Origin of the sequence: Sphingomonas sp. (assembly GCF_003248515.1) — a bacterium.
Taxonomy (GTDB): domain Bacteria; phylum Pseudomonadota; class Alphaproteobacteria; order Sphingomonadales; family Sphingomonadaceae; genus Sphingomonas_I.
Genome location: NZ_QFOB01000009.1, coordinates 57,672 through 165,558 on the forward strand (window position 1 = coordinate 57,672; position 107,887 = coordinate 165,558).

Below are 107,887 nucleotides of genomic sequence, written 5' to 3' on the forward strand. Positions count from 1 at the left end.
GTGGGGGCGCCCGTCGCGGCGGCGCTCGCCTTCCTCACCGAGTGGCTGCGCGGCATGCAGGGGTCGAGCGCGATCCTGCTCGGGCTGATCCTGGGCGCGATGTCGGCTTTCGACATGGGTGGTCCGGTCAACAAGGCCGGCTATGCCTTCTCGGTCGGCCTGATCGCTAGCCAGGTTTATACGCCGATGGCGGCGACCATGGCCGCAGGTATGACACCGCCTTTGGCAGTCGCGCTGGCGACGCGGCTGTTCCGCGACCGCTTCACCTTCGACGAGCGCGAGGCCGGGAGCGCGGCCGCCGTACTGGGCCTCGCCTTCATCACCGAAGGCGCCATCCCGTTCGCTGCGCGTGACCCGTTCCGGGTGATCCCGTCACTGATGGCCGGGTCGGCGGTTGCTGGCGCTATCTCGATGATGGCGGGGGTCGAGCTGCGCGTGCCGCATGGCGGGCTGTTCGTGCTGCCGATCCCGGGAGCGGTCTCGCATCTCCTCGCCTATGTCGCGGCGATCGCGGCAGGAACGATCGTGAGCGCGTTTCTGGTGGGCCTGCTCAAGCGCCCGGTCGAGGGCAACTGACCCTTCGGGGCAAGACAGAACATAACGAAGGACTGGGGAACATGGCTGGAAGGATCGGCCTCGCGGCGCTTGCCGCGCTGGGCATGGGAATGCTCGCGCCCGCTTCATGGGCGCAGGAGCGAGATCAAAGTGCATCGGGGACGCAGGCATCACCTTCGCCGCCGCAGCCGGCCAGCGAGGCAAGCCGGACCGTGCCGATCATGCTCGGCGTCCAGCGCAAGCAGCCGCAACCCTGGCAGCCCTTTGCCGATGAGGGTGTGTCGATCGCGCTCAACTATACCGGCGAAGCGGCGGGGAATGTGACGGGAGGCCTGCGCCGGAAAGCGGCTCATGCCGGGCAACTCTATATCGGCGCCGATCTCGACCTTGACAGGATCGCCGGCATCGGCGGCGGCGCCCTGCATTTTGCGGTGACCAACCGCCACGGCGACAATCTCTCGCAGATCGCGATCGGCAACAACACATCGGTCCAGGAGATCTGGGGCACCCAGAACACTCATCTCGCGATCCTGACCTATGAGCAGAAGCTGCTGGGCGGCGCGCTCGCCATCGAAGCCGGCAAGAGCCAGGCGAACATCCACTTCCTCAATTCGCCGATCTACTGCAATTTCCAGAGCAACTCGGCTTGCGGCAACCCGACCTTCGTTTTCAAGAACAGCAATTTCACCTATTTTCCCGCCTCGAGCTGGATGGCGCATGCCAGGCTCAGCGTCACCCCGAGGGTGTGGGCGCATGTCGGCGTCTATGAAGTCAATCCCGACCGGCGCGATCCGAACGACGACGGGTTCAGCTTCAGCGCCCGCAACGCAACTGGCGTGATCGTGCCGTGGGAGATTGGCTACAGCACCAAAGCCGCGGACGAGCGGCTCCCGCGCAACTATATCATCGGCGGCTGGTTCGACCGCGCCGACTATGCCGATCCGCTGCGCGATGCGGATGGCGGGATCGCGATCCTCACCGACCGGCCCGCTGCCACGCGCCATGGCCGTTCCGGTATCTATATCCGCTTCGACCAGATGCTGACTCGGCCCGATCCTCATTCGGACCGTGGCCTCACACTGTTCGGGGTGGCGATGACCAATCTGTCCGGCCGGGTCGAGGAGCGGCGTTTCCTCGAACTGGGCCTGGTCCAAAAGGGCACCTTCCGGGGCCGTGACCAGGATACGATCGGGTTCGTCGTCAACCAGCAGAGCTTTTCCGATCTCGCGATGGAGCGGATGCGCGCTGCCCGGATCGCGGCGGGCGGCGACGGCAATGTCCGGCGCAACCAGTATATGATGGAGCTTGCCTATGGCGCCCAGATCGGTCCCGCGATCCGGGTGTCGCCGAACGTCCAGTATATCCTGCATCCCGATCAGACCGGAGCGCCGTTTCGTTCGAGCAACATCGGCAACGCTCTCATCTTCGGATTCAAGTTCACGGTCGATGCGCCGACGCTACTGGCAATGACGCGATAGGCGCCACGCGGTGCGGCATGTAAGATGCTTCCACTAGTTTGTCATTTCATGGTTTTGCAGGTTTTTGCAGAATTTTGCTTAGTCAGGATCTGAGGTTGCGCGCTATGGTTCCGAACGCCTTTCTTTTCGATCTGGATGGAACGCTGGTCGACAGTGTCTATCAGCATGTGCTTGCCTGGCATGAAGCGCTGCGCGCGGAGGCAATCGAACTGTCGGTCTGGCGCATTCATCGCAAGATCGGCATGAGTGGCGGCCTCTTTGCCGATCAGTTGCTTCGCGAAATCGGACGGGAAGTCGATGCCGGAACGATCGAACGCCTGCGGGCAAGCCATGCCGAGGCGTATCGCCGACTCGCCGCTTCCGTTGTGCCGCTTCCGGGGGCAAGGGAGCTTCTCGCCGGGTTGACGCAGATGGGTATTCGCTGGGCGATAGCGACGAGCGGACGCCTGGAAACGGCCGCGCCAAACCTGGCCGCACTGGGCGTGGATCCCGCAAGCGCAATCGTCGTGACACGCGATCAGGTGCGCTTCGCCAAGCCCGACCCGGACCTGTTTCTTGAAGCGGCACGGCGGCTCGAAGTGCCGATCGAAAGCGCGATCGTTGTCGGTGATAGCATCTGGGATATGCTCGCCGCCGCGCGGTGCCGCGCGCTTGGCGTCGGCTTGCTTTCGGGCGGCTATGGCGCGGACGAACTTGAGCGCAGCGGTGCATTGCGCGTCTATGACGACCCGGCCGATCTGTACCGTCATCTCGACGAGATCGCCTCGCGAACCCGCTAACTGCAGATTGGTGTGCAAGAAATCGTTTTCCGCAGGGCGACTGGGCGCTATGACGCTAGTCTGGATTTACGTTGTCTGCTGCGTAGAGGAGCTTGCAGAATGCACTATGAAGATCGTTTGCTGAAGTTGCGCGAGGTTGTGGTTGCTAACGTGAACGATGAATTTCGGTACAAAGTGGGCGAGAAGGTTCGCGAACTGGGCTATCTGGACGTAACTGATTTCCTTGAAGCAAAACCCAGAGAAGCCCATTTGGCCGAAGTGGAAAGGCTGGTCGCAGATAGTTCCAGATAGTCCTATCACCGATGTTTCGATGACTTGGGTCTTCAGCGCGATACCGACAAGGCTGTGTTGGGCTGAACCGCGAGACAAGGAGACCTTTGCCCTCGGCAGGACATGCGAGCCGGAAATGCCGGCGGTCGTGTGCACCTCCGTCGGCGCAGCGGGAAGAACTGCTATGAAGGATTTGGCGGCGATGCGGCGGCGCGCCATTGATCTCATGCGTGAGGCCATCGCCCTGCTTGATGAGGCGGGTGAGAAGTTTTCCGCATTGCATTTGCAGGCTGCGATCGATGCCGCTGAGCGCATTCTTCCGATGAGGCCGGGTGATCAGCTTCCCGACGATAGGCCGGACGCGCCGGCGGCGGAAAGCCTTACTGTCGATCCGGCATTTGTCCGCGCGATCGGGGGCGCGCTGGCGCTGGTGGCGACGTTGCTGGCACGCCAAGGGAGCGTCTCGGTCAGGGAATTTTCGAATCTGCTTGGTATCTATGCCTTGGCGGTCAAGGAAAAGTCGGCCGATGAAGGGCTGATCAACGCCTGCTGGGTCGCGATCATTCGTGACATCGCCGAAGCCCAGGGCGACGACGAAACATAATCTTTCCTGGATCAATTGTCATGGGCGCTAATCATGGGCGAATTCACCTTCGGCTATTCAACTGGCCTCACATTCACAGGTCGCTTCGGCGCGCATCCTCAAATTGAAGCGCGTCCTCAATTCGCAGCCGCGATCCGCCCTGTTGCTGACCAGTGACCGCATGGCGAGTGCATCTCACGCCACTGGAGCCTCCTGGGTCAATCAGATCGGGCACTTCGTCGCCAATCTTATTAGCTGGAAGATCCGCCGTCGCGTTCATCGCTTGACCGCGGAGATCGAGGCGGCGATCGAAAGTTATATCGCCGCCATCTACGCAGACACCAGACCTTTAGATGAGCTAAGTCTGCCAATGACATTAGCGCTTCTGTCCACGGACACTCGAGACCGTGCTTCAGCAAAGCAATATCACTTCAGAATCCGGATACTAGCGATAAACGATTCCCCCGTCGGTCAGAATGGACTGGCCCGTAATATAGTCGGAATCGTTGCTGGCCAGGAAGGCAACCAATGCGGCGACGTCCTCGGGCGTTTGGGCGCGTCCCAGAGCGATGCCATCGACATACTTCTTGTACGTCTCACCCTTTGCCGCGCCGGTCAGTTCCGAAAAACGTTCATCGATCTCCACCCACATGTCGGTGCCGACAATGCCGGGGCAATAAGCATTCACGGTGATGCCGGCTGAGGCGTACTCCTTGGCCGCCGCCTGGGTGAGGGCTCGAACAGCGAACTTGGTGGCCGAGTAAACGCCGAGCATGGCAAAACCGTCATGGCCGGCGATCGAGGAGGCATTGATGATCTTGCCCTTGTGGCCCCGCGCCTTGAATTTGGCGGCTGCCGCCTGGATGCCCCAGATGACGCTGTAGACGTCGACTGGGAAAATCCGGTCCAGGTCCTTCTGCTCGACCTCAGACAGTGGCTTCACTTGAGCAATGCCGGCATTGTTGATGATGACATCAAAGCCGCCCAGCGCCTGTTCGGCGTGGTCGACAGCCTCGTAGACCTGATCACGCTGGCTGACATCGGCGATGAAGGTGGTGGCCCGGATACCCAGGGCCTCAACCTCGTGGCGCACACTTTCCAGCTTGTCTGCCTTGATGTCGACCAGAGCCAGATTAGCTCCGTCCTTGGCGAGGCGAAGTGCGATGCCACGACCGATGCCCTGGCTGGCGCCGGTGATCAATATGGATTTGTTCTTCACGGACATGACTATTCCCTTTTGGCCTGCGGGTTCGCTTGTCGGACACCGATGGCGACGATCAGCAGATGAGCGGAGCAGGTCCCTCCCGCCCGCACTGACACCTTGAGGTTCAGGCGTTCTCGAAGTCGAGCACGATGCGGCCCTCGATCTTGCCCTTGTGCATCCTGTCGAACACGTCGTTGATATTCTCGAGGCTATCGGTAGTCACGGTGGCCTTGACCTTGCCGGCGGCGGCAAAGTCGAGCGATTCCTGTAGATCGAGCCTCGTCCCGACAATTGATCCGCGCACCGTCACCCCGTTCAGCACGGTATCGAAGATAGACAGGGGGAAGTCACCGGGAGGCAGGCCGTTGAGCGACACCGTGCCACCGCGACGGACCATACCCATCGCTTGCTGAAAAGCCTTGGGGGAAACGGCCGTAACGAGCACGCCTTGCGCGCCGCCGAGTTCCTTCCTGATGAAGGCGGCGGGATCGGTGTTCAGAGCATTCACCGTCATGGTGGCGCCAAGTTCCGTTGCCAGCGCCAGTTTGGCGTCATCGATATCGACAGCGACGACGTTCAGACCCATGGCCTTGGCATATTGCACCGCCATGTGCCCCAGGCCGCCGATGCCGGAGATCGCGACCCAGTCGCCCGGCTTTGTATCCGTCACCTTCAACCCCTTGTAGACGGTGACGCCTGCGCACAGGATCGGCGATATGTCGACGAAGCCGACATTCTTGGGCAGATGGCCGACATAGTTGGGGTCGGCCAGGACATATTCGGCGAAGCTTCCGTTGACCGAATAGCCGGTATTCTGCTGATCCTCGCACAGCGTTTCCCAACCGCCCAGGCAGTGCACGCAGTGGCCGCAGGCAGTGTAAAGCCATGGTACGCCGACACGGTCTCCTTCCTTCACATGGCCGACGCCGCTGCCGACGGCGACCACATGGCCTACCCCCTCGTGACCGGGTATGAAAGGCGGCTTCGGCTTGACCGGCCAGTCGCCTTCGGCGGCGTGGAGATCGGTGTGACACACGCCGGTGGCGGCCATCTTGACGAGAATCTGCCCGGGGCCGGGCAGGGGAACCGCGACTTCTTCGATGACGAGAGGCTCGCCGAATGCTCGGACGACGGCCGCCTTCATGGTCTTTTGCATTTCAATCTCCTTTGGGAAGAGAACTCAGAAGGGGGCGTCGATATCGACGACGTCGATGAGCTTGTGATTGACAAACTCCTTGAGGCCGAGGCCCAGCAGTTCCCGCCCGTAGCCTGACCGGCGGATACCGCCGAACGGCAAGTCCGCTTCAACCTTCGTAGGATGGTTCACGAACACCATGCCTGTGGAAATCTGCTTGGCCACCTCGGCGCCGCGGACCGGGTCGGAGGTGAAGACCGAGCCGCCCAGACCGAATGGGGAATCGTTGGCGATGCGGATCGCATCGGCTTCGTCCTGAGCACGGAACAGCATCGACACCGGCCCGAAAAATTCCCAGTAGCGCGCGGGATTGTCCTCACCCACGGCTGTCAGGATCGTGGGCTGCACGAACGCGCCCTGGTTGGGAACGGGTGGCCCCACTTCCTCGACAGTAGCACCCAATCTCGCCGCCTCGCGAATCTTGTCCTTCAACTCATCCGCCGCACCTTGCGATGACAGCGGGGCCAGGGTCGTGGCCGGATCGAACGGATCGCCCGCCACAAGTTCGGCTACCCCCTTGCGATAGCGCGCCAGGAAGTCGTCATAGACCTCGTCGACGATGATCATGCGCTTGGAGGAAACGCAGACCTGCCCACCGTTCCAGTGTCTCCCGAAAACGGCCCATTTGGTCGTTTTCTCCAGGTCCGCGTCAGCGAGGACCACGAAGGCGTCGGCGCCACCGAGTTCCATGGTCGACTTTTTCAGCGCCTTGCCAGCTTGGGCGGCCACGACCGAGCCCGCACCTTCGGAGCCGGTCAACGCCACGCCATGCACGGGGTCATCGTTGAGGATCAGTTCGATCTGCGAGCGGGTGGCGTAGAGGTTGGTGAAGGCGCCGACGGGCAGACCGGCCTCGGCCATCAGCTTCTCGAAGGCTTCGGCGCTTTGTGGAACACTCGAGGCGTGCTTCAGAAGCACGGTGTTGCCTGCGGACAGCTGCGGCGCGAGAATCCGGGCGATCTGATAGTAGGGGAAGTTCCACGGCTCGATCGCAAGCAGCACGCCAAGGGGCTCGTGGACGAGGATGGCTTCGCCCTCGGCTGGATCAAGAACCGGTAATTTCTCGGGCTTCAGCAGGTCCTCGGCGTTGCGGACATAATATTCGAAGATCTTGGCCGAGAGTTCGACTTCAGCTTTGGCCTCACCGAACAGCTTGCCCATCTCAAGGGTGAGAAGGGTTGCATAACCATCGGCATTGCGTCGCAAAATATCCGCGGCGTTCTGCAGGATGCGTGCGCGTTCGGCAAAGGGCGTATCCTTCCAGGCCAGGAAGGCGTCTTGGGCCTTGCCAATGGCGTCGGTCACCTCGGCATCGGTCGCTTCGGGGAAGGTCTTCAGAGTCTCGCCCGTATAGGGGTTGATGGTTGCATAGGCCATTTCACTATCCTTCAGTCATCTGGGGAGGAAAACATCGCGGAAGTCTTCAGGCGCCGAGATCCTTCACGGCCTGCACCATGGCAGTCAGCACTAGCTGAGCGTCGCCATAAACCATGCTGCAGTTGTCGCCGTAGAAGAGCAGGTTCTCCACGCCGGCATAGCCCTTCCCCTGGCCCCGCTTGACCACATAGACTTGCCGGGCCTGGTCGGCGTTGAGGATGGGCATGCCGTAGATCGGCGAGGTCTTGTCGGTTCGCGCCGCCGGATTGACGACATCGTTGGCGCCAATCACCAGCGCGACATCCGTGTTGGCGAAATCGCCGTTGATGTCGTCCATGTCGTAGATGATGTCGTAGGGCACACCGGCCTCGGCCAGCAGGACGTTCATATGCCCCGGCATCCGGCCAGCGACCGGATGGATCGCGAACTTCACATCAATATCGGCGGCCTGCAGCAGTTTGACAAACTCGTAAAGCTTTTGCTGCGCCTGGGCGACGGCGAGGCCGTAGCCGGGAATGATTATGACGCTGGAGGCGTAGCGCATGGCGATGCCGGCATCACTTGCCTCGGCCGCTTTCATCTCACCGTGGACGTCGCCCGCTCCCGAGGCGGCCACGTCGCCGAAGTTCGAGAACAGCACATTGACGATCGAACGGTTCATCGCCTTGGCCATCAGAACCGTTAGCAGCGTGCCCGCCGAGCCCACCACCATGCCCGCGATCATCAAGGTCGGGTTCTGAAGCGCATAGCCCTCCAGGCCCACGGCCAGGCCGGTGAAGGCATTGTAGAGCGAAATCACGACCGGCATGTCGGCGCCACCGATCGGCAGGGTCATCAGGATGCCGAACGCGAGCGCGCCGGTGAAGAAGAGAAGGGCGAGCAGATCGCCCGAAGGAGCAGCGTGCAGGACGATGGCGGCGATACCGAGGAGCACGGTGGCGATAAAGATCAGCGCGTTGAACCCGCGCTGGCCGCCGAACCGCCAGGGCTTGTTGATCTTGCCGTCCAGCTTGGCCCAGGCGATCACCGAGCCGGTCAGGGAGATCGAGCCGATCAGCGCACCTGCAACCGTCACAGCGAGGACGGCTGCGCTATGCGCGCCGCGCGTGGACATTTCCACGGCCGCGACCGCCGCCGCCGCACCGCCGCCCATACCGTTATAGAGCGCAACCATCTGCGGCATCGCGGTCATCTCGACCTTTCGGCCTCTCGACCAGGCTCGCGGCGACGGCGATCATCATGCCCGCGCCAGCGAAGACGATGCCCGAAAGCGCGGTCGCCGGAGACGACATCCGCTTCAGTCCCAGGATGAAAAGCGCTGCGGCGACCAGTCCGCTCAGCCCGATAAGGTGTTGCGCGACCACGTCAGCCCTTCTTTCCGCCGCTGGACTTGAACATGGCGAGCATCCGGTCTGTCACGACGTAGCCGCCCGCTGCGTTTGCGGCGCCCAGAGCGACGCCCAGGAACCCGACGACCTGACCGAACAGGGTGGTGGCGTTCAGAAGGGCGTAGAGGGCACCGACCACGACGATGCCGTGGATGAAGTTGGAGCCCGACATCAGCGGCGTGTGCAGGATCGAGGGAACCCGGCTGATCACCTCGTAACCCGTGAAGCCGGCGAGCATGAAGATGTAGAGGGCAATGAGCCATGTCATGGAGGTGTCCATCGCCATCGGTGCGGCTCCTATTCGACAGGGGTCTGGGCTGGATTGGCGCCTTGGAGGCACTCGCGAACGGCTGGATTCATAATCTTGCCCGCATGGGTCAGGACGGTTCCGGCCAACACCTCGTCATCGAAGTCGAGATGGATCGCTCCATCCTTCACGATGAGCTGGAGCAGGTTGAGGATATTCTTGGCGTAGAGTTCACTGGAATGCTGGGCGAGGGCTGAGGGGACATTCAGCGGGGCGACGAGCGTCGTCGGCCCCAGAACGACGGTCTCGCCCGGCTTTGCGCCTTCGCAGTTCCCTCCTCCTTCCGCGCTAAGGTCAACAATCACGGCGCCCGGCTTCATGGCGGCGATCTGGGTGGCCGAGATGAGCCTGGGCGCGGGGCGACCAGAGACGGACGCCGTGGTGATGATCATGTCAGCCTCGGCGATGTGTTTGCTCAAGGCGGACTGGACCTGATCCTGCTCTTGCGCGATAAGTTCACGGGCATAACCACCTTCGCCACGTGCATCGACGCCGGTCTCGACGAACTTGGCACCGAGCGAGAGGGCTTGTTCTTTGGTCTCGGGGCGTACGTCGTAGCCTTCGGTGATCGCGCCCAGCCGCCGCGCGGTTGCCAGAGCGGACAATCCCGCCACGCCGAGCCCCATCACCAGCACCTTGGCCGCCCGCAGCGAGCCAACCGCCGTAGTCATCATCGGCAGAATACGCGGCATGTTCACGGCGCCGAGTAAAGGAGCATAGTAGCCGGCCAGAGCCGCCTGGCTCGAAAGGGCGTCCATCGCCTGGGCGCGGCTGATCCGAGGAATGGCCTCCATCGCCAGCGCTGTCACCTCGCGCGCCTGAAGGGCCGCTACCAGTTGCGGATTGCTGGGTCCGTAGAGGAAAGCGATCAGAACAGCGCCAGGCTTCATCGCCTCGACGACCTCGACGGCGGGCGGCTGGACTGCCAGCACGATGTCGGCGTCAGCGACAACAGACGGACCGTCAGATTGGAACCTGGCGCCGGCATAGGCACTGTCGAGGAAGGTGGCCGCCAGTCCTGCTTTGGTTTCGATCGCTAGAGTAGCGCCCAGCTGGGAAATCTTGACTGCGACGGCCGGAACGATCGACACGCGCCGTTCACCCTTTCTGGTTTCCTTGAGAACAGCGACAGTAACGGACATCGAAGATCGGCGCCTTTCTGACATTCATGCGTGGCCGCACTTCGCCACATTGCCCTCACGCAGGATCTTCGGCATTGATCGAGCGCAAATGTGCGTCGCTTGGGCGAGGACGGAACAGGGCCTGATCGGGTTTGCAACGCCCGCCTTCCTGGCAGGCCAAAAGTGTCCGCCTGACCGTCTACCCTGCCCTCAAAGACATCCTTTGCGTGGGAAGTTACGCCTCATATTGCTATGAAGGAAACGAACAGATCGACTAGAAGCTATTCCAGTTAGGAATGACATGGAGTTCAGACCCCTACGCGCTTTTGTCGAAGTCGCCCGTCTCGGCGGCTTTTCCGCTGCGGCCAAGGCAGTGTTCTCTACGCAATCCACGATGAGCAAGGCGGTGAAGCAGCTTGAAGAAGAGCTCGGAATACCACTCCTGAATCGGACCGGCCATCGTCCCGTGCTCACCGCGGCGGGCGAAGTCGTCTATCGCCGAGGGATCAAACTGCTTGCAGATCGAGAGGACCTTATCGCGGAACTCGATGATATTCGTGGCATGAAGCGGGGCGTGCTGCGGCTCGGGCTGGCGTCCGTCGGCAGCGGAACAGTGTTTGCACAGCTCTTCGCCCTCTATCGGCAGCGTTACCCAGGCATCGAAATCCAACTCGTGGAGCAAGGCAGCGCCCAACTCGAGACCAGTTTGCGAGCGGGCGCGATCGACCTGGCCGGCGCTCTTTTGCCTTCTTCGAGCGATTTCGACGCCGAAGTCGTCCGGCGGGAAGCCGTGGTCGCCATACTCCCGGAGAGGCATCCGCTATCGACCAGAAGCTCGCTGTCCTTCGCCGACCTGAAGGATACACCCTTCATCTTGTTCGACAGCGATTTCGCCATGCACAAAATGGTGATCGAAGCCTGCCGTCGTTCCGCGTTCGAGCCGACCATAGCTGCTTGCAGCAGTCAGGCCGATTTCATGGTTGATCTTGTCGGCGCAGGTTTGGGTGCAGCGTTCCTGCCGCTGATGGTGGCGCAACGAACCGAGCATTCTGCAGTCCGCTCCATCCCGCTGAATGAACCGAACTGTGAATGGGTGATGGCTATGATTTGGCGGCGGGACGCCCATTTGATGCCTGCTGCACGAGCATGGCTTGATCTTGTTCGGGATTGCCGCGCCGGCGCGTCTGATCCGGATGCATCTTCCGGGGCGCAAGGTTGAATATAGCTTTGCCGGAATGCTGTTCCGTTAGAGAACTGTGTCCGCCCTGAGAGCCCCTCGTTTGGAGCGCCATTATTCGATGAGGGGAACCAACTTCTTGCTTGATGAGGCGGGCAAGCCGCTTTCCGCGCTTTGTTTGCAGTCGGCCATCGATGCCGCCGAGTGCGTTCTTCCGACGAGGCCGAATGCTCAGCTTCCCGACGATAAGCCGGGCCTGCGCTCAGTTGACATGGGCGCTGACCGGATGGGAGTTGATTTTGCGGCTGCTCACCGGGCCTGGCATTCTCAAGTCGGTTTCCCGTGCATCCTGAAACTGAAGCGCATCCTCAATTCGCTGCCGCGATCGTCGCCTGTCGTGCAATCAGCAGCCAGGTTCCACCACGCCTCGCCCAGACGTCCGTGAAAGGCCGCATCACCTGCTTCCCGGCACCCGGCCCCTTGGTCGGAATCATGGTGTCATAGCCCATGATCACCGTCACCTCCGGTTTCTCGCTGACGAAGATGATATGCTTGTGGAAGTCTTTATAGTCGAGAAAGTCACTCTCCATCACCGCGATGACCTGATCTCGGGACAGAACCTCGTTATTGGGTGAGTTGACGACGAAATCCTCCGCCCATACCCCTTTCACGCCAGCAGCGTCATGCGCCATCATCGCCTTGCCCAATCGGCCATAGGCTGCGCCGATCTCGGGAGGCACCCGGATGCCGAGTGATGCCTGGCCAAAGGCTGGCGCAGCCGAAAGGGCAAGTGCAATTCCGAACGTCCTGAACATCCTTTGCCCGACCTCTCGCTGTTGCCTCCTGTCATCCTGCCTTTCACGTCGCGCACTTGCAACCTTCCTCCCGCGTCCATGAGCCCTGTTACCACGCCTCGTTTTGCGGACGACAATTGCGGTCCAGGACAGTAGCGCATCAGTCCCTGGGACGATTGCGGCTCGCACTACAGACCCGGCGCGGGACTGAGCAAATTCGGGAATCGTTGTCAGCAGGACTTCCGCCGCACCAGTGCGGGGTCGATCGTGCAGCTAATCTCGGAAGAGGCGTGGACCTCCAGAAGGCCGACCGCGATTTCCGCCATAGCATCGGTCTGTTGATCGAAGCTCGTTAGATCGTAGTGATCCCACGAAGCGAGCGGCATATTGTCATAGCCGATGATCCGAAAATCCTGCGGCGCCTGGAGGCCCGCTTTCGCCCAACAATCTATCAGACCAGCCGCAATCAGGTCGTTGCCGCAGAAGATTCCGTCAGGTCGATCGGACATGTCGACCATCTTGGTGGCCACCTGGCGGCCCCAGTCATAGTCAAGCTCGCCGTGGAACGAGTGAAGCGCCTCCACGCCAAGCAATCGCAGCGCGTCGGCGAAGCCGACGGCTCGTCGCGAATGGCTCAGAGCCGAGCGCGGTCCCATGATGGAGGTGAGGCGCCGGCTACCCGATCCATGAAGAAGCTGCGCCGCCAGGCGTCCGGCCCCTTCATTGTCCGAATTGATGCAGCGCACCCAGTCAGTCTCCACCGCCGAGTTGAGCATGACGATCGGCAGTTGGTGACGGTCGAGCTCGCTTGCCGCCTCGGCAGATGCGATCGAAAGCGCGCTCAACACGCCGTCGACTCGCAAGGACACGAGATCGCCGACCGCGTCGTCGAGTTCCCGATCATTGTCGATGCGGACGAGTAGCGTCTGCTTGCCGGCTGCCGTGAGCGCTCGGGTGAAGGACTCCAGCGTTATCGTGTGAAACGGGTTATAGAGGCCGCCGACCACGACCGCGACAATGCCGCTCTTGCCGCGCCGCATCATGCCGGGCAGCCGGCTCGGGCGATAGCCGAGCCGTTCGGCGGCAGCCTCGATGACCTCGCGCATCTGGGGTGAGACGCTCGCGCCGGGCGTGAAGGCGCGCGACACGGCCGATTGAGATACACCGGCTTCACGCGCCACATCATGGGATGTTGGTCCGCGTCCGTTCATGGCGCCGTGATCGGCATCCTGGCGATGAGGTAGGGTGGCTTGCGCATGTCCTGACCATTATGGAAGCGCGGTAGCCGCGTCCATTGGCCAAGCACGACGTAGACGTGTGTATCGTCGGCGAAGATGCCGTCGGGCCAGACGAAGCGCGGATCGCGCGCGATAAGGTCGAAGCTGCCGTCCGCGTTGCGGCGGAACACGGCGTCATGATCGGCTGCGGTGGTGTAGATGCGTCCCCAACGGTCGGTGGCGAGCCCGTCCGCTGCGCCCTTCTCACCCTCGTCCTTGACCGCGGCCGCAAGCGTAGCGTCGTCCTGCGCGAAATCGGACAGGGCCGCGGTGGCGATGCTGTAGAGCCGACGGCTGCTCAATGGAGCGAAGTAAAGCGTCGTGCTGTCGGGCGACAAGGTCACGCCGTCCACTCCGCCGCCAGGGAAGGTCGGGCTGGCACTGTCCTGGCGCAGCACGCGACCGTCGAGTACTGTCTGATAGCCGGGATCGGCCTTGATCCGCGGATCGTCGGCCAGCACGCGCCGCTGGCGGCCGGTCGCGATGTCGGCGACGATCAGGGCCGGGCGACCGTCGAAGGAACTGTCGGAGACGTAGGCGGTGCCTTCTGCGCCATGCGTCAGGTCGATCCGCAAGTCGTTCATGTGGCTGCCCGCCAGCAGCGCGTCCTTCAGGATCACCTTGCCGATCAGCCGACCCGTGGCAGGATCGAAGCCGACGATCTTGGCGCCGCCGGGCGGGATCGGTTGCCCCTTCACCTTGCCGTCGTCGATGGCCCAGAGGCGTCCCTTCGTGTCAGTGGTGAGGCCGTGGACGGAGACGAGGCGGCCGGCCGGGTCGCCGGTTGTGGCGCTCGCCGTACGCGCGTTGGGGAAGGGGATTACGCGACCGTCCTTCCACTCGCCCAGTACAGGGCCGGCATGATCGCCATCGTGCTTGGGAAAGCTCAGGAAAATGCGGCCGCCGATGACCGCAATCCCTGAAGGACCCGGTTCGGAAATGCTGGCGACAATTTCTATCCGCCCCTGGTCCGTAGTGCCGAAACCCGGATCGCGATTGTCGGCTATCGGGGGCGGCGTCGTCTGCGCGGTCGCGGCATTACCCGTCATCAGGAGGAAGGCGGCAGCGAGACTTCGCATGGCAATGGTTCCTTGAAATTCAGCTATGGTCGTTGGCGGCCGGAGCGACGCCGATGTGGAGGCGATAGATCCAGACCGGATAGCGCACCCCCTGCCGGCCGCCGGCAAATCCGGGCGTCAGGTTCTGCTGGGTTGCCGGGATCCACAGCCATCCCTCTTGATCGATCCACATCGCGTCCGCCGTTCGCATCGATGGCGGTGCCGCCGGTGGTCGGACTGTCGTAGAAGGGCTCGACCGCAGCCGCGAGACGTTCCGGGCTCGTCGTCGGATCGTCCAGTAGCATGGTCGGTACCCTCGCGAGCGGCCCGGACGAGGGCTGGACGTAGAGCCAGCGGCCGTCGGGCGAAACCTCGAGTTGGTCGGCATGGACACGCAGGGGCTTGCCATCCTCATCGAGCAGGTCACGGCCATCCGCGCGCATCGTCCGCTGATCGGTCAGCGCCGGATGGCTATCGAGCACGCGCCGGATGCTGCCGTCCGAGAGCCGCAGCACGAGCAATCCAGGTTCGCCCGCGTCGGTGATATAGACATGGCCCCCGTTGAAGCGGATGTCATCGATATAGCTTCTCGGTCCCACGCCCACCGCGAGGTTATATGTCGTGGCAAGCCGGTCGGAACCGAGATCATAGACCAGCAGGCGCGCCCCTCCAGGCACAGCAGGCTTGCCAATGCCCGGCGCCCCGGCATCGATGATCCACAGCCGTCCGTCCGGCCCGATCCGCAGAGCGTTGACGCGGACAAACGCCCCGTCGGGGTCGGGCCTTGCCCGCATGGCGTTCCAGGCAGCATCGGGATAGGGAATCAGCGTCCCGTCACGGCTGATCTCGGCGGCTTGAAGCCCCGGACCATCGGCCGACGGAAAGCTGACGAAAGCCCGGCCGTCGCGCGTGGTGGCGACGCCGTTCCACACGCGGTCGGCTTGCCAGACGGCCTGAAGGCGCGGGTCTTCGCGGGTGGGCAGCATGGAGGATGCTCCTTGAACGATTGGCGGCGTCGGCGCTGCGGCGGCGGGATCCTTGCCGACGGGAGGGAAGGGCGCGTATGCTCATCCCTCGAGATAGGGGGCGAGCAGGGCAAGGTCGGCCGCCGAAAGCCGGTCGGCTGCGGTGGATCGCTGGTGCCAGTAGGGATAAACAAGCGGGCGGCGGCTCGCCCGTTCCAGTGTTGCGATCTCGTCGGCGGACAATGTCAGTTCGGCGGCGGCAAGATTGTCGGCAAGCTGTTCATCTGTGCGCGCGCCCACCACCAGGCTGGCAACACCGGGCCGCGTCAGCAGCCAGGCCAGCGCCACCTGTGCGGCGCTGACGCCGCGCGTCTCGGCAATGGCGACGAGCGCCTCGATGATGTCGTACAGCCCCTCGACATCGTGAACGGGCGGTTCGCCCCAGTCGGTGGCCTTGCGGGTTCCTTCTGGCTCGGGTTCGCCGCGTCGATATTTGCCGGACAGAAGTCCGCCGGCAAGCGGTGACCAGATCACCGCCGCCACGCCCTGATCGACCGCGATCGGCAACAGTTCCTGTTCAGCCTCGCGTGCCTGGAGCGTGTAGTGGATCTGCTGCGCCACCGGGCGAACGAGGCGGTCGCGCTCGGCTGCGGCCAGCATCTTCATGATGTGCCAGCCCGAGAAGTTCGAAACGCCAACTGCACCGATTTTGCCGGCACGCCGCAGATCGTCGAGCGCGCCCAGCGTCTCCTCGACCCGCGTCTGCCCATCCCATTCGTGGCACCAGTAGAGGTCGATCCGGTCGGTGCGCAGACGTTTGAGGCTTGCCTCGCAAGCGGCGACGATATGGTGGCGTGACAGGCCGCGCTCGTTCGGCCCCTTGGCGCCGGTCGGAAAGCGGACCTTGCTGGCGATGAGCAGCCGTTCGCGCCGGTCGCTACCCGCCAGCGCTTCGCCGATGATCTCTTCCGATCGTCCGTCCGAATAGACATCGGCAGTGTCGAGCATGTTGACCCCGGCATCGAGCGCCATGTCGATCTGGCGCCGTGCGCCGGCGACATCGGTGTTGCCCGTCTTGGCGAACGCGCCCTTGCCACCGAACGTCATCGTGCCGAGGATCAGCGTCGAGACCTTGAGCCCGGAATGTCCGAGCAGGCGATATTCCATCACTATTCTCCCTTTGTGAGGGGCCCCGCCACGGCGGTGCCGTTCTCCCATGTCTCGACCAGGTCATCGGCTGCGGCGATGTCACGTGAGGGATCGCCACGTACGACCAGCAGGTCGGCGCGTTGGCCCGGTGCTATCGTGCCGCGATCCGTCAGCTTGAGCATTGCGGCCGCGTCGCGGGTCGCCAGCACGATAGCCTGCATCGGCGTCAGGCCCGCCTGGACGGTGAGCGCCAGTTCCCGATGTTCGGCAACGCCCGGCACACGCACCGGCGTGGCGCCGCTATCGGTGCCGAAGCCGATCCGGACGCCCGCCTCGTATAGCGTCTTCAGGTTAGCGAGGTTGATAGCGAGCGAGGCGCGGGCGTCGTTCGCCTGCTTGCCGGCCCGATTCTTCGCCTGCCATACGGGATCGTCGATCTGGCGTGCCAGTTCGGGTGACAGTGCCGCGCGGGCGAACGGCGTTCGCGTCCACGGCGCCTGCTCGGCCCAGGCGACCGTAGCCTCGTCGAGCTGAAGGGTCGCGATGTACCAGATGCCGCGGGCCTTCAACGTCGCGGCGAAATCGGTCGGGACAAGCTGGTCGCGTATGCCATGGGCGAGAATATCGACCCCTGCGTCCACCACCATCCGTGCGTCGGCAAGGTCGTGGATGTGCGCGGCGACCCTCAAACCGCGCGCGTGGCTTTGGGCCACCACGGCGCGCACGATCGCTGGGTCCATCTTGACGGGCAGCGAGCCGTAAAAGTCATCGACCCAGATCTTGACGAGGTCGGTATGTTCGGCCGCCATCCGGTCGACAGCAGCCCGCGCTTCGGCCGGCGTTGCCGGGCGGAAGAGCTGGTCAACGGCGACCTTCACGGGCGGCGCGCCCTGCGGCACGCCGATCCCCTGGTCGACACCGAACAGATCGGCTTGTAGCCGTCCAGCATGAGCATCGGCGCGCAGGGGATCGAACAGCGGGCCGTTGTTGCCGAGCGCGGTGACCGTGGTCACGCCATAACGCCGATACTGGGCCAATTCCGCTGCTATGATCGGACGGGTGTAATTCTCGGCTCCGGCTGTGGTGCCCTGGACCTGACCGACATGGCTGTGATTGGAGATCAGGCCGGGCAGGATGCTATCGCCGCGCCGGTCTAGGACGCGCGCGCCTGCCGGTGCGGCGACATCGGCGCCGGCTGCAACGATCCGTCCGTCCCGAAACACTACCGTCGCGTCCTCGACCGGCGTCGCGCCGGTGCCGTCGATAAGCCGGACATGGGTAAGCGCGACCGGGCGATCTTGCGCCGATGCAACAGCTGGTAGCGCGGCGAGCAGTAGCAGAAGCTGTTTCACGCGCCATCTCCCGGTACGAACAGGTCGAGCGAAGTTTCAGGATCCTTGCGCTTGACCAGCGGATGCGGGGTCGCGGTGACGAACACTTCCAGCGTCGGCCAAGCGACTGCCTCGATGAGATGGCCGCCTTGGACGCTGCCGTCGGGTAGGCCCACCGATCCGTGGACATGGAGCGCAGGTTTGCCCTCGACTGTCCCGACGTCACCCGTCAGGCCAATGCATTCGCTCTGTCGGTCGACGCGGATATCGCGATAGGCTTTGTGGTCCTTGTCGAACCAGCCAAAGTGCGCCGACGAGAGCGCGCCGATCGCAGTCAGATAGCCGCCGCCAACACCCGCCTTTTCGGCCCATTCGGTCAATCCGGACATGATATGGTCGCCCTTGCCGAAGATCACGACATAGGTTCGCGTTCCATCCGTCGCGCGCGACACCTCGCGCACCTGCATGTGCGGGGCCTTGCCACGGTCGGCCAGTGGGGCGGGTTTGGTATAACCGGGCGGCGGCGGTGCTTCTGCATGGGCTGCCATTCCGATTGCTGCTCCGCAGCATGCCGCGAGGCCAATAGACGCATTGCGCGTCATGACGGATCTCCTTCGATATCTTTGCCGTGATCTCTAGGGGCTGCGGAAAGAACGGTGCAGTGCGGCAATGGTTGCATCGCGATGCAACCATTTCGCCGGAGGTCAGTTTTCCGTTCGATTCCGTTTCCTCGTGGGGCGCTGCATCGACGCTACCCGCGTCAATGCCCCGCGATAAACCCGCCGCCGGCCGATCGGCGGCTTACCGATACAGGAGCTCGATCATGCCATATATTGTGATGGCCGAAGCCATAGGCTTGCCGAATGCCGACCTGCGACTTCGCGAGGAAATCGAGGCCCTTGCCAGGGCTGTCCGCATGGAAGCCGGTAACGAGGCGTTCGAGGTCTTCGCCAAACCAGACGTCGCGGGCGGCTGGCTGATGATCGAGCGCTATCGGGACGAGGCTGCGTTCCATTCCCATCTCTCGATGCCGCACACCATGGCGTTCAATGAAGCGCTGAACTCAATGGCGCAGGGCGGCAAGTCCAGCGTCAGCCGCCTCACGCTCGTCGATGAAGAGAGGGCCGCCCGACCGGAAATCCGCGGTATCGATCATGTCGGTGTAACCGTGCCTGATATCGCGGCGGCAACCACCTTCCTGCAGGACGCGTTCGGTGCGCGCGCCCTATACGATGTCCAGTCCACCGATGCTCCCCCGATGGCCGGCGAGGAGACCGAACGGCAGCTTGGCTTGCCGAAAGGTGCGCGCATCGTGCACATGCGCCTTGTTCGGATCGGAGCCTCCGCCAACATCGAATTGTTCGAGGTCGAGGGCGTCGATCAGGCGTCGCCTGCCGGCATCGCGGATCAGGGCCTGCAGCATCTCGCGATCTATACCGACGACATGGCTGCTGCCTGCCTGCGCTTCACCGAGGCAGGTGGCGTTCTGCTTTCCGATGCGCATCCCCTGGCGAAAGCGGAGGACCGCCCGAACAATCGCGGTGTTTATGGTCGCGCGCCCTGGGGAATGCTGATCGAACTGATCCACACGCCTGACGGCGTGAAATACCCCGCAGACTGCGTTCTTCCGCGATGGAAACCCGCGCTGACCAACTGAACTGGAGAGCCAGGCAATGATCAAGATGACCATGTTCCTCAAGCGCAAGCCCGGCCTCGATCATGAGACTTTCGTCCGCCATCATCTCGAGAAGCACGGGCCTTTGTTTCGTGCCATCCCTGAGGCAACACTCCATTGTCTGCGCTATATCCAGACGCATCCGATCCAACTTGAAACCGACAAGGTGAAGAACGCCGACTATGACGGTACCGCCGAACTCTGGTTCGACGATGAGGCTGGAATGGCTGCGGTGCTCGGTTCTGAGTTCTACAAGACCAAGGTGTTCCCGGATGAGCAGACTTTCCTCGACCACGAACACACGCTGGTGCTCGTCGGTAAACAGGAGGAGGTCATCGGACACTATCGGGATGCTGGACTGCAGGGGGACGAGCGACCCTGAAAGGGAAATCTTCTTTCGCGATGCAAGATGGCCCGAAGCGTGCCGCGAGGTTCGTCCCAGATACCGAGCGACCGGTTCTTGGTTTCAATGAGACAGGTTGGCAGCGACGCCTCCTGATCCAGGTGTCATTGTCGCCTTCAGCATGTGACCATCCGGTTGTCGGATTTCGCGACAGCCGGATGGTCATCGGACTGCTTCACATCACGGTGAGGACGATCCTGCCCTGGATGCTACCTCGAGCGGCTCGCTCATGAGCCTGGGAGGCTTCCGCAAGAGGGAATGTGCTGTCGACTACGACGCGGACCGTGCCATCTTCGAGCAGGCGGGCTGCCTCGGCCAGTTGCGAGCCGTTTGAACGCACCTGTGTCGTCGAAACCTTGATGCCAAGCAGTGCGGCTTCCTCCTGTCCTGTGAAGCCCAGAGGATAGACCGGGAACAGGGCGCCGCCTCGCTTCAGGGTGCGCAAGAAGCGACCGGTGTCAGGGCCGCCCACGGTATCGAGGACGATATCGACATCGCGCACCACCTCGTCGGCTGCTATTGCGGTATAGTCGATAAATTGATCGACGCCGAGATCATGCATCAGTTCCTCGTTTCTGCGTGATGCAACAGCGATTACGCGCGCGCCCTTCCACTTTGCCAATTGCACCGCCAGATGTCCGACACCGCCGCCGGCGCCGTTGATGAGGACAGTTCTGCCATCAAGCGGTACTGGCGCATGCTTGAACGACTGAAACGGATTGGGCTCCTCGTGGCCCAACTCGATCAGGAACTGCCAGGCGGTGAGCAGCGACATTGGCGCGCCAGCAGCGGGGATATGATCGACACCAGCCGGTTTGCGCGCGACCTGCGATGCCGGTGCGCTGACATATTCGGCATAGGCCTTGCCGCCCTCCATGACGTTGTCAGGAAAGCGCACCATCGCATAGACCTCGTCGCCGACCACGAAATTTTCTACATCCTCGCCGATCGCTGCGATGACGCCGGACACGTCCGAGCCGAGGGTTAGCGGAAACGAGGGATGCGGTTGCCACTCGGGCGGAAGCGATCGATAGCCATCTCGCAGGTACCAATCCGGCGGATTGAGACCGACAGCATGAACCTGGATGAGTACCTCCCCAGCCAATATTATAGGGCGAGCGACTGCCTCGTAGCATAGCACTTCCGGGCCGCCGAAGCGGTGCAGGCGAACCGCCTTCATTGTCTCGACCATCGTTTGCTCCTTTCGAATCTGTTTCGGAGGCAAGATGGTGGTCGCGCCGATATTGATAATGGGGGTTAGAATCGCTTTAGTAGTTCCATGAAGGAACAAATTGCTCTTGAACGGCTCACGGGCCTGATCGCGTTTGCCCGCGTCGGTTCGATAGGCAGCTTCACCGGCGCAGCCCGGTCGCTTGCCATCTCGCCATCAGCAGTCAGCAAGAGCATTCAGCGCCTCGAACAAAATCTCGGTCTCGCCCTGATCACGCGCACGACCCGATCCGTCACGCTGACGCCGGAGGGTCGCGAACTGCACGAGCGCGCGCTCCGACTATTGCGCGAGGCGGAAGAGATCGAACAGTTGGTCAAGACGGTCCGCTCCGAGCCGTCAGGTACGTTGCGAATTGCAGCGTCGCTGCCGATCGGCATCCATCTGATCGCCCCCGTTCTGCCCGCATTCCGTGCGCTTTACCCCCAGGTGACGGTTGATTTGCGACTCAATGACCAGTTCATCGATATCATCGACGAGGGGGTCGACGTTGCGGTACGGATCGGAGAACTTCCCGACACGCGACTGCTCGCGCGCCGCCTCGCGCCTCATAGATTCGGCTGCTTTGCGTCACCGGCTTACCTGGCAGCTCGGGGCACTCCGTCACATCCTCACGAATTGTCCGGACACGACACGGCAAATCTCCGCTATCAGAGCACTGGTCAAATGCTGCGCTGGCCATTCCGCGTTGCGGACCGGGAAATCGAGATATTGCCGTCCGCCGGCATCGTCGTGGATGCCAGCGAAGCACTGATTGGGACGCTTGTCGCTGGGGGCGGCATTGGCATCACCGCTGATTTCATCGCGGCGCCTCATGTGGCACGCGGAGACTTGGTGCCGATCCTATCGGACTATGCCGTCGTACGACACAATATCACGGCAGTCTGGCCGGAAAGTCGGCGTTCCAACCCGGCCGTGCGGGCTTTTCTGACGCACCTGCAGAACATAGCTCGGGTGCGGGTACAGGGCGAGGCTTCGGGGCGGGGCTGACGGCGCAACACCGTCGCTCAACGCCACCTCCAGGAGCATGGCCTTCTTGCGGTCCAGGCGACGGAGGCGGAAGGCGCGATCATTTTCGTCACTAACATGCGCTCACTGAGACGCGGACCGTTATTGGGTTATCGTGTACCGATGATCAATCTGTTCACCTCCGGACGAGCATGAGCGCGGCCCAGATCGCGAGCCTTTTGTTGCTGATTTCGGCGGCACCGGCGGATCCTGGTGTCATCTCAGATGGCAGCGGGGGGGTCTGGCGCAATCCGAAGGACAGTGTTCACGTAGAAGTCCAGCACTGCGGCAACAGTATGTGCGGAACTGTGATCTGGGCGAGCGAGAAAGCGATCGCAGATGCCAGACGAGGTGGCACTGCCAGCCTGATAGGAATGCAGCTTTTCAGGGATTTCAAGAGAGATCGGAAAGGGGTCTGGCACGGGCGTGTCTATGTGCCGGACATCGGCAAGACCTTCTCCGGCACAATTGAGGCAGTCGATGAAAATACACGCCGCGGCACGGGATGCCTGCTGGGGCGGATCGCTTGCAGGTCGCAGGACTGGGTCAGGGTCAAATAGCCCTCGCTCGGCACCAGTCTGTGAGCATTCTTCGCTGTCTAACGAGGCGGTTTGAAGTGGGCAGGACAGGGAGGTGCCTCGGCGATGGGCGAACTTGATCTTTGTCGAACCTGCCCGGTGCGGGACCGCGCGCTGTGCTGCAGCCTGGCGGACGACGAACTGTGCGGGCTCAAGTCTATCGTTCGGCATAGGCATGTCTCACGCAACCAGATCGTCTTCTGGGCTGGGGAGGAAGGCGTAATTTGCGCTAATGTCGTGCGCGGGATATTCAAAATCAGTGCATGCGCCGCCGATGGCCGTGAACAGATTGTGGGCCTTCTCTATGCGGGCGACTTCATTGGCAGCCCGACCCCGTCCACAAACCGTTTTACAGTCACGTCGCTGACCGATTCCACCATCTGCGTAATCCCGCGACCACTCCTGGAAACCTTCATGAGGGGGCATGCCGAGATGGAGCGGCTGCTCCTCGATCGAACGCGCGCCTCGCTCGACGACGCACGCTACCGGATTCTGCTACTTGCGCGCCGGTCCGCTAATGCACGCATTGCGGACTTTCTGCTGGATATGGCTGCTCGATCGAGTCGCGCCTGTTGCAGGACGTCCGGCGGGCAAGACCTGACTTTCGAGCTGGAATTGTCGCGGGGACAGGTCGCTGAAATCCTTGGGCTCACCAATGAGACCGTCAGCAGGGGTCTGTCCCGGTTCAGGCAGGAGGGCTTGATCGATCTTCCCGGGGGACGGGCGATTGCGATTCTGAACCGGAACGCCTTGGCGGCCATCGCGGAAGCGAGCTGACAGCTTATCTACGCGATCGTGAACCGTTGAAGGCGGCCCCTCCGATCATGGCCATGTCTTGGCTGCGCATGATCTCGGACCGGCCGGATGCGATGATTTTCCGGCGTTCTGATTGAGATCTGATTGCTTCCTCGCACCGTGGTCATCTGCGCGCGATCATCCCTGACCGTGATCGAGATCATGGATTCGTCTGCGTGCCGGCAATGCGCAGCGCGCGTCCGGCCTGCACGATGCCCAACCTGTGCTCCTCGCCATACCGTCGCGTTCGAGATGGCACGAGGCGCGTCCCGCTACGCCAACAGAGGGAAAATCGCATGACCGAAACTTCGATCAATCGGCGCTGGCTCGCTGGCGTGCATCCGGGCCGAGGAAGCGCGTGGGCGCTTGGCCTTGTTGCGCTACTGCTCATGCTCGCGATGCTGGGGGCATCACTAGCCTGGGCAGCGCCACCCGGCGCAAGCGTCCCTGGCCGCTTTGAGCGTTGGCTCGGCGCGCTCGAAGGCAAGGAAGGGACAAAGTCCGGCGGCGCGATCTATTATGATTTGCACTTCGAACCCGACGGCGTCGTCACGATCGAGAAGTCGGAAGGCGTCCATCTTTACAAGGAGGCGGCATCCTGGACACGGGGCGGCGACGGTACGTTCCGGATCTCAGGAGGGCAGGGCGCGATCCCCGAACTCGACGGAGCAGTGTTCGCGCAACCGGACGCGCACCATCTTTCGACACCGCTGGCCCGTGGGCCGACCCTCAGTCTGCGACCATCGATTGCATGGGTCACCTGGCTTCACTTTGCCTTCTTTTCCGTAGTGGTGATCTTCCTCGGGAACGAGCTTGCACGCCGCTCGAGGCTGGCGGCTTACACGCTGTTCCTCGTATTTCCTGTGATCCTGCTGCCACTTTGGCTCCATTCGGACTTTGACACAATATTCCGATGGGTGAAGCTTTACTCATCGATCGCCGGTGCAGCCTTGTTCACGCTGTTCCGCTTCAATGGCCTCCATCGCTACAACTGGGTCAAAAGTCTGGTCGCGCTGGTCCTGGCGGTCAACATAGCCGAGGCCGTCAGCCAGGATGTCGCCTCTGGCGCGCTTGCCAATCTGCTCAATGCAGCGGCAGGCATCCTCAACATCGTGACGATCCACCGCTGGCTGGGCATTCGTAGAGACGACGAGTCCCCGCATGACATGCTTTGGCCGGGTATGACCGTCGGCTGGATCATCGCTTACGACATCTGGAACATCACCTTCGTCTACCTGAACTTCCCAAACACCGTTCTTTTCACGGCAGCGATCGTCATCGCCCCGACCCTCGCCGCGATCTTCGTGAAAAAGGGCACATGGATGCAGGCCCGCGCCTACACGCTGGCGATCTACATGATGTATATCTTCAGCTTCGAAGTCCTGCTCACGAAGCACATTGGGCTTCAACTTTCCGTGCCGCTCCCCCGCAGCGAGGGGATTGCACTCGCGGTCGCCATCTTCAGCTTCAGTTTCAATCTCGCATACGCTTTGCTCCACTTCCGCTGGCGGATGACCGGGCGCGCACCCGAGCGCATCCAGATCGGACAGAGCGAGAGCGTCATCTGAGCGCGCGTCGCGAATAGCCACCCCAATCCAAGGAATTTCCCATGACACGATCCATCATGTCGTCGCTTGCGCCGCTGAACGTGCTGCTGGCCTTTATATCGCCCGCTCAGGCTCAAGAGACACATCAGCCGCCGCCAGATACGGAACCCACACTCTCTTCCACGCCCCCGAGCATGTCCAGCCAGGCCCAGGCTGCCAATGACGCGAACAGCCCGCTCACGCCGACCATCATGCTGAGCATGCACAATTATTACATTCCGTCTCTCAATGACGTGCCTGACCGCGATGCTAACGTGACGCTTTTGCGCGGCCTTCTCCCTCACAAAACCTTTGGTGAGCCACAGCTTTTTCGGGCGACGCTTCCTGTCTCGACCACGCCCACCTTCCCGACGGGTAGCAAGACGGGGGTGGGCGATCTGCTGCTCATGGATCTTGTCATGTTTCCGGGTAAAAAAGTCTCGTTTGGCGCTGGACCGGTTGTGGTCGCTCCAACCGCCAGCAGTGATCGTTTCGGTGCCGGAAAGTGGCAACTCGGCGCTTCAGGTGCGGTCGTGGCGCCGCAAAAATGGGGGCTCCTCGGGGGACTTGCCATCTATCAGCATTCCGTTGCAGGAAACGACGATCGCCACGACGTGCGACTGCTCACTGTCCAGCCAATCGCCTTCTACAATCTGCAGCATGGCGTATATCTCCGCTCGAGCGGGATCTGGAACTTCGATCTGAAATCCGGCGATCACTACGTCCCGGTTGGAGCCGGGATCGGCAAGATATGGGAGCTTTCGCCAAAAGTTCGCCTCAATACATTCGTCGAGCCCCAATATTCCGTAATCCAGAAAGGGGTTGGCGCACCCGAGTGGCAGATTTATGCGGGCGTGAATATACAGATTGCTGCCCGGTGACCCCGAGAAAACGGTTCTCCCCAGCTGCGGCTGCCCGATGGACTCGGTGGAATGCCCCCATGCCGCAGATGGGGCCCGTTCAACTAACAGGTTGCTCACGTCACGGAGTGGGCAGAAGGAGCAGGCCTGAGTTAAGACGCTACACCGCAGATTACCGGGTAGATGATGTCGCACCCAGTCGATTTTTCGCTTTCGGGTTTCGACGGCTGGTCCATAGCCGGCCGACGCTGGGACACCGCGAGGGCGCCCAGAGCAGTCATTCAGATCGCCCATGGGATGGGCGAGCATATCGGCCGATACGCCGAGGCCGCATGCGCGTTGGCGGAGAGGGGATTCGCGGTTGTGGGCGCCGATCATCGCGGCCATGGCATGGCAATTACCCCCTCGAGTCCAATGGGCGATTTCGGATCGGGCGGCTTCGGTTCAGTTGTAAGCGACATGCGTGACGTGACGCGATATTGTCGGGCGGAATTCCCGGATGTGCCTATCATCCTCCTAGGACATAGCATGGGATCCTTTGCCGCCCAACTCTATGTGCTGGAGGATGCGAGCCTGCTTGCCGGTTTGATCCTGTCGGGATCCGGCGCGCTCGATCAACTCGCAGCGGCGCTGGTGATGGCCAAGGCGCCGCTGGACGAAACGCTCAATGCAACATTCGCCCCCGTGCGAACTCCTTTCGACTGGCTCTCGCGCGACACGGCAACCATCGATGCATTCATTGCGGATCCGCTTTGCTTTCCGGAATTGACCGAAGCTTCGGCGAGGTCGGTGATGGAGAATGGCGAGACCCTGGCGGATCCGCAAAGGCTCTCGGCGATCCCGCCCGATCTTCCCATATTTCTCATTTCAGGATCACTCGATCCGATCGGCCAGCAAGGCGTCGGTGTCGAACGCCTCGCTACCCGCTATCGCGAAGCGGGGCTGAAGGCCGTCGATGTGAAGCTTTACGCGAATGCCCGCCATGAGATCTTCAATGAGATCAATCGCCGCGAGGTCTTCGACGACGTGATCGATTGGTTAGGTCATCTTCCCGAATCGACCTGACAGACGCGATCGAGACTATGCATCGTCGAATCGCTCGAGCTCCTTACGGCATGCCTCGCTGAACAGACGTAGAGGGTCGAGGCCTCCGTTGTGCGCGAATTCCCGCAGTTGGTGCAGTGTCCGGTTCGGCTCAAGATAGGCGACGACGATTGCTTCCAGAACATTCTCTGCGCGCTCGACGACGTCACTTCGCGCTACGAGCCGCATATGCGCTACCAAGGCATATAAGGCGATCAGGTCAGACACATCGTCCCGTTCGTGGCCCAGTGCATCGCCGAACAGGCGCGCGGCTTCCCTGATGAAATCGGAATACACCTTCTCCCGTCGTTCGCGGGCGACTTCCTTCAGCTTCTGCTTCAATTGCGTCCGGACGGTCAGCCAGGACGTCATGAAGGATGTGAAGCCGCCGATGGCGGCGCCCGTCAGGCCGACCATCGCGGTCAGAAACGAACCCGAGCCGTCCATCCTACCGATCGCGACTGAGATACAGGGTGACCCGCTGGTTTCTTGCGCGCCCTTCGACCGTGCCGTTCGGGGCGATCGGATCAGAAGATCCACGGCTCTCCACGCTTATCCGCCCGGCGGCGATATGCCCGTCGCGCAGCAGGCGTGACAGCGCGTTGGCGCGCGCCAGCCCCAGCGATCGGTCAGCCGCCGCGTCGTCCGACGGATCGGTGTGGCCCACGATGGTCACGTCGACGTCGGGGTTGGCTCGAAGCATCGCAATCAGACGACTGGTCCGCCCCAACGATTCCGCAGTAGGCACAGCGGTTCTGCCGACGAACTCCTGTCCGCCCAGTTCGAACTTCTTTCGTCCGGGATCGCCCCTGGCAAGCCAATCGACCAGATCGCGGCCGACAGAGCCAGGCTGGGCTATCATGGTCGATCCGTCGCTCAGGGCCACCACCCCGGCCGGGTTCCCCACGGGGCCAGGAGCTGGGTCGGGCATGTCGTTCGAGCAGGACTTCACCGCCAGCGCGACGGACATGAAGGCCAGCGCGAAAAGCAGGAAGAGGACAAGGCGCACCATGACCCGGTCACTCCTTCGGATCGCGCGGTTCCCAGCCGCCGCCAAGGGCCTGGTAGAGGCCGATCGCCGTAGTCAGACGATCGCTGCGGGCCTGAACCAGGGCCAACTCGGACGACAGCAGGCTACGCTCGGCATCCAATTGCTCGAGATAGGGCGAGTAGCCCTCCCGATATCTCCGCGCCGCCAGATATTGCGTTCGCGCCAGGGCAGCGTGCTGCCGAGCCAGTGCCTGTTCCTGCTCTCCGAACCGCCGGACGGACGCCATGGCATCCTCGACTTCCCGAAACGCGTTCAGAACGGCTTTGCGATAGGCAAAGGCGGCTTGGTCGCGTCGTGCCGCCGCGCCGGCCGCTTGCGCCTTCAGGCGACCACCATTGAAGATCGGCGCCAGGATGCTTCCACCCAGGGAGAACACCGACAAGGGATCGTCAGGCAGAAGGGAGGACGCAACGAAACCGCCGGAGGCGGATAGGCTGATGTTGGGCATGAAGGCAGCGCGAGCGGAATCCAGCGAACGCTCGGCGGCTACGATCTGCTGCTCGGAGGCGGCAAGATCGGGGCGTCTGCGAAGCACGCTCGAGGTGAGCTGCGCGGGTACTGTCGGGATCGTGAGCTCGCTCAATGCGATGCCACGCCGTATCTCGGCAGGAGGGTGCCCGAGAAGGACGCTGAGGCCATTTTCGAGCCTGGTGATCGCCAGTTCGACGGGAGGGATAGCCTGCGCAGCCGTTTCATATTCTGCCTCAGCCTGCGACAGATCCAGTTGTGAGCCATAGCCGGCCTCTGCGCGACGCCGAATGAGACGGAGCGTCGCCGCGCGCGCATCGCGAGTCTTGCTGAGCACCTCCAGGCGCGCATCGGACGCACGTAGCTGTACATAGCCATTGGCCACAGCGCTGACGACAGCAAGCCGAACGGTCTCCCGACTATAGTCCGATCCCAGCAAGGCTGCTTTTGCCGCAGCAGTGCTGTTTTTTAGGCGTCCGAACAGATCGAGGTCGAAAGAGGCCTGCACTTCGGTCTGCACCGCCCATTGCTCGATATCGATGCCAAAGGGATTTACGCTGCGAGAGCGTCCACCCCCTCCAACAGCCTGGATCGCGGGCAATTGGGCGCCCCGAGAAAATGCGAACTGGGCGCGGGCTTCCTCCACCCTGGCCGCGGCGATCTCGATATCCTCGTTGTTCGCAAGCGCTTCATCGATCAGCGCGCCAAGGACGGGATCCGCAAACCCAAGCCACCATCGCACATCGATGCTTCCATCGGTATCTGGCTGTTCGGCGCGCCATGCATCCGGCGGCGTCACCATCGCGGATGGAGGGGCGGGCGGTCGCGGACCGGCGCATGCCGACAGGGCAAGGGCAGCGACGAGCACTGTCGTCCCGCACCTCATGACGCGTCACTCGTGTCGATATGCACTTCGACCGACATGCCGGGGCGCAAACGCCGGGCGTCCGGATCGTGGGGATCGACCGCGATCCGCACACCGATACGCTGAGGAATCTTCACGAAATTGCCTGTTGCATTGTCCGGCTTCAGAACCGCGAATTCCGACCCGGCCGCAGGCGCCAGCCGCTCGACGCGACCCGACAGCCGGATGTTTCCAAGGGCATCAACCGTGAAACTCACTTTTTGTCCGGCTCGAATCCGGGCGGTCTGCGCTTCCTTGAAATTGGCAATGATCCACCGATCCGGCGGCACGATGGACAGCAATTGCGTGCCGTTGCTGACATAGGCGCCGACCCGGATGCCCACTTCTCCCAGCGTTCCGCCTTCCGGCGCACGGATCACCGTGTGTTCCAGATCGATTTCGGCCGCGTGCAACTGTGCGCGTGCAGCTTCGACCTGCGCCTCGAGGCCACCACGTCCGACGTCGACGGTACGGATGTCCTGACGCCCGATCTCGCTCGCCGCATGCGCCTGCCGAAGCTGAGCCTGCGCCAGCGCCAGCGCAGCCAGGGTCTGATCGCGCTCGCGGACCGAAATGGATCCGTCGCGCGCGAGATCGTCGGCTCGCGTCATGTCTGCGCGCGCGCGTTGCAACTGGGCCTCCGCGCTGGCGACGCCGGCGACCTGCCCTTGAAGACCGGCGGCACGTGAAGCGCGCGCCTGGGTGGAATTGTCTAGCGCTGCCTGCGCTGCAGCGAGATTGGCGCGCGCCTGCTCGACACGCGCCCGATAGACGCGGTCGTCGATGGTCACGAGAACCTGGCCAGCTTTGACCGTTTCGTAGTCGCGCACCAGAACCCGCATCACATAGCCGCTCACCTGCGGCGCTATGACCGTGGTGCGTCCGCGGACATAGGCATTGTCCGTTCCCTCGCGGCCGCCGGAAAAGGGAGGAAGGTTCCAGGCAGCCAGAATGACAAGGAGAGCGCCGAACGTCAGGACAATCGTTACCGCGACCAGAAGAGGTCGACGACGCGCGGGTCGCCACTGGCCGCCCGGCTGGTCGGTCGCGGTCTCGCTCTGCTGCAAATCCTGGTTGGCGGCGGTCAAATCAGGCCTCCTTGCGCCGGCGCGAAATTAGGATGTTGATGAAAATGAAGAGCGCGATGGCGAGCGCCAGGAACGCCACGAGCCTGAAGGTGTCGGTGAAGGCGATGATCGCAGCTTCGCGCGCGACCACCTGCCCGAGGAGCGCGGCCCCCTGGCCGGCGCGCTGGGCCGGATCGACCAGGGCGCCGGCCAGCGTCGAGGCGCCGCCTGCTAGCCGGGCCGCAACCTGTGGGTCCGCGCCGGCCATGTCGGCGGAAATGACGTTGGCGGCATTGCGGGCCCAGATCGTCTGGAGCGTTCCCAACAGCGCGGACCCCATAAGTCCGCCGACATTCTGGGTAATGCTGAAGGTGACGACGAAGCTGATCAGGTGATCGCCGCCGCGCTGGATCATGCGCAGGAAGCCATAAAGAAGCGCGGGACCGATGAACAATGTTGTGCCAAAGCCGATCATTGCCTGGCTGAGCATGAGTTGCGCGGGCCGCGTCAGTGCGTTCGCGTCGCTATCCAGCCAGGCGCCGCCGGCGATGATGAGGGCCGCGGCGAGGACCTGCCAGGGCAGACGGCGTTCGGAAAGCGTCAGCGATGCAACAACGATCCCCAACAGCATCGCAGCGGCGACGACCAGGAAGAGAAGGCGCAGTTGATCGTTGTTGATACCGCCGAGCGTGAGAAGTCCCACCGCGCCATAAGTCTGTTCCGCCAGAGCAAGCCTTATGACCAGTGCAACCGCCGCGAACCGCAATATCCCCCAGGTTCCGATCCATTCGAAATGCACCAGAGGATCCGACCTGTTCGCCTCGATGAGAAAGGCTGCGGCGAGCAAGGGGATGGAGGCGGCAAGGGCCACACCCAGCCAGGGGGTATCGGTCCACCACAGCGTGCGTCCCTGACCGATGACCTGACACAGGAGCAGCAGGCCCACAGTGGCCAGCAGGATGGTCAGCAAATCGACTGGAGCGAAGGCCTTGCTCTTCTCGCTTGGAGGCAATGGCAGGATCAGGATCAGAGCCAGCGTGAACAGCGCGAGCGCCAGTTCGATCGCATGAAGGCCAAAGAGCTGATCCTGGGTAATGGTGTCGACGGGTATGAGCCGTGCCAAGGGCGTACCGAGCTGCGGCAGGCCGATGCCGATCACGGCGCCGAGCGGCTTTGCCTTCCCCGGCATCGCCTGCATGAGATAATAGACTCCAAGGGTGATGAGCGCGCCGGCGGTCATTCCGCTCACCGCGCGCAGTACGACGGTTGAGGCAAAGCTGGTGTGGAAGAACTGAAGGGAGACGGTGAGGGCATAAAGCACGAGAAGAAAGCCGGTGACTTCTGGTATGCCGAACTGGGCCCGCGCCTTCACAAGCGTCAGGTTGGCGCTTGCGTTGATCGCGACATAGATGGCCGGCAGCGCTGCGGCTTGCGCGGCGTAGAGGCCCAGATGACCCGCGATGGCGCCGGAGTTGACGGTGGTGAGCGCATTCCCGAAGGTCGATGTCGCGCCCATGAACATGCCGATCGCGAAATAGGCCAGTCTTCGCCGACCGGGATGGGCCGGCGAAAAGGGCGATCCGGCGAACAGGGGGCGTTCTTCCGGGCGGAAGGCGTGCCCTTCGGTCACGTGCCGACGAGCCTCGGAGTGGCGGCGATGCCGCCGGAGAGCTCCGTCAGCCAGCGCAGAGACGACAGGCTGGGTAGAAAGACATGCTCTCCGCCGCGCACGACGGTGAAATCGGGCAAGCCCTTGAAGCGACGTCGAACGGGCCTTGCCGGATAGGCGTAGTCATCGGCAAGATCGCGTCTGCCCACGATAGGATCGGTCCGGGATCCTTCGCCAACGAAGTCACCATCGTTGATCCATTGGGATTGCACGAACTCGAACTGGCGCGCCGGGTCTGCGTTGATCAGAGCCAGCACGATACCGCGATCCTCGCCATCCTCCTCGTACAGGCCCTCGGGCAGGAGGGGGCCATAGGCGGACCCGCGCCGCAGAAGGCGATGCGTGCGAGCGTCGGATATCGTGCCATCGAGCGCGTCGCGGGGGTTGATGCGCCGGATGTGGCTGCCAACCGGCGTCTTGCGCCCATCGGGATCCTCTTCCCTATAGCGGAAGTCGTTGCGGCGAAGCGGATCGGCAACGATGCCCGGATCGTCGTGATCGGGCGATAGCGCAAGCGGGCAGCCGCTGCGCCACCGCCCCATCATCTTGGCGGCCACCAGTTCCTGCCCGTCCGGGGTATCCGCGCTGTCGCGCAGAAAACGACGGAAAGCGCCCACATTCTGCCGGATTTTCCGGATCGAGATGAAGGTGCCGTTCTTCCAGAATATTTCCGGCCCCGGACCCGTGGCGATATGACCGAGCTCGTTTTCGTAGCCGAGCACGAATTCTCCGGCCTTGGTTACGTCCTGCCCCGGCAGCGGCTCTCCGCCTTCTCCTTCGATGAAGGGGCGACTTAGGCCATCGACATAGCCGAAATGCTCACGCATCGTCGGCGGAATGCCCACGTTGAGATGCGCGAGGAGGCGCAGGCCCGGAAGACCGCGCATGGCCTCATGACCGATCGCCAGTTTCGCGTCCCGCGCGTCCTCATTCTGCGCCATTAGGAAAAGACCCAGGTGAAAGCCGTTGCCGCCATGCGGCCAGTCCCAATTGCTTGGATCGCTGTCGCCCACGTCGCCCAGGAAGACGCGACGCGCGGCCATTCCCTGGACGAAGGGAAGGGGGAAACCGTCGACGACCTCGGGTGGGACCCCGATCCGGCGCAGGCCTTCCGCGGTGAGGACAATGTTGATCCACGACTGCTCGGCCGGCGCGTCCCAATTCCTAGCTGACGTCACATGCGGTAGCAGTCGCGCGATGCCGCGCCTCGCCGCATCCGCGTCGTCAATCCGGAACAGGAGATATGCGCCGAAATAGGGCATGGGGCGATTGCGCAGAACCGTCCCCTGTATCTCCTCCAGGTCGAGCGGCAGCGCCATATCAGTTGACGGAGTCGAGAAGTTCGGTGAGCGCCGCGCTCTGGCGCTTGAGGCGCGTCACATCCTTCACCGACAGGTCCTGGTGACACACATAGAACATGTCGGCCGTCACGATCGAATTGAGGATGATCTCCTGTGTGGCCGGCTCGGTGGAGCTACCATAGCCTTCCCATACTCCACGGAAGAGGGCGTCGAACCAGGCGCCGCCCTCGCGGATGATGTCCGCCAGATAGGGCTTGAAATCCCCATCATAGGTCACGGTCACCAGCGCCTGCGTGTCGTTGTTGATCACCACGACGCGCAGTTCGTGCACCGTGCCGATCCGTGCTTCGAAATAGCGGGACTCGGCCTGGAACTGGCCGATGCGCTCACGTAGCATGTCGGCGCCCCCGGGGATGAGATCGGCCACCGCCGTCGCCTCGCCACGCTTGCCATAGCGAAGACCTGGGCCATCGGGTTGCTGGCGCACTTCGACGATGTCCTGCGTTCGGTCGTTGGGGGTATAGTTCCAGGACATGGGACACTCCTTGTTGTGAGGCTCAGGCGATATCGGACTGCCGAGACATGGAACCGGCTCGCCGCCATCCGCCCGAGCGCAGGGCTGCGGAAACCTCGTAGACGCCGCGCCGGATATGCAGGATCGGGTCGTCGGTCGGTTCGATGCCGTCGACCAGCATGCTGGGATCATGGTTCATCACCGGATCGCCGATCTCGGCTTCGCTGGTGGAGGCCGTCAGAGTAAGCCGACCGATCGGAACCCGCCTGCGGCCATCGGGCCACAAATGCGTGGGATCATCGAGAATGTCGTCCGGCTCGGCAAGTTCGAGTGTCAGATCGAAAGCGACCGGTTCATGTTCGAGCCGCGTGGTGATCTCATCGAACAAAATGGAGGCATCCTGCGCTGCGAGGTCGGTCGCAGGCTGGCCCTTTTCGCCGTCGACCGGAATCCAGTGGAACCGGGCGGGGGTGATGTTGCCGGCAGCATCCACGAGATTGAAGGCGTGCACTGCATGGAAAGCCGTGTTGCCGAAGCTTACCGGAGCAGGCGATTCCGCGCGCATCTTGAGAACGGCCGCTGCATTAGGATGGTCCGGCAAAATCGCGCGCAGGCCTTCAAGGTTCGGCGGCCCTCCCGGAGAAAGTGGGGCTGCAGCCTCAACCAGAGCGATGAACTGGTCGATGGATCGGGCGATGAAGAGCTTCTGGCTCAGCATCACGAGATTGGTTACGCGCCCATCGGGGAGGTAGAAGCGTGTCGCCATGCCCACGGTCGCGCTGAAATGGGCAAAAGGATCGCCTCCACCTTTTGAGAAGCGAACCGAAACGGGGATTTTATCGCCCTGCAGGTGGACAGCCCGACAGTAGCGCGCAGCGTCGGTATTGGCCTCAAAGCTTCCACGGAAGAGGCGCCCGTCGGCATGCAGTGTGCGATACCCTTCGTGCTTGCCGAGCACCGCGTGAATCTTGCTCACCATCTCCCCGGCCAGGCGATATTGACTGTTCTGGGTCATCCGATCGCTCCCGCCTGAAAAAGACCGCTCTGATCTGGGACGGAGCCTAGGCGGGTGGGCAGGGCGGGCGAAGGGAGCGGCCGTTAGCGTTGCGTTAGCGGCAATCTCCTCACCCCAACGCACTCGCGATGGTGATGGCATCTTCCTATCAACAGACGCGAGAGGCCCTCGATCGCAGGCGCAGCGATGCCGCGTCGTGGCGCTGCAATGGTGCAAGGGGATCGCACTTAATGACAGCATTTGTTCTTGCGGCCTTCCTTCTGGGCCTTGTCGCCGGGCTGCGCGCCATGACGGCGCCGGCGGTTGTCGCCTGGGCCGCCTCGTTGGGTGCGCTGGGGGCAATCGAGGGGTGGTTCGCCTTCATGGCGTGGCGCTGGACCGCGCCCCTCGCCACGGCCCTCGCCGTTGGCGAATGGATCAGCGACCAGCTGCCCTCGACGCCGAGCCGCAAGGTGCCCGTCCAGTTCGTGACCCGCCTTCTCACAGGGACGCTTTCGGGCGGCACTCTCGGTGCGGTTGTCGGTTCCCCGTTCGTTGGCATTTGCGCCGGTGTTGCCGGGTCCGTCATCGGAACCCACGCGGGCGCATGGGCGCGGTCAAAGCTGGCGCGAAGCTTCGGACGCGATCGGCCTGCAGCCATTCTTGAGGATGCAGCGGCCGTGCTGATCGGTCTTGCCGCAATTTTCCTCTTCAACAGCTGACAGACCTCAAGAAACACAATCGGCAGGAGCAAACGCCATGGCATCGGATTCAAAATTGCGCGGGAAAGTCGCCGTCATTACCGGTGCGGGAGGCGGCATCGGTCTTGCACTTGCCCTTGACGCCGCCAGACGGGGGATGGACATCGCGCTTGCCGACATCGGGGCGGAGGCTCTGGAAGCGGCCAGGGTTCAGGTGGAAGCGTGTGGGGTTCGCGCTATCACGGTACGCACTGATGTGCGCAATCTGGTCGAGCTCGAAGATCTGCGCGACGCGACCCAGGCCTCGCTCGGCGACCCGTGGCTTGTCATCAACAATGCGGGCGTAGCCAAGATCGCCCTTGCTTGGGAAACCAGCGAAGCCGACTGGCGCCGTCTCCTCGACATCAACGTCTGGGGCGTGGTCAATGGCCTGCTCGCATTCCTGCCTGGGCTGCGCGCGCGCCATTCGGGGTATATCCTCAATACCGCTTCCGTCGGCGGCCTCCTCGCGATGCCGGCCAACGCCGCCTATGTTGCGAGCAAACACGCCGTCGTCGGCCTGTCCGAAACGCTCTTTCGCGAGCTGGAGGCGGATGGCGGGCATGTCGGCATTTCCGTGCTTTGTCCCGCGCTGGTGAAAACCGCGATTGCGGGAACGCGGGAGGTCGAGGGTAAAAGGGTGTCTGCGATCGATTCCCCGCACGCCATGGAGCCGGCGGACGTCGCTCGCATTGCGCTGGATGCAGTCGAGCAGGGGCAATTCTGGATTCTCACCCATGGCGAGGGTATTGCGCCCTATATGCGCGAACGGCTTGATCAGATGATCGGGCAGAAGAACCCTGACAAGACGAGCGTGGATCGCGCCATTCTCGAGACCGCGTCGGCCGCCACAGGGCTCGATTTCCTGCGTGATTGACCCGCTCGACCCGAGACACATCCCGTTGAGACGGCCCTCGTTGCTTGGAGCAATGAGGCGCCCGCGCTAGGATGCGATCATGAGCCATCCGCAGGGCGAGCAATACAGCTTTGGACCGTTCCGGTTGCTTCCCGATCAAGCTGTCCTGCTGCGGGATGATGAGCCGGTGCGCCTGGGAAGCCGCGCGATCGAGATTCTCATCCTGCTGGTACGCAATGCCGGGCTGATCGTCGGGAAGGCGCAGATCATGGAGGAGGTCTGGCCCGATACAACCGTCGTGGAAGCCAATCTTACCGTCCACATGAGCGTGCTGCGGCGTGCATTGGAGGACGACACGACTTCGGTACCCTATATTGCGACAGTTTCGGGGCGCGGTTACCGGTTTACTGCCAATGTTTCGGTTGAGCCGCCGACCAGGCCATATTTTGAAGCTGGAGGCGACCAGCAGAGCAATCTGCCGGTGCTCCTGACCCGCCTTATCGGTCGGTCGGAAACCCTCCATATGCTCGACGCAAAACTGCCCGAGCAGCGGCTGACGACGATCGTCGGTACCGGTGGCGTGGGAAAGACGGCCCTCGCACTCAACGTCGCCGAGCGGCAATTGGGACGTTGGCCGGACGGCGTCTGGCTGGCCGATTTCGCGCCCCTGGCGGACGCTAACCTCGTACCGACTGCCCTGGCCACGGTTCTTGGCCTGGAGGTTCGATCCACGAATCCGGTGCCGGCGCTCATCAATGCCCTGGCGGACAAGGAGATGTTTCTCGTCCTCGACAATTGCGAGCATATGATCGAGGCGGTCGCCATCATCGCCCATGCCATTCTTCAGTCGGCGCGCTCGGTCGTATTGCTTGCGACGAGCCGGGAGCCGCTCACAATTCCCGGCGAGACTGTCTTGCGTCTGGAGCCCTTGAGCGTGCCGCCGGAAACGGAGATCGTCGGAGCGCAGGAGGCGCTTCATTACCCCGCGATCGAGCTGCTGTGCGAGCGCGCCCGGGCGAATGACGCGGACTTCTCTCTCCAGGATGCGGATGCCCTTTTTGCATCGCTCATCTGCCGGAAGCTCGGCGGAGTGCCGCTGGCCATCGAGTTCGCGACCGCGCTCGTACCGATATTCGGACTGCGCGGCCTCGCCACGCGCCTCGATGACCGGCTGCGCCTCCTTGTCGATGGCCACCGCAGTTCTCCGCCGCGCCACCGCACCCTCACCGCCGCGCTCGACTGGAGTTACCAACTCCTCGAAGTGCAGGACCAGCGCGTATTCAGGCGGCTTGCAATCTTTACAGGCGGTTTTTCGATGGAGGCGGCGGCGGCCGTCATCGGAGGCGGAACAGACGAGGGCGTCTGCGCCGAGATTCTGGCGCGGCTTGTTCGCAAGTCGCTGGTCTCGCCGGATATGCGCGGTTCGCGTTTGCGCTTCCGCCTGCTGGAGACGACGAGAGCCTTCGCATTGGGAGCGCTGGAAGAGGCCGGTGAAGTGGCGGACGCGTCCCGGCTTCATGCGGATTATTTTGCACGTTCGCTACATGGAGATGGCGAACTTCCCGCTTCCAGCGCCGACTATATGGCCTTCGTCCCCGATCTCGACAATATCCGCAGCGCGCTTCGTTGGGCGACCTCGCCACAAGGTGACACGCAGATGGCGCTCGCCATCGGCGCGGGCGCGCTTCCGGTCTGGTTCGGTCTCTCGTTGCTGACCGAATGCGGAACCTCGATGAATGAGTTGATGAACGGGCTGGACCTGGAGTTGCGCAAGTCACCTTACGGCGCCGCGATCGATATCGCTATCGCGGCGACGGACATCTTCACTTATGGTGCGCAAGAGTCGAGCTATGCTGACTGGACGAAACGCGAGCAGGCTGCCGCCAACGAAGACCAGCTCATAGAGCGTGTGCGCCTCCTTCTGGGCCGCTGGACTTTCAATATACGAATGCCCGACTACGATCTTGCGGACGAGCAGTCACTGGCGATCGAAGAGATCGCGCGTGACGTGCGCGGCGTCGTAGGCGAGCAGAGCGCGCCGCTGGCAGCGCTCGTAGACAAGGATCATCTGATCGCCACTGCCCACTGGGCGCGCGGGACCACCTTGCATCATATCGGCAATCTGGACGCGGCAAGACATGCGCTCGAGCAGTTCCTCGTCGCGGAAACTGCCGCCATGCGTTCGTTCTTCATGGCGATCACCGGGTTCGATCGGCGTTCCGACGTTCTGGGCCTGCTGGCCATCGCGAAATGTCTCCAGGGCGATGTCGAGCAAGGCCTTGCCGATGGAGAGGCGGCCATCGACGAGGCGAGAACGACCCGCAAGGCGCTACCGATATGTGAAGCGCTTCAATGGGTCTGCTTCACCCTCGTGCTTATGGCCGGGCCATCGACGCGGACCTTCCGTCTGACCAGAGAATTATTGCAGACCTCGAAGGATCACTCGCTGCATAGTCATTATGGTGTCGCCTTGTGCCTGAAGGGCTGCCTTGCCGCGGCCTCCGGCCGCCATGAACATGCGATAGAGAGGCTCGGACAAGGCCTGGCGCAACTTCGCGATGCCCATTACGGGCCCTTCGATCCTTTCTTTGTCGGCGTGCTCGCCACATCACTCGCCACGATTGGCCGAATTACCGAAGCCCGCGACAGCATCACCATGTTCGAGCAGATGCGAACGACACAACATGGCTTCGTCGGGCCCGAGCTGATGCGTCGAAAGGCGCTCGTCGAAGTGCTATCCGGAACGCCGGATCGTGCTGAATCCAGCCTGCGCGCCGCGCGCGATGAAGCCGATCGCCAGGGCACACGCTTGTGGCAAATGCGGGCGCTGTCGGACCTGGCCGCTTTGTATCAGGCGCGTGAACGAGTGGCCGATGCCCAACGAGAACGTGCCACGTTGGCGCTCACCATCCCAGAGCAGCTTCGCGAACGTGATTTTGGGCTGCAATGGTGATCAGGAGACAAGGGTGAGGGTCCTTTCTCGTTTGATACCATCGGTCATCAGCCAATCGGGCAAATGGGCCATGACCTTTTGCGCTGCGCGGGGTTCGAGGCTACGGCTATCTGCAAGCCCGACCCGAATCCGGGTCGACCAGGCCATGTATCCTTGTGGATTGGAAAGTTCGAGCGAGATCGAAAGGTCTTCTTCGGCCATGCGAAGAATCCCGTGAAGGAGCGCGCGAGCGCCAAGTTCGCTGGCGGCCTGTGCTACCGTAAAACTGCGGTCGCGATAGCCGAATATTGCCAGACGGGGCGCGAGCCTCAGTCGGGTGTTGGTTCCCAGAAGCTCCATAAGTTCATCCGTGATGCCGTCAGCCAGGTGGTCTTGAGGGCTATCCATCAGCGATCGGAATGGCATGACGGCAAGATCGACGGGCGCCTGCAAGCTCGCTACGCTCTCGGGCGGCTGCCATCGGTCGGCGTCGATGATGGGCGTATAACCACTGGCGGGCAGGAGAATGCGCACCGCCGCGTTTCTGCCCGGCCCGTTATAGTAGGCCGAAAGCTTGCTGCGCAGGCGTCGCGCCTCGACCCGCACGGTCGAATCGACACGCGGATCATAGGGCGCGGAGCGGCTGTAGAGTGCGTCGCCGATAACCAGTTCCTTCAGTGTCGCCCCCCGGCCGGCGAGCGTTTCCTCGACGAGAAAGGAAAGAAGGGCGAACAGGCGTTCGCTACGACGGAAAGCTGCGCTTCGCTCGAGTTCGCCGAGCTGCTGTCGCGTCTGAGCAATGTCCGGGAGCGCTTTGCCTGTCATGATTGCCTCCTCATGATCGCGGTTCGCAAGTGCGGATTCGATCATGCGCAGCCTCCCATTCCCCATGACGGCCCGCCAATTAAGAATTCCAAAAAAATCCAAAGGAGCAGACGTCCGGTCAATATTTCGCCAATCTATCCGGACTATAACCAGGGGAATGATATGATCTACAAATGGTTAGAAATATGTCTGATCATGTGATCCATGGATTCGACAGATTTGGCGAAATTCGTAACTCGGCATGGTGGGAGCAGCGGCCGATTTTCTATCGAATTAGACAAAGTTGCATTTGTAATCATTAGAGTGTATTCGCGTAGATCGTCAAAGAGAGTGTCGTTATTAAAAAAGACTTTATGGCGATTTTCGCAGTCTGGATGCCGATCTATCTTGCGAAAGCTGAGATCGTTTCATGGACATTAGCGGGCGCTCGGTGGGTATCAATCAGATGAATCATGATGCTTGGAGGCAGAGGCAGCAACATCTGAGCCCATCAGTCATGCCAAAACTCGAGGTGACGGTTCGTCCCAACGCTCGGGAAGATGTGGCGGGCGAAAGCAGCGCCGCCTCGCTCAACCGGTGGTGTACACGGCCACGACGCATCAGAAATATCTCTGTCGGGCAATGCCCAGGCATCCGTCGGATCGCCAAGCTATTGTCCCGTGCTGAGTCGAAGGCTTCTAGCGTGGCAGGATGTTGGTGAAGCTGTTAGGAACATGCTCACTGATCTTTCACCTCCTTGTTCCAAAGCTTGTCGATGAGTTCATGTCGGATGCCTGGGTGAGCGGGCTACCGCTAGATCCGGGAAGGCAATGACTAACGATTCAGAACCGACCCGACCTGCGTCTCAGAGCGATTTCAACGCGAGCGGCGAACGCCCGGTTCAGCAACTTCTTGATCTCCTGGAGATCGACTATGATGCCCTGCTAGTGCGCTTGACCGCGCGCCTCCGCTCCCGTGAAGCCGCAGTCGAAGCGCTCCATGATGTCTATGTCAAATTAAGGGCTGAGCCGGCTGTCGGGGACCTCCGCAGTCCGCGCGCATACCTCTACAGAATGGCTCTCAATCTTGCGATGAACCGGCGCCGGAGCGATTGGCGCATGGTGAATATGGATGAGGCCGGGCTATCCGAGCTTCCAGACGCTGCGCCGGACCAGGAATCTGCTGCTATTGCCAACGACGAGATCGACCGGGCTTTGGAAGCCCTTCATACCCTACCGGCAAGGAGGCGGGCGATCTTTTTGGCCAAATGGCGCGATGAGAAATCCCAGGCGGAGATCGCCGCCGAGTTCAACTTGCACAAGCGTTCGGTTCAAAAGGAACTGGCGCGGGTGGAAGGCTATCTCCGGAAGATTCTTCGTCGTTCCAGGCACATGCCCTGATGGAGGGGTGATCGAAGGTCTATGGCGATTGCCGAAAGCTGCCTCTATCCACCCCACGGAAAAAAGAAGGGCGTCTTCTGCGTCGCTCAAGTGTCCCTCCAGTGGGAATAGTAGGGCTTCCTCCATCGAGCATGCGACGGCTCACGCCATCGCCTCTCGTGGTGGTGGCCGATAGGGCAGGGCGCTGAAGTTCCCGGCGCAACAAAACTACCCTGCAACCCAAGGGGGCCGCTATGGCGGCTGTTGGAAGTATGAGTGCGGGCGCGACGCCTTGTATTCGTCCGGCACGGACCACGGGATATGCAACGCCGTCAGCTGCGGCGAGGCAATTTGGCATGCGCGCACCTGGCGTCGCCAGCAGCTATCCGACTCTCGCGCCCTGGCAGGTCAACCTCGCCATGCGCACGATGGGCCAGAAGCTCAGTGACTCGATCTCGATCTCAGACGTTGCATCGATGTGCCGATTGTCATTCTGCTATTTCGTTCGGGCCTTTACCAATACGGTGGGGATCGCCCCCTACGCCTGGTTCGTCCAGCAGCGCATCCTATCGGCCAAGGCCCTTTTGTCGGAAACACCGATGCCTCTGGCGCAGGTTGCCCTGGAATGCGGGTTTTCCGATCAGGCTCATTTTACGAAAGCGTTTGCCAAAGCATCCGGCATGACGCCTGCGAAATGGCGGCGACTGGCCAAGACCCTTGAACCCAATGGTTCGATTGGTTCTCAGACACCCATCTGTAACCTCGTCAATTGGTCCGGCCAAGCGCATTCATCGCCACCAACGATGCAACAGGCCCAGCTCGACCGAGGTCAAGTTGCACAAACCCCTTTTCGTTAGGATGGCTTTGAAAGGAAGTTGCCGTGAACAGACGCAGGTTTCTTGTGGGCGCTGGCGGGTTTATCTTCCTCGGCGGTCTGGGAGCCTATGGTTGGGGTTCGACGGTCGGTTCCACTTCGGATTATTCGACCTATGTCGACCGTCTCCGTGTGCCGCTGCCGGCCGATCCTTCCGCCGCCGACCTGATCCGCTATGCCACGCTCGCGGCCAACGGCCACAATACTCAGCCCTGGCGGTTCTCTGTTCACGACCGCGCCATCGACATATTCCCTGATCTTTCCCGCAGAACACCCGTAGTTGACCCGGACAATCACCACCTCTTTGTCAGCCTGGGGTGCGCCGCCGAGAATCTCGCGATCGCAGCCGCCGCGACGGGCATGCCGGGCGAAGTTGCGGCGGACGAGAAGGGCAATATCAGATTTGTCTTTTCGCGCGGCGCAGTCCGAGACGACCCGCTATTTTCCGCGATCCCTCGGCGGCAATCGACGCGCGCTGATTTTGACGGTCGACCGGTTCCGGCCACAGACATCGAAACATTACGGACAGCGGCCGAAGTGCCCGGGGTCCGGCTTGTTTTGCTAACCGCGCGGTCCCGTATCGATCAGATTCGTGATATCGTCGTGGCCGGCAACGATGCTCAAATGCACGATCCGAATTTCATGGCGGAATTGAAGCATTGGCTTCGCTTCAACCCGCGTGCAGCCATGGAAACAGGCGATGGCCTATTCTCGGCGACCACCGGCAATCCAGTGCTGCCCACGCCATTGGGACGACTTGCCTTCGACACCTTCTTCACCGCGAAGGCCGAGAACGACAAATATGCCCGCCAGATCAACAGTTCAGCGGCGGTCGCCATCTTCCTCGCCGAGCGCGCGGACAGAGCGCACTGGATCTCCGTGGGACGGGCATGCCAGCGTTTCGCTTTGGCCGCGACAAGGCTCGGCCTCAGGCATGCTTTCGTCAACCAGCCGGTCGAGGTGGCACGGCTGCGACCGGAACTCGCGGCGCTGGTGGGTGAACCTGGCTTACGGCCCGACATCGTGATGCGTTTTGGTTATGGACCAGAACTGCCTTTTTCGCCCCGACGACCCATCGAGGCAGTTTGGCATAGGACTCGAAATGGTGTCCGCCCGTAGTGGCCAGATTGTGAGAGTGCGCCGTATTGCTTGCCGAGGCCGGGCTGGCGAGTGATAGTGCCATCGATGATTAAGACGTTGTTGGTTGCCACACGGGATCGTGCCCGCTTGGCGGAGATCGTTCAAATTACCTCGCGCTTCGGGCTCGGCGTTCTGCTGGCGCGAATCGGGCTGGAGCGGGGGGGCGGCGAGGATGGACCGCCCGAAACGTGCCGCGCCGCACGCGGCTGGCGCTGGAGGCGCTTGGGCCGACCTTCGTGAAGCTGGGGCAGATCCTGGCGACGCGCGGCGACCTGCTCCCGCCGGAATGGATCGCCGAACTGGAGCAATTGCACAGCAAGGCGCCGACCCTGCCGTTCGAGGACCTACGCCCGGCGGTGGAAGAGGCCTTGGGGCAGCCACCGGAGACGGCGTTCGCACGGTTCGATGCCGAACCGCTGGCCGCGGCGTCAATGGCACAGGTGCATCGCGCGACCCTGGGCGACGGCCGAGAGGTAGTGCTCAAGATCCGGCGTCCGGGCATTCGTCCGCGCATGGAGGCGGACCTGCGCCTGATCGCGCAACTCGCCACGGTGGTGGAAGGCGCCAGCGCGGAGGCGCGACGATTTCAACCGGCGGCGATGATGCGGCAATTCGCGGACGCGGTGCTGGAGGAACTCGATTTCACCAATGAGGGCCGCAACGCAGACCGCCTGCGCGCCGATTTCATGCGGGAACCGCGCGTGGTGGTCCCGGATATACACTGGCAATGGACTTCCGAGACATTGCTGGTGATGGATTATGTAGCGGGCGTGCCGCCACGCGATGGCGACACTCTGCGCGCGGCGAACATTGATCCCACCGCGATCGCCGCGTTGGGCGCGGACGTCGTGCTCGACATGGTGCTGGTGAACGGTCGGTTCCACGCCGACCCGCATCCCGGCAATCTGCTGTGCCTCGCGGGCGATCGCATTGCGTTGCTCGATCTCGGCATGATCGGCCATGTCTCGCCGCGCCGGCGTGAGGAGTTTATCGATTTCATGCAGTCGCTCAATCGCGGCGATCCAGCGAGGCTGGCTGATGTGCTGACCCTCTGGTCGGACGGGAGTGGCGTGCCGCCCACTCGGATATTGGCGGCCGCCGAACGTCTGATCGCGCGGCATGGCGGCGGGCGACTGGTGCTGAACTCGATGGTCGCGGATTTCCTGCCCCTGATGCGCGACGAAGGGCTCACAATGCCCGCTGACCTGTTGCTGATCTTCAAGGCGCTGGTGACGATCGACGGCGTCCTGACCGGGATTGCGCCTGATTTTGACTTGTCTGACGCGATGCGGCGGTCCTCGCTCAAGATCGCGCGGGCGCGGCTCTCGCCCAATCATTGGGGCACCACGCTAGGCGCGCTGGCGTGGGAAGTGAGCAAACTGGGCGACGACGCGCCGCGACTGGTGCGCGCGGCGATCCGGCGGCTGGAAGGAAGCACAGTGACAGCCCATCCGCAGAAGGATGAAGTCATCGCGACCGCAATCCTCTCTGCGGGGCGAGTGATCGGCGCGGCTCTGTTGATCGGCGCGATGTCGATCTCGGCGGCGGTCCTGTTTCACTGAACCGGTTGTCAGACTGGCCGGCGCGTGATGTCGAACATTTTGTCTGGTGGTGGCGTGGCCAGGATTAACCACGTGCAAGCCGTCCATTCACCCTCGTTCGACCAGCGGGGCAATATTCTCATGTCGCGAGCACTTCCGCACCATCGGTAGAGCGCCCGAAACATTCGATCAGCATCTCGGTGAGAACCCGCACCTTACGCGACGGGTGCTGACCGGGAGGCCGGACGACGTAGATGCCATGTTCTGGAATGGGATGATGCGTCATCACCGGCACCAGCGCGCCAGAGTCCAGATGCTCGCGGATCAGGTCGTTGGGGAGCGCCGCGATCCCTATCCCAGCCAATGCTGCCGCAACGAGCGCGACGCCATTGTCGGCTTTGAACCGGCCCTGTGGTCGCATCGTGATGACCTTGTCATCCACGGTGGCGAGCCAGGTCTCGGTTCCCTGCATCAAGGCCTGGTGGGTCAGGAGTTCTTCAGGTGTTTCCGGTGATCCGTACTTCTCGATATAAGCAGGGGAGGCGACATACTGGCCGATAAGCGGCCCGATTCTTCTTGCGATCAAATTCGAGTCGGGCAGCATGCCGACACGGATCGCGCAATCATATCCTTCCGCGATCAGGTCGACGAACCGGTCCGTATAGCATGAGTGGATGTGCAGCTCCGGGTGGCGCGCGGCCATTTCAGCGAGAATCGGTGCGAAGTGCGTTGGTCCGAATGACAGGGGCGCCGCGACCCGCAAGCGCCCTCTCAACTCGCCTGCCGGCAGAACCGTCTCCCTGGCGACGTCGATTTCGGCAACCACCCGCGCAGCATATTCCCGGAACGTTGCGCCGGCTTCGGTCAGTGCGGCACCCCGCGTGCTGCGCGCGAGAAGCTGGACGCTCAACTCCGCCTCGAGCCGGACGAGCCGCCGGCTGACCATCGACTTGGATATGCCGAGCCGGCGCGCGGCCGGCGTCACGCCACCCGCGTCGGCCACTTCGACGAATGTCCGCAAATCTTCAATTTCCATTCAGTGTTCCCCGGAGTGCGACACAGCATATCATCGGACGATGCTACCGCAGCAGAAAGAGGAATGGCAACACTCTGAGTGGGGACGTCGTCCTGATCGATGCCTCGCCGATCCACGCAAGCTCTATCCAGAAGGAACAACCGCCATGACTTTCCGCAACGGCTTGGACTCGCTTCTTCGACCCGAAGATTCGGTGCTCGTTCTGATTGATCACCAGCCCTATCAGCTCGCAAACCTGAACAGCCATGATCCGCAGGCAGTGGTCAACCTCACCACCGCGCTGGCGAAGCTGGCGAAGGCCTTCAATGTTCCGACCATCCTCACCAGCGTGATCGCGGGTCGCGGCGGCCTTCTCTTCAAGCAGATCACCGATGTGTTCCCCGGCCAGGAGGTGATCGACCGTACCTGGGTGAACACCTGGCAGGACGAGAAGGTGGTGGACGCGGTCAAGGCGACCGGCCGCAAGCAGCTCATCATCGCCGGCCTGTGGACCGAAGTCTGCGTCGCGATGCCGGTCATCCAGGCCGCCGGCGAAGGCTGGGATGTGACCGTGATCACCGACGCCTCGGGCGGCATCTCGAAGGAGTCCCACGAGGTCGCCGTCCAGCGGATGATCGCCGCCGGCGCGAACCCGATGACCGTGATGGCGCTCGCCGGTGAATGGCAGCGCGACTGGGCCCGCACCGATCATGTCGAGGAACTGACCCAGATCCTCATCGATCATTTCGGAGGCAGCGGTATCGCCTATCTCTGGGAGCAGCAGCTTCTCAAGACCCCCGTCGAGACCGACGCGGGCTGATCGCGATGGTTGGCGGGTATCGATCTGGCGCGCTGGAAGGGACCGGCGGCATGTCGATGCCCGCCATCCGCCTGCTTCGACTGGGAAGCAGGCGCCGTCCGCCGTCCCGCGACGGACAGCGCAACCTTCCGCAGTTGAGCGCCAGCTGGCGGCCGATCATCTTCGCAGCGGCCTCTGCGATGCCGTTCATGGCAAGCGCACAGGCGCAGGTGTCGACCAATGTGGAGCGGGCCCCCACACTCACGATCGAGCGATATTCGGAAGATTGGTCGTGGCTCGCCGATCCAGCGAAACGGAAGGGGGATTGGGCGGAGCCGCTCAAATATGTTCCGCTCGACAGCGATGGCTCGGTCTACCTGACGACAGGTCTGGAGGCACGATCGCGCTACGAAGGCTATGAGAATGTGAACTGGGGGGCATCGCCGGACGATGGTTACGTCTGGAATCGTCTGATGCCCTACGCCGATCTTCACGTCGGCAAGGTCCGGTTGTTCGCAATGCCGATCCTGACATCGATCTCAGGGACGGACCGGCCGAAAGGTCCTGCGGACACGACCGGCGTCGATATGCTGCAGGCATTCGTCGATGTCGATCTTGCAGTTCCAGGCGGCGACTCGCTGCGATTGTCCGCCGGGCGGAAGCTGGTCTCGCTCGGATCGGGACGGTTCATCGATCGGCGTTATGGAACCGGCGTTCCGCTGCCGTTCGATGGATTTGAAGCCATCCTCACCGGGAAAAGCCGGCAGGTGACCGGCTTCTACCTCCAGCCGGTCGACACCAGGCAGGGGAACTTCAATGACCGGCGCTCGCGCAACAAGGCGATCTGGAGTGTGTACGCCACCCAGTGGTTCGACGGGAAGCGTCTGAACGGCTTCGATATCTACTATATCGGTTTACGAGACCGGAACGCCATCTTCGATCAGGGCGCCGGCAGGCAAGTGGCGCACACATTCGGTTCCCGGATCTTCGGCGACAACGGCGCCTTCCATTGGAACGTCGAGGGCGCCTACCAACGTGGCACATTTGCCGGCCACCGCTCCGAGGGATGGGGCGCGGGGTTCGAGACAGGGTATCGATTCCAGAAGACGGCTCTGCGTCCCGAGATAGCCCTGACGGCCGACATCGTCTCGGGTGACGGCGATCCGGACGATCCGAAGCTCGGTACGCTGAACCCGCTTTTTCCCAACGGCAAATATTTCGGGGCGCTTTCGCCGATCGGCCCGCGCAACCTCATCCACGTCCGGCCCTCGACCACGGTTCATCCGCACAAGAACGTTGCGGTATCGCTGACAGGCGTCGCCTATTGGCGCGAAAGTGTCCACGACGGGATCTACGCCATTCCAGGGTTTCTGGTGCGCAGCGGCAGGGACAGCGACGCGCGTTTCATCGGAAAGGAGCTCGAGCTCGCGGTCAGCTGGCAAGCGACTCCCAAGCTCAATCTGACCGCGTCGGTCAGTACCTTCGATCCCGGTCCTTTCATTCGCGATACCGGGCCAGCGCGGACGATCAAAATGGTCGGCGGCCAGACGACCTTTCGGTTCTGAAGGTGCGACCGTCCGCATTCCCGGCGCTCGCTCCTGCGAAGTCGGGGCACGGTCATGGCCGATCACCGCATCACCCTGTCTCGCAGCGGCGTGTGGTCTTCATTCTCATATTCTCACTTCCAGGGAGGGCTTTGATGGCTGACTTCGCACCACCCCCGCATAATCGTGCTTCGCCTTTTGCCGACATGCGCGGCCATCACGTCGCGGTGCGCACGCCCGACTATGAGACCGTCAAACGCTGGTATGCCGAGAAACTCGACTTCCGCGTGGTCGCCGAATGGGACTATGCCGACCAGAAGCTCGCGTATCTCGCGCCGCCTGCCGACGACCATTTCTGCATCGAGATTCTGGGCGGCGGCGAGCCGACCCCCCGCGATGTGCGGCCCTACGCCGATCTTGGCAGCAGCCTCGTTTATGCCGGATATCACCATTTCTGCCTCGAGGTCGCGAGTATCGACGTGACCGTCGCGCAGCTGCGCGAGCGCGGTGTGACGATCATCAGCGAGCCGTTCCTGGTCGAAGCCATCAGCCGCCGACTTGCCTTCTTCGCCGATCCCTTCGGCAATCTGATCGAGATCGCCGAGGTGGTCGCCTGAGCCTCCGGCATCGATCGCCAACCCGATTTCACGGATCGGCTCGACATGATCTCAAAGGAGCAGCTTCAATGGAAATAGGTATCGACAGCTTTGCAGCGATCCTGCCCGATCCCGCGACCGGCGTGCTGCCGTCGCCGACGGATCGCATGGCCGACCTGCTGGACGAGGTCGAGGTCGCCGACCGCGTCGGTCTCGACGTGTTCGGCATCGGGGAACATCACCGTGCTGAATTTCTGGATTCCGCGCCATCGATCATCCTCGCCGCCGCCGCCGCCCGCACCAGCCGGATCAGGCTGGCCAGCGCCGTGACGGTGCTGAGCGCGGCAGACCCGGTGCGCGTCTTTCAGGAATTCGCGACGATCGACCTGATCTCCAAGGGACGTGCCGAGCTTGTCGTCGGACGCGGATCGTTCGGCGAGGCCTTCTCGTTGTTCGGTCTCGATACGCGCGCATATGATGACCTGTTTGCGGAAAATCTCGATCTCTTCCTGACGCTCGGCGAGACGAGCCATCCGACCTGGAAAGGCAGATTTCGGCCTGCGCTCAGCGGTCAGGGCGTCTTCCCACGGCCTCATCAGCCGCGCTTGCCCGTGTGGGTCGGCGTTGGCGGGTCGCCGCAATCCTTTGCGCGCGCCGGCACGCTGGGGCTTCCACTGATGGTCGCCATCATCGGCGGGACGTTCGACCGCTTCAGGCCTGCCGTCGACTACTACCGCGAGGCCTATGCCGAGGCAGGGCACGATCCCGCCAAGATGCGGGTCGGGATCCACGCGATGGGCTTTATCGGCGATACCGACGCCGCGGCGGCCGACGCCTTCTTCCCCGGCTGGTCGCATCTCACGGGCAAGGTCGGTCGCGAACGCGGCTGGTCGCCGCCGTCGCGCGCGCAGTTCGACGAAATGGCCGGTCCCGAAGGCGCATTCCTTGTCGGCAGCCCGGAGACGGTGGCAGCGAAGATGTTGCGCGCCAGCGAGACGCTAGGCGGTCTCTCCCGGATCACTTTCCAGATGAGCACCGCGTCGCTTGAAACCGCTGCGATGAAACGGTCGATCGAGCTGCTGGGTACCGAGGTCGCGCCAATCGTGCGCAATAGCCTCGGGATTGGATAGGCCGTTCTGTTCGAGTCAGGGGGCAGGACATGCCGAAATACTTCCGGAGGGCCGGTCGATCCGTTGTCGTGACGGGTGCCGGTAGAGGTCTGGGACGCGAGATCGCGCTCGGGCTGGCCGCCAAGCGCTACATCGTCTTCGGCACGGCAGGTTCGGCGCGAGAGGTTGCGGATCTTCGGGATGCATCGAATGGTCGCGTTAGCCTGGCAGTGTGCGATCTGAAGAATGCGCAGACAGTAAATGCCTGGGCCGCCGGGGTATCGGAGGCGATCGGCGAGTCCGGCCTCGACATTCTCATCAACACCACGAGGCATTTTTCACCCGGTCCTCTCGAACTTGTCCCGCTGGAAGAAGTTCGACAGGGGTTTGAGGTGAATGTGTTCGGTGGGCTGGCCGTTATCAACGCCTTTCTCGCTTCCTTGCGGCGCGCTCACGGGCGGATCGTCCAGATCAGTTCCTGGACGGCGGACACGCCGCGCAATTTCGACGGCGTGTCGGGGGCGTCTCAGGCGGCTATGGAGGTCTTCTCCGCCGCCTATCGGGCCGAGCTGAAGCCGTTCGGGATCGACGTCATCGTCGCCTCGATAAACGATCTCGAAGGGGCCGGCCCAGGCCTGAGCGCATCACTGGCGCAGATCGACCACAGCATGACGGCCGATGAGCGAAAGCTGTACGGCAAGCTCCTGCGTGCCTGCATGGCAAAGCTTGCCGGGTCTGCCGCGCCGGGCGAACCGACGACGGTTGCGGCGCGCGTGGTCGAGTTGGCGATCCAAAGACATGGTCCGGCCTGGTCGCCGATCGATCGCGATGCGCAGGACATGATGCGCGCCATCCGCGAGCAAACGGACGCCGAACTCGACGCGCTTCGGGATCGGCTGGCTGGCCCCACCTGACATCCCGGGGCGACGCTGGGCCACCCTCTGAGCACGATTCAATGGCGGAGCTGATCGCTCCATGCCCGCCCTGTGCTCACATCCTCGCACAACTGTTCGACGTTGGGCGCGACTGCGCGGGCATGGAGCGATCAGCTCCGCCGGCGAACCGACCCCTGAGATTTATCGGCAGCGTTCCCAACTTTGCGACACAGCTTGTCACCTGGCGGTTCTACTGAGTCATTTGGCGGAATGCTAAACCATGCGCGACGGTTGGCATGGAGCGCTGTGTGGACAGGATTCTCGCAATCAATAGCAGCATCTTGGGGGAGGGGTCGGTTTCGCGCGCCCTCGTCGACGACGCCGTACAAGGGCTGTTGGCAGCGCATCCGGATGCTGTTGTCACCCTTCGTGATCTGGGCGCCGATCCGATCCCGCACCTGACGCCGGGAACAGTCGCCGGGGTTCGCGCCGTCGCCGCGACCGAGGATGAGCTGGCAGCCAGGTCGCTGTCGGACGAGCTTATCGGTGAGCTTCAGCAGGCAACGGTCCTCGTGATCGGCGCGCCGATGTATAACTTCAGCATCCCGTCATCGCTGCGCGCATGGTTCGACCATGTGCTGCGTCCGCGCGTGACGTTCGCCTACGGCGAGTCCGGACCGGAAGGGTTGCTCAAGGGCATTCGCGCCATCGTGATCCAGTCTCGCGGTGGCCTCTACAGCGAGGGGCCGGCCAAGGACCTCGATTTTCAGGAGCCTTACCTCAGGCAGCTACTCGGTTTCATCGGGATCACCGATGTCGCATTCGTCCACGCTGAGAAGATCAGCCGCGGCCCCGAAGCGCGTGACGCCGCGATCACGCAGGCCAGATCGCAGATCGTGGCTGCCGTCGCGCGGATCGGGACCGGGGGGACGGCCGCCGCGCTGCCCACGGCGGCGCCCGACGATGAGACCGTTGATTTCGCGGGCATCCTCGACGCCAATCTCCAGCGGGTGTTCAACGAGAGGGACGCGGCTCGCCGGCTCGAGGCGATCGCCGAGTTATATGCCGATGACGCCATGTTCCATGAACGCGATCGCTCGGTGCAGGGACATGCTGCGATAGCGCGGGTGGTCTCCGAACTGATCGACGGCTTGCTGTCCGACGCCACGTTCAGCGCGATCCGCCTGGGGACGGGCCACCACGATCTGGGTCGCCTGCAATGGCGCCTCGGTTCGCCCGATGGTCCCGCCGCGGTGACGGGCACGGACGTGGTCCATATCCGCAACGGCCGCATCCAGACGATCCATGTCTTCCTCGACCAGGGGGAGGGCTGAGCGGTGTCACGGGAATCGTGACGCCGGACTGTGGCAAAACGACAGCCAGCCGAGCTGGACCCAATAAAGAGAAGGATCGACCCCAAGATGGCGACACTGACAACCCAGGATGGCACACGTCTTTTCTACAAGGACTGGGGTCCTCGCGATGCCCAGCCCATCGTGTTCCACCACGGCTGGCCGCTGAGCTCGGACGACTGGGACAGCCAGATGCTGTTCTTTCTTGGCAAGGGCTACCGCGTGGTCGCGCATGACCGGCGCGGTCACGGCCGTTCCGACCAGACCGATACCGGTAACGAGATGGACACTTACGCCGCCGACGTGGCGGAGCTTGCCGAAGCGCTGGACCTGAAGGACGCGGTGCATGTCGGGCATTCCACCGGGGGTGGCGAAGTGATCCGCTACGTTACACGCAGCGTGCCCGGGCGGGTCGCCAAGGCCGTCCTGCTGGGCGCCGTGCCGCCCATCATGCTGGCGACCGAGCGCTATCCTGGCGGCCTGCCTATGTCGGTATTCGATGGATTCCGTGAAGCGCTCAGCAAGAACCGCGCGCAACTCTTCCTCGATGTGCCCAGCGGTCCCTTCTATGGCTTCAACCGCGACGGCGCAGAGGTCAGCGAAGGCCTGATCCGCAATTGGTGGCGACAGGGCATGGCGGGCGGCGCCAAGGCGCACTACGACTGCATCGCCGCTTTCTCCGAAACAGACTTCACCGAAGATCTGCAAACGGTCTCGCTGCCCGTCCTGCTGATGCACGGCGAAGACGATCAGGTGGTGCCGATCGAGGCCTCCGCCCGCACCGCGATCAAGCTTCTGCCGAACGGTACGTTGAAAACATATCCAGGCCTTTCGCACGGCATGTTCGCGACCCACCCGGACACGATCAACGCGGATCTGCTGGCCTTCATCAAGGGGGAGGCTCTCGCATGAGCGCTGTCCAGGAGAATCCTGCCCAGCATCGCTTTGAGTTGCCGATCGAGGGCACTCAGGACGTGGCTGCTACCTATTACCGGACCAGAGGGGAGACGATCGTGCTGACGCATACGATCGTCCCGGAACGCTTTTCCGGCCAGGGCCTCGGCTCGCAGCTCGCGCACGGGACTTTCGAGGCCATCCGTTCGTCGGGCCGCAAGGCGGTTCTGCTCTGCCCATTCATGGCGGCCTATTATGCGCGTCACCCGGAATATGCCGACATTGTTGCGGTGGAGAGCCCTCATGATTGAAATGATCATCGATCAGCGCCGCCGCGATCTGGGCGGCGGCTTCGAAGTCGGTCGTGTCCTTCCATTCGCCAGGCGGCGAATGGTCGGCCCTTTCATCTTCTTCGACCATATGGGACCGATCGGTCTGGCGCCCGGCCTCGACCGGAAGTTCGACGTAAGAGCACATCCCCATGTCGGGCTGTCGACTGTGAGCTACCTGTTCTCAGGCGAGATCATGCATCGCGACAGCCTGGGTTATGAACAGCCGATCCGGCCAAGGCAAGTGAACTGGATGACGGCCGGCAGCGGGATCACGCACAGCGAGCGGTTCGAGCATGCCCGCGCCGTCGGCGACCGCCTGCACGGCATCCAGGCCTGGGTAGCGCTGCCGGTGGAGTTCGAGGAGACCGCCCCGTCCTTCACGCATCACGCGGGCGCGAGCCTGCCAACGTGGAACGATGGTGGCGTCGCCGGTCATCTCATCGCGGGCAGCGCCTACGGCCTGACGGCGAGCGCGCAGACGCACTCGCCGCTCTTCTACGCACATCTCGACATGGCGCCCGGCGCGGTCGCCGAGGTTCCGAACACATATCGGGAGCGCGCGCTCTACATCGCAGCGGGCGCGGTGGAGATGCATGGTGGGCGCTACGAGGCTGGCCAGATGCTGGTGCTGGGCGCAGGCGTGTCGCATTTCAGGGCGGCCGAGCATTCGACGGTCATGGTCCTTGGCGGCGAGCCGATCGGCGAGCGCCACATCTTCTGGAACTTCGTGTCGTCGTCAAGGGACCGGCTGGCCCAGGCCGCGTCCGACTGGAAGGCAGGCCGCATGAAGCTGCCGGATGCGGACGACGCGGAATTCATCCCGTTGCCGGACGAACCGATCCCGTCGGGGCAACCCGCGTCATGATCGGATCGCGTTCGGCCCGCGGCGCGCTGGTGGCCGCGTTCCTCGTTGCTGGCGGCGGTCACGCTGGTTCGGCGGCCCTGTCGCAGGACGCGGCTACGTCCCGCGAACCGGCCCCACCACCGGCCTCCGAGGCGACGGTCATACCGTTCGAGTTGGCAGACAATCTTGTCCGGATACCGGTCGACGTGAATGGGCAGCGGCGAAGCGGCGTCCTCGATAGCGGGGCGGGCGCGGTTCTCGTCGACCGGCAGGTCAGTAGGACGCTTGGCCTCAGCGAGGGCGCCTCGGCCGGTGACGCCGCAGGTGGCGGCAACGAGGCGAAGCAGCTTTTGCCGGTCACCATCTCGCGGCTTGCGGCAGGGCCATTCCGGTTGGAGAATGTTGCCGCATATGCGGTGGATCTTGGCAATCTGTCATCCTCGGCCGGGTTTCCGGTCGATGTGCTTCTTGGCGCGCCGGCCTTCCAGGACGGCACGATAAGCATCGACTATACGCGCCGGCAGGTCACCGTCGACAGGTCGGGAGCCGCTGTTGGTTGCGCGTCGCCCATCTCGCTGGAGATCGTGCACGGCACACCGGTGATCGAGATCGAGGTTCAGCCAACCGAGGGCGAACCTCCGGTCCGCCTCAAGGTACTGGTCGATCTTGGCACCCGGCACAGTGCGTTGGTTCTGGGCGGCGCGTTCGTGCGAAGCGGGCCTGGCCAAAGGCTGCTCCGAAGAGCAGTTGCGAAAGAAATCGGCTTTGGCGTCGGCGGCGCGGTGAAGGGCGCAGTGGTTCGCGTGGCGCAGGTGCGTGCAGGCGCTTCGAGCTTCGGGCCGCTGGATGTCAGCCTGACGTCGGACGTTCCGGCCTTCGAGGGCACCGGCATCGACGGCACCTTGGGCGTTCCTCTCTGGAACGGCGGGGTGATCGCTTTTGATTATGCCCGTCGCCGGTTGTGCATCAGTCCTCCGGAAGCCGCAGGTCAGGCGCAGGCTACGGACGTGCGTGCGATCCGTGGCCACGCCGATGAGCAGTGACGGATCGGGGGGACGTGGGATGGCGGTATTGCGTACGCGGGCGACAGCATCGGAAATCGGTGAAAGCCCTTTCGCTGTCCAAATCGAAATGGGCGCACACACTATCGTGGGAGATGAGCCTGCCAGCGCCGGCGGTGGGGGACTTGGTCCGAACCCGTTCGAGCTGCTAACCGCCGCCCTGGCTGAATGCACCGCCATGACCATTCGGTGGTTCGCCCGTCAGCAAGACTGGCCGCTTGAGTATGTGGAGGTGGTGGTCGATCACGCGAAGAAGCGGTTCGCGGACTCATCGACCGCTGTCGATGTCTTCGAGAAGACCATCTTCATCCGAGGCGCCGAGCTCGACGATGCGCAACGCGCGCGATTGGTCGACGTCGCCGCCAAGTGCCCCGTTCAACGCATTCTGGAAGGCACCCCTGTCTTTGATACGAAGCTCGGGCGATCGCTTGATGAGGTTTTGGACAGATGACCCTGGCTTCACCAAAGGACTTCGGACGCCTTGATCCCGGAGGTGCCTCGACCGAGCAGAGTGCGCCCTTGCTTTTGCCATCAGTTCGCCGACCGGGCCTTCTCTCCGTAAGCCTGGTCATGGCGGGCTTCACGGCGATGAGCGTTCACGTTGGCCTGCTGGCGGCAGGCGTGCCGTTTCCGCTGCCTCGGCCACCCCTCTGGGCTCAATGGCTGAATGAATCCTTTATTGCGGGTGGGTTGCTTTTCTTCCTCATGCTCGCCCACCCGAGAATCGGTCATCGCAACATCATGGCGCGAATTGCCATCACATTCGTGATCGTGGCCACCATCCAGGAAACGGTCCGCGTAGCAGTCATGAGCGGGATCGTCACTGGAGGATGGGCATATTCGGCGATCGGCCTCATTCGACCTCTGATACGCGTCTTCATCCTTGCAGTCACATGCGTTGTCGGCGTCCGATGGGTTCGCAATGTTCCCTCGCTGTTGATCGCTGCCTTAGTGATCGCTGCAATCAGTACAGCCGCTCGAAAATTCATAGCCTATGCGCTTGATCCTCTCATCCAACATTTCGCTTGGCTGGCGCGGCCCGACCTTTATGCGTTTCCATACCCCTTACATATCACCGCCGCCGCTTATCTGACCTTCGCTGAAGCTGTCGCAGGCTCGGTGATGATGACCGCGCTCATCTGGGACTCGCTTCCTGGATCAAAGTTAGTCCGCCTGCTGGCTGTTGCCCTCCTCGTGGCACTCATCAAGGGCGTGGCAGGTAGCACAGCCTTGTACAGCGCCTTCACCGGCGAGACTGTACTGCTGGGTGCGATAAGTTGGAGTCAGTTTTTTCTAGAGTTTCTTACGCTCGGCGCCCTCGCGGGTCTGGCTTGGGACGCGCTTGGTCGCGAGCGCCCGGCAGCACGTAGGAAGGCTCAATGAGCAAGTCAGCCAGTACAATCACTTTTCCCCTTTGTTGGAGACGATCATGCAAAACCGTCCTCATTCTTCGTCACGCCCGGTTATGGCGACCGACTTAGAGACCTGCTCCATTATTCTCAGGCCGTGCGTATCGGCGATCGCGTGGAAATCTCCGGTCAGGGCGGTTGGAACGACGATCTTGTCGTAGCCGCGGACCTCGAAGACGAGATCGCGCAAGCCTTTCGGAATGTTGAGCGCATTCTCTCCACCGCAGGGGCGAGTTGGGCGAACGTGGTGCATGTGAACTCGTATCACGTTGGCGGCTTCCCGCCGGTGGTCAACGAGACGATGGCAGCGCTATTCAGACGCTACATGCCCGACCATGCGCCGATCTGGACGCAGATCGGTGTCGACGCACTTGGTCTTCCGGAAATGCGGATCGAGATCAGGGTGACCGCGATCGTGAGATGACAAGACGGTACCAACGGGAGCGTCGGCAGGCGGTTATCAGTACCTCCATTATCAATGAGTTCTAGCACCGATGAGCGATCCAAAGTCCGGCATGACTGTGCCGCAGCGCACCATTTCTTTCCCATCCTCGATAAGCGGCCCCGCTCGTGCTGCGCTGGAACGTCTTATAGGTGCCGACGGGAGCGCGCTTAACGCGGCCTTCGTCGCACCCAGCCCCGACGACCATCAAGCATGGCTGCGCGTCAAGGCTGCGGTCGACGGGAAATATGCCGACGCAGTGAAAGGGTTGGCTGGACGACTTCGTTCGGCGATCGAAACCGTCAGGACCGGCTCTGCCACCGTTCATGTTGCGACACCCGAAACGCCGTCGAACGCAGATCGCGCATACATCGATCTCCACGGTGGCGCGCTCGTCTTCGGCGGGGGCGAGGCATGCCGCGCCGGAGCGCGGATGCAGGCTGACCAGCACGGCGTGAAATGCTATGGCGTGGATTACCGCACGCCCCCGGAGCACCCTTATCCTGCCGCGCTGGACGATGGCCTAGCGGCCTATCGCTACGTCCTTGAGCGTCATCGACCTGAGGATATTGTCATCGGCGGACGTTCGGCAGGCGGCAACCTCGCTGTCGCGATGCTGCTCCGGGCGCGGGACGAGGGGTTGCCGTTCCCGGCCGGGCTGGTGCTCTTGTCGCCTCAAGTCGATCTGACGGAATCCGGCGATAGCTTCCAGACCAACCGATTGGTTGATCTGGTGCTGCCCGGCTCCCTGATGAAGAGCAACCTCCTTTACGCGGCCGGTGCGGATCTCTCCCAGCCCTATTTGTCTCCGTTATTCGGCGACCTGGACGGCTTTCCACCAACATTCCTGCAGTCGGGTACCCGCGACCTCTTTCTGTCCAACACGGTGCGCATGCACCGCGCGCTGCGTAGGGCAGGCGTGGCGGCTCAACTGCACGTCTTCGAAGGGATGCCCCACGGAGGCTTTGGCGGCACGGCGCCAGAGGATTTCGAACTGCTGAACGAACTCTCCGATTTCGTGCGACTGCGATGGACGGATGGCAAGGCATAGGCTTCAGTCCTGGCCTCTTCCAAGGCGAGCGCTGAAGCATGACCTTTTCCGGTTGAGGCGCGGATGCAGCGATTCTGGTTTAAGTCTGCCATCGAGCTTCGGCTGCTCACATCGCGAATACGCGATCTCATCCAGCGTGATGCGTGACCGAGTTCTTTTCTGATATATCGTGTTCGTGAGGGCAAGACGTCAATCGGTTCCAGATGATCGCGCCTACTGGCCGCCTGGCTCAGCACCGGCGCGCCGGCATCGTCGACGTTCAGCGCCAGACTGTGCGCCAGACGTCTATTCGCTTCAGAGGAACTGCCGCCAGACACCAATGGATCGACCGTAAAGCGATCGGGGATAGGCGCGGGAACGCTCGCCTGCCCATGGGCGTCTTGGTTGTATCAGGCTCAAGGATTGACACGATGGTGCGCGCCGCATCGACATCGACCAGAACGCCGCCGGCCAAAGCGCCGGCCCGTTGGCATGTTGGCGATGCCGGGGAACTGGTGGGACGCGCGGCGTCCAAGATGCTGGCCGGCTGGGGACGCGCCGACCGGACGCCCCCCGACCTGTGAAGATCGCAACCTATAACGTGAACGGTATCAACGGCCGGCTGCCGGTCCTGCTGCGCTGGCTGGCGGAGGCCGAACCCGACATCGTCTGCCTGCAGGAATTGAAATCCCCCGACGAGCGCTTCCCCGAGAGCGCGATCCGCGACCTTGGCTATGATGCGATCTGGCACGGGCAGAAAAGTTGGAACGGGGTCGCGATCCTCAGCCGCGTCGGCGAGATCCACGAGACCCGGCGCGGGCTTCCCGGCGACCCGGACGATACACACAGCCGCTATATCGAAGCGGCCGTCAACGGCATCCTGATCGGCGGGCTCTATTTGCCCAACGGCAATCCGCGGCCTGGCCCGAAATTTGATTATAAGCTGAGATGGTTCGAGCGCCTGACCAAGCATGCAAGCGGCCTGCTCGACAGCGGTCTGCCGGTGATGCTGGCCGGCGACTTCAACGTTATGCCGACCGAGTTGGACGTCTACAAACCCGACCGCTGGCTCGACGACGCGCTATTCGCGCCCGAGGTGCGCGCGGCTTATTTCCGGTTGCTAGATCAGGGCTGGACCGATGCACTGCGCGCACTTCATCCCGGCGAGACGATTTATACATTCTGGGACTATTTCAGGACGCCTATGCGCGCAACGCCGGGCTGCGCATCGACCATCTGTTGTTGAGCCCGCCGCTCTCCAACCAGCTCGTTGATGCACAGGTCGACGCGCATGTCCGGGGGTGGGAAAAGACCAGCGATCATGCGCCGGTCTGGATCGAGCTGGCCAACAAGCCGGTTGCGCGGCCCCGGCGCAAGTCCGCAGCCGATCCTGCCCTTGCCATCACATCGAGAAGGACGCCCCCGCGATGATCGGCCTTGCCCAGGAGATGACCTATGTGGTGCGCACCGCTGAGCCGTCGGCGCCCAGTGCGGGGTCGCCGCTCGGAACCCGGCAATATTGGCAGGTGAGCGAAGCGACCCTTGAAGGGCCGCGCATCCGCGCCGCGCTTGCCGCGACGGGCGGCGACTGGATGGCGATGGGCTCTGACGGCTTCTGGCGCCCGGACGTGCGCGCCCAGTTCCTGACGGACGATGGTGCTTTCCTGTTCATGCACTATCGCGGCCTCGTCGAGCAGACCGATGCGTTCAAGGCCGCAGCTGAAGCCGACCGCGAGACGCGGTTCGAGGAGCAGTATATTCGGCTCGCCATCGCGTTCGATACCGGCGATCCACGCTATGCCTGGCTCAACACCAGCCTGTTCGTCGCCCAAGGGCGGCTGCTCGGGACCGGCCGCATCCAATATGCGGTGTATCGGATCACTTGAGCCTGACGCAGATCGTTCGCCGCTGCTCTCCCTGTAAGCCAAGCCACTCGCAAAAACAGGTCATGGTCATGATTTCGCCGATTTCGGGCGGACGCGCGCGATCTCAGACATCTTCCGGTCCCGAAGCGGTTGCGCCACGCCGTTTTCCTCTAGCCGAGCTTGGCGGCGATTTTTCCGGTTGGCTGTGTTCCGCCCTCCGCAGATTCCGACTTTTTCCGGCCAAGTCCGATGGCTTTCGCAAGTGAGCTGCGTTGCTCGGCATAATTGGGAGCAACCATCGGATAATTCGCTGGGAGATCCCATTTTTCGCGATATTCCTGCGGCGTCATACCGTAGCGCGTTCGCAGATAGCGCTTCAGCATCTTGAGCCTGGCGCCGTCTTCGAGGCAAATGATGTAGTCAGGCTTGACCGAGGATCGGATGGGGACGGCCGGTTCGGGCTTTTCCTTAACCGCGACCGCTGGCTTCGTTACCGATCGAAAGGCATCATGCACCGACCGGATCAGGGCTGGCAGCTCGGAGGCGGGGACGCTGTTGTTGGATACGTGCGCCGATGTGATTTCAGCGGTAAGCCCGATCAGAATCTGGGCGGTATCGGTGTCGCTCGTGGGCATCACGGCTCCTTTGGATCGAGAAAGCGCAGGCATAGTTTGGTCGCGGATCTGCGCAAGCCGCTTTGGCGACGGTAGCAAGCGCGCACCCGCCATAGCGCCAAACCGGGGCGCACCCATACCAACCAGGGCCGCCCCTTCATAGGCGCTTGGCCAGGCTTTCGTATAAGTGATGACAACCGTATTGGGTGCAACTGAGTGTTATTCCGCCAAGAGCCCCAAGCTGGCACATCGGAAGCGCCTGCTTTACGGCGCGGTATCGGCGAGGCATCCCCCACCTGCAGCATCCTGTCGCCGACCATCACCATTTTGACCGGCTTCAGGCTGAAAAAATCCCCTTGAAACCGGAAAAGCCGATACTAATTCAGACCTTGCCGGACGCCGTTCGGGTCCGGTGGGACAAAGAGGGCGTCGGCTCTTCCACACCGACGCTTCTCAAGCCCAGATTGCTTCAATCGGAGGATTTGGAAATGAGAACCAACTTCGACTTCGCGCCCTATCGGCGCTCTACCGTCGGCTTCGACCGCCTCTTCAACCTGCTTGAGGCAGGGGCACGTGACGACGACGGTTATCCGCCTTTCGACATCCTGAAGGACGGCGAAGACAGCTATCGCATCACCGTCGCGGTCGCCGGCTTCCGTCCTGAGGATATAGAGGTGGTCGCCCAGCAGAACCTGCTCACCGTTTCCGGAAAGCGCGCCGAAGATGCCGACCGGGGCGAGTATCTGCATCGCGGCATTGCGGCGCGTGCGTTCGAGCGGCGCTTCCAGCTTGCTGACTTCATCGAGGCGGGCGAAGCGCGCGTCGAGAACGGCCTGCTCTCGATCGCGCTCAAGCGTGTGGTCCCCGAGGCCATGAAGCCGCGCAAGATCGCGATCGCCGGCAGCACCGCGGCGAACGACCGCATCGCACATCAGGAGCGGGCGCTCGAAGCGGCCTGATCATCGTCTGGCCTGCCGGTGAAGACCGGCAGGCCTATGTTGCCAGTGAAATCCAAAGGCGCGGCGAAGCCGATGCTCCGCCGCGCTGTCATTACGCGTGGGATGCGCCTGGTTGATCGAGCACCCGCAGCGCCGCCATCACCTCATCGACTGAAAACGGCCGTTTGACGCCGGGGGGCCGACGCAGCGCAGGATTGTCCATCACCGCCACGCGGTCGGATGCCCAGGACGCAAGCAGAGCCCGTTTGACCTCAGGCTCAAGCGTCGGATGATGCGCCACATCGAAGGGATGCAGCAGTCGGGAAAATGGTTGCGACATATCCTGTCTCCTTTCTCTCGTCGCTCCTTCTCCAGTCGGGCAGCATGTGCCCGGCGTTGATTTTGCAATCCGCCTGGCGGGCGTCAAGGGGGCGTGCAGCACTGCTTTCGATGCGACCCAAAGATGCCTTGCAGAGAAATCTGTCTCGACATTGCGCGATGTCATGCCACCTTGCCCCCATGTCCGCCTTGTTCCGACTATCAGGCGCGGTGCGCTCCGCCCCCGAGGTAGCCGCGTGGTTCGGGGCATCGGGAGCGGGGCAGCGCCGGTTCATCGAGCCCTGGTTCGATCGCATTCGCGCGTGTGGCGCGGACGTGGTCGAACTATTGCATGACGGGCATCCGACCGCCTGCATCCAGGACGCGGCATTCGCCTATGTCGATACGTTCGCCGCCCATTCGAACATCGGTTTCTTCCACGGAACGGAGCTGCCGGACCCTGCCGGACTGCTCGAGGGGACGGGCAAACGCATGCGTCATGTCAAGCTGCGCTGGGGCCGGGAGACAGATGACGTTGCGCTGCAGGCACTGATCGATGCGGCCTATCGCGACATTCGGATGCGGCTTGGGCGCTGAGTGCTATACGCCACGCCTGCCTGACAGGCGCTTCGCGTTCGAGGTGACGCCCTTGTGAACAGGGGCCAAAGCTTCGCCCGGGACGGTGGCCAGCGCTGCAAGCGCGGCGATATTGCGCTCGGCCATGCGAATATAGTCCGTTGGCCACAGCATCCCTCCGCCTGTGACCTTGCCGAGATCGCGCGCATTGCCCTCGGCGGCCGCCTGCAGTTTGCGCGCGGCGGAGGAAAGCGAGCGCTGCGAACGGCCGAACGCTTCGGTCTTCTCGGACACCATCCGATTTAACTCGAGGGTGTCGGCGGTCCAGGGGTTTCGTATTGCGTCGGAAATCATCGGTAGGCGCGCCCCGAGAACGGAAGGGACGCTCGCCGCCGTCTCGAACAAGGCAATGTTCGCTTGCGCCATTGTCCATGGCCAGAACCAGAGTGCCGAGGCGTCCTTCATGCTCAACATTGTCCGTTGTTCCCTTCCACATGCGACAGCGCTTTAGTCACCTGGATACGGCCAGTATTTTGGATATTACAAGAAAGCGGTGGTCACGTCTTGCCGGGATTTGTTCTGCGTTCGCGCCAGCTCGATCTCCTGAGCGTCTCGCCTGGCCTTGTTCACCAGTGGGCTACCGCGACATCGTCGCGTCCTTGATCTGGCACGTGCCGGCTTCAGCAATCCATGAGGCACTTCAACGCCGAGGATATCGTGGGAAGGGGGGCGCCTACAGGTGTCCCGGGAGCTAATTCGGCAGGACGCTTACCCGGCCGTGGGGCTGTTCCCGATCTATCAGGCGCAGCGCTTGCGCGCGGGCAGGGTCTTGCCAGGGCGCTCGCTTCGAGGCGCGATTCCCGCGGATCTCGCCTCGTTGACGGGAGGCGCGTCAGGGTGGGCTCGTTGCCTGCGAGAATCTCGGACGTATGCCGTTGGTCGCATCGATGCCCAACTGCTAGTCTATCAGAGGACAAAACAGGATTCGGGAATCAAGATGCTGCAGGGCTGGATCCTCTTCCATCATGAACTGGATCCCGCGATCCCCGAAGTCCCGGAAGTTTTCCGCTTTCAGGAAGCGGCGAGTGCCATGGGCATCGATCTCGCCGTCTACGACCCCCATCGCTTCGATCTGGTCGTGGGCGGGGACGAGGACTGGGCGGTCACCTATGACGACAGCCCGATGACGCGGCCGGACTTCATCATCTGCCGGACCGGCGCCGAAACGGATTATTACACCCTCGCGCTGCTTCGCCACTTCGAGCGGCGCGGCGTCCGACTGATCAACGGCCCAGCCACGATCGAGCGCGTCGCCGACAAGCTTCATACGCTCCAGAGCCTCAATCGGGCCGGCCTGCCTATCCCACGCACGATCCTCGGAACCTTCCCGATGGATGTCGACCTCGTCGAGCGCGAGCTTGGTTTCCCAGTGATCGTCAAGACGCTCAAAGGCACGCGCGGGGCCGGCGTCCTCAAGTGCGAGAATCGCAGCCAGTTCGAGGATCTGGCCGGGCTGCTCGAAAGTGCCGAGGCAAAGGCCGACTTCATCCTGCAGCATTATGTCCGGGCGAGCCATGGCCGGGATGTTCGTGTCCTAGTCGTCGGCGGACGTGTCGTGGCGGCCATGGAGCGCCGATCGCTAACCGGCGGTTTCAAGTCCAATGTCTCCTTGGGCGGTGTCGGCGTCGCCTATAATCCGCCGCCCGAGATGGCAGAACTGGCCGTCAAGGCAGCGGACATTCTGGACCTCGATATCACCGGGATCGACATCCTCTTTGACGAAGAAGGCTATCGGATCTGTGAGGCCAATTCCGCCCCCGGCTTCCAGGGGCTGGAGCGTGCCAGCGGGCTCGACGTGCCCGCCACGATCCTTGAATGGATTGGTGCCACGCAGGACTCACCTATGCCCGCGCCGGCCGCTGAAGAGAGCAGCGTGCTCGCGGACATGATTTTTGGCGGCCGCACAGGCCTGCGCGCGATCACGGATCGCAACGATCAATTCCGCGGCTTTGCAAGCGCGATGGGCGTGCGGCTCTTCGGTGCCAGTATGAGCTGTCTCGGGCAGGCGCTTGCGCCGACACTGCTCGTCGACGCAAGGAGCCGCACAGGAGTTGGATTGCGCGCCTTGTTCGAAGGCCGCTCGCACGTCGACCTCTCGGCTCTTGACGACAGTGAGCAGGAAAGGACGCTCATCATAGTCATGGCGCTCGCGATCTGGGCCGCGATCCTCCCATGGATCGCTGGTGCCGGACCCATGGCCAGCGGGTTCCTGTCGCTTATGGCTCTCGGGTTTCCATTGCTATATGCGATTACTGCTCCATCGGGACGTGTTGGGCGATCGGTATCAGCACGCGCTAACAGCGATCGTAGCTGATGGATTTTTCCGCGATCCCCTGGGCCGAACTTGCGCCTTTCATCCTGATCGGCGTCTTCGCTCAGACCGTCGATAGCGCTTTGGGCCTGGGTTTCGGCGTTTTGTCGAACTCGCTGCTTGTCCTGTCGGGCGCGCCTCCGATTGCCGCCTCATCGGCGACCCGCACGGCGGAAAGCTTCACCACCGGTGCCGCCGGCATGGCCCACATCCTCCAGCGTAATGTCGACTGGCCGCTCTTCGCACGCCTCGCGGTGCCGGGGGTGATCGGCGGGGTGGCTGGTATCTGGGTGCTCTACTTCCTCAAGAGCGACATATTGCGACCGGTGCTGCTCGTCTATCTCATTGCCGTCGGCGCCTATCTGCTCTGGCGCGCACCGCGTCGCCCGCTTGCCTTCCGTCGCATAAGACTGGTCGCTCCCCTCGGCTTCCTCGGCGGTTTTCTCGACAGTTCTGGAGGCGGTGGCTGGGGACCTCTGGTGACAGGAAATCTTCTTGCGCAAGGCATGACCCCGCGGATGGCCGTCGGCACCGCCAATGCAGCCGAGTTCTTTGTGACCGTGACCGTCCTTACCGCCTTCGTCGGCATTCATGGCCTTCATTTTACCGATGCCGCGACCGGCATCCTGATTGGTGGCCTCGTGGCGGCGCCGCTCGGCGCTTGGCTGACCCGTCAGATAGCGCCCAAGCTGCTATTGCAGCTCGTCGGTGTCCTCCTGGTGGGCACCAGCATCTGGAGTCTCGCCTCGCTGATGTTCGATCGTTTGCCCGTCTTCCCACGCATCTGAGATTCAATCCATCCGCACAGATGGCTGTGGTTCCGTTCGGCAGCGCTTTGGCTTTCAAAAGAGGCCAGCAGATCTCACGACTGGGGAGTCGATGCGATATTTCTCCATGGCTGGCCATGGGGTTCAAAATATTAATCAACGGTAACACAGAAGTGCAGGGCTATTTCCTTAGCCGTCCTGAACCCAGCGGAAAGGATGCAGATATTGTTGCCAGTCTCAATCACGCCGCAGTAACAAAACTAGGGCTCAAGGAACTACGCAATGCAGAAACCTATCCCGTGGAAAGCGCCGGCCGCTATCGCCGTCAAGCGGCGGGGAGAGGCTGAGTTTCATCCGAAGATCGCGGGTCTGACACTCAATGCGGCTTTGGACTATGCGATCAACGTTGATCTCCCGTCCGGTGAAGCTATATGCCTATGGGTCAACTGGCATGGTGAGGAAGTTTGGGTACAGGGCAAGCGCATTCTCCAACTCGCTGCCGATCCTGATCGTCCGCCCCTGGCCTCAAGCTGACGCCTCCGTCGCAGTCTCAATCGCCTGAACTGGATCCGGTTTCTTGCGGATGTACCAAGGCATTGTTCCTAGTCGCGACCGAGCGTGACCAGGTGGCAGGCCGATTGCATCAGGACCGGTGACCGTTGAATTGAAACGGCTCTTAATTTTCTTCGCTGGGCCGCGCGACCGTCGTCCTTTTGATCGATGAATTTCCTCAGGGTAACGTTGCCGGCGCCCCAGGCGCCCCGGCCGATCCTATTTACAGGTCATTCTGACGATCTGAGGGCCGGTGGCGCTTCGCCACCGGGAGAGCATTAGCGGCTACGACGTTGTCCTCGAACGCTCGGACTTACTCGAAGGATTTTGTCATGGCCGATACCCAGCTTGCCACCGAAGAAACCAACCGGCTGATCGCATCTAACAAGGTTGAAGGGACTAGCGTTTACAACCGTGCGGGCGAGAAGCTCGGTTCCATCTACAATTTCATGGTCGAGAAGCGGTCCGGTCGGGTCGAATACGCCGTTCTCCAGTTCGGCGGGCTGTTCGGCCTCGGCAGCGATTATTATCCACTTCCGTGGGAAGTGCTCACCTATGAGACCGATCAGGGCGGATATGTCATCGATCTCGACAAGGCGGTGCTTGAGAAGGCGCCTCGTTATGCAGGTAATGACGAACCGCCTTTCGATCGCGACTATGGCCGGGAGGTCTACGGCTATTACGGCGTCAGTTATCCCTATTGACCTTGAAGGCGGCCGGTCGATGGTCCGGCCGCCTTCAAAGACGGGTTCTTCTCCGGATGACGCCGGAATGACGCGCCGAATTTCAAACGGGCAGGGAGCGGGCTCTGGTCGCAGGCACTAATCCAACCCGTCTAGTGATATCAGGTGTCGTATGCGGCGTTGCCGTCCGGGCCGCGCGATGATCCTACATGATACCGTGCATGAACGGCCGGCGATACCGGCGCGGGAGACGCGGATCGACCAGACTTGGAAGCGCTTGTTCTCGGCAATCTTGGGCATTGGCCGTTGGCTGATGTCCGCTGCGCTCCAAGCAAGAGGTTCGGCGCGCTCGGCGACATTCCTTATATCCCGTCATACGCCGACGGACAGTCGGCCGGTTAGCGTGACCTGCTGCATCATCCGGCAACGATGGTTAATGCTGCGAGGGATTGCGCCGCGGCAAAAATTGCGGGAGCGTGTTGGGCATGCGGAGATGGCCAATGTCGGCAGCGCTCCCATCGAACAATCATTGTGGGATGCACACTGTCACACCACGTGTGGCCTGGGAAATCGTCAGTTGTCGTCGAGTGGTTCGCCTTTGCGAGCGGCTGCGCGACGCAAGGCCGTTCCCAAAAGACGTGGATCATGCACAGGGCGATCCCATCTTGCCGCATCGCTGAGCGCGGTGAGATCCTCCATGTGGGTCAGGAAGGTATAAACACGGTTGACGATCTCGATCATCAGGGTCTTCATCTCTGCATCCGAAATTCGGGAGAGCTCAGTCCAGGGGATATCACCGAAAGGCGTCACGACTTTCACGTCACTGAAGTCACCCAAAAGACTGTCCGGCCTCATCCCGGCATGCAATTCCTCAAGCCGACTGTTGCGCACACATTGCTCAACGAGCGCAAGTGCGATCCGCCGTGCTGCCCGGTCGGGAATGGGTTCGTTTGCCATGGCGTCATCTCTCGATTTCCGGGAAAATGGCCCGCCCTTGGTTCGGCGACAACCTCTGCTGCCTGTGCTGCCCGAACTCCTTCATAAGGCCGGCAATGGGCCTGAACACGCTGCCGGCCCAAATTTTACGCGTTGAGCTTGTCCTTTACCGCCTTGGCGGGCGTGAAGGTCAGCTTCCTGGACGCGGCAATCTGGATGGTTTCACCAGTCGCCGGATTCCGGCCTTCGCGGGCCGCTGTCTCTTTGACCTTGAACTTGCCGAATCCATTGAGCGAAATCTCCTCGCCCCCCGCTGCGGCTTCGGCGATGGCGGCGAATACGGCGTCAACCGTCTTGCGCGCATCAGCCTTGCTGACTCCGGATTCGGCCGCCAGCGTGTCGGCAAGGTCACTATTGTTCATACAAAACTCCCATTTTCGTTGCTGTGTTTCGGTGAGGGCCTGGCGGTCTATATCTTTGCCTTCGGTTCGGCCAGCGTTTCCTGATCAACGGCTTGCCGGAAGGGTTTCGGACATTCTGAAGCAAAGCCTCGGGCCGCTCAGCCACTAATCTATTCAGGCCACGCCGGTTTCGCTTATATTTTAATCATGATGGGGAAGAACGATTCGCGCCAAGGTTCTTTGTTTGTCGATGGCGATCTGCCGTCGGTGGAACGCACTACCATGGCAGACAAACAAATTTCCGGTTCCCTGCGCGAGGTACGCGGTGAAGATTTCCACATGCGTATCCAGCGCCATCCGGCGCCACAGGGCCTTTTCCGGAGAACGTGGCGCAGGCTAATCGGCGAGCGGTGAAGGCGAACGATTTCGCGCTACTGTCAGGTCTTCATCCGGGCTAGGCGCTCGATGATCGGGCATTCGGGCCGAACATCGCCATGACAGGCCTCGACCAGTTCGTTCAGCGCCGTTCTCATTGCCTCAAGCATGGCGGCCTTGCGGCGAAGCTCCTCGGCACGCGCCAATGCCAGCGCCTTAACATCCCTGCTCGATCGCCCTCGGTCCTGCCACAAGCCGAGGAGGGAGCGGATTTCCTCGATCGGGAAACCAAGGTCACGGGCATTGGCAATAAAGCGGAAGCGATGAACGTCCGCGTCCGAATAATCGCGATAGCCGCTGTCCCGCCGTACCGGCGGCGGGACGAGACCGATCTTTTCGTAGTGACGGATCATCCGCTGCGACACGCCGCTTGCCTGCGCGGCCTGCCCGATGTTCATGGATTGCCTCTGTCGAGCCGCACGACGTTGAGCCGCAGCGCATTGGTGACCACCGTGAAAGAGGAAAGGGCCATGGCGGCACCCGCAAACATGGGCGACAGCAGGATGCCTGCCACCGGATAGAGCACGCCTGCCGCGACCGGCACGCCAATGCCGTTGAACAGGAACGAGAAGAAGAGGTTCTGGCGGATGTTTGCCATGGTCGCGCGGGCGAGCCGGCGCGCCCGGACCATCGCCGCGAGATCACCCTTCGTGAGGGTCAGCCCGGCGCTCTCGATGGCGACGTCGGTGCCTGTACCCATCGCGATCCCCACATCCGCCGCGGCGAGCGCCGGCGCGTCGTTGATGCCGTCGCCCGCCATGGCGACGCATCTGCCATTCGCCTTCAGCTCAGCGACGATGCGCGCTTTGTCGTCGGGTTTGAGATCTGCATGGACCTCATCGATGCCGCCGATCGCGTTTGCGACCGCCTCGGCCGTGCGGCGGCTGTCCCCGGTCAGCATGACAATGCGCAGGCCCTCCTCATGAAGCGCGGCGAGGGCCTCGCGTGTCGATGCCTTGATCGGATCGGCGACCGCAATCAGACCTGCAGCCTTCCCGTCGACAGAGACGAACATGACACCAGCTGCGCTCGCCCGATGGCTTTCGGCCGCAACATTGAGCAGCGAGATGTCTGCGCCGACCCTGTGCATCTGTGCGGCGTTGCCGATTGCGATCGCGCGCCCGCCGACGGTCCCGCTGATTCCCGTGCCGGTTTGCGATCCGAAATCGTCGTCGTCATCCAGCACGAGCCCAAGATCACGCGCAGCCGCGACGATCGCCACGGCAAGCGGATGCTCGGAACGCTGCTCCAGAGCGGCAGCAAGCGCCAGCACCTCATCGGCTGCAAATCCTTGGGCGGGGTCGATCGCTACGAGCTTCGGCTTACCCTCGGTGAGCGTGCCGGTCTTGTCGATCACCAGCGTATCGACGCCGTCGAGGGCTTGCAGCGCCTCCGCATTCTTGACCAGCACGCCGGCCTGCGCGCCGCGTCCGGTGCCGACCATGATCGACATCGGCGTTGCGAGGCCCAGCGCGCATGGGCACGCGATGATGAGGACGGCGATTGCGTTGAGCAGCGCGTGGCCGAAGCGCGGCTCCGGCCCGACCAGGCTCCAGACGATGAAAGTCGCGATCGCCACCAGCACAACCGCAGGAACGAACCAGCCGGCGATGCGGTCGGCCACAGCCTGGATCGGTGCGCGACTGTGCTGCGCTTCTGTCACCATCGCGACTATGCGCGCCAAAACGGTGTCCGAACCGATCGCCTGTGCTTCCATGACGAGGCTGCCGGTGCCGTTGACCGTGCCGCCGGTGACCGCCGCGCCGGCCGACTTGGGCACAGGCGCCGGCTCGCCGGTAAGCATCGATTCATCGACGGACGAGCGTCCGTCCGTCACGACGCCGTCGACCGGGATCGACTCGCCTGGGCGCACACGCAACCGCTCCCCTTTGGCGATGTCCGCCAACGGCACGTCGCTCTCGGTCCCGTCGGAGCCGATGCGCCGAGCTGTCTTGGGCGCGAGATTGAGCAGAGCGCGAATGGCGCGGCCGGTGGATGCGCGCGCCCGTAACTCCAGGACCTGGCCGAGCAGCACGAGCGCGACGACGACGCCCGCCGCTTCGTAATAGACCGGGACCATGCCACCGTGCGCGCGGAATGCGTCCGGGAAGATACCGGGTGCGAGGGTGGCGACGAGGCTGTAGAGGAACGCGGCGCCGACGCCGATCGCGATCAAAGTGAACATATTATAGTGGCGGCTCTTCAGCGAGGCCCAGCCGCGCTCGAAAAAGGGCCGTCCACCCCACAGCACGATCGGCGCGGTGAGCGCGAGCTGCACCCAAGGCGACCAGCGCATGGGCACAAGGTGCAGCCCAACCATTTCACCCCCCATCGAGAGCAGCAGCAGCGGTACGGCGAGAATGCCGCTCACCCAGAGGCGGCGGGTGAAATCGACCAGTTCCGGGTTCGGCCCTTCGTCACCGCTTGGCTCGACGGGCTCCAGCGCCATGCCGCAGATCGGGCAGGTGCCGGGGCCGTTGCGACGGACCTCGGGATGCATCGGGCAGGTCCACGTCCCGGAAGCCGATGCGGGAGGGGAGGGCGGCGATTGCGGCGTCAGATATCTCGCGGGATCGGCAACAAATTTTGCCCGGCATCCCGCGCTGCAAAAATGAAAGGTGGCGCCATCTCGCTCGACATGATGCTGCGTCTTGTGGGGATCCACGCGCATTCCGCAGACAGGATCCTTCACCTCGCGTGCGGGCTCGGCATGCGGGGAGCAATCGCCGTCATGGCCATGATGATCGTGCATCGCCTTTCTCCTTTGTCATAGGAAATAAGGTCTGACATCATGTCAAGGTCAAGTCATGGGATAGGCCGTGCAAGGCGCCTGATAGAGGCGGTCGCCGTTCGACGGCAAAGTGACGTCACTCGAGCAAACGACGTCTGGCAACCTCCATTGGGCAGCCGAGATGCATTAGTTGGTTGCCGGCGGCGCGGGTAGGGGATAGCGTATCCTCAGATTGGTCGTACGGCGCACCTTCTGAATAGTTGCAAGTGCCGCAGAACCCGATACTCCGAAAAGCTTGCCAATCTCTGCGCCGCTCCAACCGTCCCGATCATGTAGTTCCAGCATTTCCTCGCCAAGAGCAAATCTCTCTGCCCGTGCTTCCGCTGCCTGGCTGACCATTTTCACATAACGGGCAAGAGATGGTCCCAGAAGTTCAAGTGCCAGAGGCTCGGGGGCCCCGGTCCACTCGTCATGGAGACGCCAGCCATAGCGATCCATGGCTGCGGCTATCTCACAGTAACAGACATTGCCAAGATTGGGCAGGCGAATGATACTTGATCGTGAGCAACGCGACAGATCGCTCAAATGCATCTGTTCGATCGATGTGTGTGCTACCGTGGATTCGGGGTCATCATTTCTGTTCAAATGTCCAAGGCAGTTGCGTGTCCGAGTGGAAATAACGTGCCATGCCTCGAGCGCAAGAACCGCGACATCAACTCGCCTTCGCGTTATTTCCAGATCAATTTGAGACATTGTCGGTGTGCAGGCTCCCGGCTACCTAGATATCAAGAACACTCCATAGCGTGGAGTAATATCTACCATCTTTGCGGATGGTGACGAGAGCATCGCTCGAGCTCGATCCGTTCGCACATGCCTGACGTCCGACTGCTGTTCGTTATCAAGGAGAGCTTGGATCTGGTGGATACCCAGATCGGCCCCCAGAGTATCAGGCTTCATGCATCGCGATTCTCTCGTGAAAGTCTGGCAACTCAGCCCGTCGGGGCAGTTGCGGGCCCTGCCGGGAGCAGGTGATCGCGGCGGCCTCCACTGCGAAATGAATCATTCGCGAAACTGACCGGCCGAAAGCGCCGCTTTGTCTTCCGCCCGATCGACGCCGTCTTCGTCGAGCCTCACAGCAACGCAGATTGATAGGTACCGCCCGCGCCGACCATATCGATGACGTCTGTCGGAACGGCCTCAATCTCGGACACCGGCCATTCGCGGGCAGGGTCACGTTCTAAGCGGATCGAAGCTCAAACCAAGCCGGGTCTGCCAGTCAACCCGGCTCAGTTGAAGAAGAGAGATGCCATAGGCAAGCGCGATGCCGATGCTTACCGCGCCCGTTCTGTTGCCCGGAAACAGATGCCAGGCGGCGAGCACAAACACAATGCGCATTGCCAGGTGAACGAGGCCGAGCGGATGGCCGATGGTCCAAGAAAAGACTACCCAATGGAGTGCGAAACCAATGCCGACGCTAATGGGAAACAGGGCCGGGGCGTAGATCCAGACAGGGATATGAATGGCCCAGGTCGACAGCGCCATAATCCGCGCCATAACGGACAAACGCAGAAGCGGATTTTCGGATGGTGCGCTCATGTCTTCACCCCGCAGGCGCCCGACAAGCAGGCCAAGCGGCATGATCGCCCAGAAACAAAGGGCAAGCACCAGATTGTGGAGCGGTGGCGCAACCGCAAGAGTTAGAAGCGCGACCGCCGAGTAAACGATCAAGCCTGTTATCGGAAGCGCGAGCGATCCCTTGCGCCGCACTATAAAATCCACACGCATCTCATCGAAAGTCATGGCCGAATCCTCTGGTCTTGTCCTTCCGAGGTCGAAAGCCGAGCCCACACTATTCGGCCTTTTCGCCTTTCGCCTTGCAGCATGCGCTCTGCGCACAATCCCGCTATCCAGCGCTCTCCCTCAAAAAGCGGCCGCTAGCCCGGCCTGGATTTTGTCCAAGCCGGCTAGCGGCCGGCGGCCTTGTCGCTTTCGAGCGTCCCGAGAATATCGGATGCAATCACATCCATCTCATGCTCCGCCGCCAGGCGCTCGGCCAACGCGACTAGCGGCGCGGGGTCCGTATATTGGTTGGGCCTGGCTCCCTCCCACACCAATGGCTTTCGACCTCCATCCAGCAGGTGAAGGAAGAATGTTCCCATAGGCTGATCCCACCCTATCCAGATGATGCAGGGGCTATCATCGACTAGCGCATAGGCGTGACGCGACATGAGACGGTCCTATTTCTCTGGCGAATGAGGGCTTTCTCGGCGCTGCAATTCGTGCTCGATCGCTTCGGGAATAAAGAGCGCCAGCGATAGCCAACCGGTGTCCATAAGCGGCGATGGTGTCGATTGACGGCCCGAAAGGCAAGGCACTTCCGCCGTTTTCTTGTACCGCTCAAAGCCTGACAGGATCGACAATACCGATCATCTCAGTTGCCATTCCGGCACTGGCGCAAGTCTGCGCGCTCAAGGCTTGGGTTCCCCGATTGAGCGAGCAGGCTTGCGGCCGCATCCTGCCTCGCTGCTCTGAATAGTCTTTTTGACGAAGAATTCCTCGCGACCGATCCATCGTTTGTGCAGTGCAGCAAAAAGATCTTGCCGGCAAGCCTCGTCATGATACTCTTTTCCTCAGGAGCACCATCCTGATAAACTATGGCCTGCTGCAGTTCCCAGCCTGTGGCGGGCCATTCTTTGTTGGCAGATCGACGAGAATCACCATGCTGGCGGTCAGAGCAGCCATGGCGTGATGGCGCGTGCAACTTGCCAGGCACATTGATCGAGCCCGCCATGGCCGCCCTACCTGACCCTTTTGCTATCAACTGTCTGGGCTATGTGGCAGCTGGTGCAGCGCAAAGCCACTTACGCCCGCTGGTTCTATGCCGCCGCGCAATTCCATGCTCGGGATATGGTAATCCCCGTAGTTCTGCTTTCGGTATGGAATGGGAGGTGTCGTTTCCAGCGTGCGCATCCGTTCGCGTAACTCGCGAGCCGTAGCCGCGAAGCGCATTTCGTCGAATCGGTCGGTGCTGTAGGTCACAAAGGGTGGCAGCACGTCGTAGCCGGGGTAGTAAAGAATCCCGTGATTGATCGGGAACAACAGATCGTCGATCGGACCATTCACGCCGCGGGCGGAGTAGTGCTCTTCCCAGCCTCCGGCCGCCACGATCAGCATCGCGCGCTTACCCGCCATGACGCCTTCACCATAGCGGTCGCCCCAGCGCCTGTCGCTATGCTCGCCGACGCCGTAGGCGAAACCATAGGCATATACCCGATCCACCCAGCCTTTTAGGATGGCAGGCATGGCGAACCACCAGAGCGGGAACTGCAAGATCAGCGTATCGGCCCACTGTAGCTTGTCGATCTCGGCTTTTACGTCGTCCGTCAGGGTGCCGGTCGCAAAAGCAGTTTTCGAGGCGGCTACCGGCAGCAGTCGCTCATTGGAGGCGAGGGCGGGGAAATCGGCGCGATCGACCTGCGATTTCCACTGCATCGCATAGAGGTCGGAAACTTTGACCTGATGTCCCGCCGCTTCGAGCTCCCGGATCGCCACATCACGCAGAGAGGCAGAAAGGGATTTCGGTTCGGGATGAGCGAAAACGATCAGGATATTCATAGTGTTCACCTGCTTGCGGCCGACGAGTCTCCTGCAAGCTAGGCGGTGGCAAATTGATCCGGTATAGACAGGGTCAAGATAGTATAATGCCGAAAAATGGATCAATCTCACGTCACACTTGAGCGCATGCGCACCTTCATCCGCGTCGCCGATCGCGGAAACCTCTCGGCGGTCGCGCGCGAGATGAATATCGGCCAATCCAGTGTCACCCGGCATCTTCGTGAACTGGAGGATGCTTTGGGCGTGGTGCTGTTCAGCAGGACGACGCGGCGGGTGGCGCTGACCGAGGAAGGTCGCCGGTACTACACCAACGCGATCCAGATACTCCACCTTGTCGAACAGGCCGGCGATGAAGCGAGACGCGCACGCGAATCACCGGCCGGCACGGTGCGGGTATCTTGCACGGCGGCGCTCGGAGTCCGCTATATCAGTCGGCTGATCTTTGCCTTTCAGGATCGCTATCCCGAGATTGCCGTCGATCTGAACCTGACCGACGAACGCATCGATCTCGTTCGGGAAGGCGTGGACATAGCCATCCGCCTCGGCCCCCTGACCGACAGTTCCATGAAGCTGCGGGCGCTTGGAGATAGCCGGCGCATCCTCGTCGGTTCGCCAGATTACCTGGCGCTCCACGGGCGACCTTCGGCGCCCGAAGGCCTGGTGAACCTTGAAGGTATCCGTATGTGGAATATCGCGGGCAGCGATACGCTGACGCTGGAGGGCCCCAACGGCGATACCCATGTGGTGCCCTTTGGCGGACGCCTTCGTCTCGATCACGGGCTTGCGGCGCGCGAAGCTTATCTCGCCGGTCGCGGCATTGGTCCGGCTCACATCTGGCTGGTTGACGACCTGCTTTCCGAAGGGCTGCTCGAAACGATTCTCCCTGATCAGGCGCCTCCATCCGTGCCGCTCAACATGCTGATCGTGCCGGAACGCGCAGGGATCGTACGCGTACGCCTGCTGGTCGAATTCCTGGCCAGGGAGGTGCTGGCTATCCCCGGCATCGAGCGCCCGCTCGGCCTCTAGGCCAAAGGATCGGGGCAGGTGCGCCACAAAAGTTGTCCGACGCACGACACTTATGTGTTTGGTTCCAACGCCGCGCGCATTTCCGCCAATTTTTCCTGACATAGCTCGTTGACGATCGTGCCGAGTATCTCGACGCGTTCGGAGAGATAGACGAACTCCTCATCCGTCATCTTGAAATGATCGGAATGCCGCGCTTTCACATAGGCGTCTTTGAGCTTGAGGAAGCGCGCTTCGAGCTTGCGCTTGTCGCGGGGCCAGGCATCGACCAGCCGCGGAGAAAGCCGCTCCGCAAGTTGGCGCAGGAATTTGATGTTGTGGCTGTAGGGGGTGTAGAAGGTGTAGACGAGCAGGACGCAATAATAGAGTCGCTCGCAGGCCTGCTGGAGGTTGTAGGCCGCGTCGGGAAATTGCTTCGCCTCATAGAAAAACTGGAAACCCATCCGTGAGGAGACAGCTAGGCCAAACCACTGGTCGTAATAGCCCTTGGCCATATCATAAGCCTGCTGCGGCGTCTTGGGCCTGGGCTTGTGCAGTTCCTTGTCGTCGGCCTGATAGAGGGCGATGCCGTCGCGGGCGATGTCCATGAAGAAATAACGGCCGTGCGCCAGCCCATCATTCACTTCCTGCAGGGTGTGAATGATGAAATTGACCGGCGTACGGAGCCGGTTGAGGATCATGGTCTCAATGTTGAGGCGTTCTTCGGCCTTGTCCCAATATTCGAGCCGGTCCGTCAGTTCCTTCTGGTTGACGATGATGAGCAGATCGAAATCCGATCGGTAGCCGCGCTCGGTATGCGGCTCATGCACCCAGCGTCCCGTGGCATAGGAGCCGTAGAGAATGATCTTGAGGATCCGGCCCAGCTTGCGGGGGCCGGTCGGCTCTCCATGGGCGTCGTCGAATTCCTCGAACAAGATCTGAATGACCCGGTCAAGCTCGCGCCGCTTGTTGGCAGGGAGGTGGTCGATTTCCGTTTTCATGATCTCGGCGTCATTGGGGACGGGTGGGAGAGAGCGCTCTCGACGTCCGTCTGGCTGAAGTCATTGCCCTTGAAGAGCAGGGGTTCGTCGCAGGCTTTCGCCAGCGCATAGGGGAAGCAGTCGCCATAGTTGAGCGCGGCCGGATGGCGTCCCTTGCCGAAGTCGAAGAAAGCTTGCCGGGCGATCAAGCCCTGCTCGAGGGTGACAGGTTCGATCTGGATGCCGGCGCGTCGCACAAAGCTCTCGGCATGCCGCGTGCCTTCCGGGCCTAGCTGCTTTTCGACGACGAGCGTCAGTTCGAGATAGGTCGCCACGCTCATACGGCAGATATCCGCCCGCTGGACGATCTCGGTAAAGCTGCCAGCCTCCTCCTCACCATAAAGAATGGCGACCAGCGCTGAGGTGTCGACGATCATTTCGGAAGCCCGTCAGCATCGTAAAGTTCGTCTCCGTGCTTGGAGTATGGCTTGGTCACGAGACGCGCGGCGCGATTGGCAATAGCGAGAAGCTCCGTGACGCTGGCACGTTCTCTCTGCCGTTCGATCCGGATAAGTCGGTCGCGAAGAGCTTCAACGACGATCCGGGTCATAGGCTCGCCAGTCTCCAGGGCAATCGCCTGTGCCAGGCGATGGGCCTCGGGATCTTTGATGTTGAGCGTCGCGCTCATAGCTTCTACCTATCTGATCGAGTTTCTACCATTCTGCCACAGCGACTGTGGGTGTCCAGAACAATCTCGGACATTTTGTCGGGATCTCCAGACTGACCCGGACTGAGAGTGCTCGCATGCTGCGAAGCAGGCGGTAAAGGGAGCGATGTGTTTAAAGGTGGATGTTTGCTCCGAAGGCGAATGCCAGAGGCTCGAATCCTCGTGGGGCCCAAATACCGCCGTTTGCCGCCGTGTCGTATCCTCGCGCCGCCACGCCTACGTCAGCGTAGTGAGCGAAGCGGTGAGTGGCGGAGTGAAGTTCGAGTCTTCGTGACCGCCGGGTCACGGTTCGACGATCCCGTAGCGGATCAGGCTGTCCGCGGTGTCAGCGATCGTCTGCTCATAGGGTCGCGGTTGCCATTCTAACAGGCGCCGCGCCTTCTTGTTGGTGCTGCGGCGGATCACCCCGAGCTGCGGCAGTGACGCTTTCGCTTGTGGGTTGAACCGCGCCACAATGCGCAGCAGCCAGTCCGGGAATTGCCGGCGCGGCACCCGCCTTGCTGACGCTCCGAGGTGCTTCCGCAGCATCTTCGCTACGTCGAGCATGGAGACGACGCCGCCCCCGATAGCAAGGAAGCGCTGCCCTCTTGCTGCATCCGCTGCCAGTGCCCGGACGTGCAGGTCCGCGAGATCGCGCACGTCCACCATCCCGAAGTAGATGCGCGGGACCGCCGGCATTCCCGTTAGCAGCCCTTTGATAATGCCGATCGAGCTTGAAAAGTCGGTTCCGAGCACCGGCCCGAAGATGCCCACGGGATTGATGACGGTCATCTCCAGTCCGCCGCCTTCCTGTTCGATGAAGTCCCAGGCGGCGCGCTCGGCGAGCGTCTTGGACTTGATGTAGGGAGCGACGCCTGGGCCTCCCAAATCCGTCCAGTCTTCTTCCGTGAAAACCTTGTCGGTGTTGGCGCGGCCGTAGCCGATTGCGGCGAACGACGAGGTAATGACCACCCGCTTTACGTTCGCGTCCCTCGCCGCCCTGAGGACACGTAGCGTTCCGTCGCGAGCGGGCGTGATCAGTTCGTTCTCATCCTTGGGCGCACCGGGCGGGAAAGGAGACGCGACATGCAGAACATAGTCGCAACCAGCAACGGCTTCGGCCCATCCCCGATCGTTCAGCAGATCGGCCTCGAAGAATGAGAGTTGCGATCCCGGCTCTTGCCCGCCGTTACGGAGCATGGCGCGCACCTCCGCTTCGCGACTGACGTTGCGGACCGTCGTTCTTACCTGCTGCCCTTCGCCCAATAGCTTCAGGATCACATGGCTTCCCACGAAGCCGGACCCTCCCGTCACCAGAACCGTGCTCATTCGCGAACTTCTCTCACCGTGTTATGCCGCAATGTTCGGTGCTAGTGTCAATATGACAAGTAGGATGGATTTCAGGACGTAGTATGAAAAACCAGACTATTGAGCCACGCGAGTATGGGAATGATTGCGACGGATGCATCGGGCCGGGCGACATCGATATCATGCGCTTCCAGCGGGCCATTCGCGCGATCACCGGCAAATGGAAGATCGAGATCGTCTGTATGCTGATCGAGGGGCCAATGCGCTTCGGTGTCCTCCGTCGAGCGCTTCCCGGTATCACGCAGCACATGCTGACTGAGCAGCTTCGAAACCTTGAGGCAAATGGGATCGTGATCCGGCGGGCCTACGCGGAAATTCCTCCACGCGTCGAGTATGAGCTTTCGCAAGCGGGCGTCGATCTGATGCCGACATTCAAAGCCATGCTTGATTGGGCGTTGAAGTATGAGGGGCTGCTAACTGGATCGGCTGCAGCAAACACCGAGCCTCGGCCAGAGCGCACCATTCTGCCACAGTGCGATTGAACCTTCCGGAAGATTCTCGTCCGAACTGATGCGATCATTAACGCAGCCAAAAGCGAGGCTCGACCTGACATTCTCGTCTTCAAGGATATTGACTTGGACCAAGAAATGGTCCAAAAATACGATATTAGAATTTAACCTCAAGGGTATCTCGTGAAGGTTTCCGTAAGCGATGCCAAAGGCCAGTTGACCGAATTGGTGCGGCGCGCCGAGACGGGCGAAGAGATCATTCTTACGCGCCACGGAGCGCCGGCGGTGAGATTGGTGCCGTTTCGGGCCGTGACGGATAGCGCGGCCCGCAGGAAGCTTTTGGACGCCGCACGGAAGGCCGGCAGCGCCAAGGCAACGATCGGGCCAGATGCGGCATGCAGCCAGGACTTCCTCTATGGCGACGATGGCATGCCCGCATGATCGCGCTCGATACATCCGCGTTGATGGCGATTGTTCTCGATGAACCGAAGGCGGCAGCATGCATCTCCGCGATCGAGACGGAGGACGAGTTGGTCATTTCCGCTGGGACGCTTGCCGAAGCGTTGATCGTGTCGGCGCGGCGAAACGTCGGAGAAGAGGTTGCAGACCTCATCGACGGTCTAGGCGTGGAGGTCGTGGGCGTCAGTGCCGCCGCCGCGCGACGGATTGCATTTGCCTATTCGAAATGGGGGAAGGGGGTGCATCCGGCCGGCCTGAACTTTGGAGACTGCTTTGCCTATGAGGTCGCCAAGGAACGCGGATGCCGCCTCCTCTATGTCGGAGACGACTTTTCCAAGACCGACATAGAGAGCGCAATCTAGCCATATCCAAGGGCGTGCCGGGGGGTGACCGTTCCTGGGATTTGAAAGCGAAAACTGGATAGCCTTCGGAATTGATGTTATTGTTTTGGGGAAGGGATTTCCCGGTGGAAGCAACTCGCCGAAGTAAGAAAAACGAAGGCCCCGCGCAAACTCCGCAGCTGTCTGCATGGCTTTGGAAGCCATGGTACGCGAAGCTGTGGTGGACCGCGATCCCGATCTGGTGGGGAGGAATGGCCGCCTCCACCCGCATCGATGCGCTGGAAGCCTTCTATCGCGGAGGTATCGCAGGCTATCTGAACGTCGTGTTCTTTCCGGGGACCGCGCTCATGGTTCTGGGCGTCGGCTATCTTCGTGAGCGCCTCGATAGATTTGTCGGGCAAGGTGAGGGGGGGCCGCTGTCCGATGAGGAAGAGGATGACCTATTCCAAATGCGAATGCGGCAAGAGCAGAATCGCTTCTTGGATGGTATCGGGAAGGGAACTGACATGTTCGATCCCCGGTCAGGTCCGCTCTGGATCGGCAATCCTTTGAACCCACTGAATGCAGGGTATATCGATCCTCATACCGGGAAGCACCGCTAGCGCTTCTTGAAGCTGCTATCGCCGTCCCCGGGGCTGCCCTGGATATCCGTCGAGAAGCTACCTTTCGAAAGGACGGAATTCTGCTCGAGGGAAGTGAGCGGACCGGTGATGTCAAAGGTGGCGCGCCCGTTGTCCGCATCCTGCAGATAGCGATTGCGCATACCCTCGGTCCCGAGGATGCGGCTCGAGAGTTCGCGTGAGAACGCCGCCTCGGGCGTGCTAGATCGGGCCGCGGCTCGCTCGGAAGCTGCTATGGACTCGCGAACGTCGTAGTTCACTATGTCCATTGTAGCGTGGGCGTCTTCGGTGGTGCTTCCCGAATCACGACTTTCATATCCGACCTTGGCGCCAAAATTTCCGATCGTGGAACGGTCGGTCCGGTTGACCGGCGCCGATTGGCGGCCTCGGCTTGAACCGCCGCTGCGTCCACCCGTCGTTTCGGTATCTGAGACGCCTACCGAACGTCCAATATCTATTCCGACGTTGGTGCCGATCGTGATCTGATCCTGCGCTGATCGGGACAAGCTTCTTTGCCATCCCGTCTGCGTCATGATCGCCTGCACGTCGCGTTGCAGGGTATCTGCCACCTGAGGCTTGAGACTCCACTCTCCCTTGCGGTCCATCTCGAAGCCGCCACGCAGCCAATTGGCGAGCATGGCTTGCCCCTCGGGGCCACCGCCCATGAAATGCTCGATCGTATCTGGCCCGGCCTGCTTGCCCGCCTCGAACCGCGTGCTGGTATCGCTCCGCGCCGAGCGGCTGTAATCCGTCCCGCTGGAGACGAGCAGGTCGTTGTGTGCGAAGCTGAACCGGGCATGCCCACCATTGGCGATCGCGCCAAACTGGCTCTCGTTGAGGAGGCCGGCCTTCCACATCGCAGCGGCTGTCTCAGGGGTGAGGTTGAGACCCAGATCGCCATTCTGATCCATGGCGATCTCGCGCTTCGTGAGGTTGATGCCGTTTTCGGCGAGCAGGCCCTGCATGCGCGTGAGACGCTCTCGGTCAACAATCGAGGTCAGACGCTCGTTGCGCGCGCGATCGGCAATACCTCCGGCACCGCCTTCGGCCATATCGACCTGGTTTCCCGCCGTGCGGCTCAGCGCCTGGATGAAGCTGTCGAGCCGTGCTGCCTCCCGCGTCGAGACGCCCGCCGCAGCTGCGCCCTCTGCGAACCCGAAATTTTCCGATTGGCGCCGCTGCTCGCCGATGCGCGCCGCGCTTCGCGTGCCCGTTGTTCCAACCTCTCGCTGCGCGTCAAGCTTGCCGGACCGTTCGGCGAAATCGTAGCCCGCCGCCTCGCGGGTGCGGCCATAAACGCTCGTGCCTTCGCGGCCGGCCTCGGCGCTCGCGCCATCGGCGGTTCCGACCTGTACCGCCGCATTATAACGTTCGAGTGCCGCCTCGACTTGTGCTTCGTTGCGGCCGGTCGCGCGGGAAAGCTGGGTGATAGCGCTGCTGCGTGCCTCGCCCGAAAGTGCATTGATGAAGCCGATCCGGCGCGAGGTTTCGTCGACAGGAAGCCCGAGCATCGCCGCGGCCTCGCGCTGACCTTGGTTGCTACCGGTGCGCCAACCTTGCTCGGTGGCGACATTGGCCCGCTCGACCCCTGTAACGTTGTCGCCAGCATAGTCGCGACGCCCCTCCATCGCGCCGACCTGGACCTGCGCGGACGTGAGATCGTTCCTCAGCATCTGCTCCTGATCGTAGGTATTGGCGATCAGCTTGGCGAAGGTCGGATCGGCGTGCGCCTCGCCGATTACGCCCGACGCCTTGAGCTGGGCATCAGCGGGTGAATATCCGGCGCGCTCGAAATGGCGCGTCGCTCCCTGCATCATCATGCCGTAAGCGCGCTGGTCACCGAAAGCACGCCATTGGACGAGGTTCTGACTGAACGCCGCAAACGCCTTCTCGCCGGCCTCGCCCTTGCCGAAATAACTCGTGCCAAGGCTTCTCAGGGCGTCCTTTTCCGCGAATTGGTGGATCGCGGTGGTAGCGGCATTGGCCTGAACGGCCCGGGCAACCGACGGATCGGCAAGGTCGCGGCCACCGAGTGCAGGTGCAAGGGTTCCCAACTGGCGCGATCCCTCGATGCCACCCAGCGCGAAAGCAGTGCCGCCTGGTGTCCCCGGACGTTCACCAAGGATATGGCCGGCCTCGCCATAGGTCCGGTTCGCATTGAAGCTGGAGCGCTCCCCGAAATCTCCGAAGCTTGAAGCCGTTGCGGCGCGTGTCCTGGTTCCCATGGCAGACGCCTGGGCCTCGAGCGCCGATGCCTGTCCCTCCGCAGTACCCATCGGTGCAGCCGCTGCCGTGCCCTGGCTAGCTATCCCGAGCGATCCGGAGGTGAAGGATGTGAAGACGTTGCCGCTGAAGCGGAAGACCGTAAAGACGAACGCGCCTGCCAGGCCGGCGGCTGCCGTACGGAAGCTTCCGAAGATCGCCAGAGCCTTCATCGCGGACGAGGGCGCGAGCAACCAGGCATTGGCAGCGAGCGCGTTCGAGCGCAGTTCCGCAAGTGTCGCAGTCGCGCGGCCGAGCGTGAGCTGATAGATGCCCGCGTCAATGACGCCCCAAAGCGCCACGAACACGAACATGCCAAGCGCAAAGCTCGCCACGCGCAAGTTGATCGGTGTCAGGATGAACAGGAGCGCGATCGGGATCATGAAGAGCATGATGCCGAACACGGTGGCGCGGATAGTCGGCATCCATTCGTTCGCGACCGACATGGTCGCAAGACCGTTGGAGATCACCGCGCGATTGGCCATCACCCTGGCCGCGCTCGCCGGAGAATCCTCGAACAGGACGTCGCCGACCGTATTGCCGAGCAGGATGTGGGTCAGAAACGCCTGCGCACTGAGCGCGTGGCCGAGCATCATCTGCCCCATTTCGCCAAGCTGCTGGCGGCAGCGGGTCATCTGCTGGGCATTGCCCGTATCATAGCCCGTCCGCGCGCAGATCTGACTGGTGTAGCTGTCGAACAATACGGGGTCGGAAAGGCGGTCGGAAATGTGTGTCCAGGCATCGCTGCAACTCACCGTCGTGCCGCCCTTGTCGGCTTCGGTGTACACGGTCGAGAAAGTGGCCGGGCCAGCCATTGCCGCGAAAGACGTGGGCAGGTCAGTCGAGGTCCGGAAAAGCTGATCGTCGTCAACGCCATAGGCGGCCGACACGCGCGCGACCGGATAGCATTGGCGTACATAGTCCTTGATTGTCGCATCAAGGAAAACGTCGGTCATAGGACCGCGCGGGGAAACTGCGTTCAGGAACAGATCGAAACTGTGCCCTCCCGCGCCGAACTCGATCTTGGCGTTGGGATCGAGCGTGTTGTCGTCGATCGTCTCGACCATCGCGCGTTCGATCATATTGGTCGCGCCGGCAACGAGCACCAGCAGATTGGGGACGCCGCCGACGGGCTGATAGGCGTTGCGGACGCGGTCATAGACATGGACCGTACCGGTCGTCGCAATCAATCCAACGAAAAGTCCCACGCCGATCAGGATCTGGAAGCCGAAGGCCACCAGCCCCATGCCAGTCCCACGCACGCTCGCAATGATCGCGCCAAGGCCGATCCCGACCGTCGCGACAATCATCACCAGCGTCTCATAACGCGCGTCGCCAAAGATCATCGAGACCAGTCGGAAAGCATCCACTGTCTCGGCAAAACCGTCATAGGTGTGGAAACTTGTGTCGACCGCCAGAGCGGGCGAGGCAAAGAGCAGGGCGGGGAGAGCGGCAAGGAGCCTCAGGTGCCGGTGCATGGCGGTTCGATCCTATTGGGTGCGGGCGGCCGCGCCGGCAGCATCGCGTGCATCGCGATCACGTGTCCGCAGGAGCCCGGCATAGTTGGCGGAGAGATTGGCCTGATTGAGCGCTGCCATGTAACTCTGCCGCATCTGCGCGCGCTGGCGCAGCACCTCGTCCCTCAGGTCACGTAATTGCTCGATTCCCTTGGACAGGATGCGCGTCTGGCAGACATTGGCGTTGTTGCCATCGGCCGACCCTGCCACGGTGGCACCCCGCTCGGCGTTGGTCACCGTGAAGTCGATCGTGCGGGTGAGGTCATTGAGCATCTGGTAGGCAAGGGTGAGGGCCACCAGCTCGTCCGTATCGGCGATCACGGAGTCGACCACGCCCTGACGGACACCCCATTCGAGCATGCGATAGACCGGCAGCGTGCGCACATTGGCGACGAACTGCCGTTCCTCGGCTGATAGCGCCGAGCGCGTGCGGATCTTGGTGGCGATCGACTGCATGCGTTCGCGCGCCAGGACGAGTGCGCCGCGCCCCGAGCCGTCCTGCACGCAGTCGGCGCCCGTGGGGGGAAAGTTGAGCGTCCGGCGCTGGACACGCCCGGTCAGGAAATCCTGGGCACTCTCCGTATCTTGGGCGGGACACTGCGGAATGGCCGTGAAAAGCGGCACCCGGTCGCCATCGTCCCAGCGCATATAGACGTCGCCAACGCGTGCCCGCATCACGCTCGCCCAGTCGCCGGCACCGACACGTGAGGCGGCATGGGACAGCAGCGACCCGGTGCGGAAGATGTCTGTGACCTCGGCAGGGCAATTGGCGAGCGCGTCCTTGAGATCTTCGGTCGGATTGTTGTTATTTGCCTCGATTTTTTCACGGCTCTGCTGGTAGCTCTTGGCGAAGCCCTGCTTGACGGATCGATAGCCGGTCATCTCCTCGATGATCCCCGACATATTGTCATCGCCCTTGGCGATCTGGACCATGCGATTGGCAAGGCGACAATCATTGACCTGGATTGAGTTCAGGAAATTGGTCGCGGCCTCCATCTTCGAGATGATGTTCCCCATCTTCTCGTCGAGCGTTTCGAGCAGATACTGGAAGGCGACCGCCGGCGCCGCCTGAAGGATGCTTTCAAGTTTTTGGACAAGATAATCGGGGTCAAGGAAGGACATGCCGCCCAGGAACATGTCGATGCCGCCGCAGCCGGCGCGAACCTTGGGCAAGCTCACCGACATCAGATAGTCGTTATGGACGTCAACCCGGCCTGACATCCCGCCTGCCGTCACATAGCCACGGGTCTGATCCTCGAAGCTGCCAGGGGAAGTGTAGGTGACGTTGTCGAACCAGCTCTCCGCCCAGCTCTGGGCATGGGCAGGTGCTGCGGAGAAGACCGTCGCGATGCAGAGGGTGATCAGCGCGCGGGCGGTTGCACGAGGCCAGGGAAACATGGCGCACTCCGGACTATCTGAGGTGAGGGGGGAAGGGCTGAGGCCGCCATCGCTCAGCGCCTTGCGGGTTGGGTCGCCGGCAGCCCCACGATGCCGGTGAACTTGGACATCGCCCGGACACCGACGGCGGGTCGCACGCCCGTCAGCATCTTCGCGGCCAGATAGAGGTTGCGGGCCAGATTGGGCGCATGGTCGGTGCCGATCGCCACCGGCACGACGCGAACGTCGTCAGAGATTGGACGCACCCAGGCGACGGGATGTCCAACCCAGGGCAGGCCGAGGCGCCCCGACCGGATCATCGCTTCCTGGGCGCCGATCGTGCGGACCTGCCAGCTGTAGCGCGTGCCAAGCGTCGTCAGCTTGGTCCAGAGATCGCCGCAGGGAACGCAGCCGGGCGTCGTTGTCATTTCGATGACGAAGGCCGCGCCATGGCCCCGCAGCGTCGTGGTGAAATCATCGGGGAACTCCCGGGTAACCGGAACCCGCGAGAGCCACGCCTGCATCGTCTTCGCGTCGCCGACCGGGTGGATCGCGGCGCGCATCGCGTCCTCTTGGCTGACGGTCCGCGCGGACACGGAACCCATGCCGATGACGAGGCCAGGGATACCGACGAGGATGAGAGCCCGCATTACGGTTTCGGCCCCGTGGAGACGTCTACGAGATCGCCGCCGAGGGCGCGGGGATCGGTGGCCGCGACGGGGCCGTTGCCCAGGGCATCGAAGAAGCCGGCGTCCTCGCCCGGGCCCGTCATGAATTGCTCGGGCCGGATATCACCGCGCAGCAGTCGCACCGCCTGGTAAGCCATCTGCGCGAGATTGGGATAGGCCTCCACACCGGACGCGATGATCATCCGCTGCTGGCTCCCGCGCCGAATAACCATCGTCGTGGGGGTAATCTCGACCCCAAACCGCGCGCTGAGATCGGATCGCTTGTCGAGATCCAGGAGCGTGACCTGCCAACCCATCTCTTCCTGGAAGCGCTGGATGATGGGCCACTGGACCCGGCAATAGCCGCAGGTCGACCGCGAGAACATGACGAGCGCGAACTCGCCCGCGTGGCTGCGCAGATAGGATCGCCGAATGGCATCCTTCTGGGCCGAGAGCTCGGAGCGAGCATCACCGACCATCGGATTGGCCGACTTCGAGCTGAGCTCGGGATATTGCAGCATCGCGATCTGCGTCACGCCGGCGAACGCACGCGCCTTGCGCCGCGCGAAGTCCTGAAGCCGCCAGAAGTCGGCGACAGCATCGACCGTCAGCACGGTCGCGGCATAGTCGCGCTGTTCCTCGATAAGCTTGCGGATCTTCGGCGGGGTCCAGGTGGCGAGCTCCGCCATCGGCGGTATAATTGGCTTTGTCAGCGCGTCCGGTTCGGTCCTGTCTTCAGACTTTGGCTTGGGCGCTTCATACCACCAATAGCCTTGTCTGGCCGGGTCGGCAGCCGGAGCGCCTTGCGCGCGCGCCGCCGATGGAAGCACGAACAGTGCCACGACGGCGAAGCTGACGGCAGCGAGCCGATGGCGTGCCCTGCCAGTTTGTATTGACATTGTCGTGGCAAAAGGCCAGATAGCCCCGAGGAGTTTAGCGCCATGGCACAGCACGCCCGTACCGATCGAAGCGCCTCGGCGCGCAAAGACGATGTCATCCAGATCAGGGCTGCGGCCGAGCTCAAGGCGATGCTCAGTCGCGCGGCCTCGCTGCGCGGGCAGAAGCTTTCCGAATTCATGCTCGCGAGCGCGCGGCGCGAAGCCGAGGCCGCGATCCTCGATCAGCGCACCTTTTTTCTGGATGCCGAGAGCCATGAGCAGTTCCTGGCTATGCTCGATGCGTCGCCCGCTCCATCGCCAGCCCTTGAAAAGCTGATGAAGCGCGAGCCGCTCTGGAATCGATGATCGGACGCGTCGCTCGTTTCCATGCCCACGCGCCGTGTCACACCACCCGAACGCCTGAACGCCGATCACGAGGTCGCCGCGTTCGACAATGGGCGTCACGCCTCGCTCGACGACTGGCTCGCTGAGCGTGCCCTCTCCAGCGAGGGCGCCTCCGCGCGCACCTATGTGGTTTGCGATGCCGAGCGGCCCCGTCTGGTGGTGGGCTATTATACGATTACCACCGCGATGGAGGAGCGCGCGGCCTTGCCCACTGCGAGACTGCGCAAGGGCATGCCCGACAAGGTGCCCCTGTTGCTGATCGCGAGGCTGGCCGTCGCATCGAACTTTCAGGGGCTGGGCCTTGGCGCCGATCTGCTTGCCGATGCCCTGCGCCGCTGTGCGGCCGCCTCGGAGATCGCCGGGGTCCGCGCGGTCATCGTGCACGCGATCGACGACGAAGCCGTCGGCTTCTACGCGCGGCATGGTTTCATCGTCTCGCCGCTGGGCGAGCGCGTTCTGCTCATGCCCATCGAAGCCGTTCGGGCGCTGCAGGGCTAACCACATCCTGCACTGCGTGCAGCGCAGCGGGGCCTTTCGGGGATCGGAAACAGGCCGATGTTCGCAGCGGCGTCTGGTGCGCCTTGCCTTATCGCCCGCGCTCACAGGATCCGCTCCATCCGGACGAGGTTGGCGATCGGAAGCAGCCCGAAATAGCGGCTGTCGAACCCGCGCGCATGCGTCGAACCGACATAGGCCATCCCCGTGGGTATGACGCCGCTCCACTTCAGATGGTCAAGCTGCAGCCCGTTGTGCGCCCGAGGCAGGCTGACGCCGAGCAACTGCCCGTTGCAGAAATAATGGCCATCCCGGCTGCCCGGCACGAGCGGGGAAGGCGTCTCGAACATCGAGAGCCGATCACCAGGCAGGCACAGGGCGTGCTTGGTGACGGAGACCGGCTTCGGCCCGGCGATCGGGTGATGTAGGGTGAACATCACATAGTCGCCGCGCACGATCGGTCCGGGGCTCTTGCGCACGGCAAAGGCCTCGATCGACGGGGTCATGACCAGCGTCACCTGCGGCATAACCAGCGCTGCGAACAAGGCGAGCGGCAGAACGACCAGCATGGCACGCCAGAGCCGCTCCGGTCGGCCCGGTTGATCCGGACCGGGCGCGCCGAGCGCCGCCGCGGCCTTGCGAGGGAGACGGCGAAGGCGCGGCCACAGGCCGGCCGTCCATCTAGCGAGCAACCAGAAGAGCCTGAGCATGGCTAACCTCCTCTTTCCCGCCGAGGCGGGCATATTCTTCGAGCATTCCGGAAAGGGCGCTGTCGCCGAACACGACATGGGCGGCGCGGGGACTGTCGTTGTCGCGCTCGCAATAGGCCTGGGTCGGATCTCCGGGGATCATCGCGAGCGCGGGAACCTGGACGATGCCATGCTGCCGGAACACGATCGGATCGACGATCAACTGAACGTCGCGCATCACGCAGTTCGGGCCTTCGCACCCCGGATCGAGCCGCAGGATCTGTGCTGTCAGCTTTGCCATCGGCCCCATTGTTCTGAGACCCCCTGGCACACCACGAAACGCCATGACGCCGTGGACCTTCGCGAGCTGGGCGGCATAGGTCCGCAATGTCGCGATCGGCATGGACGATGACATGAACAACACCGGCACCCAGCCCCTGGCCTCGACCGCCGGCGCGGCCTTTGCGAGCGCCTGTTCCTCGGCGGGCTCAAGCCCTAGCGCCTGGCGCAGTGCCTTGGCCTGTTGCTCCCGTTCGGCGGCAAGGCTCGCTTCGCCACGCGCCTGGGCGGAGCGAGCGCGCGCTTCCATCTCTGGCATGTGCGTCCGGTCGCGCAGGCCTTCGAAGGCGCGTCGACGGTCGACAGGATTATCCGTGCGCGGAAGCCTCGGATCGGGTGCACGCTCTGCAGCATTCTTGCCGCGCGCGACCGCGCTTTCGAGCCGGTCCATGGCTTTCTGCCCCTCTTCGGCAGCGGCTTGCCTTGCGTTGCCGCGAGAGACATCACGCGTCGCGTCCTGCGCAAGTGCGGCGGTTGCGGCGCCCATCAGGGCCAAGAGGGCAAGGTTATGGGTTGACGGCTTTGAGATACGCATTGACGCGCTCCCCCATGTCTATCTGGATATCGGATTGGGCGCGCGCCTCGATGTCGGCATAATATTCCGAGAGGTCGATCTTGCTGAAATCGAGCGCCTGGAACTCCTCAGGCGTGAACCCGCGGCACATTGGTTTCTTGGCGGTACCCCACAGATTGCCATTGAAGGCCTTGAGCTGCGGGCGGCCCTGCTCCTGGATGATGCGGCCAAGCTTGGTATTGAAGCAGCAATGGCCGCGGGCCTTTTGCAGACAGACACCGAGAAAACTCGAGGTGCAGTAGCTGCCAATCTCGTGGCACATGCCTGACGAGCGGAGCATGGCGGTTTCCATGTCCTGCTGGTCACAACCGGCGAACAGGAACTCCATCATGAAGTTGATCGCCAGACTGACCGCGATTGAAGTCGGGTCGATGCCGACGATCAGCGCATTGGCACCTGCATTGGCCGCCTGGCCCGCCGTGGCGCCGGCCTTGAAGGCGGTGTAGGCAGCCTTCATTCCGGTGAACACGCCTTTGGCGACAGCAATCTTGGTTCCGATCGAACCGATCGACGAACCCATGCCGTCCTTCACGATCTTGCCCTTATCCTTGCAGCAATTGGCGAAGGTGGTCGAAAGTCCGGCGGGTCGGCAGCGCACGCCGCGCCCCGAAAAGATCTCGATGTTTCCCAGGCAATTGCCGTCGGCATCGATCCCGCCATCAGGCGCGGTACCCGCATCGTCCAAGGGGGGCTCTTCGACGATCGGATTGCTCGAGAGATCGGCGCACTGATTGGGCGAGCAGGCCGGTGGGCCACCGCTACTTTTCACCATGCAGGCATATTGCGGGCCGACAGGGCAGCTATATTGCCCGCTACCGTCTGCCACACAGTCGACCTGCTGGATCGGGCAAAGCCAGGCGCCGCTGGTCGTGGCGAGGCAGCTTGCCTGCTCGCGTTCATCGGCGGCATCGCCATTATTGTTGAGATCGGCCGCGCAGATTTGCTGCGCGCTGGCGGTGCTCGTGAAGGCGATGCTTGCACCGACGCTGAGGGCCAGCGCGAGCGCAGCACCGCGCGGATCGAGGCGCCGGCGTCTCCTGGTGGGCAGGCCGATCATTGTACGCTCCCGGTGCAGACGAGATCGGCGCCAGCGAGACGGACGGTCTGCATCATCACGACTGCCTCGGGAAAATCATCCAGACATCCGCAGGCAGAGACGACCTCTTCGCCTGGTCCCGCCGGGCATTGATTGTTGGATGTGCAGGCGTGGAAGAAGGTGTCGTAACCGGTTGGCGCATTCTGCTTCGCGCCCACCACGCCGTCGGGCGCGGATTCGTTATTGGCTTTGGGCGCGCGCGTCTTGCAGACGGGCTCGCAGGCGGCAACGGATCCGCGATCAGGCAGGTTGAAAACGCGCGTCGAGGTGGAAAAACTCCCGTCGCTTTGACGCGGCCGGTCGGCCAGCATCGTCTCGGTCGAGTGGTCGATGATATAGGCTCCGCGGCTCGTGTCGGGCCTGGCGACATCATCGACCGAACAACGATAGGTGCGATCCTTCAGGAAGAAGTCGCGAGTAAGATCGGTTGGGCAGGCGGGGCCGCCGAGAATGCGAGTCTGGGGCAGGGGCCTGAGGCCGGTCGCCACGCCATTGATCCAGGTCTGGACACCATCGACCAGTTCGCTGTCGAGCTTGCATTGCGGATCGGCGGCGATCGCCCCGCATCCGTCGACTACCTGCTCCAGCGTCTTGCAGCTATTGTCGACATCGACATGAATCTGCGCGAAGCCCTCGCCACCTGAAGCCACGGCAACACGTAGCCAGATCTCGTGATCGCCGGCGGTGAGCCAAGGCTTCAGGTCGAGATTGGGATAGGAATAGAAGGTCTTCTTGAGCTCGCATTTGGAAGGTGGCAAACCGAGCGTCGTCCAGGCAGAAGGGCCCGAACCCACTAGTTGCCCATCGACGCGCACCTGTGCCCAATCATCGGCGAAGAATTGGGTCAGCCGCGCATCGACGATCCGATCGGGATCGCTCACACGCAACGTCATGCGGAAATCGATGAGTGTGCAACTACCGCCACCAAGACTGTTGTCGGCGGGTGAACCCATCAGAAAATCAAATGATGTGCCGTTCTGGACAGTCGAATAGCCTCCCGAGGTCCGGCTGATAATGTCCTCGGCGCCGGGCTTGAGTACCGTCACCCGCCGCTCGATCGTGCAATGCCGATATTGGAGCGATGTGCCGGTCCCGATGGACGAACCCTTGAGCGCCTGGAACACGCTATTGCCTGTCGAAGCGGCATAGGCGTCGGACGCGATCGTCGCGGGATTCGACCGATAGGCAGTCTGAGGCAAAGCGGGGTTGGACGAGCAGGCGGTCGATTGCGCACCCACGTAGCGAATAGCGGGGCCATCGATCACGGCTTCGGCCACGCCATAGCGCGGATCGGCGGTCGTGAGTGCGCCGATCATGCCGCCGCCCAGGTCGCGCAGCACCGAAGGCATGTTTCCCCAGGCGAGGTTGGTGCCGCAGCTGTTGTTGATGCAATAGCAGCCAGCGAGCTGAGGCATATCCACCGCGGTCAGCTTGAGCGTCCTGGCGGCATCGACTTCCCAGCGGAAAAAGCTGCAATTGTTCCAGCTTCCAGGCTGACAGGAGACCACGCCATTGGCGCAGATGCCCGACACGGGGACGGGGAGCTTTGACGTGCTGTCGGCCGTTCCGTCGAGATCGGTATCGCGCGCGATCGTGACCGCGCCGAGGTCGCCGGTAGCCGAGGGCTGGACCAGGACCTCGAGCATCGTCGCGGTTTTCTGGCACGCGATGTTGGGTGCGAAAGTGCGGCTGTTGTCGACAGTCGAGATCGACTGGCCGGCAAGACCCGGCGTTACATAATTCTGCTGGAGCGCCTCGCTGTCGCTGGTCTTGGTACGAGACGCTTCGGCCGCGGTGCGGGCACGTTCTTCCATCGTCTGTGCCGAGGCGGACGTGACGGCGAAGGGGATGGCCAGCGCGATCGCGACGACGGAGCAGGCGGAGAGGATACGCCCGTCCCGTCGAGGGGGCAGTGCGACCGCGCTGGCCGGGGGTGGAGCGACGCTGCCAGGGGGGCTTGGCAGCGCCGCTCCGGTCCCACGCAGCAGCCCTCGGCCGTAGGGGCCTTGGCGAACAGACCTCCGGAATGGACGGCTGTCTTGCGCGGGAACGGGGGAAAGCGACCTGCTCATGGCACGGGTATCCCGGCGCAGCAGATCACCTTTTCGAAGAGCATGAACTGGGCATTGTCCTTGCCCGGCGCATGCTTGGCCGACGACCAGAGCGAGCCCGGTCGACCGATGTTGACGCATTTGCCGCCCTTTACGGGCTCCATGATCTGGAGCTTGTAGCGGCTCTTGGTCCACACCGGCTGCGGCACGAACGAGCAGCCATCTGCGGAGCTGACGGTGAGTGCGCCGAGGCGGCCCATCATAAACACACCGCGCGCGGCAAGCCCGGCCCAGGCCTCGACGCTGTCGTCGAAATGAATGTCGCCGGCGATCGGATACGTCGCGCCCCAGCTTCCCATGCACCAGAAGAGGGGGTCTATGACCTTGCCGGCCGCGGCCGCAGCGCTGTCGCCCATGCAGGCGAGGCCGGCGGCGGGATTACCGAACAATATGCCCTCAGGCTGGATGATCGCACCCAGCGTGACCGACTGCCAGGTCGGCAAGACCTCAGTCATCATGGCAACGTCGAACCCGTCATTCTCGAGGCACGGCAGGTCGGTGAACATGTCGAGCATCGCCCAGACCGGCGAGATGTAATAATGCATCTGCGCAAACATCTTACGGGTGTTGGTGCCATCCGAGATCGACGATTGACTGCCCTGCAGCTTGCCGCCGGTGGGCATCAGATCGGCGCCCAGCGCCATCATGCAGCCGGGCTCGGTCACCACATCGACCATGCGGTTCGGCGACCAGTAGGAGACCTTGACCCCAAACCAGAACTGGATGCCCTTGCGGCAGGCGCAGAGCGGCTTGGACGCGGATTGCGCGTCGAGCGCCTTGTCGAGCTTGTCGAAGCTTCCGACCCGGATGCCCCCGATCGTGATCGGGAAGATGCAGGTCCAGCGCACCTTGGTAATCGGGTTGAACACGGTGCCTGCCTCGCATTTGGAGGCGTGCGCCTCGCTCGGCCAGGCCAAGGTCATCATGAGTCCGATAAGGAGGCCGGCGATAAAGACGGGGAGACGTCCGATCATCGCGCTACTCCTTTCGTCGTGGGTGCAGCCGACCGGCTTTTCGGACCATATTCAGTGAGGATGAGGCGTGTGCCCGATTGCTCGACGATGACCGGCGCGACGGTAAGACCAAGCCGTTGCTTGACCCGTTCTTCCAGGATGTAGATCGGCCGCCCGGTCTTTTCGGACAGGTCGATCGCATCGCCATTCTGGCTGCCCAGCGCGGACAGCAGGATGAAATCGCTGGCCCGCGCGCTGCGGAGTGCCCAGCTCAGGTCGCGCGGATGCACGACGACGAGCCGCTGCGGCAGTTTCACGTATGTGAGCGGATTGAAGGTGAAGCCCTTGGGGTAGAGCGTCTTCCCGTCCGGTAGCGTGATATCGAATTCGAGCGTGTAGAAGGGAATGACGCTACGAATCCGATCGGTGCCGGCCACCCCAAGCGACGCGGCCTTGAGCGCGGTCCACTTGTCGCGCGGTCCGAAGGCCTTGCTCATGTCGCTCGGCAGTGTTGCGACCTTCGCTTCGATCTCGGCAAGCGCATCGGGCTCCGCGATCGGCCAGGTCCGCCCGATCGTGCTGCGAGAGCTTATCGGGCCTGCCGCCGGGCCGGCGAGCGCTGCGGCACCCGCCGCCGCCAGGACGCTGACTGCGATGCTCATGGCCGCAGCAACAGCAAGGATCGGATCGCGGCGAACCCGGCCGGGCAGATTATCGCCCATGGCGCTGCCTCCAATGGGTCTCGGATGGCTCGGGGATGCCGATCAGGGCTGCGACGAACGCCGAGACGGCAAGCGGCGTAAGGATCCAGATTAACAGCCCGGAATCATGATCCAGCGACGACGACATCAGCAGCAGTGCGCTCTGGATCTGCATCAGCAGAAAGCCGCTGACCGTCAGCCGGATCGCCGCCTGCGAGGGCGCGGAAGAGATGAGGCCGTTCATTTGCGGCGCTTGCCGCGCAGGCGGCGCATAAGCTTCGCGGTGCCTGCCGAGAGGCTGAGCAGCAGCAGGCCAGTTGCAAGGCAGGACGCGGCAATAAGCAGCGACGCGCGCAGCACCATCATGGTCGGCTGCTTGAGCAGGAGCCCGGCGACGAGCACCAGCAGGCCCATCATCACGGTCTCGATCATCACGAGCCGGAAGCGCCACTGGAAGGATTCGGCTTCGAAGCGCTCGGCGAGCCGCTGCTCGACGATCAACTCGATCGCTTCATTGTCGGACCAGTTGAGCGGAAGCTGGTCGGGGTGCGGAGTATAGCGGGCCATGGCGATCAGACTCCCGCCTGGCCCGGTGCGGCAGGCGCGCCCAGGATCTGCGAGGGCTCGACGCCGGCCAGGCGGCAGATCGCCTCGAGCGGGGAGAGTCCCTGGCGCATGAGCGCCTCGAAGGCTGCCACCTCGTCGGGCGCCGAGGTATTGATCCAGTAGGAGAAGGGATCGACGACGAGCCGGGCGATGCCCAGACCCAGCGGCGAATCGATGAAGACCTCGGAATAGTTGGGCTTCGAATTGCGGACCGATTTCAGCAGGTCGAGAACGAACCCCGAATAGTCGAGGATCTTGTTGTCGACGGCCCGATCATAGGTCGACCCCTGCAGCAGGAAGCGCGTCGCTGCATTTTCGAGGATCACCTGACCCGTGCCGCCGAATAGCGTGAGGTCGTTCATCGATTGCAGCACGATACCGAACGAACCGCGATACTTGCGCGCGCGTCGATAACCCTGACCAAAGGCTTCGGCGAGGCGCGAGAGGTCCTGTCCGTCTGTACGGGTCATGAACTGGGCCGCCTCGTCGCAGAGCACGAAGCGTGGACGGTCGCGCGCGGAGAGATAAAGCTCCTGCGTGACCGCGTTCACCACCACCATGACGATGACGTTGAACAGGTCGGGCATGGCTTTCAGCCGCTCGAGTTCGAGCACGACGAATTCGTCGCTGCGAATGTCGAGGGTCGAAGGGCCGTTGAAGTAGTGGCCGTAGGCGCCGGCCGATCCGAAATCGCGCAGGTTGAAGGCGAGCTCGCGCGCGGTGGGAACCAAATGTTCCACGCTGTCGAGCGTCGTTTCGACCAGGGAAGGATAGGTGCCGAGCCATTCGCGCACGGCATCGATGCCATTGTCGGCCCGGCCGGTGTCGATCGTCCACTGGACCGCCGACTTCAGCAGATTCCATTCCGACGTCGTCACGCCCTTGCGGGTCGAGGCGTTCGCCATCTCGGCGACGATCGCCACCGCCATGGTGATGGCCGACTGTTTATCGTCGCCATCGAGCGCCAGCCCCATGTCGAAGGGGTTGAGCACCAGATGCTCTTCGCCGATGTCGATGTACCGCCCCGAGCAGAGCGTGCAGAGCTTGCGGTAGCTGCCGCCGATATCGATGATGCGGATCAGCGCGCCGCAGGCGAAATATTGCTGGCACAGGTTGTTGAGCAGGAAGCTCTTGCCGGCGCCACTCTCGGCCGAGACGATGAAATTATAGTTGTTGATGCGCGGATCGAAGAGATCCAGCGTGACGAGTTGGCCCTTGCGTCCCGTGTAGAGCAGGGCGGGGCGGCCGCCGCCGCGGAAATCGGTCTGGATCGGCGCCATCAGCACCGCTGCCTTGACCGGCATGCGGAAGTCACGCTCGAGCAGGCGCAGCGTCGTTCGGTCGGGATAGAGACCGAAGGGCAGGCTCATCACCAGAAGGGTGGGATTGAGATAGCTCTCTTCCTGCATCGAGAAAGGCAGGGGCTCACCCTCCCAGAGCCGCTTGGCGCGCGCGGCGAGATCACGAGCATGGGCGCGGTCGCGCCCGAACACCCAGATGGTCGGGATCACGCGGACGAACTTGCTGTTGCCCGCCTCGTCGAGGATCCAGCCGATCTCTTCGATCTGCTTGCCGACCTCGACCGCAAACGAGCCCGCCGCCTTCTGCGCCGACAGGATCTGCGCGCGCTTGTGGATCTCGAACTGCGAATGGTCGAACAGGATGTTGAGCGTGTAGAGGAACGGTCCGCCGATCTGGTCGCTGTCCTCGGACGCCCCGCGCATCCCGCCCATGAAGCGGTTGGCCCGCTCGGCCGTGATGCGCCGCGCCGGCGCCTTGGGCGTCAGGCAGCGCGCGACCTGGTTGCCGAGGAACACCTCCGCGCCCTCGAACACGAGATCGGGTCCCGCATCGATGATCTGTTTGGCGATCGGCGGCGCGCCGACGGTGGTGCCATCGGCAAACACGCCTGGCGCCGGGTTCGCGACGCCGTTGAAGACGCGGCGATAGAAGGCGACCATCTCCTCGGGCGGCAATCTGCGGATGCCGAGTTTCGACAATTGCTCCTCGACCTGCCGGCGCAGATCCTCGCCGAGCGGTCGCCTTGTCTTGATCGACAGCAATGTCCGGAAGTTTCGGACCGGGATGCCGTGCAGCGCCTTCAGGCCATGGCGGCCTTCGCTGAGATAGGAATGGGTATGCCGCGCCGAGGCCTGGATCAGCGGATCGTCGCGGGTCTTCAGATCGAGGAATGTGTCGAGCGCGCCGTCGATCAGCGGGTCGGCGAAGGTATGAAGCTGGAGGACGGTCCCGTCGGGGAAATGGATGTTGAGCAGGCCCTGCAGCGCGCCCTGGACATGGGCGAACATATAAGCGGTCGGCACCAGCTCCCAAGCATGACCCCAGGTGTCGTCGATGCACAAAAAGGCTTCTGTATCCTCGTCCCACGCGACGAGCGGGAGGTGGTCCGAAAAGCTGTCACGCCGGACGGCGCTGCGCAGGCGCGCATAGCTGAGCGCGCTCATGGGCGCGGCTCCGGAGCAGGGGGCACGATCGCAGGCGCAGCGGGAACGGTCGCGGGTGCCGACTCCCCGTCCGGGCCGGCGGTGTCGCGGATCTGACCGAGGATCGGCGCTTGGGATGCGCGATCTGGCGGGGCGACGAGCGCGCCGCCAACAACCCAGACCGGCTTGTCGATCACCGAATAGACATAGCGCGGCATATAGAGCCGGTCGGGACGCTGGCGATCGGCATAGGGCAGGATCAGCGTGCGCACCGTGCGCGCGGGCTTGAGCATCGGTGTGACCGGGGCTTCGATCAGGCCCTTGAGCTCACGATAGACGCTATCTCGATAGCTGCCATAGGCATTGCCGGCAGCTGCGGCGCGCGAGCGGGTGCCTGTGCGACCCGGGTCCTGGCCCCGCAGCATGGCGCGGTCGTTGGTGACCTTGGGGTCGGATTTTGATGCGACGCCGGCGACCGCATCAGCATAGGCGCGGTCAGGATGGATGCATTGGCCGTGATCGCTGTTTTTGCAGTCGAACTTCTCCGAATAAGGCGACATGATCGAACCGACCGTGGCGCAGCCTGCGAGGCTTGCGAGCAGGCTGGCCGAGAGCAGCGAGCGTTGGAGCGACGGATGGGCCAGCAAACGCATGGCGGTACCTCCTTTGGGGTGGCGCGCGGGGAGCATCAGAACCTGGCTCCGACCGACGGCTTGATTTCGAGAGCAAGGCCCTCCTGGACGACGACCACGACATCCTTGGCGGCGCCGACCTCCACCACCGGCCCGGCTTGCCGGGCGAGATCGAGATAGAAATCGGTGAGCTTGTCCGAAGATTTGGAGAGGCCTCCGGCGACGCCCGACTTGATCGCGTCTCCAGCGTCGAGGCTGCGCACGCTACCGAGCGCCGAGGTCGAGAGGCTGCCGAACGAACCTTCGACGCTCTGAGAGATCCCCGCGATCGTGCCGGCAATGAACGAGCGGGCTAGCGTCGCTCCAGCGCGGGTCACGACTTTGCCCGACAAGCCCTTCTTGCCGTCGGCATCGACGAAGAAACCCTTGATTGCCTGGTCGACCACCGCATGGCTCTCGAAGTCCACGCAGGAGATCGACACCAGCTGGATCTCGACCCGCTCCTTCGCAAGGCTTCCGGTCGCGTTGCCGACTACGAAGCAGCCTGCGAGATTGGCCTTTACCTCGTTGGGGAGGACGGCGGGCGCCTGGACCCGGGCGATGATCGGCTCGGGATTACTGGTCGCGTCCCGGCTCGCCAGCGCGTCGATGCCTGTCAGCAGCCGCGCCTTCATGAAACCAGGTGGCAAATAGATCGTCCGCTTCCCTTTTTTTGACGCAGCCCCGCCGCTCGCGCCTCCCTCCGCTGCCTGGGTGGCCGTCGCGCCGCCGATCGCGCCGATCTGACGTTCCGTTGGTGGCGCCGGCGGAGCCGGCGGCGCGGCAGGTGCGATCGGCGGCGCGGGGATTTCGTCGGCCGCGCCCTTTGCCTCGGGGGGCGCTGGCGGATAGGCAGGTGCCTCGCCGGGTATCGCGGGCGGGAGATCGCCGCCGTCGCCTCCAGCAGGCGCATGAGAACCGGCACCGGGAACGACCTTGCCTTCCTCGATCGCGGTGACCCGGTCGCCGAGCAAGCTCTGCCCGTCGAGAATCTTCTGGAGATCCCCGCGCAGTTTTACTTCGAGGCTGTCGCCGCGAAGGCCCGCACCCATGTCGAGATTGGAGGCCTGGGGCGCCTTGGGCGCTTCCTTCTTCCCGCTGGTGCTGGCGGTGTAGAGGCCAAGGCCGAGCAGCGCGATCGTCGAAACCACGCCCAATTGCTTGGCGCGCAGCTTCTGATCCGACGTCAGCTTCGACCACTGTGCACGGAAATCGAGCAAGGCAGGGCGCGTCGCCATATCGGCGTCGTCGGCACCGCCAGCGGAAGCCGCGACCGGAGATGGCTGCGGAGTGTCGTCTGACGTCGTCATGGCTGAACGCTCCGGCGGACGACGATCAGACGCGCTGTTTCATTGGGACCCAGCGTCAGGCGATCGACCGTGATGGCGAAGATGTCGGCCCCGAGCGCGGTGTCGAGAAAGTCGCGCTCATCGAGCATGGTGGCAGCATTGGCCTGGACGAGATACTCGCTGACCGAGAGGCCCGCGCCCTCGACCTCGAGCCGCCGCCGTTCCGTCAGGGATGCGGCGGGAAGATCTGTGAGGATAAGTCGATCACGCGATGGCGCCACTTCAGAGAAGGAGGCCGGTATCCGGTCCTGCAGGATTGCCAGTGCTATCCCGACCGCCCGCTCTTCCTCGACAAGCGGTCCCAGGAGCGCGTCATTGGCCCGGGCGCGCTGCGCGCCGCCCGGAACCAGCGTCACCGTCTGGGCCGGAATGTCTGCGGGTTCGGCATAGAGCGGGTAGATCGCGCCGTTGCACGAGACGAAGAATTCGGAAGGCGTCGTTACATAAGTGCGCGTCTTGGCCCCCATATCGTCGGTCTCGAGCACGAGGAACTTGACCCAGGCGTCCGAGCCGCCGCGCTCGACGGCGAGACCCTTTTCGGCCGAGAATTTGACGTCCTCGATATCGCCGCCCACGCAGACGATATGATTGACGTCACGATTGGAGAGCCGGATCCGGCTCGTCTGGTCGGGCAGCGCCGCGATCGACTGGGCGAGGGCGGGCGCGGCGAAGGGCAGGGACGCAGCCACTATGAAAAGGACAGGTGCCCCGGCGAGGCACGCAAGCCTCGCCCGATTACCGGATGTCGGCACTGAAATTCTCCTCCTGGAGGGCGGTCAGCCAGAAACGGCCGTTTTCGAGCGCGTAGCGAATGCGCAGATTGCCCCGGAACTTGCGGATGACCCCGCCGATCACGCGGACCTTCTCGACGGGGACGAGGATCTCGCTGCCGTTCCAGCTGACGGGCTGGTCGCTGCGAATATAGGTCGCGATCGAAAGTGTCGGATTGTTGCCGAGTTCGTCCAGCAGGCGGTTCAGGCTGTCGCGCAGGCCGTTATAGGCGCTGGGGTGCGCGATCCGCAGCAGTTCCTGGAACTGCCGGTCGGCGGAATAAGAGGAATAGGTGCCGGCAAGACCGACGATGTTGAAGGTGATCGCGCGGAGATAGCTCTCCGAGGGCTTGTCACCTGTGACATAGAGGTCGCCGTCCGCGCCGAACGGTACGACGACCGTGCGCGTGTTCTGGTTCGAGGTGTAGATGACCGTCCCGAGCACCGCGGTGATGCCGAAGAGGCCTGCGATCGCCACTTTGAGGAGGCGGTTCTCCTCGAAGAGGTTGGCCGACCCCTGCAGATAGCGGTGAAGGTGCCAGCTAGGCCGCGTATCGCCGATCATGTCGGCCTGGGACTTACGCCTGAAAGGATGAGCCATCTCGCCTACTCGAAGAAGCGGGTCTGGGTCGGACCCGGATAGTTGCGGAAGCGGGCAAGGCCCCAGCGCCAGGCCAGGTGCGGGATGAACCCACGGGGCTTGGTCCGCTTCCATGGAATGAAGAGGAGAAGAGCGCCGATGAGCGCCCAGCCGATGATCCCGCCGACGATGACCGCGACGAAGATCGTGGACATGACGACGATGAACTCCTGACTGTCGAACCAGAGGATCTGGACCGGCCGATGCAGGAACTGCGGCAAACGTTCGTCCACGCCCTTCTCCCTTGCTTCACCACGCCGCCTGGCGTGGGGTCCGAAAGGCGACCATCGCCTTCCGTTGCGGTGGGCGGGGGCCGGTCGATCCGGCACCCCGACCTGTCTTCAGATCAGCATGCCGAAGGTCTGGAGGATCGAATCCGCCTTGATGAGGCAGACCGCCGCCACGATCGTCGGGATGCCGATCATGATGTTCGAGAAAAGCCGCGAGACGCCGAAGAGGAAGGCGGCTACGCCGCCTACGAAGCCAAGCGGTCCCTTGACGCCCTGGTTCACGACGATGTCGTAGATGTCGTAACCGAGGTCGCCTGCGGCGGGGGCCTGGAACGCGTAGGCGACGCTGGTACCAGCGATCGCGGCCAGGAGGAAAAGGACGGCCGCGTCGATCGTGCGGAACGTCCTTCCCCGAAGCATAGTCAACATATGCAGTCTCCTTGTGGGTGGGACCGTCCGGAACATGCTTGCCGGTACCGATCTCGGACCGAGACACGTGGCTCGTTCCGACGTGTCCGGCCGGCGGCTGCGCTGGACGGCCCCAAGAGGCGCGCTCCCGCCGGCATCCCGGTCCCCGGCCGCGCTCCGCGCACGCACGAGGTCCGCCAAAATCGTCGCCGGCCGCAGTCAGGGGCTGGGCTGGGGTTTGCGGTTTTGAGCTTCGAGGAAGCTTTCGAGTTCGCCCTGCTGGAAGCCCGACACCAGCTTGCCGTCGACGAACAGCGTGGGCGTGCCCGAGACACCCATCTTGCGGACCGTTTCAGCGTCGCGCGCGACCTTCTCGGCGCCCGCCCGGCACTTGTGCAGAGAGGCGGGCTGCGCGCCGGCATACACGGCCTTGAAGGTTGCCTGCGGATCGGGCGAGCAAAGGATATGCTCAGCCTTCGCAGCTGCCTGCGGATGGATGCCGCTTACGAAATAGACGAGACGCTGCACCGGCTTGCCTTCGGCTTCCTTCGTTAGCCAGAAGCGCTCGAGCGCCTGGCAGTAGGGGCAGTCGGGATCGGTGAATTCTATCACCTTGGGCGCGCCTGCAGGCCCGACCACCAGCGCGTCGGCAGGATTGATGGCGCCGAGACGCTTCCTCGCGCTCGCGTCTTGCGCCAGCGCTGTCAGATTGACCCCGTTCTTGTCGTAGATCGCCGCGAAGAGAAGATGCTGGCTTTCGGGTGCGAAATAGATGACTCGTCCGCCGGCAATGGCCTGATATATTGGCCCCTTGACCGGTGCCGGACCAAAGTCTTCGAAGGTCAGGTTGGTAAAGGTTTGTCGCAATTCACGCTGAGCTTCCGCGGCGGCAGCCGTGAGCGGCTCGGCGCCGCTGTCCTGGGCATAGGTGGGCGTCGTCGCGCAAAGCAACGCTGCCGTGATCAGCTTAGCGCTGCGGAACATGGTTGGACTCCGGACGAACGAGGGAGGTGCGCGCGAAGAGTCGGCTGTCGAGGGTGAGCGATGCGCCGATCTTGACTGCGGTGGGAACCGATGCGGGTTGGGGGCGCGCGTCCTTTTCGCGGATCGCATAGCCGAGATCGCTCTGAACGATGGTGAGCGGTGCGCTGCGGGCGCAAGGGTAGCCTTCCGCGTCGGGCCGATAGGTCTGCGCGCTGGCGGGCACAACTGCTGCGCAGAGCAGCAGAGAGCCCGCAAGCATCGGCAATGGGCATGGAAAGTCCATGGCACACGTCTCCTCGTGGCGCCGCGAGGCGCTGGGGTTCGGGGTTTGGTTGGGCCGGGCGGGAAGGCCGGGACTTATGTCCGTGTGGGCCGCCGATCCGGTACTTCCCAAGGCATGACGATCAGTTGGGACTGCCGCAATAGGGAGGGCACTGAAGTGCCGAAGCGGTGAAACAAAGCATCGGTACGACGGAAGTGGCGAAATGATCTCGCGAAGCGTTGAAAAGATCAGCTTTGGATCAAAGCGGCATTATAGTGCCGCTTTCGCCTCCATTCGTCGTGGAAACGCAACCTTTCGAGGTCGCGGGCGGATGACAACGCATGAGCGAAGGCAGGAGAAGGAGCGATGGTTCGGGCTAGACGCAGTTTCAAGCTCCGGCTTTCACCGGCCGGACTCGATGTGCTCATCGATTCCCATTGCCACCTGATTCGCGTGACGCGCTCCCTTATCGCCTGGGGAACGACCCTTCACGTGGCCGTCGAACATCTGAGCACCTTGTCGACCAGTGAGATCGTCGAACAGATGAAAAAGCATGAACTTGATTGTCTGGGCGGTCCTGAGGAGCATCACGTCGGGGCGTCCAACCGGCTCTGGGATATCGCCACAAGCATCACCGAACGGGTACAGGAGACATCGCCCGACGGCCGCCAACCCAATCTCGGTACAATCTATCTCCTGGCGCTCATGCAAATCCCTAAAGCCGGAAAATCCGACCTGATAGACGCTTTTGATCGCGCTCTGCAGTCGGGAGCACGGACACCTGCTTGCCGTGAGGTCAATGATCTTACTGGATAAATCCAGACAGGTTGGCCGAGGTTGTATCTTGACGGTGGTGGTAAGTACACCTTAGCCTTCGACTTACGGAATTGCCTTGGCGGGCGGAATCTCCCGTAAGGAGAAGCGGATATGTCGCATGATTTAGCGACTTCCGTTGCCGAATGTCCAATCCTGTATGTTAAAGTACAGTCGGGACGGCTCATTGAAGAGGCACGGAAGAAACGGCGCCTGACGCAACGCGATCTGGCGCGGGAACTTGGTATGGGCGTGCGCTGGCTTCGGGAAATCGAAGCCGGTAATCCTCGCTCGCGGCTCGACGACCATCTCCTCTGTGCCTATCGGCTCGGACTGTCGACGGGCCATATCCTGATACCCTTGCTTTTCGCGGGACAGCGGATGTGCTTTCCGCGACAACTTGCGATGGGCGATCTCAGTGATCTCGAGCGGATGTGTATCGAGATGATCGCGCAGCGGAACCTCGATCATCTCACGCGCGCCCTGACCCCGGCATGGCAAGTCGCGGCAATTCCTGCAGGCGCTGGACTATGATGTCGGCCATGGACCCGCCGCTTCATGAGCGCGTGTATGAAGGCCTCAAGGAAGACTACCTTGCGGGCTATTTCACGCCCGGACGACGGATCGATCTCCAGGATCTCGCGAACCGCCATCGGACGAGCAAAACCCCGGTGCGCGAGGCAGCATTCATCATGGTGGGAGAGGGGCTTCTGGTGCATCATCCAGATGGCGGATTCCTCGTCCCCATTACTGAGCCTGCAGAACAGATCGACCTCCTCGCGTGGCATATGCAGTTGATGGCAACGACGCTCTCTTCTCTGCGAGAATCTGCCATTCGTGGGGCTTTTCAGCAAAGCTTGGCGCTTGCCGTCACGCCTTCGGCAGTGTCGGTCGCGAAGCTGGCGACAGGGATATTCACTTCTCTGGTCGATGCAGCGGGAAATCGCCAAGCTTCAAGAGATGTACGACGGATCAATGAGAGACTTCACTACAGTCGAATCGTCGATGCAACGCATCCCCGGACTGCGGAGAAAGAACTGGCCGCCATCGCCAGCCTTGACGTCGCGAACTTGCCCAAGGCCGCGCGTCGGCGGATCGAAACCTATCATCTAAGGAAAATTGTCCACCAACAAAAAATTATCCAGATGCAGGAAACCCTTTAAATATCTATATTTATCAAATGGATCGGCTGGAGGATGCGTCCTTTTGCGATTAACATAGATCTCGGGAAGCAAGCTTGGCGGATATCGCGCCAAACTGTCGCGAAATATCAGCGCCAGCAGATATTCAACTGCTCTACCTTTGGATCGCCGCTCATTTGCAGCGGTTGATGAGGAGCATGGAAATGGAACGCAAAGACGAACACGATTCCGACGAGCTGATCGACCTCGGCTCTGTCTCCCAGGAGACCAAGGGCAATTCGGGAGGGCTGGGGGACACGGTCATCCAGCGGCAGCTGATGGGAATCGGTCTCGAGGACGACTGAACATCCTTTGGCGCGCGTCGGACCCCGGCGCGCGCCACTGTTTCGGGGGCCAGATTGATGTACTTTCGACTGAGAGATGGGCTCTATCACTGCCAGGCAGGCCGCCGCGTGATATTCCTCGATCTGATCCACGACCGATATTTTGCTTTACCCCAGGCGTGCGGATCCGCCTTCCAAAAACTCGTCAGCCGACGCGGTGAGGGCTTCGATGGTGCTCACGAAGCGCTTTCTTTGCTGATAGGACGAGGCAATCTGATCGAGACTCTGGTCCCGGACGGCTCGCTGTCCGCTACTGTCATCCACTCTGTGGAAATTGACCACCAGGCGCGTAAACTGCCAACGGTCCACATGCCCACCCTGGCTCTCGCGCTATATTGGGAGCTGATCATCTCGATTCAGCTGCGAAGCCGGGCGCTATCAGCGGTCATCAGACGTGCGGCGGAAATTCCTTCCCAGTCGCGGCTTGGCTCCCCGGCGACAGGATCCCGACTGTCCAGAATGGTGTCTGCGTTCGAATATACTGCCTTCGTCTTTGGCCGGACAAACCGTTGTCTGGCGCGATCGCTGGCGATGTTTTCCTTCTGTCGCGCGCGTGGGGTCCCTGTCCACTTCGTCATTGGAGTGCGGTCAGATCCATTTGCGGCGCATGCATGGGTGCAGAAAGATGCCGTGGTGCTCAACGACACCGCCGAGCAGGTCAATCTCTACACGCCGATCCTGGTCCTCGAATGAGCGTCCAGTTCGTCGCGCGGATAGCCAGTCGAGGCCTGGTTTGCGACGCGGACGGTGACCGTCCGACGATATCTCCCCTTTGCAGACAGGATATCATGCCGGGGTTCCGCCTGGACATCAGCGATCCCTGCGCGCTGATCACCTTCCCAGAGGAAAAAGGTTGCATCATCGGTACGTTGTTCCACCGCTACGGGCCACAGGAACGCATTGAACAACTTGAGCCGGCCGAGGTCGAGGCCATCGGCAGATCCAAAGGGGAGCACCTGCTCCGGCGGTACTGGGGCCGATATGTTGCATTCATCCGGTCGGAAAACGCGCTTTCCGTTATTCGCGATCCTTCTGGCGCCATGCCGTGCTACCACACGAGCCATGGCCGCGAACTTGTCTTGGCGTCTGCGCCGTCTCTGTTCTGCGCTGCCGGATTGCCAAGCCTATCGATCGACACAACGGGAATTGCCAGAGCGCTTTTAATCGCGGGTATGCCCGAAACCAGGACTGCGCTCATCGGCGTCGGTCAACTTCTCCCGGGCACTTCTTTGGAAATCGAAGGGTCACGTACCACGACGGCTATCCGATGGGACCCTTGGGAGTTCGTTGGTTCCCTGGATGATCGATCGCCGGACGAGGTCGCAGCAGATCTTCAAAGAACCGTCCAATCCTGCGTTTCCGGCTGGGGAAGGCTCTACAACAAAGGGCTTCTGACCATCTCAGGAGGCCTCGACTCTTCTATCGTTGCCGCATGCCTTCGCAATGTCGGAAACGATCTGTCGCTCCTGACGCTCACAACGGACGATCCACTCGGTGACGAGAGAGCGTTCGCTCGGACCATGGCGTCATACCTGGTGACGTGCTCCCCAAAGCTCTACCAGTCATAACTGGAGTCCGGGGTTGGTATGGTGCCCCTCGGGGCGGTGTTGCACAACCCGCCTGGCAGCATCGG

Annotated in this window: 117 protein-coding genes and 2 pseudogenes (1 of these 119 running past the window's edge); 59 read left to right on the forward strand and 60 right to left on the reverse strand. The window is 62.4% G+C overall.

What is annotated here, in order from left to right; genetic code table 11:
- From DI605_RS14765 to DI605_RS14790, 6 genes are all read left to right on the forward strand, one after another.
- A protein-coding gene (locus DI605_RS14765; protein ID WP_293975411.1) for a PTS fructose transporter subunit IIC crosses the window boundary here: on the forward strand, positions 1 to 576 show its 3' end. The gene continues 1,137 nt to the left of window position 1, outside the view; 576 of the gene's 1,713 nt are visible here — the last part of the coding sequence; its start codon lies off the left edge, out of view; the stop codon is at positions 574 to 576.
- Positions 577 to 617: 41 nt separating this feature from the next.
- A complete protein-coding gene (locus DI605_RS14770; RefSeq protein ID WP_293975413.1) occupies positions 618 to 2,033 on the forward strand; it encodes a carbohydrate porin in 1,416 nt (471 codons plus the stop codon).
- A gap of 38 nt (positions 2,034 to 2,071) precedes the next feature.
- The gene (locus DI605_RS14775) at positions 2,072 to 2,812 is read left to right on the forward strand and encodes an HAD family hydrolase (RefSeq protein ID WP_293975415.1); all 741 of its coding nucleotides are present in this window, start codon (positions 2,072 to 2,074) and stop codon (positions 2,810 to 2,812) included.
- Positions 2,813 to 2,911: 99 nt separating this feature from the next.
- Positions 2,912 to 3,103, forward strand: a complete 192-nt coding sequence (locus DI605_RS14780; RefSeq protein WP_293975417.1) for a hypothetical protein — start codon at positions 2,912 to 2,914, stop codon at positions 3,101 to 3,103.
- Positions 3,104 to 3,266: 163 nt separating this feature from the next.
- Positions 3,267 to 3,686, forward strand: a complete 420-nt coding sequence (locus DI605_RS14785; protein WP_293975419.1) for a hypothetical protein — start codon at positions 3,267 to 3,269, stop codon at positions 3,684 to 3,686.
- 33 nt (positions 3,687 to 3,719) lie between these two features.
- Positions 3,720 to 3,842 carry a hypothetical protein gene (locus DI605_RS14790; RefSeq protein WP_293975421.1) on the forward strand — a complete coding sequence of 41 codons (123 nt, stop codon included), beginning with the start codon at positions 3,720 to 3,722 and terminating at the stop codon, positions 3,840 to 3,842.
- Between the two features lie 268 nt (positions 3,843 to 4,110).
- On the opposite strand, the gene DI605_RS14795 is transcribed toward DI605_RS14790, so the two are convergent.
- The 6 genes and pseudogenes from DI605_RS14795 to DI605_RS14820 form a co-directional block, all read right to left on the reverse strand.
- On the reverse strand, positions 4,111 to 4,890 hold the full coding sequence (locus tag DI605_RS14795; RefSeq protein WP_293975423.1) for an acetoin reductase: 780 nt from the start codon (positions 4,888 to 4,890) through the stop codon (positions 4,111 to 4,113).
- Between the two features lie 103 nt (positions 4,891 to 4,993).
- On the reverse strand, positions 4,994 to 6,025 hold the full coding sequence (gene adhP, locus DI605_RS14800; protein WP_293975425.1) for an alcohol dehydrogenase AdhP: 1,032 nt from the start codon (positions 6,023 to 6,025) through the stop codon (positions 4,994 to 4,996).
- A 24-nt stretch (positions 6,026 to 6,049) separates the two neighbouring features.
- Positions 6,050 to 7,441, reverse strand: a complete 1,392-nt coding sequence (locus DI605_RS14805; protein WP_293975427.1) for an NAD-dependent succinate-semialdehyde dehydrogenase — start codon at positions 7,439 to 7,441, stop codon at positions 6,050 to 6,052.
- Between the two features lie 46 nt (positions 7,442 to 7,487).
- A pseudogene (locus DI605_RS14810) lies at positions 7,488 to 8,733 on the reverse strand (NAD(P)(+) transhydrogenase (Re/Si-specific) subunit beta).
- A gap of 73 nt (positions 8,734 to 8,806) precedes the next feature.
- Positions 8,807 to 9,115, reverse strand: coding sequence for an NAD(P) transhydrogenase subunit alpha (locus DI605_RS14815; RefSeq protein WP_293975429.1), 309 nt, complete (start codon positions 9,113 to 9,115; stop codon positions 8,807 to 8,809).
- A gap of 11 nt (positions 9,116 to 9,126) precedes the next feature.
- Positions 9,127 to 10,278, reverse strand: coding sequence for an NAD(P) transhydrogenase subunit alpha (locus DI605_RS14820; RefSeq protein WP_293975431.1), 1,152 nt, complete (start codon positions 10,276 to 10,278; stop codon positions 9,127 to 9,129).
- 280 nt (positions 10,279 to 10,558) lie between these two features.
- On the opposite strand from DI605_RS14820, the gene DI605_RS14825 reads away from it, so the two are divergent.
- Positions 10,559 to 11,476, forward strand: coding sequence for a LysR family transcriptional regulator (locus DI605_RS14825; protein ID WP_293975433.1), 918 nt, complete (start codon positions 10,559 to 10,561; stop codon positions 11,474 to 11,476).
- Positions 11,477 to 11,802: 326 nt separating this feature from the next.
- On the opposite strand, the gene DI605_RS14830 is transcribed toward DI605_RS14825, so the two are convergent.
- From DI605_RS14830 to DI605_RS14860, 7 genes are all read right to left on the reverse strand, one after another.
- On the reverse strand, positions 11,803 to 12,249 hold the full coding sequence (locus tag DI605_RS14830) for a nuclear transport factor 2 family protein (protein WP_293975435.1): 447 nt from the start codon (positions 12,247 to 12,249) through the stop codon (positions 11,803 to 11,805).
- Between the two features lie 209 nt (positions 12,250 to 12,458).
- A complete protein-coding gene (locus DI605_RS14835; RefSeq protein WP_293975437.1) occupies positions 12,459 to 13,439 on the reverse strand; it encodes a LacI family DNA-binding transcriptional regulator in 981 nt (326 codons plus the stop codon).
- On the reverse strand, positions 13,436 to 14,584 hold the full coding sequence (locus tag DI605_RS14840) for an L-dopachrome tautomerase-related protein (protein ID WP_293975439.1): 1,149 nt from the start codon (positions 14,582 to 14,584) through the stop codon (positions 13,436 to 13,438). Before DI605_RS14840 ends, DI605_RS14835 begins: the two co-directional genes overlap by 4 nt.
- 23 nt (positions 14,585 to 14,607) lie before the next feature.
- On the reverse strand, positions 14,608 to 15,549 hold the full coding sequence (locus DI605_RS14845) for an L-dopachrome tautomerase-related protein (RefSeq protein WP_293975441.1): 942 nt from the start codon (positions 15,547 to 15,549) through the stop codon (positions 14,608 to 14,610).
- Between the two features lie 81 nt (positions 15,550 to 15,630).
- Positions 15,631 to 16,695, reverse strand: a complete 1,065-nt coding sequence (locus tag DI605_RS14850) for an aldo/keto reductase (RefSeq protein WP_293975443.1) — start codon at positions 16,693 to 16,695, stop codon at positions 15,631 to 15,633.
- A 2-nt stretch (positions 16,696 to 16,697) separates the two neighbouring features.
- On the reverse strand, positions 16,698 to 18,029 hold the full coding sequence (locus tag DI605_RS14855; RefSeq protein WP_293975445.1) for an amidohydrolase family protein: 1,332 nt from the start codon (positions 18,027 to 18,029) through the stop codon (positions 16,698 to 16,700).
- On the reverse strand, positions 18,026 to 18,610 hold the full coding sequence (locus DI605_RS14860) for a PPC domain-containing DNA-binding protein (protein ID WP_293975447.1): 585 nt from the start codon (positions 18,608 to 18,610) through the stop codon (positions 18,026 to 18,028). Before DI605_RS14860 ends, DI605_RS14855 begins: the two co-directional genes overlap by 4 nt.
- A gap of 236 nt (positions 18,611 to 18,846) precedes the next feature.
- Here DI605_RS14860 and DI605_RS14865 point away from each other — a divergent pair, with 236 nt between their 5' ends.
- Together DI605_RS14865 and DI605_RS14870 are read left to right on the forward strand one after the other, a co-directional pair.
- Entirely contained in the window at positions 18,847 to 19,665 is an 819-nt protein-coding gene (locus tag DI605_RS14865) for a VOC family protein (protein ID WP_293975449.1), read from the forward strand.
- A gap of 16 nt (positions 19,666 to 19,681) precedes the next feature.
- Positions 19,682 to 20,065, forward strand: a complete 384-nt coding sequence (locus DI605_RS14870; RefSeq protein ID WP_293975451.1) for an EthD domain-containing protein — start codon at positions 19,682 to 19,684, stop codon at positions 20,063 to 20,065.
- A 196-nt stretch (positions 20,066 to 20,261) separates the two neighbouring features.
- Here the strand turns inward: DI605_RS14870 and DI605_RS14875 are convergent, their stop codons facing one another.
- Complete coding sequence (locus DI605_RS14875; protein WP_293975453.1) at positions 20,262 to 21,278, reverse strand: NADP-dependent oxidoreductase; 1,017 nt, start codon at positions 21,276 to 21,278, stop codon at positions 20,262 to 20,264.
- 87 nt (positions 21,279 to 21,365) lie between these two features.
- On the opposite strand from DI605_RS14875, the gene DI605_RS14880 reads away from it, so the two are divergent.
- From DI605_RS14880 to DI605_RS14905, 6 genes are all read left to right on the forward strand, one after another.
- Positions 21,366 to 22,304, forward strand: a complete 939-nt coding sequence (locus tag DI605_RS14880; RefSeq protein ID WP_293975454.1) for a LysR family transcriptional regulator — start codon at positions 21,366 to 21,368, stop codon at positions 22,302 to 22,304.
- A gap of 170 nt (positions 22,305 to 22,474) precedes the next feature.
- Positions 22,475 to 22,882 carry a DUF2147 domain-containing protein gene (locus DI605_RS14885; RefSeq protein ID WP_293975456.1) on the forward strand — a complete coding sequence of 136 codons (408 nt, stop codon included), beginning with the start codon at positions 22,475 to 22,477 and terminating at the stop codon, positions 22,880 to 22,882.
- 84 nt (positions 22,883 to 22,966) lie between these two features.
- Positions 22,967 to 23,677, forward strand: a complete 711-nt coding sequence (locus DI605_RS14890; protein ID WP_293975458.1) for a Crp/Fnr family transcriptional regulator — start codon at positions 22,967 to 22,969, stop codon at positions 23,675 to 23,677.
- A gap of 314 nt (positions 23,678 to 23,991) precedes the next feature.
- Positions 23,992 to 25,263 (forward strand): DUF5692 family protein, encoded by a 1,272-nt coding sequence (locus DI605_RS14895; protein WP_293975460.1) that lies wholly within the window; start codon positions 23,992 to 23,994, stop codon positions 25,261 to 25,263.
- 41 nt (positions 25,264 to 25,304) lie between these two features.
- A complete protein-coding gene (locus DI605_RS14900; RefSeq protein WP_293975462.1) occupies positions 25,305 to 26,162 on the forward strand; it encodes a hypothetical protein in 858 nt (285 codons plus the stop codon).
- Positions 26,163 to 26,327: 165 nt separating this feature from the next.
- Positions 26,328 to 27,206: an alpha/beta fold hydrolase gene (locus tag DI605_RS14905; RefSeq protein WP_293975630.1), complete on the forward strand. Its 879-nt coding sequence runs from the start codon at positions 26,328 to 26,330 to the stop codon at positions 27,204 to 27,206.
- A 15-nt stretch (positions 27,207 to 27,221) separates the two neighbouring features.
- On the opposite strand, the gene DI605_RS14910 is transcribed toward DI605_RS14905, so the two are convergent.
- From DI605_RS14910 to DI605_RS14945, 8 genes are all read right to left on the reverse strand, one after another.
- Positions 27,222 to 27,671 carry a hypothetical protein gene (locus DI605_RS14910; protein ID WP_293975464.1) on the reverse strand — a complete coding sequence of 150 codons (450 nt, stop codon included), beginning with the start codon at positions 27,669 to 27,671 and terminating at the stop codon, positions 27,222 to 27,224.
- A gap of 1 nt (position 27,672) precedes the next feature.
- A complete protein-coding gene (locus DI605_RS14915; protein ID WP_293975466.1) occupies positions 27,673 to 28,236 on the reverse strand; it encodes an OmpA family protein in 564 nt (187 codons plus the stop codon).
- Positions 28,237 to 28,243: 7 nt separating this feature from the next.
- The gene (locus DI605_RS14920; RefSeq protein WP_293975467.1) at positions 28,244 to 29,629 is read right to left on the reverse strand and encodes an efflux transporter outer membrane subunit; all 1,386 of its coding nucleotides are present in this window, start codon (positions 29,627 to 29,629) and stop codon (positions 28,244 to 28,246) included.
- Complete coding sequence (locus tag DI605_RS14925) at positions 29,626 to 30,735, reverse strand: HlyD family secretion protein (RefSeq protein WP_293975468.1); 1,110 nt, start codon at positions 30,733 to 30,735, stop codon at positions 29,626 to 29,628. Before DI605_RS14925 ends, DI605_RS14920 begins: the two co-directional genes overlap by 4 nt.
- Position 30,736: 1 nt before the next feature.
- Positions 30,737 to 32,236 (reverse strand): MFS transporter, encoded by a 1,500-nt coding sequence (locus DI605_RS14930; RefSeq protein ID WP_293975470.1) that lies wholly within the window; start codon positions 32,234 to 32,236, stop codon positions 30,737 to 30,739.
- Between the two features lie 104 nt (positions 32,237 to 32,340).
- Positions 32,341 to 33,702, reverse strand: a complete 1,362-nt coding sequence (locus DI605_RS14935; RefSeq protein ID WP_293975472.1) for a peroxidase — start codon at positions 33,700 to 33,702, stop codon at positions 32,341 to 32,343.
- A gap of 1 nt (position 33,703) precedes the next feature.
- A complete protein-coding gene (locus tag DI605_RS14940; protein ID WP_293975474.1) occupies positions 33,704 to 34,219 on the reverse strand; it encodes a hypothetical protein in 516 nt (171 codons plus the stop codon).
- 22 nt (positions 34,220 to 34,241) lie between these two features.
- Positions 34,242 to 35,213 carry a catalase gene (locus DI605_RS14945; protein ID WP_293975476.1) on the reverse strand — a complete coding sequence of 324 codons (972 nt, stop codon included), beginning with the start codon at positions 35,211 to 35,213 and terminating at the stop codon, positions 34,242 to 34,244.
- A 230-nt stretch (positions 35,214 to 35,443) separates the two neighbouring features.
- Between DI605_RS14945 and DI605_RS14950 the strand changes: the two genes are divergently transcribed.
- The 3 genes from DI605_RS14950 (at position 35,444) to DI605_RS14960 (ending at position 39,741) form a co-directional block, all read left to right on the forward strand.
- The gene (locus tag DI605_RS14950) at positions 35,444 to 35,914 is read left to right on the forward strand and encodes a DUF4126 domain-containing protein (protein ID WP_293975478.1); all 471 of its coding nucleotides are present in this window, start codon (positions 35,444 to 35,446) and stop codon (positions 35,912 to 35,914) included.
- A 37-nt stretch (positions 35,915 to 35,951) separates the two neighbouring features.
- Positions 35,952 to 36,809: an SDR family NAD(P)-dependent oxidoreductase gene (locus tag DI605_RS14955; protein WP_293975480.1), complete on the forward strand. Its 858-nt coding sequence runs from the start codon at positions 35,952 to 35,954 to the stop codon at positions 36,807 to 36,809.
- A 79-nt stretch (positions 36,810 to 36,888) separates the two neighbouring features.
- A complete protein-coding gene (locus DI605_RS14960; protein ID WP_293975482.1) occupies positions 36,889 to 39,741 on the forward strand; it encodes a winged helix-turn-helix domain-containing protein in 2,853 nt (950 codons plus the stop codon).
- Here the strand turns inward: DI605_RS14960 and DI605_RS14965 are convergent, their stop codons facing one another.
- Positions 39,742 to 40,590 carry a hypothetical protein gene (locus DI605_RS14965; RefSeq protein WP_293975485.1) on the reverse strand — a complete coding sequence of 283 codons (849 nt, stop codon included), beginning with the start codon at positions 40,588 to 40,590 and terminating at the stop codon, positions 39,742 to 39,744. It abuts the gene before it with no gap.
- Between the two features lie 764 nt (positions 40,591 to 41,354).
- Between DI605_RS14965 and DI605_RS14970 the strand changes: the two genes are divergently transcribed.
- The 4 genes from DI605_RS14970 (at position 41,355) to DI605_RS14985 (ending at position 45,479) form a co-directional block, all read left to right on the forward strand.
- Positions 41,355 to 41,924, forward strand: a complete 570-nt coding sequence (locus DI605_RS14970) for an RNA polymerase sigma factor (RefSeq protein ID WP_293975487.1) — start codon at positions 41,355 to 41,357, stop codon at positions 41,922 to 41,924.
- 335 nt (positions 41,925 to 42,259) lie between these two features.
- Entirely contained in the window at positions 42,260 to 42,760 is a 501-nt protein-coding gene (locus tag DI605_RS14975; RefSeq protein ID WP_293975489.1) for an AraC family transcriptional regulator, read from the forward strand.
- A 23-nt stretch (positions 42,761 to 42,783) separates the two neighbouring features.
- Positions 42,784 to 43,896 carry a nitroreductase family protein gene (locus tag DI605_RS14980; RefSeq protein WP_293975491.1) on the forward strand — a complete coding sequence of 371 codons (1,113 nt, stop codon included), beginning with the start codon at positions 42,784 to 42,786 and terminating at the stop codon, positions 43,894 to 43,896.
- A gap of 209 nt (positions 43,897 to 44,105) precedes the next feature.
- Positions 44,106 to 45,479: an ABC1 kinase family protein gene (locus DI605_RS14985; RefSeq protein ID WP_367120058.1), complete on the forward strand. Its 1,374-nt coding sequence runs from the start codon at positions 44,106 to 44,108 to the stop codon at positions 45,477 to 45,479.
- A 118-nt stretch (positions 45,480 to 45,597) separates the two neighbouring features.
- On the opposite strand, the gene DI605_RS14990 is transcribed toward DI605_RS14985, so the two are convergent.
- Entirely contained in the window at positions 45,598 to 46,494 is an 897-nt protein-coding gene (locus DI605_RS14990; protein ID WP_293975493.1) for a LysR family transcriptional regulator, read from the reverse strand.
- A 145-nt stretch (positions 46,495 to 46,639) separates the two neighbouring features.
- On the opposite strand from DI605_RS14990, the gene DI605_RS14995 reads away from it, so the two are divergent.
- From DI605_RS14995 to DI605_RS15075, 17 genes and pseudogenes are all read left to right on the forward strand, one after another.
- On the forward strand, positions 46,640 to 47,293 hold the full coding sequence (locus DI605_RS14995; RefSeq protein WP_293975495.1) for a hydrolase: 654 nt from the start codon (positions 46,640 to 46,642) through the stop codon (positions 47,291 to 47,293).
- Between the two features lie 50 nt (positions 47,294 to 47,343).
- Positions 47,344 to 48,837 (forward strand): alginate export family protein, encoded by a 1,494-nt coding sequence (locus tag DI605_RS15000; protein ID WP_293975497.1) that lies wholly within the window; start codon positions 47,344 to 47,346, stop codon positions 48,835 to 48,837.
- Between the two features lie 134 nt (positions 48,838 to 48,971).
- Positions 48,972 to 49,433 (forward strand): VOC family protein, encoded by a 462-nt coding sequence (locus tag DI605_RS15005; protein WP_293975499.1) that lies wholly within the window; start codon positions 48,972 to 48,974, stop codon positions 49,431 to 49,433.
- Between the two features lie 68 nt (positions 49,434 to 49,501).
- Complete coding sequence (locus DI605_RS15010) at positions 49,502 to 50,542, forward strand: LLM class flavin-dependent oxidoreductase (RefSeq protein WP_293975501.1); 1,041 nt, start codon at positions 49,502 to 49,504, stop codon at positions 50,540 to 50,542.
- Between the two features lie 68 nt (positions 50,543 to 50,610).
- Positions 50,611 to 51,435, forward strand: coding sequence for an SDR family NAD(P)-dependent oxidoreductase (locus tag DI605_RS15015; protein WP_293975503.1), 825 nt, complete (start codon positions 50,611 to 50,613; stop codon positions 51,433 to 51,435).
- 269 nt (positions 51,436 to 51,704) lie between these two features.
- Positions 51,705 to 52,730 (forward strand): NAD(P)H-dependent oxidoreductase, encoded by a 1,026-nt coding sequence (locus DI605_RS15020; protein ID WP_293975505.1) that lies wholly within the window; start codon positions 51,705 to 51,707, stop codon positions 52,728 to 52,730.
- An 87-nt stretch (positions 52,731 to 52,817) separates the two neighbouring features.
- Positions 52,818 to 53,660, forward strand: a complete 843-nt coding sequence (locus DI605_RS15025; protein WP_293975507.1) for an alpha/beta hydrolase — start codon at positions 52,818 to 52,820, stop codon at positions 53,658 to 53,660.
- A complete protein-coding gene (locus DI605_RS15030) occupies positions 53,657 to 53,953 on the forward strand; it encodes a GNAT family N-acetyltransferase (RefSeq protein WP_293975509.1) in 297 nt (98 codons plus the stop codon). Before DI605_RS15025 ends, DI605_RS15030 begins: the two co-directional genes overlap by 4 nt.
- Positions 53,946 to 54,839 carry a pirin family protein gene (locus DI605_RS15035; protein WP_293975511.1) on the forward strand — a complete coding sequence of 298 codons (894 nt, stop codon included), beginning with the start codon at positions 53,946 to 53,948 and terminating at the stop codon, positions 54,837 to 54,839. Before DI605_RS15030 ends, DI605_RS15035 begins: the two co-directional genes overlap by 8 nt.
- Complete coding sequence (locus DI605_RS15040) at positions 54,836 to 55,861, forward strand: aspartyl protease family protein (protein WP_293975513.1); 1,026 nt, start codon at positions 54,836 to 54,838, stop codon at positions 55,859 to 55,861. Before DI605_RS15035 ends, DI605_RS15040 begins: the two co-directional genes overlap by 4 nt.
- Before the next feature lie 19 nt (positions 55,862 to 55,880).
- Positions 55,881 to 56,330 carry an OsmC family protein gene (locus DI605_RS15045; RefSeq protein WP_293975515.1) on the forward strand — a complete coding sequence of 150 codons (450 nt, stop codon included), beginning with the start codon at positions 55,881 to 55,883 and terminating at the stop codon, positions 56,328 to 56,330.
- Positions 56,327 to 57,262: a hypothetical protein gene (locus DI605_RS15050; RefSeq protein ID WP_293975517.1), complete on the forward strand. Its 936-nt coding sequence runs from the start codon at positions 56,327 to 56,329 to the stop codon at positions 57,260 to 57,262. Before DI605_RS15045 ends, DI605_RS15050 begins: the two co-directional genes overlap by 4 nt.
- Positions 57,263 to 57,364: 102 nt before the next feature.
- Positions 57,365 to 57,712 (forward strand): RidA family protein, encoded by a 348-nt coding sequence (locus tag DI605_RS15055; RefSeq protein WP_293975632.1) that lies wholly within the window; start codon positions 57,365 to 57,367, stop codon positions 57,710 to 57,712.
- Between the two features lie 70 nt (positions 57,713 to 57,782).
- Positions 57,783 to 58,781, forward strand: coding sequence for an alpha/beta hydrolase (locus DI605_RS15060; RefSeq protein ID WP_293975519.1), 999 nt, complete (start codon positions 57,783 to 57,785; stop codon positions 58,779 to 58,781).
- A gap of 410 nt (positions 58,782 to 59,191) precedes the next feature.
- The gene (locus DI605_RS15065; RefSeq protein WP_293975521.1) at positions 59,192 to 59,344 is read left to right on the forward strand and encodes a hypothetical protein; all 153 of its coding nucleotides are present in this window, start codon (positions 59,192 to 59,194) and stop codon (positions 59,342 to 59,344) included.
- A pseudogene (xth, locus tag DI605_RS15070) lies at positions 59,341 to 60,191 on the forward strand (exodeoxyribonuclease III). Before DI605_RS15065 ends, xth begins: the two are co-directional and overlap by 4 nt.
- Positions 60,188 to 60,646 carry a DUF3237 domain-containing protein gene (locus DI605_RS15075; protein WP_293975522.1) on the forward strand — a complete coding sequence of 153 codons (459 nt, stop codon included), beginning with the start codon at positions 60,188 to 60,190 and terminating at the stop codon, positions 60,644 to 60,646. Before xth ends, DI605_RS15075 begins: the two are co-directional and overlap by 4 nt.
- A 149-nt stretch (positions 60,647 to 60,795) precedes the next feature.
- On the opposite strand, the gene DI605_RS15080 is transcribed toward DI605_RS15075, so the two are convergent.
- A complete protein-coding gene (locus DI605_RS15080) occupies positions 60,796 to 61,260 on the reverse strand; it encodes a MucR family transcriptional regulator (RefSeq protein ID WP_293975524.1) in 465 nt (154 codons plus the stop codon).
- Between the two features lie 467 nt (positions 61,261 to 61,727).
- On the opposite strand from DI605_RS15080, the gene DI605_RS15085 reads away from it, so the two are divergent.
- Positions 61,728 to 62,198 (forward strand): Hsp20 family protein, encoded by a 471-nt coding sequence (locus DI605_RS15085; protein WP_293975526.1) that lies wholly within the window; start codon positions 61,728 to 61,730, stop codon positions 62,196 to 62,198.
- Positions 62,199 to 62,289: 91 nt separating this feature from the next.
- On the opposite strand, the gene DI605_RS15090 is transcribed toward DI605_RS15085, so the two are convergent.
- Positions 62,290 to 62,517 carry a hypothetical protein gene (locus DI605_RS15090; RefSeq protein ID WP_293975528.1) on the reverse strand — a complete coding sequence of 76 codons (228 nt, stop codon included), beginning with the start codon at positions 62,515 to 62,517 and terminating at the stop codon, positions 62,290 to 62,292.
- Here DI605_RS15090 and DI605_RS15095 point away from each other — a divergent pair.
- Positions 62,505 to 63,092 (forward strand): DUF1801 domain-containing protein, encoded by a 588-nt coding sequence (locus DI605_RS15095; RefSeq protein ID WP_293975530.1) that lies wholly within the window; start codon positions 62,505 to 62,507, stop codon positions 63,090 to 63,092. The genes DI605_RS15090 and DI605_RS15095 overlap by 13 nt on opposite strands.
- A gap of 3 nt (positions 63,093 to 63,095) precedes the next feature.
- Here the strand turns inward: DI605_RS15095 and DI605_RS15100 are convergent, their stop codons facing one another.
- Positions 63,096 to 63,545 (reverse strand): hypothetical protein, encoded by a 450-nt coding sequence (locus DI605_RS15100; protein ID WP_293975532.1) that lies wholly within the window; start codon positions 63,543 to 63,545, stop codon positions 63,096 to 63,098.
- A gap of 523 nt (positions 63,546 to 64,068) precedes the next feature.
- On the opposite strand from DI605_RS15100, the gene DI605_RS15105 reads away from it, so the two are divergent.
- The 4 genes from DI605_RS15105 (at position 64,069) to DI605_RS15120 (ending at position 67,465) form a co-directional block, all read left to right on the forward strand.
- A complete protein-coding gene (locus tag DI605_RS15105) occupies positions 64,069 to 65,445 on the forward strand; it encodes a RimK family alpha-L-glutamate ligase (RefSeq protein ID WP_293975534.1) in 1,377 nt (458 codons plus the stop codon).
- Positions 65,445 to 66,230 (forward strand): sulfite exporter TauE/SafE family protein, encoded by a 786-nt coding sequence (locus DI605_RS15110; protein WP_367120059.1) that lies wholly within the window; start codon positions 65,445 to 65,447, stop codon positions 66,228 to 66,230. The genes DI605_RS15105 and DI605_RS15110 overlap by 1 nt, the downstream gene beginning before the upstream one ends.
- Before the next feature lie 261 nt (positions 66,231 to 66,491).
- Entirely contained in the window at positions 66,492 to 66,743 is a 252-nt protein-coding gene (locus DI605_RS15115) for a hypothetical protein (protein ID WP_293975536.1), read from the forward strand.
- A 350-nt stretch (positions 66,744 to 67,093) separates the two neighbouring features.
- Positions 67,094 to 67,465: a PRC-barrel domain-containing protein gene (locus DI605_RS15120; protein WP_293975538.1), complete on the forward strand. Its 372-nt coding sequence runs from the start codon at positions 67,094 to 67,096 to the stop codon at positions 67,463 to 67,465.
- Positions 67,466 to 68,017: 552 nt separating this feature from the next.
- Here DI605_RS15120 and DI605_RS15125 read toward each other — a convergent pair.
- Together DI605_RS15125 and DI605_RS15130 are read right to left on the reverse strand one after the other, a co-directional pair.
- Complete coding sequence (locus tag DI605_RS15125; RefSeq protein WP_293975539.1) at positions 68,018 to 68,401, reverse strand: hypothetical protein; 384 nt, start codon at positions 68,399 to 68,401, stop codon at positions 68,018 to 68,020.
- Between the two features lie 125 nt (positions 68,402 to 68,526).
- On the reverse strand, positions 68,527 to 68,802 hold the full coding sequence (locus DI605_RS15130) for an HU family DNA-binding protein (protein WP_293975541.1): 276 nt from the start codon (positions 68,800 to 68,802) through the stop codon (positions 68,527 to 68,529).
- Positions 68,803 to 68,988: 186 nt separating this feature from the next.
- Here DI605_RS15130 and DI605_RS15135 point away from each other — a divergent pair, with 186 nt between their 5' ends.
- Positions 68,989 to 69,195, forward strand: a complete 207-nt coding sequence (locus DI605_RS15135; protein WP_293975543.1) for a hypothetical protein — start codon at positions 68,989 to 68,991, stop codon at positions 69,193 to 69,195.
- A gap of 23 nt (positions 69,196 to 69,218) precedes the next feature.
- Here the strand turns inward: DI605_RS15135 and cueR are convergent, their stop codons facing one another.
- The 6 genes from cueR to DI605_RS15165 all read right to left on the reverse strand — a co-directional run bounded on the left by cueR (position 69,219) and on the right by DI605_RS15165 (position 75,562).
- Complete coding sequence (cueR, locus tag DI605_RS15140; protein WP_293975545.1) at positions 69,219 to 69,614, reverse strand: Cu(I)-responsive transcriptional regulator; 396 nt, start codon at positions 69,612 to 69,614, stop codon at positions 69,219 to 69,221.
- The gene (locus DI605_RS15145) at positions 69,611 to 71,968 is read right to left on the reverse strand and encodes a heavy metal translocating P-type ATPase (RefSeq protein WP_293975547.1); all 2,358 of its coding nucleotides are present in this window, start codon (positions 71,966 to 71,968) and stop codon (positions 69,611 to 69,613) included. Before DI605_RS15145 ends, cueR begins: the two co-directional genes overlap by 4 nt.
- 165 nt (positions 71,969 to 72,133) lie before the next feature.
- Positions 72,134 to 72,700 carry a hypothetical protein gene (locus DI605_RS15150; RefSeq protein ID WP_293975548.1) on the reverse strand — a complete coding sequence of 189 codons (567 nt, stop codon included), beginning with the start codon at positions 72,698 to 72,700 and terminating at the stop codon, positions 72,134 to 72,136.
- 477 nt (positions 72,701 to 73,177) lie between these two features.
- On the reverse strand, positions 73,178 to 73,747 hold the full coding sequence (locus tag DI605_RS15155) for a hypothetical protein (protein ID WP_293975550.1): 570 nt from the start codon (positions 73,745 to 73,747) through the stop codon (positions 73,178 to 73,180).
- 164 nt (positions 73,748 to 73,911) lie between these two features.
- A complete protein-coding gene (locus DI605_RS15160) occupies positions 73,912 to 74,106 on the reverse strand; it encodes a hypothetical protein (RefSeq protein WP_293975552.1) in 195 nt (64 codons plus the stop codon).
- Between the two features lie 658 nt (positions 74,107 to 74,764).
- Positions 74,765 to 75,562, reverse strand: a complete 798-nt coding sequence (locus tag DI605_RS15165; RefSeq protein ID WP_293975554.1) for an NAD(P)H-dependent oxidoreductase — start codon at positions 75,560 to 75,562, stop codon at positions 74,765 to 74,767.
- A gap of 126 nt (positions 75,563 to 75,688) precedes the next feature.
- On the opposite strand from DI605_RS15165, the gene DI605_RS15170 reads away from it, so the two are divergent.
- Positions 75,689 to 76,588, forward strand: coding sequence for a LysR family transcriptional regulator (locus tag DI605_RS15170; RefSeq protein ID WP_293975556.1), 900 nt, complete (start codon positions 75,689 to 75,691; stop codon positions 76,586 to 76,588).
- Positions 76,589 to 76,638: 50 nt separating this feature from the next.
- Here the strand turns inward: DI605_RS15170 and DI605_RS15175 are convergent, their stop codons facing one another.
- The 4 genes from DI605_RS15175 to DI605_RS15190 all read right to left on the reverse strand — a co-directional run bounded on the left by DI605_RS15175 (position 76,639) and on the right by DI605_RS15190 (position 79,579).
- Complete coding sequence (locus DI605_RS15175; protein WP_293975558.1) at positions 76,639 to 77,565, reverse strand: nucleotidyltransferase; 927 nt, start codon at positions 77,563 to 77,565, stop codon at positions 76,639 to 76,641.
- A complete protein-coding gene (locus DI605_RS15180; RefSeq protein ID WP_293975560.1) occupies positions 77,562 to 77,981 on the reverse strand; it encodes a type II toxin-antitoxin system VapC family toxin in 420 nt (139 codons plus the stop codon). The genes DI605_RS15175 and DI605_RS15180 overlap by 4 nt, the downstream gene beginning before the upstream one ends.
- Positions 77,978 to 78,232: a type II toxin-antitoxin system VapB family antitoxin gene (locus tag DI605_RS15185; protein ID WP_293975562.1), complete on the reverse strand. Its 255-nt coding sequence runs from the start codon at positions 78,230 to 78,232 to the stop codon at positions 77,978 to 77,980. The genes DI605_RS15180 and DI605_RS15185 overlap by 4 nt, the downstream gene beginning before the upstream one ends.
- Positions 78,233 to 78,553: 321 nt before the next feature.
- Positions 78,554 to 79,579, reverse strand: a complete 1,026-nt coding sequence (locus DI605_RS15190) for an aldehyde reductase (protein WP_293975564.1) — start codon at positions 79,577 to 79,579, stop codon at positions 78,554 to 78,556.
- A gap of 83 nt (positions 79,580 to 79,662) precedes the next feature.
- On the opposite strand from DI605_RS15190, the gene DI605_RS15195 reads away from it, so the two are divergent.
- From DI605_RS15195 to DI605_RS15210, 4 genes are all read left to right on the forward strand, one after another.
- Entirely contained in the window at positions 79,663 to 80,100 is a 438-nt protein-coding gene (locus DI605_RS15195) for a helix-turn-helix domain-containing protein (protein WP_293975566.1), read from the forward strand.
- A 150-nt stretch (positions 80,101 to 80,250) separates the two neighbouring features.
- Positions 80,251 to 80,508, forward strand: a complete 258-nt coding sequence (locus DI605_RS15200; RefSeq protein WP_293975568.1) for a type II toxin-antitoxin system Phd/YefM family antitoxin — start codon at positions 80,251 to 80,253, stop codon at positions 80,506 to 80,508.
- Complete coding sequence (locus DI605_RS15205; protein WP_293975570.1) at positions 80,505 to 80,888, forward strand: type II toxin-antitoxin system VapC family toxin; 384 nt, start codon at positions 80,505 to 80,507, stop codon at positions 80,886 to 80,888. Before DI605_RS15200 ends, DI605_RS15205 begins: the two co-directional genes overlap by 4 nt.
- Positions 80,889 to 80,992: 104 nt before the next feature.
- On the forward strand, positions 80,993 to 81,469 hold the full coding sequence (locus DI605_RS15210; RefSeq protein WP_293975571.1) for a hypothetical protein: 477 nt from the start codon (positions 80,993 to 80,995) through the stop codon (positions 81,467 to 81,469).
- Here DI605_RS15210 and DI605_RS15215 read toward each other — a convergent pair.
- The 4 genes from DI605_RS15215 to DI605_RS15230 are packed head-to-tail and all read right to left on the reverse strand — an operon-like array spanning position 81,466 to position 88,210.
- Positions 81,466 to 85,227: a conjugal transfer protein TraG N-terminal domain-containing protein gene (locus DI605_RS15215; protein ID WP_293975573.1), complete on the reverse strand. Its 3,762-nt coding sequence runs from the start codon at positions 85,225 to 85,227 to the stop codon at positions 81,466 to 81,468. The two genes, DI605_RS15210 and DI605_RS15215, sit on opposite strands and share 4 nt — an antisense overlap.
- 12 nt (positions 85,228 to 85,239) lie before the next feature.
- Complete coding sequence (locus DI605_RS15220; protein WP_293975575.1) at positions 85,240 to 86,664, reverse strand: conjugal transfer protein TraH; 1,425 nt, start codon at positions 86,662 to 86,664, stop codon at positions 85,240 to 85,242.
- Between the two features lie 53 nt (positions 86,665 to 86,717).
- Positions 86,718 to 87,293, reverse strand: a complete 576-nt coding sequence (locus DI605_RS15225; RefSeq protein ID WP_293975577.1) for a hypothetical protein — start codon at positions 87,291 to 87,293, stop codon at positions 86,718 to 86,720.
- Positions 87,293 to 88,210 (reverse strand): conjugal transfer protein TraF, encoded by a 918-nt coding sequence (locus tag DI605_RS15230; RefSeq protein ID WP_293975636.1) that lies wholly within the window; start codon positions 88,208 to 88,210, stop codon positions 87,293 to 87,295. Before DI605_RS15230 ends, DI605_RS15225 begins: the two co-directional genes overlap by 1 nt.
- 129 nt (positions 88,211 to 88,339) lie before the next feature.
- Between DI605_RS15230 and DI605_RS15235 the strand changes: the two genes are divergently transcribed.
- Together DI605_RS15235 and DI605_RS15240 are read left to right on the forward strand one after the other, a co-directional pair.
- Positions 88,340 to 88,555, forward strand: a complete 216-nt coding sequence (locus DI605_RS15235) for a DUF1778 domain-containing protein (protein ID WP_293975638.1) — start codon at positions 88,340 to 88,342, stop codon at positions 88,553 to 88,555.
- A gap of 21 nt (positions 88,556 to 88,576) precedes the next feature.
- The gene (locus tag DI605_RS15240) at positions 88,577 to 89,092 is read left to right on the forward strand and encodes a GNAT family N-acetyltransferase (protein ID WP_293975578.1); all 516 of its coding nucleotides are present in this window, start codon (positions 88,577 to 88,579) and stop codon (positions 89,090 to 89,092) included.
- A gap of 101 nt (positions 89,093 to 89,193) precedes the next feature.
- Here the strand turns inward: DI605_RS15240 and DI605_RS15245 are convergent, their stop codons facing one another.
- From DI605_RS15245 to DI605_RS15325, 17 genes are all read right to left on the reverse strand, one after another.
- Entirely contained in the window at positions 89,194 to 89,799 is a 606-nt protein-coding gene (locus DI605_RS15245) for a S26 family signal peptidase (RefSeq protein ID WP_293975580.1), read from the reverse strand.
- Positions 89,771 to 90,652 (reverse strand): type-F conjugative transfer system pilin assembly protein TrbC, encoded by an 882-nt coding sequence (locus tag DI605_RS15250; RefSeq protein WP_293975582.1) that lies wholly within the window; start codon positions 90,650 to 90,652, stop codon positions 89,771 to 89,773. Before DI605_RS15250 ends, DI605_RS15245 begins: the two co-directional genes overlap by 29 nt.
- Positions 90,624 to 91,748 (reverse strand): conjugal transfer protein TraN, encoded by a 1,125-nt coding sequence (gene traN, locus DI605_RS15255; protein ID WP_293975584.1) that lies wholly within the window; start codon positions 91,746 to 91,748, stop codon positions 90,624 to 90,626. Before traN ends, DI605_RS15250 begins: the two co-directional genes overlap by 29 nt.
- Entirely contained in the window at positions 91,745 to 93,601 is a 1,857-nt protein-coding gene (locus tag DI605_RS15260; RefSeq protein ID WP_293975586.1) for a hypothetical protein, read from the reverse strand. Before DI605_RS15260 ends, traN begins: the two co-directional genes overlap by 4 nt.
- A 254-nt stretch (positions 93,602 to 93,855) precedes the next feature.
- On the reverse strand, positions 93,856 to 94,824 hold the full coding sequence (locus DI605_RS15265) for a TraU family protein (protein ID WP_293975640.1): 969 nt from the start codon (positions 94,822 to 94,824) through the stop codon (positions 93,856 to 93,858).
- 44 nt (positions 94,825 to 94,868) lie between these two features.
- A complete protein-coding gene (locus DI605_RS15270) occupies positions 94,869 to 95,573 on the reverse strand; it encodes a conjugal transfer protein TraW (protein WP_293975588.1) in 705 nt (234 codons plus the stop codon).
- A complete protein-coding gene (locus tag DI605_RS15275) occupies positions 95,563 to 95,796 on the reverse strand; it encodes a hypothetical protein (RefSeq protein WP_293975589.1) in 234 nt (77 codons plus the stop codon). Before DI605_RS15275 ends, DI605_RS15270 begins: the two co-directional genes overlap by 11 nt.
- Positions 95,793 to 96,119: a hypothetical protein gene (locus DI605_RS15280; RefSeq protein WP_293975590.1), complete on the reverse strand. Its 327-nt coding sequence runs from the start codon at positions 96,117 to 96,119 to the stop codon at positions 95,793 to 95,795. The genes DI605_RS15275 and DI605_RS15280 overlap by 4 nt, the downstream gene beginning before the upstream one ends.
- 5 nt (positions 96,120 to 96,124) lie before the next feature.
- Positions 96,125 to 98,623, reverse strand: coding sequence for a TraC family protein (locus tag DI605_RS15285; RefSeq protein WP_293975591.1), 2,499 nt, complete (start codon positions 98,621 to 98,623; stop codon positions 96,125 to 96,127).
- On the reverse strand, positions 98,620 to 99,255 hold the full coding sequence (locus DI605_RS15290) for a TraV family lipoprotein (protein WP_293975593.1): 636 nt from the start codon (positions 99,253 to 99,255) through the stop codon (positions 98,620 to 98,622). The genes DI605_RS15285 and DI605_RS15290 overlap by 4 nt, the downstream gene beginning before the upstream one ends.
- Positions 99,256 to 99,290: 35 nt before the next feature.
- Entirely contained in the window at positions 99,291 to 100,511 is a 1,221-nt protein-coding gene (locus DI605_RS15295; RefSeq protein WP_367120061.1) for a TraB/VirB10 family protein, read from the reverse strand.
- Between the two features lie 68 nt (positions 100,512 to 100,579).
- Complete coding sequence (locus DI605_RS15300; RefSeq protein ID WP_293975597.1) at positions 100,580 to 101,311, reverse strand: type-F conjugative transfer system secretin TraK; 732 nt, start codon at positions 101,309 to 101,311, stop codon at positions 100,580 to 100,582.
- Between the two features lie 46 nt (positions 101,312 to 101,357).
- Positions 101,358 to 101,993, reverse strand: coding sequence for a TraE/TraK family type IV conjugative transfer system protein (locus DI605_RS15305; protein ID WP_293975599.1), 636 nt, complete (start codon positions 101,991 to 101,993; stop codon positions 101,358 to 101,360).
- Positions 101,994 to 101,998: 5 nt separating this feature from the next.
- Complete coding sequence (locus DI605_RS15310; RefSeq protein ID WP_293975601.1) at positions 101,999 to 102,265, reverse strand: type IV conjugative transfer system protein TraL; 267 nt, start codon at positions 102,263 to 102,265, stop codon at positions 101,999 to 102,001.
- 108 nt (positions 102,266 to 102,373) lie between these two features.
- Positions 102,374 to 102,691, reverse strand: a complete 318-nt coding sequence (locus DI605_RS15315; RefSeq protein ID WP_070157096.1) for a hypothetical protein — start codon at positions 102,689 to 102,691, stop codon at positions 102,374 to 102,376.
- A gap of 198 nt (positions 102,692 to 102,889) precedes the next feature.
- Positions 102,890 to 103,654: a DsbC family protein gene (locus DI605_RS15320; RefSeq protein WP_293975606.1), complete on the reverse strand. Its 765-nt coding sequence runs from the start codon at positions 103,652 to 103,654 to the stop codon at positions 102,890 to 102,892.
- Complete coding sequence (locus DI605_RS15325; protein ID WP_293975608.1) at positions 103,638 to 103,937, reverse strand: hypothetical protein; 300 nt, start codon at positions 103,935 to 103,937, stop codon at positions 103,638 to 103,640. The genes DI605_RS15320 and DI605_RS15325 overlap by 17 nt, the downstream gene beginning before the upstream one ends.
- A gap of 345 nt (positions 103,938 to 104,282) precedes the next feature.
- Between DI605_RS15325 and DI605_RS15330 the strand changes: the two genes are divergently transcribed.
- The 6 genes from DI605_RS15330 to DI605_RS15355 all read left to right on the forward strand — a co-directional run bounded on the left by DI605_RS15330 (position 104,283) and on the right by DI605_RS15355 (position 107,822).
- Positions 104,283 to 104,732 carry a hypothetical protein gene (locus DI605_RS15330; RefSeq protein WP_293975609.1) on the forward strand — a complete coding sequence of 150 codons (450 nt, stop codon included), beginning with the start codon at positions 104,283 to 104,285 and terminating at the stop codon, positions 104,730 to 104,732.
- 111 nt (positions 104,733 to 104,843) lie between these two features.
- Positions 104,844 to 105,263 (forward strand): helix-turn-helix domain-containing protein, encoded by a 420-nt coding sequence (locus tag DI605_RS15335; protein WP_293975610.1) that lies wholly within the window; start codon positions 104,844 to 104,846, stop codon positions 105,261 to 105,263.
- Positions 105,260 to 105,892 carry a GntR family transcriptional regulator gene (locus DI605_RS15340; RefSeq protein ID WP_293975612.1) on the forward strand — a complete coding sequence of 211 codons (633 nt, stop codon included), beginning with the start codon at positions 105,260 to 105,262 and terminating at the stop codon, positions 105,890 to 105,892. The genes DI605_RS15335 and DI605_RS15340 overlap by 4 nt, the downstream gene beginning before the upstream one ends.
- Before the next feature lie 74 nt (positions 105,893 to 105,966).
- Complete coding sequence (locus DI605_RS15345; RefSeq protein ID WP_293975614.1) at positions 105,967 to 106,215, forward strand: benenodin family lasso peptide; 249 nt, start codon at positions 105,967 to 105,969, stop codon at positions 106,213 to 106,215.
- Positions 106,216 to 106,272: 57 nt separating this feature from the next.
- Positions 106,273 to 106,947, forward strand: a complete 675-nt coding sequence (locus DI605_RS15350; protein WP_293975616.1) for a lasso peptide biosynthesis B2 protein — start codon at positions 106,273 to 106,275, stop codon at positions 106,945 to 106,947.
- Positions 106,944 to 107,822, forward strand: coding sequence for an asparagine synthase-related protein (locus tag DI605_RS15355; RefSeq protein WP_293975618.1), 879 nt, complete (start codon positions 106,944 to 106,946; stop codon positions 107,820 to 107,822). Before DI605_RS15350 ends, DI605_RS15355 begins: the two co-directional genes overlap by 4 nt.
- The last annotated feature ends 65 nt before the right edge of the window (positions 107,823 to 107,887 follow it).

What these genes read in the sequence shown, in the direction of transcription:
- DI605_RS15235 (WP_293975638.1), top strand. Translation starts at nt 88,340, where the DNA reads ATGCTCAGTCGCGCGGCCTCGCTGCGCGGGCAGAAGCTTTCCGAATTC.
- DI605_RS15110 (WP_367120059.1), top strand. Translation starts at nt 65,445, where the DNA reads ATGGATTTTTCCGCGATCCCCTGGGCCGAACTTGCGCCTTTCATCCTG.
- DI605_RS15105 (WP_293975534.1), top strand. Translation starts at nt 64,069, where the DNA reads ATGCTGCAGGGCTGGATCCTCTTCCATCATGAACTGGATCCCGCGATC.
- DI605_RS14815 (WP_293975429.1), bottom strand. Translation starts at nt 9,115, where the DNA reads ATGGCGATGGACACCTCCATGACATGGCTCATTGCCCTCTACATCTTC.
- DI605_RS14945 (WP_293975476.1), bottom strand. Translation starts at nt 35,213, where the DNA reads ATGACCCAGAACAGTCAATATCGCCTGGCCGGGGAGATGGTGAGCAAG.
- DI605_RS15050 (WP_293975517.1), top strand. Translation starts at nt 56,327, where the DNA reads ATGACCCTGGCTTCACCAAAGGACTTCGGACGCCTTGATCCCGGAGGT.
- DI605_RS14825 (WP_293975433.1), top strand. Translation starts at nt 10,559, where the DNA reads ATGGAGTTCAGACCCCTACGCGCTTTTGTCGAAGTCGCCCGTCTCGGC.
- DI605_RS14780 (WP_293975417.1), top strand. Translation starts at nt 2,912, where the DNA reads ATGCACTATGAAGATCGTTTGCTGAAGTTGCGCGAGGTTGTGGTTGCT.
- DI605_RS15180 (WP_293975560.1), bottom strand. Translation starts at nt 77,981, where the DNA reads ATGATCGTCGACACCTCAGCGCTGGTCGCCATTCTTTATGGTGAGGAG.
- DI605_RS15340 (WP_293975612.1), top strand. Translation starts at nt 105,260, where the DNA reads ATGATGTCGGCCATGGACCCGCCGCTTCATGAGCGCGTGTATGAAGGC.
- adhP (WP_293975425.1), bottom strand. Translation starts at nt 6,025, where the DNA reads ATGCAAAAGACCATGAAGGCGGCCGTCGTCCGAGCATTCGGCGAGCCT.
- DI605_RS14805 (WP_293975427.1), bottom strand. Translation starts at nt 7,441, where the DNA reads ATGGCCTATGCAACCATCAACCCCTATACGGGCGAGACTCTGAAGACC.
- DI605_RS15155 (WP_293975550.1), bottom strand. Translation starts at nt 73,747, where the DNA reads ATGACTTTCGATGAGATGCGTGTGGATTTTATAGTGCGGCGCAAGGGA.
- DI605_RS15290 (WP_293975593.1), bottom strand. Translation starts at nt 99,255, where the DNA reads ATGCGTTTGCTGGCCCATCCGTCGCTCCAACGCTCGCTGCTCTCGGCC.
- DI605_RS15335 (WP_293975610.1), top strand. Translation starts at nt 104,844, where the DNA reads ATGTCGCATGATTTAGCGACTTCCGTTGCCGAATGTCCAATCCTGTAT.
- traN (WP_293975584.1), bottom strand. Translation starts at nt 91,748, where the DNA reads ATGATCGGCCTGCCCACCAGGAGACGCCGGCGCCTCGATCCGCGCGGT.
- DI605_RS15005 (WP_293975499.1), top strand. Translation starts at nt 48,972, where the DNA reads ATGGCTGACTTCGCACCACCCCCGCATAATCGTGCTTCGCCTTTTGCC.
- DI605_RS15000 (WP_293975497.1), top strand. Translation starts at nt 47,344, where the DNA reads ATGTCGATGCCCGCCATCCGCCTGCTTCGACTGGGAAGCAGGCGCCGT.
- DI605_RS15330 (WP_293975609.1), top strand. Translation starts at nt 104,283, where the DNA reads ATGGTTCGGGCTAGACGCAGTTTCAAGCTCCGGCTTTCACCGGCCGGA.
- DI605_RS14880 (WP_293975454.1), top strand. Translation starts at nt 21,366, where the DNA reads ATGAAGGAACAAATTGCTCTTGAACGGCTCACGGGCCTGATCGCGTTT.
- DI605_RS14895 (WP_293975460.1), top strand. Translation starts at nt 23,992, where the DNA reads ATGACCGAAACTTCGATCAATCGGCGCTGGCTCGCTGGCGTGCATCCG.
- DI605_RS14975 (WP_293975489.1), top strand. Translation starts at nt 42,260, where the DNA reads ATGCGCGCACCTGGCGTCGCCAGCAGCTATCCGACTCTCGCGCCCTGG.
- DI605_RS14990 (WP_293975493.1), bottom strand. Translation starts at nt 46,494, where the DNA reads ATGGAAATTGAAGATTTGCGGACATTCGTCGAAGTGGCCGACGCGGGT.
- DI605_RS15215 (WP_293975573.1), bottom strand. Translation starts at nt 85,227, where the DNA reads ATGCACCGGCACCTGAGGCTCCTTGCCGCTCTCCCCGCCCTGCTCTTT.
- DI605_RS15075 (WP_293975522.1), top strand. Translation starts at nt 60,188, where the DNA reads ATGATCGGCCTTGCCCAGGAGATGACCTATGTGGTGCGCACCGCTGAG.
- DI605_RS14900 (WP_293975462.1), top strand. Translation starts at nt 25,305, where the DNA reads ATGACACGATCCATCATGTCGTCGCTTGCGCCGCTGAACGTGCTGCTG.
- DI605_RS14830 (WP_293975435.1), bottom strand. Translation starts at nt 12,249, where the DNA reads ATGTTCAGGACGTTCGGAATTGCACTTGCCCTTTCGGCTGCGCCAGCC.
- DI605_RS15245 (WP_293975580.1), bottom strand. Translation starts at nt 89,799, where the DNA reads ATGCTCAGGCTCTTCTGGTTGCTCGCTAGATGGACGGCCGGCCTGTGG.
- DI605_RS15150 (WP_293975548.1), bottom strand. Translation starts at nt 72,700, where the DNA reads ATGTCTCAAATTGATCTGGAAATAACGCGAAGGCGAGTTGATGTCGCG.
- DI605_RS15165 (WP_293975554.1), bottom strand. Translation starts at nt 75,562, where the DNA reads ATGAATATCCTGATCGTTTTCGCTCATCCCGAACCGAAATCCCTTTCT.
- DI605_RS15100 (WP_293975532.1), bottom strand. Translation starts at nt 63,545, where the DNA reads ATGTTGAGCATGAAGGACGCCTCGGCACTCTGGTTCTGGCCATGGACA.
- DI605_RS15260 (WP_293975586.1), bottom strand. Translation starts at nt 93,601, where the DNA reads ATGGAAGAACGTGCCCGCACCGCGGCCGAAGCGTCTCGTACCAAGACC.
- DI605_RS14960 (WP_293975482.1), top strand. Translation starts at nt 36,889, where the DNA reads ATGAGCCATCCGCAGGGCGAGCAATACAGCTTTGGACCGTTCCGGTTG.
- DI605_RS15040 (WP_293975513.1), top strand. Translation starts at nt 54,836, where the DNA reads ATGATCGGATCGCGTTCGGCCCGCGGCGCGCTGGTGGCCGCGTTCCTC.
- DI605_RS14870 (WP_293975451.1), top strand. Translation starts at nt 19,682, where the DNA reads ATGATCAAGATGACCATGTTCCTCAAGCGCAAGCCCGGCCTCGATCAT.
- DI605_RS15225 (WP_293975577.1), bottom strand. Translation starts at nt 87,293, where the DNA reads ATGCGGGCTCTCATCCTCGTCGGTATCCCTGGCCTCGTCATCGGCATG.
- DI605_RS15205 (WP_293975570.1), top strand. Translation starts at nt 80,505, where the DNA reads ATGATCGCGCTCGATACATCCGCGTTGATGGCGATTGTTCTCGATGAA.
- DI605_RS15315 (WP_070157096.1), bottom strand. Translation starts at nt 102,691, where the DNA reads ATGTTGACTATGCTTCGGGGAAGGACGTTCCGCACGATCGACGCGGCC.
- DI605_RS14850 (WP_293975443.1), bottom strand. Translation starts at nt 16,695, where the DNA reads ATGGAATATCGCCTGCTCGGACATTCCGGGCTCAAGGTCTCGACGCTG.
- DI605_RS15305 (WP_293975599.1), bottom strand. Translation starts at nt 101,993, where the DNA reads ATGGCTCATCCTTTCAGGCGTAAGTCCCAGGCCGACATGATCGGCGAT.
- DI605_RS15265 (WP_293975640.1), bottom strand. Translation starts at nt 94,824, where the DNA reads ATGATGACCTTGGCCTGGCCGAGCGAGGCGCACGCCTCCAAATGCGAG.
- DI605_RS14785 (WP_293975419.1), top strand. Translation starts at nt 3,267, where the DNA reads ATGAAGGATTTGGCGGCGATGCGGCGGCGCGCCATTGATCTCATGCGT.
- DI605_RS15250 (WP_293975582.1), bottom strand. Translation starts at nt 90,652, where the DNA reads ATGCGTATCTCAAAGCCGTCAACCCATAACCTTGCCCTCTTGGCCCTG.
- DI605_RS14950 (WP_293975478.1), top strand. Translation starts at nt 35,444, where the DNA reads ATGACAGCATTTGTTCTTGCGGCCTTCCTTCTGGGCCTTGTCGCCGGG.
- DI605_RS15145 (WP_293975547.1), bottom strand. Translation starts at nt 71,968, where the DNA reads ATGCACGATCATCATGGCCATGACGGCGATTGCTCCCCGCATGCCGAG.
- cueR (WP_293975545.1), bottom strand. Translation starts at nt 69,614, where the DNA reads ATGAACATCGGGCAGGCCGCGCAGGCAAGCGGCGTGTCGCAGCGGATG.
- DI605_RS14965 (WP_293975485.1), bottom strand. Translation starts at nt 40,590, where the DNA reads ATGATCGAATCCGCACTTGCGAACCGCGATCATGAGGAGGCAATCATG.
- DI605_RS15060 (WP_293975519.1), top strand. Translation starts at nt 57,783, where the DNA reads ATGAGCGATCCAAAGTCCGGCATGACTGTGCCGCAGCGCACCATTTCT.
- DI605_RS14910 (WP_293975464.1), bottom strand. Translation starts at nt 27,671, where the DNA reads ATGGACGGCTCGGGTTCGTTTCTGACCGCGATGGTCGGCCTGACGGGC.
- DI605_RS14930 (WP_293975470.1), bottom strand. Translation starts at nt 32,236, where the DNA reads ATGTTCATGGGCGCGACATCGACCTTCGGGAATGCGCTCACCACCGTC.
- DI605_RS15295 (WP_367120061.1), bottom strand. Translation starts at nt 100,511, where the DNA reads ATGGCGACGCGCCCTGCCTTGCTCGATTTCCGTGCACAGTGGTCGAAG.
- DI605_RS15120 (WP_293975538.1), top strand. Translation starts at nt 67,094, where the DNA reads ATGGCCGATACCCAGCTTGCCACCGAAGAAACCAACCGGCTGATCGCA.
- DI605_RS15170 (WP_293975556.1), top strand. Translation starts at nt 75,689, where the DNA reads ATGCGCACCTTCATCCGCGTCGCCGATCGCGGAAACCTCTCGGCGGTC.
- DI605_RS15160 (WP_293975552.1), bottom strand. Translation starts at nt 74,106, where the DNA reads ATGGGAACATTCTTCCTTCACCTGCTGGATGGAGGTCGAAAGCCATTG.
- DI605_RS14865 (WP_293975449.1), top strand. Translation starts at nt 18,847, where the DNA reads ATGGCCGAAGCCATAGGCTTGCCGAATGCCGACCTGCGACTTCGCGAG.
- DI605_RS15045 (WP_293975515.1), top strand. Translation starts at nt 55,881, where the DNA reads ATGGCGGTATTGCGTACGCGGGCGACAGCATCGGAAATCGGTGAAAGC.
- DI605_RS15035 (WP_293975511.1), top strand. Translation starts at nt 53,946, where the DNA reads ATGATTGAAATGATCATCGATCAGCGCCGCCGCGATCTGGGCGGCGGC.
- DI605_RS15325 (WP_293975608.1), bottom strand. Translation starts at nt 103,937, where the DNA reads ATGGACTTTCCATGCCCATTGCCGATGCTTGCGGGCTCTCTGCTGCTC.
- DI605_RS15190 (WP_293975564.1), bottom strand. Translation starts at nt 79,579, where the DNA reads ATGAGCACGGTTCTGGTGACGGGAGGGTCCGGCTTCGTGGGAAGCCAT.
- DI605_RS15195 (WP_293975566.1), top strand. Translation starts at nt 79,663, where the DNA reads ATGAAAAACCAGACTATTGAGCCACGCGAGTATGGGAATGATTGCGAC.
- DI605_RS15275 (WP_293975589.1), bottom strand. Translation starts at nt 95,796, where the DNA reads ATGAACGGCCTCATCTCTTCCGCGCCCTCGCAGGCGGCGATCCGGCTG.
- DI605_RS15125 (WP_293975539.1), bottom strand. Translation starts at nt 68,401, where the DNA reads ATGGCAAACGAACCCATTCCCGACCGGGCAGCACGGCGGATCGCACTT.
- DI605_RS14840 (WP_293975439.1), bottom strand. Translation starts at nt 14,584, where the DNA reads ATGCGAAGTCTCGCTGCCGCCTTCCTCCTGATGACGGGTAATGCCGCG.
- DI605_RS14970 (WP_293975487.1), top strand. Translation starts at nt 41,355, where the DNA reads ATGACTAACGATTCAGAACCGACCCGACCTGCGTCTCAGAGCGATTTC.
- DI605_RS15025 (WP_293975507.1), top strand. Translation starts at nt 52,818, where the DNA reads ATGGCGACACTGACAACCCAGGATGGCACACGTCTTTTCTACAAGGAC.
- DI605_RS14795 (WP_293975423.1), bottom strand. Translation starts at nt 4,890, where the DNA reads ATGTCCGTGAAGAACAAATCCATATTGATCACCGGCGCCAGCCAGGGC.
- DI605_RS15220 (WP_293975575.1), bottom strand. Translation starts at nt 86,664, where the DNA reads ATGTTTCCCTGGCCTCGTGCAACCGCCCGCGCGCTGATCACCCTCTGC.
- DI605_RS15355 (WP_293975618.1), top strand. Translation starts at nt 106,944, where the DNA reads ATGAGCGTCCAGTTCGTCGCGCGGATAGCCAGTCGAGGCCTGGTTTGC.
- DI605_RS14890 (WP_293975458.1), top strand. Translation starts at nt 22,967, where the DNA reads ATGGGCGAACTTGATCTTTGTCGAACCTGCCCGGTGCGGGACCGCGCG.
- DI605_RS15095 (WP_293975530.1), top strand. Translation starts at nt 62,505, where the DNA reads ATGGTTGCGACATATCCTGTCTCCTTTCTCTCGTCGCTCCTTCTCCAG.
- DI605_RS15090 (WP_293975528.1), bottom strand. Translation starts at nt 62,517, where the DNA reads ATGTCGCAACCATTTTCCCGACTGCTGCATCCCTTCGATGTGGCGCAT.
- DI605_RS15130 (WP_293975541.1), bottom strand. Translation starts at nt 68,802, where the DNA reads ATGAACAATAGTGACCTTGCCGACACGCTGGCGGCCGAATCCGGAGTC.
- DI605_RS14995 (WP_293975495.1), top strand. Translation starts at nt 46,640, where the DNA reads ATGACTTTCCGCAACGGCTTGGACTCGCTTCTTCGACCCGAAGATTCG.
- DI605_RS15175 (WP_293975558.1), bottom strand. Translation starts at nt 77,565, where the DNA reads ATGAAAACGGAAATCGACCACCTCCCTGCCAACAAGCGGCGCGAGCTT.
- DI605_RS14820 (WP_293975431.1), bottom strand. Translation starts at nt 10,278, where the DNA reads ATGTCCGTTACTGTCGCTGTTCTCAAGGAAACCAGAAAGGGTGAACGG.
- DI605_RS14905 (WP_293975630.1), top strand. Translation starts at nt 26,328, where the DNA reads ATGTCGCACCCAGTCGATTTTTCGCTTTCGGGTTTCGACGGCTGGTCC.
- DI605_RS14875 (WP_293975453.1), bottom strand. Translation starts at nt 21,278, where the DNA reads ATGGTCGAGACAATGAAGGCGGTTCGCCTGCACCGCTTCGGCGGCCCG.
- DI605_RS14920 (WP_293975467.1), bottom strand. Translation starts at nt 29,629, where the DNA reads ATGAGGTGCGGGACGACAGTGCTCGTCGCTGCCCTTGCCCTGTCGGCA.
- DI605_RS15230 (WP_293975636.1), bottom strand. Translation starts at nt 88,210, where the DNA reads ATGTCAATACAAACTGGCAGGGCACGCCATCGGCTCGCTGCCGTCAGC.
- DI605_RS15240 (WP_293975578.1), top strand. Translation starts at nt 88,577, where the DNA reads ATGCCCACGCGCCGTGTCACACCACCCGAACGCCTGAACGCCGATCAC.
- DI605_RS15285 (WP_293975591.1), bottom strand. Translation starts at nt 98,623, where the DNA reads ATGAGCGCGCTCAGCTATGCGCGCCTGCGCAGCGCCGTCCGGCGTGAC.
- DI605_RS15135 (WP_293975543.1), top strand. Translation starts at nt 68,989, where the DNA reads ATGATGGGGAAGAACGATTCGCGCCAAGGTTCTTTGTTTGTCGATGGC.
- DI605_RS15320 (WP_293975606.1), bottom strand. Translation starts at nt 103,654, where the DNA reads ATGTTCCGCAGCGCTAAGCTGATCACGGCAGCGTTGCTTTGCGCGACG.
- DI605_RS14790 (WP_293975421.1), top strand. Translation starts at nt 3,720, where the DNA reads ATGGGCGAATTCACCTTCGGCTATTCAACTGGCCTCACATTCACAGGT.
- DI605_RS14935 (WP_293975472.1), bottom strand. Translation starts at nt 33,702, where the DNA reads ATGGCGCTGCCGCTCGACCTGGAGGAGATACAGGGGACGGTTCTGCGC.
- DI605_RS15030 (WP_293975509.1), top strand. Translation starts at nt 53,657, where the DNA reads ATGAGCGCTGTCCAGGAGAATCCTGCCCAGCATCGCTTTGAGTTGCCG.
- DI605_RS14845 (WP_293975441.1), bottom strand. Translation starts at nt 15,549, where the DNA reads ATGCTGCCCACCCGCGAAGACCCGCGCCTTCAGGCCGTCTGGCAAGCC.
- DI605_RS15115 (WP_293975536.1), top strand. Translation starts at nt 66,492, where the DNA reads ATGCAGAAACCTATCCCGTGGAAAGCGCCGGCCGCTATCGCCGTCAAG.
- DI605_RS15185 (WP_293975562.1), bottom strand. Translation starts at nt 78,232, where the DNA reads ATGAGCGCGACGCTCAACATCAAAGATCCCGAGGCCCATCGCCTGGCA.
- DI605_RS14940 (WP_293975474.1), bottom strand. Translation starts at nt 34,219, where the DNA reads ATGTCCTGGAACTATACCCCCAACGACCGAACGCAGGACATCGTCGAA.
- DI605_RS15065 (WP_293975521.1), top strand. Translation starts at nt 59,192, where the DNA reads ATGGTGCGCGCCGCATCGACATCGACCAGAACGCCGCCGGCCAAAGCG.
- DI605_RS15270 (WP_293975588.1), bottom strand. Translation starts at nt 95,573, where the DNA reads ATGGGCGATAATCTGCCCGGCCGGGTTCGCCGCGATCCGATCCTTGCT.
- DI605_RS14770 (WP_293975413.1), top strand. Translation starts at nt 618, where the DNA reads ATGGCTGGAAGGATCGGCCTCGCGGCGCTTGCCGCGCTGGGCATGGGA.
- DI605_RS14955 (WP_293975480.1), top strand. Translation starts at nt 35,952, where the DNA reads ATGGCATCGGATTCAAAATTGCGCGGGAAAGTCGCCGTCATTACCGGT.
- DI605_RS15350 (WP_293975616.1), top strand. Translation starts at nt 106,273, where the DNA reads ATGTACTTTCGACTGAGAGATGGGCTCTATCACTGCCAGGCAGGCCGC.
- DI605_RS15010 (WP_293975501.1), top strand. Translation starts at nt 49,502, where the DNA reads ATGGAAATAGGTATCGACAGCTTTGCAGCGATCCTGCCCGATCCCGCG.
- DI605_RS15080 (WP_293975524.1), bottom strand. Translation starts at nt 61,260, where the DNA reads ATGCCCACGAGCGACACCGATACCGCCCAGATTCTGATCGGGCTTACC.
- DI605_RS14860 (WP_293975447.1), bottom strand. Translation starts at nt 18,610, where the DNA reads ATGACGCGCAATGCGTCTATTGGCCTCGCGGCATGCTGCGGAGCAGCA.
- DI605_RS15280 (WP_293975590.1), bottom strand. Translation starts at nt 96,119, where the DNA reads ATGGCCCGCTATACTCCGCACCCCGACCAGCTTCCGCTCAACTGGTCC.
- DI605_RS15085 (WP_293975526.1), top strand. Translation starts at nt 61,728, where the DNA reads ATGAGAACCAACTTCGACTTCGCGCCCTATCGGCGCTCTACCGTCGGC.
- DI605_RS14915 (WP_293975466.1), bottom strand. Translation starts at nt 28,236, where the DNA reads ATGGTGCGCCTTGTCCTCTTCCTGCTTTTCGCGCTGGCCTTCATGTCC.
- DI605_RS14835 (WP_293975437.1), bottom strand. Translation starts at nt 13,439, where the DNA reads ATGAACGGACGCGGACCAACATCCCATGATGTGGCGCGTGAAGCCGGT.
- DI605_RS14885 (WP_293975456.1), top strand. Translation starts at nt 22,475, where the DNA reads ATGAGCGCGGCCCAGATCGCGAGCCTTTTGTTGCTGATTTCGGCGGCA.